This window comes from Chryseobacterium viscerum (assembly GCF_002899945.2).
Taxonomy (GTDB): domain Bacteria; phylum Bacteroidota; class Bacteroidia; order Flavobacteriales; family Weeksellaceae; genus Chryseobacterium; species Chryseobacterium viscerum.
This window is the reverse complement of record NZ_PPEG02000011.1, coordinates 1-91,306: the sequence shown is the minus strand read 5'-3', so window position 1 is coordinate 91,306 and position 91,306 is coordinate 1. Positions and strand designations below refer to the sequence as shown.

88 protein-coding genes and 2 pseudogenes are annotated in these 91,306 nt (G+C 35.7%); 30 read left to right on the top strand and 60 right to left on the bottom strand.

Features of this window, described 5'->3' with window-relative positions; all coding sequences use genetic code 11:
• Positions 1-1,013: pseudogene (locus tag C1634_RS22855) on the bottom strand (hypothetical protein); the annotation flags it as partial.
• Between the two features lie 582 nt (positions 1,014-1,595).
• Between C1634_RS22855 and C1634_RS22850 the strand changes: the two are divergent.
• The gene (locus C1634_RS22850) at positions 1,596-3,029 is read left to right on the top strand and encodes a helix-turn-helix domain-containing protein (RefSeq protein ID WP_103233662.1); all 1,434 of its coding nucleotides are present in this window, start codon (positions 1,596-1,598) and stop codon (positions 3,027-3,029) included.
• A 144-nt stretch (positions 3,030-3,173) separates the two neighbouring features.
• On the opposite strand, the gene C1634_RS22845 is transcribed toward C1634_RS22850, so the two are convergent.
• On the bottom strand, positions 3,174-3,791 hold the full coding sequence (locus C1634_RS22845; RefSeq protein WP_123921547.1) for a hypothetical protein: 618 nt from the start codon (positions 3,789-3,791) through the stop codon (positions 3,174-3,176).
• 175 nt (positions 3,792-3,966) lie between these two features.
• On the opposite strand from C1634_RS22845, the gene C1634_RS22840 reads away from it, so the two are divergent.
• Positions 3,967-5,001, top strand: coding sequence for a M13 family metallopeptidase (locus C1634_RS22840; protein WP_317047509.1), 1,035 nt, complete (start codon positions 3,967-3,969; stop codon positions 4,999-5,001).
• 277 nt (positions 5,002-5,278) lie between these two features.
• On the opposite strand, the gene C1634_RS26160 is transcribed toward C1634_RS22840, so the two are convergent.
• The 9 genes from C1634_RS26160 to C1634_RS22795 all read right to left on the bottom strand — a co-directional run bounded on the left by C1634_RS26160 (position 5,279) and on the right by C1634_RS22795 (position 16,684).
• Positions 5,279-5,416, bottom strand: coding sequence for a hypothetical protein (locus tag C1634_RS26160; protein ID WP_165835387.1), 138 nt, complete (start codon positions 5,414-5,416; stop codon positions 5,279-5,281).
• A gap of 138 nt (positions 5,417-5,554) precedes the next feature.
• Positions 5,555-5,761 (bottom strand): hypothetical protein, encoded by a 207-nt coding sequence (locus C1634_RS22835; RefSeq protein ID WP_103233665.1) that lies wholly within the window; start codon positions 5,759-5,761, stop codon positions 5,555-5,557.
• A 290-nt stretch (positions 5,762-6,051) separates the two neighbouring features.
• Positions 6,052-7,548, bottom strand: a complete 1,497-nt coding sequence (locus C1634_RS22830) for a tetratricopeptide repeat protein (protein ID WP_109739181.1) — start codon at positions 7,546-7,548, stop codon at positions 6,052-6,054.
• A 376-nt stretch (positions 7,549-7,924) separates the two neighbouring features.
• Positions 7,925-9,424 (bottom strand): hypothetical protein, encoded by a 1,500-nt coding sequence (locus C1634_RS22825; protein WP_103233667.1) that lies wholly within the window; start codon positions 9,422-9,424, stop codon positions 7,925-7,927.
• A gap of 629 nt (positions 9,425-10,053) precedes the next feature.
• Positions 10,054-11,913 carry a hypothetical protein gene (locus C1634_RS22820; protein ID WP_109739180.1) on the bottom strand — a complete coding sequence of 620 codons (1,860 nt, stop codon included), beginning with the start codon at positions 11,911-11,913 and terminating at the stop codon, positions 10,054-10,056.
• Positions 11,914-12,308: 395 nt separating this feature from the next.
• On the bottom strand, positions 12,309-12,650 hold the full coding sequence (locus C1634_RS22815; RefSeq protein WP_103233669.1) for a transposase: 342 nt from the start codon (positions 12,648-12,650) through the stop codon (positions 12,309-12,311).
• Positions 12,626-13,051 carry a recombinase family protein gene (locus C1634_RS22810; protein WP_109739179.1) on the bottom strand — a complete coding sequence of 142 codons (426 nt, stop codon included), beginning with the start codon at positions 13,049-13,051 and terminating at the stop codon, positions 12,626-12,628. The genes C1634_RS22815 and C1634_RS22810 overlap by 25 nt, the downstream gene beginning before the upstream one ends.
• 122 nt (positions 13,052-13,173) lie before the next feature.
• The gene (locus tag C1634_RS22805; protein WP_103235428.1) at positions 13,174-14,160 is read right to left on the bottom strand and encodes a hypothetical protein; all 987 of its coding nucleotides are present in this window, start codon (positions 14,158-14,160) and stop codon (positions 13,174-13,176) included.
• Between the two features lie 1,219 nt (positions 14,161-15,379).
• Positions 15,380-16,684 (bottom strand): AraC family transcriptional regulator, encoded by a 1,305-nt coding sequence (locus tag C1634_RS22795; protein WP_165835386.1) that lies wholly within the window; start codon positions 16,682-16,684, stop codon positions 15,380-15,382.
• Between the two features lie 883 nt (positions 16,685-17,567).
• On the opposite strand from C1634_RS22795, the gene C1634_RS26345 reads away from it, so the two are divergent.
• From C1634_RS26345 to C1634_RS26450, 3 genes and pseudogenes are all read left to right on the top strand, one after another.
• The gene (locus C1634_RS26345) at positions 17,568-17,933 is read left to right on the top strand and encodes an SDR family NAD(P)-dependent oxidoreductase (protein WP_228410141.1); all 366 of its coding nucleotides are present in this window, start codon (positions 17,568-17,570) and stop codon (positions 17,931-17,933) included.
• Between the two features lie 610 nt (positions 17,934-18,543).
• Positions 18,544-19,071, top strand: a pseudogene (locus C1634_RS26455) (serine hydrolase domain-containing protein).
• Complete coding sequence (locus tag C1634_RS26450; protein WP_109739176.1) at positions 19,031-19,927, top strand: serine hydrolase; 897 nt, start codon at positions 19,031-19,033, stop codon at positions 19,925-19,927. The pseudogene C1634_RS26455 and the gene C1634_RS26450 overlap by 41 nt, the downstream one beginning before the upstream one ends.
• 68 nt (positions 19,928-19,995) lie before the next feature.
• On the opposite strand, the gene C1634_RS22770 is transcribed toward C1634_RS26450, so the two are convergent.
• Both C1634_RS22770 and C1634_RS22765 read right to left on the bottom strand, forming a co-directional pair.
• Positions 19,996-20,610 carry a flavin reductase family protein gene (locus C1634_RS22770; protein ID WP_103235226.1) on the bottom strand — a complete coding sequence of 205 codons (615 nt, stop codon included), beginning with the start codon at positions 20,608-20,610 and terminating at the stop codon, positions 19,996-19,998.
• A 33-nt stretch (positions 20,611-20,643) separates the two neighbouring features.
• Positions 20,644-21,408: a hypothetical protein gene (locus tag C1634_RS22765; protein ID WP_103235225.1), complete on the bottom strand. Its 765-nt coding sequence runs from the start codon at positions 21,406-21,408 to the stop codon at positions 20,644-20,646.
• 161 nt (positions 21,409-21,569) lie between these two features.
• Between C1634_RS22765 and C1634_RS22760 the strand changes: the two genes are divergently transcribed.
• A complete protein-coding gene (locus C1634_RS22760; RefSeq protein WP_109739175.1) occupies positions 21,570-22,139 on the top strand; it encodes a Crp/Fnr family transcriptional regulator in 570 nt (189 codons plus the stop codon).
• A 155-nt stretch (positions 22,140-22,294) separates the two neighbouring features.
• The gene (uraH, locus tag C1634_RS22755) at positions 22,295-22,702 is read left to right on the top strand and encodes a hydroxyisourate hydrolase (RefSeq protein WP_103235224.1); all 408 of its coding nucleotides are present in this window, start codon (positions 22,295-22,297) and stop codon (positions 22,700-22,702) included.
• A 298-nt stretch (positions 22,703-23,000) separates the two neighbouring features.
• Here uraH and C1634_RS26445 read toward each other — a convergent pair whose 3' ends face one another.
• From C1634_RS26445 to C1634_RS22735, 5 genes are all read right to left on the bottom strand, one after another.
• Positions 23,001-23,132 (bottom strand): hypothetical protein, encoded by a 132-nt coding sequence (locus C1634_RS26445; RefSeq protein WP_262509924.1) that lies wholly within the window; start codon positions 23,130-23,132, stop codon positions 23,001-23,003.
• Between the two features lie 152 nt (positions 23,133-23,284).
• Positions 23,285-24,286 (bottom strand): NADP-dependent oxidoreductase, encoded by a 1,002-nt coding sequence (locus C1634_RS22750; RefSeq protein ID WP_109739174.1) that lies wholly within the window; start codon positions 24,284-24,286, stop codon positions 23,285-23,287.
• A gap of 85 nt (positions 24,287-24,371) precedes the next feature.
• Positions 24,372-25,139 carry an SDR family oxidoreductase gene (locus C1634_RS22745; RefSeq protein WP_103233063.1) on the bottom strand — a complete coding sequence of 256 codons (768 nt, stop codon included), beginning with the start codon at positions 25,137-25,139 and terminating at the stop codon, positions 24,372-24,374.
• A gap of 55 nt (positions 25,140-25,194) precedes the next feature.
• A complete protein-coding gene (locus C1634_RS22740; protein ID WP_103233064.1) occupies positions 25,195-25,920 on the bottom strand; it encodes an SDR family oxidoreductase in 726 nt (241 codons plus the stop codon).
• Between the two features lie 136 nt (positions 25,921-26,056).
• Entirely contained in the window at positions 26,057-27,145 is a 1,089-nt protein-coding gene (locus tag C1634_RS22735; protein WP_109739173.1) for an alkene reductase, read from the bottom strand.
• 97 nt (positions 27,146-27,242) lie between these two features.
• On the opposite strand from C1634_RS22735, the gene C1634_RS22730 reads away from it, so the two are divergent.
• Complete coding sequence (locus tag C1634_RS22730; RefSeq protein ID WP_103233066.1) at positions 27,243-27,656, top strand: winged helix-turn-helix transcriptional regulator; 414 nt, start codon at positions 27,243-27,245, stop codon at positions 27,654-27,656.
• Positions 27,657-28,112: 456 nt separating this feature from the next.
• Here the strand turns inward: C1634_RS22730 and C1634_RS22725 are convergent, their stop codons facing one another.
• Both C1634_RS22725 and C1634_RS22720 read right to left on the bottom strand, forming a co-directional pair.
• Positions 28,113-28,754 carry a sensor histidine kinase gene (locus C1634_RS22725; RefSeq protein WP_165835384.1) on the bottom strand — a complete coding sequence of 214 codons (642 nt, stop codon included), beginning with the start codon at positions 28,752-28,754 and terminating at the stop codon, positions 28,113-28,115.
• Entirely contained in the window at positions 28,739-29,638 is a 900-nt protein-coding gene (locus C1634_RS22720; RefSeq protein WP_103233068.1) for a GAF domain-containing protein, read from the bottom strand. Before C1634_RS22720 ends, C1634_RS22725 begins: the two co-directional genes overlap by 16 nt.
• A gap of 157 nt (positions 29,639-29,795) precedes the next feature.
• Here C1634_RS22720 and C1634_RS22715 point away from each other — a divergent pair, with 157 nt between their 5' ends.
• From C1634_RS22715 to C1634_RS22705, 3 genes are all read left to right on the top strand, one after another.
• Positions 29,796-30,161, top strand: coding sequence for a response regulator transcription factor (locus tag C1634_RS22715; RefSeq protein WP_103233069.1), 366 nt, complete (start codon positions 29,796-29,798; stop codon positions 30,159-30,161).
• Between the two features lie 304 nt (positions 30,162-30,465).
• Entirely contained in the window at positions 30,466-31,377 is a 912-nt protein-coding gene (locus C1634_RS22710; protein ID WP_103233070.1) for an alpha/beta hydrolase, read from the top strand.
• Positions 31,378-31,619: 242 nt separating this feature from the next.
• Entirely contained in the window at positions 31,620-32,354 is a 735-nt protein-coding gene (locus C1634_RS22705) for a helix-turn-helix domain-containing protein (RefSeq protein ID WP_317047508.1), read from the top strand.
• A 108-nt stretch (positions 32,355-32,462) separates the two neighbouring features.
• Here the strand turns inward: C1634_RS22705 and C1634_RS22700 are convergent, their stop codons facing one another.
• Both C1634_RS22700 and C1634_RS22695 read right to left on the bottom strand, forming a co-directional pair.
• Entirely contained in the window at positions 32,463-32,873 is a 411-nt protein-coding gene (locus tag C1634_RS22700; RefSeq protein ID WP_109739242.1) for a RidA family protein, read from the bottom strand.
• A 112-nt stretch (positions 32,874-32,985) separates the two neighbouring features.
• Positions 32,986-33,777 carry an alpha/beta hydrolase gene (locus C1634_RS22695; protein WP_103233071.1) on the bottom strand — a complete coding sequence of 264 codons (792 nt, stop codon included), beginning with the start codon at positions 33,775-33,777 and terminating at the stop codon, positions 32,986-32,988.
• 131 nt (positions 33,778-33,908) lie between these two features.
• Here C1634_RS22695 and C1634_RS22690 point away from each other — a divergent pair, with 131 nt between their 5' ends.
• Entirely contained in the window at positions 33,909-34,478 is a 570-nt protein-coding gene (locus C1634_RS22690) for a Crp/Fnr family transcriptional regulator (RefSeq protein ID WP_103233072.1), read from the top strand.
• A 208-nt stretch (positions 34,479-34,686) separates the two neighbouring features.
• Positions 34,687-35,028, top strand: coding sequence for a DUF2511 domain-containing protein (locus C1634_RS22685; RefSeq protein WP_103233073.1), 342 nt, complete (start codon positions 34,687-34,689; stop codon positions 35,026-35,028).
• Positions 35,029-35,051: 23 nt separating this feature from the next.
• On the opposite strand, the gene C1634_RS22680 is transcribed toward C1634_RS22685, so the two are convergent.
• From C1634_RS22680 to C1634_RS22655, 6 genes are all read right to left on the bottom strand, one after another.
• On the bottom strand, positions 35,052-36,395 hold the full coding sequence (locus C1634_RS22680) for an exodeoxyribonuclease VII large subunit (RefSeq protein ID WP_165835382.1): 1,344 nt from the start codon (positions 36,393-36,395) through the stop codon (positions 35,052-35,054).
• A gap of 540 nt (positions 36,396-36,935) precedes the next feature.
• Entirely contained in the window at positions 36,936-38,111 is a 1,176-nt protein-coding gene (locus tag C1634_RS22675) for an iron-containing alcohol dehydrogenase (RefSeq protein WP_103233075.1), read from the bottom strand.
• Between the two features lie 75 nt (positions 38,112-38,186).
• Positions 38,187-39,059 carry a helix-turn-helix domain-containing protein gene (locus tag C1634_RS22670; protein WP_109739172.1) on the bottom strand — a complete coding sequence of 291 codons (873 nt, stop codon included), beginning with the start codon at positions 39,057-39,059 and terminating at the stop codon, positions 38,187-38,189.
• A gap of 285 nt (positions 39,060-39,344) precedes the next feature.
• Positions 39,345-39,557: a hypothetical protein gene (locus C1634_RS22665; protein WP_056015164.1), complete on the bottom strand. Its 213-nt coding sequence runs from the start codon at positions 39,555-39,557 to the stop codon at positions 39,345-39,347.
• Positions 39,558-39,663: 106 nt separating this feature from the next.
• Positions 39,664-40,275: an alpha-ketoglutarate-dependent dioxygenase AlkB family protein gene (locus tag C1634_RS22660; protein ID WP_103233078.1), complete on the bottom strand. Its 612-nt coding sequence runs from the start codon at positions 40,273-40,275 to the stop codon at positions 39,664-39,666.
• 96 nt (positions 40,276-40,371) lie between these two features.
• Positions 40,372-41,151: a LexA family transcriptional regulator gene (locus C1634_RS22655; RefSeq protein ID WP_109739171.1), complete on the bottom strand. Its 780-nt coding sequence runs from the start codon at positions 41,149-41,151 to the stop codon at positions 40,372-40,374.
• Between the two features lie 61 nt (positions 41,152-41,212).
• Between C1634_RS22655 and dinB the strand changes: the two genes are divergently transcribed.
• On the top strand, positions 41,213-42,355 hold the full coding sequence (gene dinB, locus C1634_RS22650; protein ID WP_109739170.1) for a DNA polymerase IV: 1,143 nt from the start codon (positions 41,213-41,215) through the stop codon (positions 42,353-42,355).
• A gap of 9 nt (positions 42,356-42,364) precedes the next feature.
• Positions 42,365-45,439, top strand: coding sequence for a DNA polymerase III subunit alpha (locus C1634_RS22645; protein WP_109739169.1), 3,075 nt, complete (start codon positions 42,365-42,367; stop codon positions 45,437-45,439).
• A gap of 46 nt (positions 45,440-45,485) precedes the next feature.
• Here C1634_RS22645 and C1634_RS22640 read toward each other — a convergent pair whose 3' ends face one another.
• From C1634_RS22640 to C1634_RS22625, 4 genes are read right to left on the bottom strand one after another with little or no spacing between them, the layout of a single operon-like run.
• A complete protein-coding gene (locus tag C1634_RS22640) occupies positions 45,486-46,892 on the bottom strand; it encodes an MFS transporter (RefSeq protein ID WP_103234339.1) in 1,407 nt (468 codons plus the stop codon).
• Positions 46,893-46,895: 3 nt separating this feature from the next.
• Positions 46,896-47,534, bottom strand: coding sequence for a uridine kinase family protein (locus C1634_RS22635; RefSeq protein WP_103234338.1), 639 nt, complete (start codon positions 47,532-47,534; stop codon positions 46,896-46,898).
• 53 nt (positions 47,535-47,587) lie between these two features.
• Entirely contained in the window at positions 47,588-48,709 is a 1,122-nt protein-coding gene (locus C1634_RS22630) for a glycoside hydrolase 100 family protein (protein ID WP_109739168.1), read from the bottom strand.
• A gap of 53 nt (positions 48,710-48,762) precedes the next feature.
• Entirely contained in the window at positions 48,763-51,180 is a 2,418-nt protein-coding gene (locus C1634_RS22625) for a TonB-dependent receptor (protein ID WP_109739167.1), read from the bottom strand.
• Positions 51,181-51,422: 242 nt separating this feature from the next.
• Between C1634_RS22625 and C1634_RS22620 the strand changes: the two genes are divergently transcribed.
• Complete coding sequence (locus tag C1634_RS22620) at positions 51,423-52,394, top strand: LacI family DNA-binding transcriptional regulator (protein WP_103233572.1); 972 nt, start codon at positions 51,423-51,425, stop codon at positions 52,392-52,394.
• 536 nt (positions 52,395-52,930) lie between these two features.
• On the opposite strand, the gene C1634_RS22610 is transcribed toward C1634_RS22620, so the two are convergent.
• The 13 genes from C1634_RS22610 to C1634_RS22550 all read right to left on the bottom strand — a co-directional run bounded on the left by C1634_RS22610 (position 52,931) and on the right by C1634_RS22550 (position 66,623).
• On the bottom strand, positions 52,931-53,626 hold the full coding sequence (locus tag C1634_RS22610) for an ABC transporter ATP-binding protein (RefSeq protein ID WP_103233574.1): 696 nt from the start codon (positions 53,624-53,626) through the stop codon (positions 52,931-52,933).
• Complete coding sequence (locus tag C1634_RS22605) at positions 53,620-54,966, bottom strand: DUF3526 domain-containing protein (protein ID WP_103233575.1); 1,347 nt, start codon at positions 54,964-54,966, stop codon at positions 53,620-53,622. Before C1634_RS22605 ends, C1634_RS22610 begins: the two co-directional genes overlap by 7 nt.
• Positions 54,967-56,412 carry an ABC transporter permease gene (locus tag C1634_RS22600; RefSeq protein ID WP_109739166.1) on the bottom strand — a complete coding sequence of 482 codons (1,446 nt, stop codon included), beginning with the start codon at positions 56,410-56,412 and terminating at the stop codon, positions 54,967-54,969.
• 3 nt (positions 56,413-56,415) lie between these two features.
• Positions 56,416-58,710, bottom strand: coding sequence for a TonB-dependent siderophore receptor (locus C1634_RS22595; RefSeq protein WP_228410140.1), 2,295 nt, complete (start codon positions 58,708-58,710; stop codon positions 56,416-56,418).
• Between the two features lie 863 nt (positions 58,711-59,573).
• Complete coding sequence (locus C1634_RS22590) at positions 59,574-60,176, bottom strand: TlpA family protein disulfide reductase (protein ID WP_103233578.1); 603 nt, start codon at positions 60,174-60,176, stop codon at positions 59,574-59,576.
• A 16-nt stretch (positions 60,177-60,192) separates the two neighbouring features.
• Entirely contained in the window at positions 60,193-60,885 is a 693-nt protein-coding gene (locus C1634_RS22585; protein WP_103233583.1) for a thioredoxin domain-containing protein, read from the bottom strand.
• A gap of 119 nt (positions 60,886-61,004) precedes the next feature.
• Positions 61,005-61,643 carry a class I SAM-dependent methyltransferase gene (locus tag C1634_RS22580; RefSeq protein WP_109739165.1) on the bottom strand — a complete coding sequence of 213 codons (639 nt, stop codon included), beginning with the start codon at positions 61,641-61,643 and terminating at the stop codon, positions 61,005-61,007.
• Between the two features lie 34 nt (positions 61,644-61,677).
• The gene (locus C1634_RS22575; protein ID WP_103233579.1) at positions 61,678-63,078 is read right to left on the bottom strand and encodes an MBL fold metallo-hydrolase; all 1,401 of its coding nucleotides are present in this window, start codon (positions 63,076-63,078) and stop codon (positions 61,678-61,680) included.
• 100 nt (positions 63,079-63,178) lie between these two features.
• Complete coding sequence (locus C1634_RS22570) at positions 63,179-63,661, bottom strand: DUF6691 family protein (RefSeq protein ID WP_103233580.1); 483 nt, start codon at positions 63,659-63,661, stop codon at positions 63,179-63,181.
• A 12-nt stretch (positions 63,662-63,673) separates the two neighbouring features.
• Positions 63,674-64,237 (bottom strand): YeeE/YedE family protein, encoded by a 564-nt coding sequence (locus C1634_RS22565; RefSeq protein ID WP_103233581.1) that lies wholly within the window; start codon positions 64,235-64,237, stop codon positions 63,674-63,676.
• Between the two features lie 152 nt (positions 64,238-64,389).
• Positions 64,390-65,181: a sulfite exporter TauE/SafE family protein gene (locus tag C1634_RS22560; RefSeq protein ID WP_109739164.1), complete on the bottom strand. Its 792-nt coding sequence runs from the start codon at positions 65,179-65,181 to the stop codon at positions 64,390-64,392.
• 75 nt (positions 65,182-65,256) lie between these two features.
• Entirely contained in the window at positions 65,257-65,886 is a 630-nt protein-coding gene (locus C1634_RS22555) for a Crp/Fnr family transcriptional regulator (RefSeq protein ID WP_103235648.1), read from the bottom strand.
• A gap of 68 nt (positions 65,887-65,954) precedes the next feature.
• The gene (locus C1634_RS22550; protein ID WP_109739163.1) at positions 65,955-66,623 is read right to left on the bottom strand and encodes an HAD family hydrolase; all 669 of its coding nucleotides are present in this window, start codon (positions 66,621-66,623) and stop codon (positions 65,955-65,957) included.
• Positions 66,624-67,041: 418 nt separating this feature from the next.
• Here C1634_RS22550 and C1634_RS22545 point away from each other — a divergent pair, with 418 nt between their 5' ends.
• A complete protein-coding gene (locus C1634_RS22545) occupies positions 67,042-67,614 on the top strand; it encodes a hypothetical protein (protein ID WP_103234015.1) in 573 nt (190 codons plus the stop codon).
• A gap of 77 nt (positions 67,615-67,691) precedes the next feature.
• Here the strand turns inward: C1634_RS22545 and C1634_RS22540 are convergent, their stop codons facing one another.
• From C1634_RS22540 to C1634_RS22530, 3 genes are all read right to left on the bottom strand, one after another.
• Positions 67,692-68,531 (bottom strand): MBL fold metallo-hydrolase, encoded by an 840-nt coding sequence (locus C1634_RS22540; RefSeq protein WP_103234016.1) that lies wholly within the window; start codon positions 68,529-68,531, stop codon positions 67,692-67,694.
• A gap of 253 nt (positions 68,532-68,784) precedes the next feature.
• Positions 68,785-69,897, bottom strand: a complete 1,113-nt coding sequence (locus C1634_RS22535; RefSeq protein WP_103234017.1) for an LLM class flavin-dependent oxidoreductase — start codon at positions 69,895-69,897, stop codon at positions 68,785-68,787.
• 256 nt (positions 69,898-70,153) lie between these two features.
• Positions 70,154-70,711, bottom strand: coding sequence for a cysteine hydrolase family protein (locus tag C1634_RS22530; protein ID WP_103234018.1), 558 nt, complete (start codon positions 70,709-70,711; stop codon positions 70,154-70,156).
• Between the two features lie 187 nt (positions 70,712-70,898).
• Here C1634_RS22530 and C1634_RS22525 point away from each other — a divergent pair, with 187 nt between their 5' ends.
• The 7 genes from C1634_RS22525 (at position 70,899) to C1634_RS22495 (ending at position 74,741) form a co-directional block, all read left to right on the top strand.
• Positions 70,899-71,756, top strand: coding sequence for a helix-turn-helix domain-containing protein (locus C1634_RS22525; protein ID WP_103234019.1), 858 nt, complete (start codon positions 70,899-70,901; stop codon positions 71,754-71,756).
• Positions 71,757-71,959: 203 nt separating this feature from the next.
• Positions 71,960-72,286: a winged helix-turn-helix transcriptional regulator gene (locus C1634_RS22520; RefSeq protein WP_056015184.1), complete on the top strand. Its 327-nt coding sequence runs from the start codon at positions 71,960-71,962 to the stop codon at positions 72,284-72,286.
• Positions 72,287-72,387: 101 nt separating this feature from the next.
• Positions 72,388-72,747, top strand: a complete 360-nt coding sequence (locus C1634_RS22515) for a hypothetical protein (protein WP_103234020.1) — start codon at positions 72,388-72,390, stop codon at positions 72,745-72,747.
• 69 nt (positions 72,748-72,816) lie between these two features.
• Positions 72,817-73,092 carry a YHS domain-containing protein gene (locus tag C1634_RS22510; protein ID WP_109739162.1) on the top strand — a complete coding sequence of 92 codons (276 nt, stop codon included), beginning with the start codon at positions 72,817-72,819 and terminating at the stop codon, positions 73,090-73,092.
• The gene (locus tag C1634_RS22505; RefSeq protein WP_103234022.1) at positions 73,079-73,768 is read left to right on the top strand and encodes an SCO family protein; all 690 of its coding nucleotides are present in this window, start codon (positions 73,079-73,081) and stop codon (positions 73,766-73,768) included. Before C1634_RS22510 ends, C1634_RS22505 begins: the two co-directional genes overlap by 14 nt.
• A 96-nt stretch (positions 73,769-73,864) precedes the next feature.
• Positions 73,865-74,197, top strand: a complete 333-nt coding sequence (locus tag C1634_RS22500; RefSeq protein ID WP_103234023.1) for a hypothetical protein — start codon at positions 73,865-73,867, stop codon at positions 74,195-74,197.
• A gap of 229 nt (positions 74,198-74,426) precedes the next feature.
• Complete coding sequence (locus C1634_RS22495; protein WP_228410139.1) at positions 74,427-74,741, top strand: hypothetical protein; 315 nt, start codon at positions 74,427-74,429, stop codon at positions 74,739-74,741.
• A 293-nt stretch (positions 74,742-75,034) separates the two neighbouring features.
• Here C1634_RS22495 and C1634_RS22490 read toward each other — a convergent pair whose 3' ends face one another.
• The 12 genes from C1634_RS22490 to C1634_RS22425 form a co-directional block, all read right to left on the bottom strand.
• Positions 75,035-76,381, bottom strand: a complete 1,347-nt coding sequence (locus C1634_RS22490) for an MATE family efflux transporter (RefSeq protein WP_109739161.1) — start codon at positions 76,379-76,381, stop codon at positions 75,035-75,037.
• 368 nt (positions 76,382-76,749) lie between these two features.
• Positions 76,750-77,163 (bottom strand): OsmC family peroxiredoxin, encoded by a 414-nt coding sequence (locus tag C1634_RS22485; protein ID WP_109739160.1) that lies wholly within the window; start codon positions 77,161-77,163, stop codon positions 76,750-76,752.
• A 140-nt stretch (positions 77,164-77,303) separates the two neighbouring features.
• Positions 77,304-77,663: a rhodanese-like domain-containing protein gene (locus C1634_RS22480; protein WP_109739159.1), complete on the bottom strand. Its 360-nt coding sequence runs from the start codon at positions 77,661-77,663 to the stop codon at positions 77,304-77,306.
• Complete coding sequence (locus C1634_RS22475; RefSeq protein WP_103235620.1) at positions 77,660-77,962, bottom strand: DUF3817 domain-containing protein; 303 nt, start codon at positions 77,960-77,962, stop codon at positions 77,660-77,662. Before C1634_RS22475 ends, C1634_RS22480 begins: the two co-directional genes overlap by 4 nt.
• 1 nt (position 77,963) lies before the next feature.
• A complete protein-coding gene (locus C1634_RS22470; protein ID WP_103235621.1) occupies positions 77,964-78,422 on the bottom strand; it encodes a hypothetical protein in 459 nt (152 codons plus the stop codon).
• A 68-nt stretch (positions 78,423-78,490) separates the two neighbouring features.
• On the bottom strand, positions 78,491-79,081 hold the full coding sequence (locus C1634_RS22465; protein WP_109739158.1) for a TetR/AcrR family transcriptional regulator: 591 nt from the start codon (positions 79,079-79,081) through the stop codon (positions 78,491-78,493).
• Between the two features lie 726 nt (positions 79,082-79,807).
• Entirely contained in the window at positions 79,808-80,740 is a 933-nt protein-coding gene (locus tag C1634_RS22460) for a hypothetical protein (RefSeq protein WP_103235218.1), read from the bottom strand.
• A 1,147-nt stretch (positions 80,741-81,887) separates the two neighbouring features.
• Positions 81,888-82,745, bottom strand: a complete 858-nt coding sequence (locus C1634_RS22445; protein ID WP_103235215.1) for a tail fiber domain-containing protein — start codon at positions 82,743-82,745, stop codon at positions 81,888-81,890.
• A gap of 439 nt (positions 82,746-83,184) precedes the next feature.
• Positions 83,185-84,705 carry a tetratricopeptide repeat protein gene (locus C1634_RS22440; protein ID WP_109739157.1) on the bottom strand — a complete coding sequence of 507 codons (1,521 nt, stop codon included), beginning with the start codon at positions 84,703-84,705 and terminating at the stop codon, positions 83,185-83,187.
• 195 nt (positions 84,706-84,900) lie between these two features.
• Positions 84,901-85,287, bottom strand: coding sequence for a nuclear transport factor 2 family protein (locus C1634_RS22435; RefSeq protein WP_103234748.1), 387 nt, complete (start codon positions 85,285-85,287; stop codon positions 84,901-84,903).
• A 49-nt stretch (positions 85,288-85,336) separates the two neighbouring features.
• Entirely contained in the window at positions 85,337-85,726 is a 390-nt protein-coding gene (locus tag C1634_RS22430; RefSeq protein WP_103234749.1) for a nuclear transport factor 2 family protein, read from the bottom strand.
• Positions 85,727-85,737: 11 nt separating this feature from the next.
• Complete coding sequence (locus C1634_RS22425) at positions 85,738-86,634, bottom strand: SDR family oxidoreductase (protein WP_103234750.1); 897 nt, start codon at positions 86,632-86,634, stop codon at positions 85,738-85,740.
• Between the two features lie 455 nt (positions 86,635-87,089).
• Here C1634_RS22425 and C1634_RS22420 point away from each other — a divergent pair, with 455 nt between their 5' ends.
• The 6 genes from C1634_RS22420 (at position 87,090) to C1634_RS22395 (ending at position 90,849) form a co-directional block, all read left to right on the top strand.
• Positions 87,090-87,725: a Crp/Fnr family transcriptional regulator gene (locus tag C1634_RS22420; RefSeq protein ID WP_103234751.1), complete on the top strand. Its 636-nt coding sequence runs from the start codon at positions 87,090-87,092 to the stop codon at positions 87,723-87,725.
• A gap of 113 nt (positions 87,726-87,838) precedes the next feature.
• Positions 87,839-88,681 carry a DUF5777 family beta-barrel protein gene (locus tag C1634_RS22415; protein WP_103234752.1) on the top strand — a complete coding sequence of 281 codons (843 nt, stop codon included), beginning with the start codon at positions 87,839-87,841 and terminating at the stop codon, positions 88,679-88,681.
• Position 88,682: 1 nt separating this feature from the next.
• Positions 88,683-89,024 carry a hypothetical protein gene (locus C1634_RS22410; protein WP_228410138.1) on the top strand — a complete coding sequence of 114 codons (342 nt, stop codon included), beginning with the start codon at positions 88,683-88,685 and terminating at the stop codon, positions 89,022-89,024.
• Positions 89,025-89,029: 5 nt separating this feature from the next.
• Positions 89,030-89,572 carry a YceI family protein gene (locus C1634_RS22405; RefSeq protein ID WP_103234754.1) on the top strand — a complete coding sequence of 181 codons (543 nt, stop codon included), beginning with the start codon at positions 89,030-89,032 and terminating at the stop codon, positions 89,570-89,572.
• On the top strand, positions 89,572-90,099 hold the full coding sequence (locus tag C1634_RS22400) for an ankyrin repeat domain-containing protein (protein ID WP_103234755.1): 528 nt from the start codon (positions 89,572-89,574) through the stop codon (positions 90,097-90,099). Before C1634_RS22405 ends, C1634_RS22400 begins: the two co-directional genes overlap by 1 nt.
• Positions 90,100-90,102: 3 nt before the next feature.
• Positions 90,103-90,849, top strand: a complete 747-nt coding sequence (locus C1634_RS22395) for a T9SS type A sorting domain-containing protein (RefSeq protein WP_103234756.1) — start codon at positions 90,103-90,105, stop codon at positions 90,847-90,849.
• Positions 90,850-91,306: the final 457 nt, after the last annotated feature.

The window sequence follows — 91,306 nt, the reverse complement described above, 5'->3', positions numbered from 1 at the left end:
AATTGTACATTGTTTCCAGTTTTTGTTAAACCGTTGTCACTTGTAACAGTTGACTGTACTGATGATAAAGGAACTTTTTTTGCAACACCTGTATTATCCAATACCATTACTCGATCATTCGTATCAATGCTTGCGTTTTCTGGTACTTGTCTGAATCTCACATTGCCATCTACATCGAGTTTTTGAGTAGGTAAAATATTGATTCCTACTCCTAAATCTCCAGATTCGCTTAAAATCATATCAGTATCTACAATCCCACTCGTACGAAATGCGAGATTAGACAAATTGTTAGTACCGTTTCCTCTATATTCACTAACGATAGTTGATATAGACTGATTATCCGTATTATTTATTCTACCTCCAAAATTCATGAAGCCCATAACTGTTGGATTAGTTAAATTAGCAGTTCCATTTTTTATAAGATTTAATCCTGGAGATGGAGTATTATTGACAACAGCTTCGACTAAATTATTTGAAGAAACGAATCTCCCGTTTCCAACTACTTCTAATTTTTGAGTTGGTAATGTAGTACCAATACCTACATTTCCTGTTCCACTAAATGTGGTATTGAATCCTGCAGTAGCGATGTCTGTGTTTTTTATTAACGTTCCACCCAACTGTATATTATCGCCTGTTTTTGTTAAACCGTTGTCACTCGTAACAGGGTTTAGCAATGCTCCGGAATTGGATGCTATTCTATTCCATACCGCACCGTCAAAATAGTAATACCCCACAGAAGTAATATTTACTCTTTGAGAAACGTTATTTCCTCCAGACACATCCGTAATATACACTATGGCACCTCTTTGATCTACACCATATAAAGTGTTTCCTTTATTAGTCAATTCTGCTCTGGTAAGTCTTGGTGCTTGTAAACCGGTGATATCGCCAGACAACGACAATCCGTTGCTATCGCTTTTTCCGTTTACATCTAATGTAGTTTTGGGTGACACGGTATTAATACCCACTCTGCCTTCCTGACTTTTAGCCAAACCTGCTAAAAGTATAGGCATGAGTAAAATAGATTTATTCATATTTATTGCATTTTTATGTATTGCAAATTAAGCACTAATAAAGCTAATCATTAACACTGCATTTACACTTCATTAGCACTTTGCATTGAAAATCAACAACATAAAAACATCTCATCACTGAAAATCAATAATTAAAATTAAACATGAAGTTTTCGGAATACACACTGCTATAACGCTTCAATGGTATAAATTAAATCAATGATCAAGCGATCTAATACAAAAGCTTATAAGACAACTTTAATAATTTTCATATTTAAAATTAAGCATTGTAATTAAGAGCTGATGTAAAAATTAACATCTAAATACGATCAAACATTTCTGGGATTCATCTCACAGATAAAAAAACAACACTGCATTTACACTTAAAAATAAAATTTTGATCAAAAACTCCCACTGCATCAATCTAAACAATATTAAAAACTTAATTAAAAACTTAATTTTGTAAAAAAATGCAGTGTGTAAAAATTTATCATTATAGCTTTCCTATTCTTTACGAACAATAATTATTAAATCAATTTCTGACAATATATACAATTTTCATTTACACTCTCAAATAAAAACATGATATTCATCAATCCTTTTAAGAAGTTATTCTGTCTTTTTTTTGTACTCCACCTATTTTCTATTGAAGCCCAAAAAATCACTGTTGCAGAAATTGATACTTTGCAAAAAAAAGCAAGTAAAATAAAATGGAATATGGGCAATTATAAAAAAGCTGCAATACTTCAGAAAGAAATTATTGTAAAATCAAAAAAAATAAAATACAAAAAAGGTGAAATTAGAGGTTATCTAGAACTCTCACAGTGTTGTTTTGGCATGAATATGCTGAAACATTGTTTTTACTTCTTAAATATAGCTGAAAAACAACTAAAAGATTATGATAACAATTCTTTAAAATCACATTTATACCTTATTTACGGAATGTATAGTCATAAACTTGGAGGATATCAACAGTCTATTATAAATTTTAACAAATCTTTGTATTTCGCTTCCCGCATTGAGGATAAAAAATTAGCTGAAAAACGTAAACAAAATGTATATGACTGGAAAAGATCCAGCTTTAAGTTTCTTAATCAGATGGATTCTGTATATAGCTACGAAAAAAAATGTATGACCTCACCAAAACCAATGTTATTCATAACAATCGCAGACAGGAATTTGGAGAAAGGTAGGATTGACTCTGCGGAATATTATATTAGCAAAGCTAACAATTTAGCCAAATCTTTAAATGCACCAATGGAGGGAAAGTGTAATGTTTTAATGGCTTATGGAAAATTATATATCGTAAAAAAAGAATACGGAAAATCTTTACAATATCTTTTTAAAGCTCTTACCATAGCGAAAAAAATGAGTTTTAAGACTAGGGAGAGAGAAAGTTACAAACTGATATATGAAGCATATGGAGGTGAGAAAAATATAGAAAAGGAAAACGAATATCTTCTTAAGTATTCTTCACTTAATGATAGTTTGAATCAGGCTGAGAAAAAAGTAATAAATCTTCCAATAGAAAAGTTTTTTAAAGAAGAAAAGAAAAACATAGAAGAAAGGAAGAAAAACTTATATTATTTTACAGCATTCATTATTATATTCTCTTTTTTCTTTGTATTTATTTTAAAAAGAATCTCGAAAAATAAAAAAGAAAAGACCAAAATTGTACTGAATGAAAAAGAGCAAGAATTAGATTTTCTAAAGAAAAAGGTTGATGAAAACAGAGAACATGTATTATATCTCGCTACGAAGAACGATCCTACTTTTATCATAAAATTCAAGGAGGTTTATAGTGATTTTTATGAAGGCATGTTATCAGAATATCCACAACTTAATATTAATGATATGAAATTCATTGGGCTTATTAAACTACTTTTTTCTAACAAGGAAATTGCTACTTTTACAAATGTATCTATACGAACAGTGGAGTCTAAAAAATATAGAATCAGAAAAAAAATAAATTTAGATGCCAATATAGATTTTAATGAATGGATACTCAGCAAATAGTTAATCAATCACTATATATAAATAAATGAAATTAAAATTATGATTGTACAGAAGTTTATATACATTACAGGCCTTAGATAAAGCTAAGAAGATTGAAGGACGAGTTACCACGCTTTGATAGATATTTATTATCGAAATTGTCAATTATTTCTTTACACGGTAATATTTTTTTTTAAATGCACTAAAACCGCCGAACTTATCTTCAATATTTTCAAACTCGATAAAGTCAATTAATTCTTGTAAACATTTGCCTTGAAAACCTCTGTATTTAGTAAAATCACATATAGGAACCTCTATAATATCTTGATAAGTAACTATATTCAGACTCTTTATTATTTTCCTGAACCGCGTACTAAATTTGAATTGACTGTCAAAGATCTGGTCATTTTTAAGACTGTTATTTTTTTTGATAATTAGAAACAGTTTTGTTCTTCTTAAAAAATATTTTCCCCTTAGCATTCGTCGTTCTGCTTTTATTCGATTGATTTCATTGAACAATTCTAAAACAGATCGTAGAACTTTCTGCTGAATCTCTTCTATCCTTTTAATACCAATCTTCGATTGTTTTGCTATTATTTGATTATATTTATGCTGTGACCATAGTTCCTCCATAAGATCAACTTCATCTTCTGAAACTTGAAGGCTTGATAATTCATCGTATAGGTACAACCCTGTTTCAAAAATTATTTGTTTGGAAATAGAGTATTTTCTATTTCTTTTGATGAGCAAAGGAATTATTTTATTTTGTAATTCACCATCCATAATCATTTTTTTAATTTGATTTTACCAATCGTTAAAAATTTATAAAAATTTAAATTTCAATACCTTATATTGTGATAAACAAAAATAGGAAAGCAATAATAATTTACAAATCCTTAAAATGGATAATTATAGTCGGCAAAAATGCTTTACCTATTAAATAAAATAAGTTAGGAGCATTTACCAAAATGCCATTGTTGTTCCAAGAGAGCAAAAATCAATACAGTATGTAAACAATCGCTTGGGACAGCTTGTTGGAAAACTTTATGTCGAAAAATATTTTCCTGAATCCCAGCTTAAAAGGATACAAGATCTGGTTGGATATGTTCGTATTGCATTTTCTGAAAGACTTAAAAAACTGGATTGGCTGGATGAAAAAAGCAGAAAGGAAGCAATAGAAAAACTAAATGCAGTAACAGTCAGAATTGGATATCCTGAGGTTTGGCGTGATTATTCGTCACTAAAGTTCGATGTAAAAAACCCCATTTCTAATGAACAGCTGATCGCAAGATCGAATTGGGATTATGAAAGATCACTTCTTGATAAAAAATTCACCAGTAAAGAATGGTACCAAATGCCACAGACTGTTGATGCCACGAGCAGCAAATTATACAATTCTATAGAGTTTCCAGCAGGAATTCTGCAGCCTATCTTCTTTGACCCAAATGCAAATGCAGCGGTTAATTTCGGTGCAATAGGCGCTATTATCGGACACGAGCTTGGGCATTGTTTCGACGATCAGGGATCCCTGTTTGACGGTAATGGCGTGATGAGAGATTGGTGGACACCGGAAACAAGAAAACAATTTGAGAATCGTACTCAGCTCCTTATTGAACAATATAACAGCTTTTCTCCATTAGAGGGAATTCATTTGAATGGAAAACAAACATTGGGAGAAAATATAGGTGACCTGACAAGAGTTGTTGTTGCTCACACAGCGTATCAACTCTATCTGAAAGATCATCCGTATGAAAAGAAAAACCTCAATGGTTTTACATCCGATCAAAGATATTTTTTGTCTTTCGCACAAGTAAACAGAAGCCTTTACACAACGGAGGCCTACCGGCTAAGTGCTGAAAAAGATTATCATGCACCTGCCCAATACCGTGTAAATGGTGTTGTAAGAAATATTGATGCCTGGTATAAAGCTTTCAATATCAAAAAAGAGGATAAACTTTATCTTAAACCAAAGGACAGAGTACGTATTTGGTAATGATACTGAAGTACAATATGCATTCGTGAAAAATTAAAAAATAACTTTCATAACTCGCTTTGTAATTATCCAGCCTGAATAAGTTATATATCATCCTCATATTCATAAGCTTAAAAAAATATAAAGCTGTGTATCTGGAGAACTATTCGAACCACGATAATGGCATTTATAAATGGCTGTTTCAGATCACTATATTTTTCCTTTTTGCCCATTTATTTGTTCTGGCAAAATTAGGACTCCAATATCTTGGACAGGATCAACGCTTTTTACAAAACATTTATCTGGTGATCAGCACGATTGCTTTATTTACCATCTGCTGGTTCGTCTTGAAAGCGTTATACAGTCCCCAACTTTTCACAGGTCTTAAATCAAACCTGGAGCCTATTGAAACTTTAACTGACAGAAATGGATTCATACCCGAGGTTATTTTACGAATACACACTATAAGATACGTTTTTGAAATAAAATAATTGATTGTATGTGAACTATTGAATTAAGAGAATAATTTAACAAACATATCAAAACCTAAAAAAGATAAAACTGCTCATTACCATTAGTTATTGTTAGTTTTTAAAAAGATTAATTCTATGGGAAAACTTTTAATCAACTTATTATCTTCGCAGTAACCAACATCATTTTTCAGGGTCAAAACATTATTCTTCAAATGATACAAAAAATATTTATCTGTTGGAGTATCAATACCTTTTATTATAAAAATTTCTCCACCGTAATCAGTTTCACCAACAACCCTATTATTCATAAAAATCTCTTTCTTTCTAAACTCAAAAATCTTATTTATAACCTTATCACCTCTTATACGATCTTTTTGAGTTACATAGCTATCTGTATTGTTATAAACATAAACCTTCTCAAATTTCCACTTTTAAAATATAATTTCTTTTTCATGTTCTTTTTTAATCTGCCCCCTGTAGCCAATGAAATCCCTTTTAACAGTATTTTCTTTACAACTATTTAATATTAGAAATATGAAGCTAACTGCAAAATAACTATTCTCTTTTAATTTTTGGATGATCCTCATTCGTTATAATATCAGAAGTCTTTCATTGAATTCAACCATACAAAGAAGTCTATTTCCGTTGGCAGGTTTAATTTTTTGCGCAGGTTATACCGGTTGCTTTCGATTGTCCTGATAGACTTGAACGTATAGTCCGCAATCTCCTTATTCGAAAAACCAAGAAAAATGTATGCTGAGAGAGAAATTTCCGATGACTTCAGATTTGGATTGATCTTTAAAATCCTATTGTAAAATTCTGGATAGACTTCCTGAAATCTCTTCAAAAAATGCGGATTGTTTTCCTTTGCAAGTTCAAGCACTTCGCTGAAAGAAGTATTGGCTATTTGCTTAAGCTCGGCGGCCTCTTTTTCTTTTTCTAAAATAATGATTTCTTTTTCCTGTATATCTTCCTGAGAATTTAAATGTTGTATTTTAAATTTCCTTTTTTGTTTGCGGTAATAAACAATTGCAGCAAACATTATAATCAAAAAGGCGATAGAAGTCAGGACGATTTTCTTAGTAAATGAAAGATTTACTACCTCTATTTCGTCCTTCAAAATATTTTTTGAAGTAAATTCGGTACTCTTTTTTTTATTTTCATTTAAAACATCACTCGCATGAAAAAATTTCTCATAATATTCTTTTGATTTTTTTTCATCTCCAAAAGACTCATATATTTCAGAAATGTCTTGATAAACGGTTTTTAAATTTGCATTTTCGTACGGATTGCTTTCAAGTTCTTGTGCTACTTTTAAATAAATTTCCAAAGCTTTTTTGTAATCTTTACGCATAAAACAATAGCGTCCTAAAGAAATATTGTAATCAGTTATGATGAAATCGGGCTTATATTTGGTAATGATGTTATGGGCCTTGTCTAAGTATATTTTTGTAGAATCTAATCTGTGTCTTAATTCTGTATTGCTATTCGCAAAAGAAATATAGGAATAATACAGTTGCAAAGCCACCTTTTCTGGTGGGCATTCTTCCAAAATTTTTTGGGAAACACCCATGTATTTATCTATGGAATCAGCATTCTCAGGAGCATAATCATATATAAGTCCCAAATTGAAATAGGCAGAGGCAAGCTCTATTTTTAATTCAACATCCTCTGTATTTCTAGGAATTTCCGTAATCATTTTTTTAAAGCTTTCAACAGCTTTTTCTTTATAATGTAGTTGGTTATAGATTATCCCTAAATTTTTATAACAGGATAGCTTATAAATCAAGTTATTGTTTGTGTAATCCTCTTTTAAAGCATTGTTTGCACTCTCTATACTTTCTTTATAATGACCTAAATATGAATAATTAACCATCATTTTCTGATAGGCACGAGCCCTGATTTTAGAGTCGTTGAGTTCTATCCCTATTTTTTTTGCCTTATTTGCAAATTCATTGGCTTTTTCAAATTGAAACTGAATATATAAAGAGTCTTGCTTCTTTAAGTATTCATAAGCGATATCTTCTTTTGTTTTCTGAGAAAAACTAAATTGTGAACAAAAAAGAAAAAGCACAAATAGTCGAAATATTGCCATACAGTTAATTTATAGTTGATGCTGTAAATATAACTATTTTAGAAAGTATGACTTTAAGACTCTTTCATAAACTAGGGAAATTAAATAATATATATATCCAAAGCTACCTATAAGGTAAAGAAATGAAATGTTTGCCACGCTGAGTATAATTGTCGTAGGAGAAGAAGAATTTCGGTCTAAAATGTAGTATTTATCATTCCCACAAAGCAGAATAATAGTAAACATTTCACTCTATAGGACAAAAACAGCATAGCCTGTATCATTGGCTATATCAGACATTCCTTGTCAGGTTTCCCGAGACGAGGGTGATTATTTAATCAATTACAGGGCGTTTGCAACAACACCCTGTAATTGATATAGATCGCAAAATACAATATTACAAAGGCATGTAGGTGATAAAAAGAGTGGAACCCGAATTTGTCTTGTAAGTTTCATTTCCAGGTCTGCCACAACCTGTTGTCACGGATATTTCAGCACCGGCATTAAGAATTACGCTTCTGGAAATTGACGTTACTCCAGCGGAAGTAGTAAATCTATCTCCGATTCGAGTTAATGTTTTAGACCCCATTGATAGTACAGCCCGACATCCGACCCTGCTTCCTTCAGTACTAAATGGAATATTGCTGTATTGAACAACTACTTCCGCTGTGTATACGCCAGTTTTTTTCACACGATAGGTTGTATTGTTTACTTTGTCTATGTAATCTGCATATATTCTTTCCGGTGCCCCCTCAAAAGCCAAAGGCCTCACCACATCATCGGCATTTCGGGTAACTATATTATTATTGGTATCATACAAGACAAAAGAACTGGCTGGAGGAAGAGAACTTTTCTTAACAGTCCCGTCATTGTCTATTACCAGCATTCTACTATCATCTATGTTGCCATTAGGCACATTTCTTAAACGTGCTGTGCCTGCAACATCCAGCTTTTCAGCAGGTGCTGCGACACCAATGCCGACTGACCCGTTTCCTGCAAAATTCAGATTGTTTCCGCCTAGGGCTACAGTCCGATCTCCGGACAAAGTCCCATTGTCAGTATAGATATTAGTGTTGGTATCGATCTCGGACTTTAAAGTGGAGGATGATACTTTCTTACCTGTTCCGTCACCTTTTAAAACCATTATTCTGTCTGTCGCGTCCAGAGTTGTCTCGAGAGGCACCTTTCTAAATCTTACGTTTCCGCTTGCATCCAAAGTCTCAGTGGGTTCTATTGTACCCAGTCCAATCCCTACACTCCCGGCATCTGTTACGGAAAATTGTCTGAAGCCATCTACATTAGTAAAGCGAACTATAGGTTCTGTAGCATCTATGTTACGTACAGCCAAAGCCGCATTTTTGTTGTTAACTGAACTTGATCCGATAACAACTTTACCCTTTATACGCGAATCGCCGACAACCTCCAACTTTTCCACCGGATCGGCGGTAGTTCCGATTCCGAAATTTCCCTCTCCAGTAAAAGCAAGGTTAAATCCGTTCAGGTTTGCATCACGATTCCCCGTCAGGCTGCCATTATCTTTGTAAATGTTAATGTCATTTCCATTTCCGCCTGGCAATGCAGTGGAGAACCTGACCCATATACTCCCGTCAAAGTAATAGTATCCTTCCTGGGTGACGTTCACCGTCTTGGTGGTGGTGGGATTGGCCGCGGATGTTGCATAGACAATTGCCCCCCGCTGCTGGCTTGTATAGAGTAAGTCTTTTGCCTTCAGTTCATTACCCGATAGCTTCGGGGCAATAATTCCATCAGTCTTTGTAGGATCAGAAGCAGATGAGCTGACATCCAGTGTGGCATGTGGATTTTCTGTATTTATACCAACTTGTGAGAAAACCAGAGACGTGGAAAGTGCAGATAGGGCAATAATGTATTTTTTCATTTGTGTGAAAATTTATGTTGTTTTTTTGTGCTTTTGTGTAATGACCGTAAAACAATGGATCATGATCTTATTCAAGGAATATGTTTGCACTAGTAAAATTGTTTTAAGTCTTATTTGCATTTTTTCAGAAATATTTCGGTTGCAAATGACCAAATTTTTCCCATTCAAGTACAAAAAAACGACTACTTAACGACTACTTTATCTTATTAAACAATTGATATTAACACTTAATTAAGACAAGCACATAAAGAAGTTTTTTTGGCTAAAGGTCTACTATCATATAGGACATACCAGTAGGCTCTAATTGTTTTAATTGCTTTGAAAATTCTTGTTTGAAAAAAGGCCAAATATGAGAAACGGAGCTCTCTGGAAATATGCATAACAAATCCGGAAAATTAAAATCTTCCGGATCATTATTTTATAAATAATATATCAACGTAATTAAGGACTAGTAATTCCTTGCAGATTCAGAATAATGTTTACAATTCTGTTTTATTAAATGGCAAACTCAGGTTAGTTTCATAGAACGGTTGATGGTGGTATCAAGGTTGATAATCAGATTTTGCCATTGTTCAGGAATATCAATTACTTAACATATTAATTTATCTCAGTCAGAATAGCATAAATTCCTAAGGGTTTGAAACTGGTATACTAAAGCTACAACTACTGCCACCAAGATTTAGGTTATATGTTGCATTACCAGCATGGGTTGGATTACCCATTAAGTGATATTCAACATATCCTGATCCATTATTAAATGTTCCCGGTTGTAATACTGCTTTTAATCCATTAACAATTTCGGCATCTACATATTGGCCAGCATAGTTGTCTCCATTCCCTCCTTCGTAAGCGATTCTTACAGAATTATGACTTGTATATGTACCAACTTTTATTGGTTCAACACCCAATATCATACTTAATCGACATGAAGTTATCCTACCTGACCCCGAGTTAATAGCTACCATTCGGTCAAAGCTACAAGTCTTTCCTGCTATAGTAATCGTAAATGTTGCTGTACCTGCTTTGGACGGGGTTCCTGTAATTTTAAAAACAAAATTGCCATTACCATTATTCAATGTTCCACCTTCAATGGTTGCGGTTAGTCCGGTGACTCCTGTTGAGTTAATGCTGATACCTGCATATGAGCCACCATTACCTCCAACATATGGCACAAGGGTAATTACAGAGTTGTCAGTATAGGTAGAACCATCTATCAGTTCTCCCGAATGGTATGCCGCAGAACATCGAAGATTTGTAACAGAAGCAACTAACCCCTCAACATATTTTACGATAGTACATGATTGATCAGCTAAATTAACTGTAATATTCATATTACCGCTATTGGTTGGAGAACCAGATACATTGTAAACTATATCAGTTACTGTACCTCCCACAAAAGTGCCAGCCGAGCGAGAAAATGTAAGTCCATTTATCGTAAAGCTTTCAGCAGGGTATGCTGTACCAGCATAAAAACCTCCGGCAGTTGTAAAATATTTTATCGTGTAAATTCCAGTATATAATTGTCCGGCGGTCATTGTATCAGGGTTTAGAAGTGGCTGATATGATCCTGTTCCGCAATATAATGTGAATCCTGTAACTACACCTACATTCATAGATGTGCAAGCTTGTCCGCCAAAATTAATATCTGTAAGTATTATTGCACCTGTGGAGCTTGGAGTTCCGGATACTGTATAAATAATTTCTCCATTGCCTGTAGAAAAGTTACCAGCATTTCGGGTAAATGTGAGCCCTTTTGTAGTAAATGAATGTGCGTCATAGGTTCCGCCGTTTCCTCCTGTGTAAGGAATTTTTAATTGTCCGTTATAACTCTGCTCAACAAAAATAGCAGTCGGTGATAGTTTTGCGTTGCAATCCAGAGTAACCACTGTACCTATAATAGGCGTATCAGGTTCAACAAATCGCGTAAAGCTACAACTTTGTCCTGCTATGCTGATCGTGAAAACTGCATTCCCTGCACCGGATGGGGTTCCTGTTATTTGAAATACTAAAGTTCCATTGCCATTATTAAAGTTTCCTGCCGTCAAACTAGCAACAAGACCTGTTACACCGGTGGAATTAATATTTATCGAAGAATAAGATCCGCCGTTTCCATCTGTATAGGGAATTGCTGTTTCGATTCCTGAATTATACTGAGTCCCATTATTGATCAAAGTTCCGGTATGAGTTGCTGAAGCGCAATCTAAAGCTGTTATCGTTCCAGGACCTTGTACAATAGATCCAAAGCAGTCCGACCAGGCATCGGCCTGATAAGCTCTCACACATTTTTTTGAGGTGTCGTAGAGTATCATTCCATTTTGTGGAGAAGTGATATTGATTTCAGGATTCCCTACTCTATTTAGATACAGGGCTTTATTGGCGGAGCCAAGTTCGAGGTCTGAACTTGGGTGTGGTGTTTCGGTATTTATTCCCACTTGTCCAAGCATCAATGAACTTACTCCGTAAGTCAAGATAATAAGCATTTTTTTCATCAAAATATGTTTTTAAAATTAGTATCAATTATATATAGTAGTGAGATTTACCATGCAAATAAGTGCTTGCGTTTTTGATAAATCATCAGACATCCATCATGTCGTGCTCTGACTTTAATAGTGCAAAACTAGGATGATTATAATATGGTATCCAAGATGTATATTGGCAGAATTCTGGAAATATGCAAAACTATAAAATAAAAACAACTGTAAATCAATCGATTACAGCTGTTTTGAAATTTCTGTTGTATTATGAATATTGAGTGGTCGGTATGATTTCACGATTTTTTTTGATAGTGGGATGTAACTCAACTAATAATCCAGATGTGATGATATTTTGAAATTGATCAAAATTCGATAGGCTCCTCTATCGAATAAAAGGGCAGATATTTCTGTTATTCGACCATAAATAACTTTTTCCATTTCGTAACCGTATTCCTGCTAAGGCGGAAATGAAGTGCTAATTCTTTATTGTTTAACCTGTTCTCTTTCTGATATTTTAGTATATGGAGTATGTCTGATCGGTCGTATGCACGATGCCTCTGATTTTTTTTTGCTAACTGTTTATCTGAATTACCAAAAATCAAGATATTTAGCTTAATAACTTCCAATGTTGAGAGATATTCTTTTTGTATCATAGCTTCGCAGGAAGAAATCTTCTCAGGATATTTACTTTGTAAAATATCAGAATAGATGAGCTTATAATCAGGCTTTAATCTTTGTATTTCTGTATCCATTTGTATAAGGTGGTTTTAGGTATTTTGTATCGTTCCATTACTTGTATTTTGGTCATTTCTCCCGACTCTATTTTTTCCAAGATAAAATCTACTACTTCTTTTGTGTAGACGTTTTTACGGAATTGGGGCAACGATGTAGTTTTGCCGGTCCTATCCGGGTTGTCTGTAGAATTTAGCGGGGAGTACAGGATCAGATGTTGTGTATAAATCCTGAAAAAGTCGTACTCCAGCAATTTGCTCCATTTTAAAAGAGTTTCCGTATCTAGGGTTTTGGACTTGTACATTAGATTAATTTCATATTCTGTAGCATTTAAAAAATTACAGATTCGAAATGATTCGATCCCGAGTTCTGTAACCAGCTGTTTGATCAAAGGACCTATATAAATTTCACGGTAGTTCATTATTTTCTTATAAAAATAGAAGCCCTAAAGGTTCGTAGTAAGGTTAAAATAAATCCCAGGCTTGAAGTTTTGTTTATTACATTACTATTTCAACTTAAACGACGTTTTTTCTCTAAATAATATTATAGAGCTGTAACACTAAATAAGGCTTTAAAGTCGGAAATGTTCGCATATGTAAAATTTGAGGGGTAAGAGATGCCAGAAGTATTTGATGACAAGGCATTGGTGCCGTTCAGATAAATAACCGTATTTAGCGTGTCACCTGCATTTAGAGAAACCATGCCTGTAACTACCACAGAATAACGTAAGATTGTTTGTCCAGGGGTTGCCCATCTTATCGTTGCATTGTCCATTATATTAGTACCTCCAGAAGGATCTCCTCCACAATTCTTCCTAATTTCCAGATTAACAGGATAGTAGAATCCCATTTCATTCCTACTTGGTGCCGAATTTGGCATAATGTAGGCCGTTATGAGGTAGATGCCAGATTGGGATACCGTGTAAGTGCCGGTATTGACATCGAATCTCGCATTAGGATCCGTGACCGTATTGTCAAACTTTTGAAAAAATCTCTGATTTACCGCTACTCCGCCTGTACCTCCATTGATGATAGCAGTAGACCCTGCTGAGGAATTACTTAAAGAGATTGATGCCAATGTCGCAGAAGCAGGATTCACCGGTCCCCATTCTGTTACTCCCAGATCATTTGTTTTTAGTACATATCCGTTTGAAGGCGTATTGGATGGCAGGGTAATGGAACGATCTGTGTTAAGATTGGAAGGAGCCTGCAGTGATACTGAGTTTGTACCATTTGAGGAATTTTCGTAGAATCTTACTGATGAAGCAGTTCCCGCTGAGTTTGTATTTAAAGAAATATTACCCTTAACGTCCAATTTTGAAATAGGAGAAGTAGTTCCTATTCCTATTTGTCCATTACTTGTAATAACCACATCATTGATTTGCTGGGCAGGATTAGGTATTCCTGTAGTTGGATTGTCTTTATTTCCATCTACATGAAATATCTGCTGTGGATTTTCTGTATTAATGCCCACCTGAGCAAATGCAATGGATGAAAATAGTACAAACGTAAAAATAATTGTTTTTCTCATTCTTGTTATTTTAATGTATATTAATTATTATGCTTAACCTGTAAAAGAGAGTATTCTTTTTGCTACTGCCTTGATTAAATTTATTTATATTAACGTACCCTCCCAACCAACAGAATGTAAAAAAGTAAAGTTGATATTCTACTTTTTTTGATTGATGACACCAAATAAACTTGTCGCAAATTACCTGGTTTTACATGTTCAATTACAAAAAAACAACTACGTAACAACTACTGTTTCCTGAAATATATCAATATTAAGCGCATTTTAGCACTTTAACCTGTCGTAATCCATAACTGTAAATATGCTTTACTCCGAACCAGCCATTTAATAAGAGATGGATTATTTTTCTGTGTCTCTTTACATTGTTACAAATAAATTTTTACATTTTTCAAGTTCGTTTAAATCAGCAGTAAAAGAAATAGAGCACAGAAAATCAAAAATTGATTGTAAAGTATAATAATCATTGTTTCGGGAGGCTATAATTTTTCTTAGTTCTTGGACTTTGTTATCTTCGGAGGATGTACGGTCCAAAATTTCCGACAGTGAAACTAAAAAATCCTCTAGATTTGTTTTATTAAGATCTTGTGATTGCATAATTATATATATATTGAAAGCCTAGCAAAATCACAGATGCCTGTGATGCTACTTTAAATTATTCAATATTTTTAAACATTCGGAAAGAAAGATCTCATGCATAAATTGTAGCTCAATGCATTTTCTTTTATGTATCGCTTGTGATTTGAAAAGTTGTTACAGATCGGGACAATCTGCCCCGCTTTCTGTAACTTCTTTCGATCAGGATTTCCTTATTTCTAAATTATCCCTCTCATTTATAATCGACATTGTGTTCTAATATTTAAAGGATATTTTCGAATTACAATCAGAGATAAGTAACTTGAAAATCAATATGCACTGATTTTTCAGCCCATAAATATGCAATCCTTCTCATGAAACCAACCTAAACTGCCCCATAGCTATAAATACTATTCAGGAAAACTTTGGAGATTGAGTACTGAGATTTTGCTTGTTCTAATGTTCTTAATACTAACAGATTATTTGATTGTACTTGGTCTTCACTAATAAAATTCCAAATGTGAAATAGTGATTTTGATGTGATTTTGATTCGGTGCAAATATATAGATGAGTCAACACCTAATCCTATATTCTCATTGGCACAATTCCGGAAAAGAACAAACCGTTACATTTATATTTCTGGAAATCATTTAATTATAACTTTCCTTTTTTTTGATAGTTGGGCTATGAATTCCGAAGGTGACATTCCCTGTTCTTTTTTGAAGATATTTGTAAAACGACTTTGGGACGAAAATCCACATATTTCAGACAAATAGCTGATCTTATAATTCAAATACTCTGGGTGATTATAAATTTTATCAACGATAAAATTTATCTTAAGTCCGTTAACATAGTCGTTGAAGTTTTTGTCTCGATGCCTTTTTAATATATATATGAGATATTTTGTGTTGGTTTCAAGGATCGTCGCAAGATTGGATTGTGTAAATCCTTTTTCGGTAAATGCTGTTCCATTTTCAAACCTTGCTAATTTTAATACAAGCTCATTTTCCTTTTCATCAGAAATAAGCTTTGTATTCCGCGTAACTGAGATTTGAGATTTGCAATCTTGAGCACGGGATAGGTTGCCATTGCTCTCCAAACTGTTTTTTTCTTGAATTTTCTTTCTTTCTTCTAGTTCGTTTACAATTTTTTCAAACCTAATCTTTAATTCTTTTTTCCTCTTGATTATTTTTAGAAACTGAAAGTAGAAGATAAATGCAAGAATAGAAGAAGCCCCCAAAATAGAAAAAATTATGATAGAATTACTTTTTTTTAATATCTCCTTTTCCTGCTTTTCCTGATTCAATATAGATGTGACAGCAAATTGAATATCTTTATTGTTTTTATTCTGCAGTTTTTCATACTCATTTTGATATAGCTCTGAGTAAAAATTTTTCTTATAGATATGACCTGCTTGTCCTGATAATTGAGACAGATTTTTATATAGTTCAGCTTTGTTTGGAACATCATCTATATTGAACTTTTTTATATTAGCCAAAGCCTGCTCATAATATGAAAGAGCTTTAGTTATATCGTTTGTTTCTTTATAGTAATCCCCGAATAGATTTAAGCTTATGTATTCATATTCTACATCTTTGTTGACCAGATTATAGCTTTTATTAAAAAAGTAGTAGGCAGAGTCGTATACTTTTCTTTTCAAGCATATCTTCCCCTTTATCATATAAATATTATAGATTTCACCTTCCGAAAACTTCTCCTGTATTTTTATTGCATTGTTGATGTATTTATCAGCCTTAGCATATTCTTTCCTTTTATTAAGATTATCAGCCAACCTTGCATAGGTGCGGGATATCAATCTCTGATACTCGTGATTTTTTTCATCTTTGGGCACAAAAGATAAAATGTCAGAATATTCATTGAACTCTTGTTCCGCAAGACCCATTTTCCCATAATTGTCACCTTTAAACTCTTTAAAAAGAATTTTTAACACATGATGTTCGGAAGTAGCTGTTTCTTTTAGCCCTTTGTTGAGATAAAAAAGACTTTCTCTGTGCATGTCTACTGAAAGCAGACACTTTCCCAGTATCAGATAAGATTTCGCCCTATTAAAAGAATCTCCATACCTTTCAGAAAACAGGGAGGCCTTCTTGGCATATCTCAATGACCTTACGGCATCCTTAAGTATATAATTGTCAGAGCTATTCCATAAATTTTGAATCTCCTGTTGCTTTTTGTCGTCTATCTGTGCATTTATGAATTGTGACAGAATAGTAAAAAAAATAATTGTGATCTTCTTCAAAAATAATTGTGTTTAACTAAAGTACATAGAATTTTCAATTTACAAAAAATTATCTTTCAGGAAATGAAGGAATCGAAAAAAATGCAGATGCCAGCGAACAATCTATTTTTCAAAAGTACTCTTCGCCCTAACTTTTTGAAAATGGTCAATCAGGGTTTCCGAGGGGCCAAAAATTTGAGAGAATGTCCTGACTGTCTAGATCACCAACATAATCTTCAGCTTCTGACCGACATGGGACGAAGTAAATCGAGATCAATGAGCCTTTGCCAACCAGAAAGTTCAAGCCAATACAACCTAAACCTAGTGCGGACACTTCCAATCCGTAGTTTCCTGCTTTTCTTTTTGTATAATTCTTTTGTTGACCCTCTTAAATTGTCTTCTCCCTGCATTATTTAATTTTAATGTTCAAGGCTCTGTGAAATGGCTATAAGAATATTGTACTCAATGGGCGATGTGTGGCAGTGCTTGACAGACAAATGACTAATAACTGTTTTTTTGACTACATCAACAGTCGTTTTGGATAAATCAAATATTTATTGTTGTGCCAACTTTGCATTAACGAATAAAAATTAAAATGCAAAACAAAATTAAAAATTGGACAGCTGCAAATATTCCTCAAAAAAAAGACGGTTTAGCTATGATTACCGGCAGTACGGAAGGTTTTGGTTACGAAGATGCATTGGCATTATCCTCCGTAGGTTGGAACATTATAATGATGGGACGCACCTCTCAAAAAGGAGCGCAGGCAATTGCTAAAATTTTTCAAATCAATCCGAAGGTAAAAGTGAGTTTTGAAAAAATAGACCTTGCGGACCTATCGTCAATCAAATCCTGTGCTTCGAAAATGATTGAAAAGGGTGAAGCCATCAATTTGCTCATCAATAAAATAGGCTCGAAACTGCCGATGCGTCTGAGTTACAGTTCGGCACAAACCATATAGGCCATTTTGCACTGACAGCCCAGTTGCTTCCTTTGCTCCGTAAAGCACCAGATGCTCATGTTGTTACCGTTTCAAGTGTAGCAAATCGGGAAGGAATAATCAATTTTGATAATCTTCAGTCAACATCTTCCTATGTTCCTGGGAAAGCGTACAGCCAGGCATTGCTTTAGAACTTCAGCGGAAGAGCGAAAAGCACGGCTGGAGTTATTACAAGTATTGCTTCACATCCGGGTGTTTCCGGTACCAATCTATTGATAAATTAAATCTTTTTGTGGAGGTTCTGGGATCTCCGATCCCTGATACCCAAAAAAAATCTTTTTCCGCAGAGACAACGGAATATATTTGCTATAGAAAATCAGGGAGCCTCATATGGAATCAGTGTAGTTGAAATATTATCTGCTTATTATAGATCAATAAATAAATTACTAATACTTAGGAAAAGAATTTAATGGCTTAATGATTTTATCTCTAAAGATATGGAGAGAAATAAAATATTGATCAATTTGCCTTTTTTCTCCTGATGTAATAAAAACACAGTTATGATTGTCTCAACCATATAAGAATCTACTTTTTACTCCTATTATTTTCGCTACATTTATTTGGACAGCAAATGAACCATGGTGTTGATGAAATCATTGACCGAGAAATGAAAGAAAGAAAAATCCCGGGACTGCAACTGGCAGTTGTACAAAAAGGAAAAATCATTTTAAGTAAATCCTATGGAATCGCAAATATGCAGTACAATATTCCTGTCAGCAGTACAACCAGCTTTCCTATCAATTCCAACACGAAGGTTTTCACCGGCGTTGCCGTGATGCAGTTGGTCGAACAGGACAGGATCTGATTGAATGACCCGATCAGCAAATATCTGGATGATATTCCGGATGAGTGGCAAAAAATGACGGTGGATCAGTTGCTGACCCATATTTCAGGATTACCTGAGATATTGAAACTTATTGATCCGATGATCGGGAATATAGGACCATTAAAAACTGAAGCTGCCATTTGGGAAAAACTTAAAACACTTCCTTTGGAATTTAAAACAGGAGAACAATTTAGCTACAACCAGACCAATTATTATTTGTTGGGAAAAATTATTGAAAAGCTTACCAAAAAAACCTTTTACAACCGATTTTGAGACTAATCAGTTTAGAATTGCACATCTTAAAAACACGGTATTTGGAGATTCGAGAGACATCATCCCAAACTATGCACCATCTTATCGCTACAATAGGTTTCTTGACGGTAAAAAAGGTGAAGCGAAACTGACCAATACCTACACAGAATTTCCTGATTTCACCCGAACTGGAGCTGGTATCAATAGTACCGCTGAAGATATGGCAAATTGGCTCATCGCTTTACAAAATGGCAGAAAATTTCAAAAATCATCAACATTGGATATGATGTGGTCACCAGCCACGTTCAATAATGGAGACCCTACCAATTGGGCGCGTGGCTGGGGAATTACAAAATTTAGGAAAAGTCATAACGCAATCGGAATGTCCGGAGGCAACAGATCTGTAATAATGGTATATCCTGACGATAATCTGTCAATTGTAGTACTGACCAATCTGGCTGGAAGTGCTCCCGAAGACTTTATCGAAGAGATTGCAGGTTGTTACAACCCCGATTTAGTGAAAGCCGATCCATTAACCTACTTAAGAAAAAATCTTCGGGAAAAAGGATTTGATAAAGCTACTGAATTTGTAAAAAAAGAACAAAATACAAATCCAGAATTTAGCCCGAAAGAAGATGAACTCAATAACTGGGCATACCGAATGATGTCTAATAATCAACAGAAGGAGGCTTTGGAAATCTTCAAACTCAATGTTTACCTATTCCCAAAAAGTTGGAATACCTATGACAGTTACGGGGAAATCTTATTGAAAATGGGCGATAGGAACAAAGCCATTGAGATGTACAAAAAATCTATTGATCTAAACCCTAATAATGAAAACGGCAAAAAAATTCTCACTGAAATAACCGCTCAGTAAAACTTTGAATAATTTCAAAGTTTAGAAGAACAATAATGCATTCAATTGTCTTATTGAGACTGTATTTATCAAGGCTTTGCATATTTCAGCCTTGTAATTAATTGAGTGGTATGATAACCGTCTAAAGAAGAGCCTGTAACGGATCCCGCCTTCTCGATATCCAGAATGCCGCTCTCTTCCCAAATGTCAGATGGGAATTGTAGATGATTAATTTCGCCAATAACCAGAAGCGTATTGTTAGTTTTCACAGAGATAATTTCTCTCAGCTCCAAACCAATCTGAATGTTAGATTCCGATACGAAGGGTGCAGGAAAATTATTTTTGTACTCCATTGTCAAACCTGTGGCGTCAAATTCCGATTCATCTCTTTTATATCTTGCAGAGGTTTGATGCGCTTGTTCAAAAATATCTTTGTTGACATGATTAATTGTGTAATAAGACGTCTGCCTAATATTTTCAATGGTATGTTTCTCAACAGAATCAGGACGTGAGACAAAGCCCATCAAAGGAGGATTGGCTCCGATGTGTACCACGGAATTAAATATCGCTAAGTTGGTTTGATCCTGCCTGTTTACGGTTCCAATCAAATTAAGACTTTTAAAACCGCTTAATGAATTGATCAGTGCGATTCTTTTTCTATCTTCCAAAGTTTCAATCTGATTATTATCCAAATGAGTTAACATTAATACGATTTTATTAAAATTAAAATTTATGATTTAAACTACTGTTTTATTAGTAAACATTTTAACGACAGCATTTAACGAGAGAAATACCGCAGTAGCTAAAGCAAAATAATAAACACTATCATTAAAATTTTTGTTGGCTGCTGCAATTGCAATCAATGCCCACACGGCAACCATAGCGAAAGAAATCATATTCCGTTTCCAAATCATATAAAGGTGAATAAGTGCTGCCACGACAAACATTACAACTGTCCAGATGGTTTCAGGAATTCCAAATCCTGACCATTCTATCTTTTTCAGATATGCTGCAACGTCCGCAATTAAAGCTACGGAAATCCAGCCAGAGTAGATGTAAAATGGCAGGCGGAGAAATAATATTGTCTGAAGGTCTCCGGCTTCGATCGTTCTTTTGTTATTTAAAATAATTTTCATCAAAGAGATAAAGAGGACAACCATAATCGGAATGGTAAGAAATGTATATTCATAAAGCCACGTTGCAATCCAGAGACAATTGGAGACACAGGAAACCACAAACCACCAACCGGTGTTTCTTATCACCTTTTCTTTGGTATCGTTCTTTTTGGCAAACGAACCATAGTAAATTACAAAGCCGAAAAGTAACAGATAAATAAGCCCCCAAATGGAAAAAGCATATCCCGCAGGTGTAAATAAATTTTGGAATTTTCCAGAAATACTTGCCATTGTTTCATTATTAAAAAATCCTGTATTGGAAAGGTAATTGACTAAGATTGTGACGGCTAATGCGGCCATATTTAAAATTTGGAAAGCTTTTACCATAATTGATCTTTTAAGAGGTTAATGAGATTTTTCACCGGTTAAGTTAATTAAATTTCCTCAATGCAGAAATATCAAATAGAGAATTATGGACTCATGTACAATTTGATTCTGATCTAATGACAGTATAAAAAATGTAACTTTAAAAAAAAATTAAAATCTGAATGTATTCGATTCTTGAAAAATTCATCGCAAGTAAAGGCCATATTTCTACAGCCAAAATGGAACTTATCAAATCCTGTTTTAAATTAATGAAAACGAAGCGAAACGAAATCCTGATTCAGTATGATGAGGTATGCAAATATTATTATTTTATCAACAGTGGCTGTATCAGACTTTTCACCACTACAAAAGATGGACTGGACAATTCCCGCTATTTTGCCTTTGAAGGAAATTTCGCCACCGCATTGCCCAGTTTTATAGACCAAAAACCTGCTGAAGAGTATGTGCAAACTATTGAAAAATCAGAACTGCTCTGTATCTCCAGAAAGGATTTTTATAATCTTGTAGAGACCATACCTGAGTTTTCAAAAATATACACGGAGATTCTGGAACTTGGATTTATAACAGCTCAGAAAAGAATCTACGGATTTCAGGGCTTTGATGCAATGGAAAAGGTGAAATGGCTGATGGAATATCAACCGCAACTTTTACTTCGGGTATCCAACAGGATGGTTGCATCTTACCTTGGTATGTCACCTTCAACGCTGAGCAGAGTCAGATCAAAGTTGTAATAAACATTGACGTAGAACAACGTTTTTGATTTTAATACCATCTAACTTTGCATAGAATTATGAGAGCTCCCTTTTATCAGATTGAGTTCAAATAATTTTTTTAGAAGCCACAGAAATTATTCACCTTAACTAAATAAATTTAAAAATATATAGAAATGAAATCTTTTATCAATACTCTACTACTTACGCTTTTCTCCATCAGCATCGCCGCACAGAACAAAGATTTTCAGCTTTCCACACATATTCTGGACGTGTCAAAAGGTCTTCCCGCTCCAGACGTCAAGATAAGACTGGAAAAATTCAATGATCAATCAAAAGCCTGGACTTACGTAGACGAAAAATTAACAGATGCCAACGGTCGAATTCCGAATTTTCTTCCGTCATCTTTTTCAAATAAAGGAATCTATAAGTTGATATATCTAACCAACGATTATTTCAAAAAAAGTAAAACAGACAGCTTTTACACATTTATCGAAGTGGTTTTTGAAATCAAGGATGAGAATCATTATCACGTTCCTATTACTCTTTCACCGTTTGGCTATTCGACTTACAGAGGTAGTTAATGCTTGACAACTAAATAATGATGACTACAATTTGTATATAATCATCGACCGTTCGTAAAAAAAATCGAGGTTTTGCATTTTGTTTTTCTGCTTCATCTGATTTTTGCCAATTTTCAAATTAAGCAGAGTAACGGATAAATTTTAGCATCAATAACACCAAATTTGTATCTCCACTACAAAATCGGTAACACAGCATTACCCTTAACCGTTTTATCCGCCGGAACTTCTTCCTGCAATACATCCCAGTGTTCAACAAATTTTCCATCTTTCTGAAAATATCTACAGCAATATAATTTTTTTAAAACCATTTGGAGAATCTCCCTTGCACCATTACGATATCATCATTTTCTGCGACGGTCGTGATTTTATATTTAAAATCAGGCGGTAAAGTAGCAATCAATTGTCTTAATCCTTCAGTTCCGTTTGGCATTAACTGGTTATGCTGAATATAATCCCTGCTGAAATACTAGTCGAGTGCATCGATATTTATATTGCCAAATATTGCTGTACGATTTATAATACCAAATCTTTATTTGTCATTATGATGAATTAAATTATTTTATTTTTAAAATGTTATTTAGTTTATTTTATTCGAACTACTACTTTTCCTTTTGCTCTGCCACTGTTCACATAATCCATTGCATCGTTCATTTCATTAAAGCTATATACCTTATCTAAAACAGGTTTTACAGCACCAGATTCTACCAATTTGGTAATCTTAGTTAATTGATCTCCATTCGCTTTCATAAATAGAAAAGAATAGCTCACGCCTAATCTTTCAGCCTGTTTACGTACTTTTTTACTGATAAGACCGAATACTAATTTTAAAAACCAACTTAATCCCATTTCTTTAGCAAAATCAGGTTCTGGCGGACCGGAAATGGAAACCGCTTTACCACCACGTTTTAGAATACGCAGGGATTTTTCCAGTGTTTTTGTATCCTGACTGTTGAGCACCAAATCATAATCTTTCAGCTCATTTTCAAAATCCTGGGTTTTGTAATCAATGGCTACATCAGCGCCAAGATTTTTGACCAAATCAAAATTGCCTTTACTGGTAGTTGTTGCAACGGTGGCACCAAGATGTTTAGCCAGCTGAATCGCAATCGTACCAACCCCACCGGAACCGGCTTGGATAAAAACTTTCTGTCCTTTTTTCAAATGAGCTTTTTCCACGAAAGCCTGCCATACCGTGAGTGCTACCAATGGAAGGGAAGCCGCTTCATCCATTGAAATATTACTCGGTTTTAATGCGACATATCTTTCATCAACCGAAATAAACTCCGCAAAACCACCAATATGATAATCCACCGGACGGCTGTAGACCTCATCGCCAACTTTGAATCGTTTTACATTAGAGCCAACCTGTGTTACAACTCCTGCCACATCGTGCCCTAAAATTAAAGGCATTTTGTACTTCAGCATCATTTTAAACTCACCACTTTTAATTTTGGCATCGAGCTGATTGATACTGGCCGAATGGATTTCAATTAAAACTTCATTTGGTTTTACTACAGGTTTGGCAATCTCGCTTAACTTCAAAGGTTCTGTTTTGCTATAGCGGTTGATGGTATATGCTTTCATTATTTTATATTTTTTTTTAAAATTTAAACTAGTTTTATGAAGGCTAATTTACGAGTAATGCCTTCCGGATGTTATTGTTTATCAATTAAGGAAGCAATGTTCTATCTGCCTTCTTTTTATTTACCAATCCGTATGCGAACTTCGGAAATAGCCTGTTCATAAGATAAACTGCTTTGCTGTCACCAACACGGATGATTAAAACATCTTTTTTAATTCCATCGAGCAAGCCGTTGACTAATGCCTGCGGGCTGATTTTTTTATCGTCCCTGTCTGCGACCATATCCGTATCTACCAAAGGTGGCAGCAGTTCAAAAACTTTTACGCTGCTGTCGAGAACCTGCAAATGTTTTCGAAGTGAAATGGTGTAGAATGCCAATGCCACTTTGGATGATGAATACGTTGCTTCCATTGCAGATGGTATCATACTCAGAATAGAAGTTGTGTGAATGATGGCTGCTTCCGGTCTGCTTTTCAACATATCCATAAACAGATTATTTAATCTGATGACACCGAAATAATTGACCTCCATTTCATACACCGCTCCTTCCAGATGTTTTTTGTTGGGAATACCCAGATTAATCGGTGGAACACCTACACCAGCGTTATGGTATAAAATATCGATACCGCCCAAAGCATTTACTTGCTGGAAAAGTGCTTCCGCATCGGTTTCATTGGCAGCATCACTTTGTATCGCAGTAACCTCAGGATAGCATTTTGATACTTCATCCAATTTTGTTTTATTTCTTCCTGTGATAATTACTTTTGCGCCGGCAGCTAAAAACTGTTTGGCAGCCTCCAGTCCGATTCCGGATGCGCCTCCGGTTATGAGGATGGTTTTGTTCTGAATATTCATTTTTGGTATATTTAAAAGCTTAAAAAAAGAAAAATATTCCCGGCTGATCCTATGTTTACTGCGCCAGTTTAGCCATTGCTTCGCCAATCGCCGCTGCATATTTTTTGGTTTCGCCTACCGGAATATCAAACTGATCTTTTTCTAATCCGAGGAAAAGTTCATCCGCCACTTCTGATGCCTGGATACCATTGGCTCCGCCAATTTCAGCAGAAAATTCCGTATTAACAGTCGGTGGATATACTTCATATATCTGAACATTTTTCTGCTCTTCATAGGTATAACGCAGAGCTACGGTATAACTGTGCAAAGCAGCTTTTGTCGCACAATAGGTAGGTAAGAATTTGTGACTTCCATATACCGCAATCGATGAAATATTAACGACTGCCGCAGCTTTTTTCTGTAATAAGTGTGGCAACATCAACTCCGTAAAATGAATAATGGCGATGTAGTTAACATTCATCTCAATCTGTGCCTTTTCGTGGGCATTGGTTGTTTCGCTTAATAGATAAGCAAAAGCTGCACCTGCATTATTGATAATGATATTCACATCAGGATGGTTATTTTTCAATTCTTCAGCGATGCGTATTCTGTCTGAATCTATTGCAAAATCTCCCTGAATTCCGATGGCTCCCGGCAGTTCTTTTAAAGCACTTTGTAAACGCTCTTCGTTACGCCCGTTAATGATAATTTTATTGCCTTCTTCGGTTAGCTTTTTAGCGATGGCTAGACCAATCCCGGCACTTCCGCCGGTGATAAATACTGTATTTCCTGCTGTTTGCATTGTATTGTTATTTTTAAAATTCAATTAAGTTATAGATAGATAAGTATTTTAACCCCACGGTTTCAGAACGATTTTAACGCTTGTTTTTCTGCTTTCTAATCCGTTTATTTAAAATCTTACCACTCTCATATTTTTTTTAGCTAATAGTTGGATAATCTGTATAGCCTTTTTCACCCGGAGTGTAAAAAGTATCCTGGTCTGGCGCATTCAAAGGCGCATTATTTTTAAACCGTTCCACCAAATCCGGATTGGCGATAAACGGAACGCCGAAAGACACCAAATCTGCATCGCCATCGGCAATCACCTTACTAGCGGTTTCTTTATTAAAACCACGGTTGATAATGATGGTTCCAATATATATTTTGCGAAAATGTTTAGCTACTTCCTGAATGGCCTGCGGGATATTAGAAACATCAGTAAATGGCTCTATCAAATGAATATAGGCCAAATCATAACTGTTCAAACGGGTAACGATGTAATCATACAGTTCAATGGTTTCGTCATCTACCAAAATACCCATAATGCCGTTGAGTGAAGGATTTAGGCGAACACCTACTTTCTTTAAATCGGCAACTTCTTTAATTGCATCTAAAATTTCAAATAAAATACGGGCTCGGTTCTCCACGTTTCCACCATATTCGTCTGTTCGTAGATTGCTGTTTTTGCTGAAAAACTGTTGAAGCAAATAACCATTGGCGCCGTGAAGTTCTACCCCATCAAAACCGGCTTCGAAAGCATTTGAAGCTGCATTTTTAAAGTCTTCTACAGTTTGTCTGATATCCTGAATGGTCATAGGCTGAGGCGCTTCAGACGGTTTGAATCCCTCGGGTGTAAAAACCTGCTGCTCGGGATTCACATCCGATGGTGCAAGTGGTTTTTTGCCATCGTGTAAATCGGGATGCGAATAGGCACCGGTGTGCCAAAGCTGTGCAAAGATTTTTCCATCTTTATTGTGAACAGCCTCGGTAACCAATCTCCAACCATCCAGTTGTGCTTGAGCGTAAATTCCGGGAACATTTATAAAGCCTACTGCCTCTTTACTGATGTAAGTACCTTCTGTTATAATGAGGCCTGCCGATGCACGTTGCTCATAATATTTGGCGATCATACCGGTAGCTGCATTCTTTTCGTTATCTGCCCTCGCTCTTGTCATTGGTGCCATTACTATTCGGTTGCTGACTGATGCTCCGTTAAGATTGTAAGGCTGAAAAATTGTTTTTTCCATTATATATTAATTTAATTTCGTAATTTTGCTTTCAAATTGCAAGTACAAAGTTATATAATTACTTTTAAATTGCAAGTAAAAATTTAAAATATTTTTTATGTCAGAAAATAAGAAGCGCTCTGACTGTCCTGTAAGTCAGTCGTTGGACATTTGGGGAGACAAATGGTCGTTGTTGATTGTAAGAGACTTGATGTTTGCAGGACAATGTACCTATGGCGATTTTCAGAAATCGGAAGAAAAAATAGCGAGTAATATATTGGCTTCACGACTACAGATGCTGGAAGATAACGGAATCATCATCAAAGGTTCACATCCGGAAAGCAAAGTCAAGTTTTTATATAAACTTACTGCAAAGGGCATCGATCTTTTGCCCCTGATGATTGAAATAAATATGTGGGCAGAAAAGTATTGTGACATTTCTTCCGAACGAAAGGAATTGCTCCAAGAGGTGAAAAAGGATAAAGAAGTTTTTATCGTAAGGTTGTCAAAGAAACTTAAAAGTTTGATGTGAAAGAACCATTAGATCTAATCTTGTCATATTAAAAAAGTGCGACGGATCTAATAGGAACGCCGACGATTCCTATCAAATGATAAGTTGCTCAGCAAAAACAATATTTTTACTCAAGCTATAAATATTCTTAGTACGCTGTCAGACTCAAAGGTTGAAAATTTGATATCTACTTTCTCTTCGTCCGTCAATGGCTCCGTTATGCATACATAAATCGGCCCGAAAAGTGGAAATACATCTTCTGCAAGACCTAAAGCATTCATTTAAACTAATGAATTTGCATTTCTGCCGTGATTCTTTTTTTTAGCTCGAACTACCTAGATCTCGTAAAATGAAGTCCTAAAAAAATAGATCATTGTTTTTATGAAAGGAATGATTATTACATCAATATCTAGCGGTTTCCTACTATTAATCATATTATTAGAAATAATAGCAGAATCTTAAAATTTACTATAGCAATCAAGAGATCGCAACAGGTAATCTGAACCAAAATGTACTACCACTACCTTCTGTACTTTCCATACCGATTTGTCCATGATGTCTTTCGATGATTTCCTTGCAAATGTATAAGCCCATTCCAAATCCTTTGGTATTTTTCATTGCATCGCTTTCAACCCTGTAAAAGCGATCGAAAATAAATGGATGATCTTTCGCCGGAATACCCATACCCTGATCCTTTACAGAAAAATAAGCAAAACCATCCTTTGTGAAACAGTTTACCGTTATGCAGGTATCGTAAAGTGAGTATTTCACAGCATTATTGATAAAATTGGTCATTACCTGCTCAATCTTACTTCGATCCGCTTCGACAACTGCAATTTCTGCAGGTGCGAAAATTAATCTATGTGAAGTAATCATTGTCATACATTCCTGTTCCGTTCTCTTCACGAGATCGGCCATATCAAAATGAGATTTCTTAAGGTTTATTTTTCCTTCACCGAGACGTGCCGCATCCAGAAATCCACTGATCAAATTTTCCATCCGTTGGACCTGATTATCTATTTTAGACATTTTGTCCGCTAAACCATTATCATTGTCCTTTTTTGCTGCTCTGTTCAGCAGATGGACATAGGCCTTGATGGCTGTTAAAGGATTACGCAATTCATGGCTGACCAATTACCCTGCCGGTTACTGATCAACAAAATATGATCAAATACCGGATCGCCGGTAGTAATAGCCACAGAGATAGGATGTTCTTCCGGAGGCAGGGTTGATCCGTCGGTTCGCCTATTATTCCATTCCGGAGAGACATTGGATAAAGTCAGCATAGTGGTTTCATCCAGCTTGAAAATTTCCCGGTTGTGTTTGTTGGTGTAGACGATATTTCCTGCAGCATCGGTAATACCAATTCCCTCTCCTACAATATCAAGTATATTCTGGATCTTATCTTTACTTTCTGTTAGGTCCGTAATGGCTTTCTTTAAGCTTGCTTCGGTTGCCTTTAATTTCTTATTACTTTCAAGCAGCTCCTTATTCGCTAAGATGAGGTCTCTGTTATTTTTTCTCAACAGCAATTTATCAATAACCTGAACAGCAACGGTTTGAAGTGCCTCCTGCTGAGCTTTGGTTAAAATTTTAGGCTTTTGATCGATCACACAAAGAGACCCCAGAGCAAAACCATCTTTATCCAAAAGTGGCATTCCTGCGTAAAATCGGATGTCAGGACTTCCTGTGACCAAAGGATTATCTGCAAAGCGAATATCATTTTGTGCATCTTCTATCTGCATCAATTGGTCCGGATCAATTATAGCGTGTGAACAAAAAGAATGACACCTGTCGGTTTGTCTGGAGTCCAGACCATGGTGAGATTTAAACCACTGTCTGTCTTTATCTACAAAGCTTATCAGAGATATTGGGGTATCGCAGATCGCTGCGGCCAGTGCTGTAAGATCATCAAAATCTTTTTCTATATCTGTATCGAGAATATCATAAGAGTACAAAGCTTCCAGTCTCTTTTGTTCATTCATAGAATTATAATCGGCCATAGTTAATTTGCGAAATTATCTAAATTAGGTTTGCAAAGGTACTTAATCTTAAGATTAATCTTACATCAACGATTCTTTTTCATTTTATTATGATATTGCACAGTATTTGAATAGCACAGATAAGTGGTAATGTTTTTTTTTAACCTAACGAAAAAGTATGAAGACAGTCTGTATCCTGGAGGACAATGAGAACATAAAGGAAGTATTGGAAATATTGCTTGAAAGTGAAAATTATCAAGTGGAGAGCTGCACGAATGTAAGCGATTTTTACAGTAAGACAAAAGCTTTGCGCACGGATCTTTTTATACTTGATGTAATGTTACCGGATGGTTCGGGGATCGATGTCTGTAATTTCTTACGAAAAACAACCGAATTCTCAAAAACTCCTATTATTATGATGAGTGCCAATACGGACGCAATTAAAACCAATAAGAGTTGCAGACCAAATGCATTTATCAGTAAACCTTTCGATCTGGATATGGTACTTGAAAAGGTTGCAGCTTTGATGGGTGGCCATTCTTGATAAGGAAGTGCTTTGTATTAAATTGCTAAACCTGACTTTAATTTCAATTATAAAATTCCCGATTAACGTTCTATAAAAGTAGCTCAATTGGTAATTCTTATACTCCAATTTTCTGATAAGCCTCATTTCAAACGAGAGGCTGAGACGATAATTTTTGAAGTATACTCAACAGTTGTTGACATTTCTCTAGGCAGTTAAGCTGAATACCTCTTTCACTAAACTAAGCTCCGATTTGGAAACATATATCCGCAATCTGGAAACAGCCTTGCCATTACCTTTGTCATAAGAATTTAAATAAAGAAAAATGCAGAAATCAATCAAATTCAAAAATAGAAGCTGGGAAATTGCAGCACATCTCAATTTGCCGGAGAACTTTGATGAAAATCAAAAATACAGCGCCATCATTTGTGTCCATCCGGGAAGCAGTGTCAAGGAACAAACTGCTGGTCAATATGCTGAAAAACTTACTGGAGAAGGATTTATCACCCTTGCATTCGATGCTTCTTTTCAGGGAGAAAGCGGTGGAGAACCAAGATTCCTGGAAGATCCGGCAACCAGAGTTGAAGACATAAAATGTGCAGTAGATCATCTTACAACATTCGATTTTGTAGATAATGAAAAGATCGGTATTTTAGGAATCTGTGCGGGCGGTGCATATTCAGCTAATGCCGCTTTGACAGAAAGACGAATCAAAGCCGTCGCCACAGTTTCCGCATCTAATTTTTGCAGGGCTTACAGAGAAAGCCTGAATCCGATCCAGATCCTGGAAGCTGTGGGTAAGCAGCGTACAGCCGAAGCCAATGGCGCTGAACCGTTGATCGTCAACTGGACTCCAAACTCTTCAGAAGAAGCGAAGGAACAAGGAATAGATGAAATGGATCTTTTGGAATGTATCGATTATTACAGAACACCTCGTGGAAATCATCCGAGATCGTCCAATCAACTTCTTTTTACAAGTTTTGGGAATACGGTCAATTTCGATGCTTTCCATTTGGCAGATCAGCTGTTGACACAGCCATTATTGATCATTGTCGGAGATAAGGTCGGAGCCTTTGGTTCCTACAGAGATGGATTTGAACTTTATAATAAGGCAGCATCAAAAAATAAAAATATCTATGTTGTTAAAGGCGCCAGTCATTATGACCTATATGATCAGCCTAAAGCAACTTATGAAGCTTTATTACAATTAATTCCATTCTTTAAAAAGAATCTATGATCTAAATTTTAGGAAGACAAGATCGTTACGGTTGGGCCTTCCTTATATTTGTATAAATAAAAAGAATGCATACCATTGATTCAATATTGCAATTCCACCGTCTGCTGTCGTTGCCTGATCCGCTTCATCCGCTTGTCAGCATTATCGATCTTGAAGATATCCGGATTCAAAAAGACTCAATTTGAGAGAAATTCTCCGCTGATTTTTACAGCATATCCTTAAAAAAAGATGTCAAGGCTAAAATGAGATACGGACAAAACCGGTATGATTTTGATAAAGGCGTCCTGAGCTTCACTGCACCTAAACAAGTTCAAATCCTTGAATTATCCAATACAAATTCAGATAACAACGTCGCAGGAACTGGTTACGCTCTGTTCTTTCATTCTGATTTTCTGGGAAAACATACCGTTGCTTCAACCATCAAAACCTATGGCTTCTTCTCCTATGCTACCAATGAAGCATTGCATCTTTCAGAAACAGAAGAGAATAATATTCTTGAGATATTTCTAAAAGTTGAACAGGAATATCAGCATATCGACAAACATACCCAGGAGATCATCGTCGCCCAAATAGATCTGCTGCTGAGTTATTGCAACCGTTTCTATGAAAGGCAGTTCATAACAAGAAAACCAGCGAATAGTGAACTTCTGATCAAAATGGAAAATTTACTGGACAATTATTTTAATGATGAAGAAAGCTTTAAAGCAGGTCTTCCCACCGTCGAATATTTTGCCGCCCAACTCAACCTGTCTACCCATTACCTTAGTGATATGCTGCGCACTCTTACCGGACTAAGTACACAGCAGCACATTCAAAACAGACTGATCGAGAAAGCAAAGCTGTTCTTATCAACGACAGATCTTTCTGTGGCTGAGATCGCTTACAGTTTAGGATTTGAATATCCACAGTCGTTTAATAAACTATTCAAAAAAAGAACTGAAATATCCCCCTTGGAATTCAGAAAACAATTCAGATAATTGATGTTTTTATCACAAAGTTTTCATTTTGAGATTAACGACATTTGTTTACAAGAGAATGCAACGATCCGATATTTAAAGCCGTAATGAGCAAATCAACATTTTTCTTTACAACGTTTTAAACGCAACAGCATCAACCTCAATGAGCATTCCGTCCAACGCCAACTTCGGGACCGGAATCAAGGTACTTGCCGGAAATTGGTTTTTATCCCACACCTTGTGCATTTCTTCTGTCCATATTTTAAGTTTCTCCTGATCATGATCAACGATCAATATGGTGATTTTAAGAACATCATCAGTCGTCAGACCTGATTCTTTAAGAACAATGTTCAGGTTTTGCAGGGCCCCTTTGACCTGCATCCTAAAATCTTTTGAAAGTTTGTGTTCTAAACCTTCTCCACCACTTTGTCCCGAGATAAATACATAACTTCCTTTACCGGAAGCAGTCGCAGAATGTGAAAATGCAAATGGCGTGGGATCGAAAAGCCCTTTAGGAGTTTTATATTGGATGTTTGACATATCTTTTTGATCAGGGATTAGAGTAATTTCAGTTTTAGAACAACCTGTAAACAATAAAATGAAAAATGTAGAGATCAGAAAATTCTTTTTCTTATCTGTAAAGTATTTAAAATCAATCATGGTTAGTTAAGAATTGTTTGATTTGAAAAATTTGAGTAACAGCAGCCTTGAACCAATAGGCTGCATCGTGAGCACCGGGACGTTCTTCATAAATGTGAGGAATATTCAATTTGATCAATTGCTCGTGAAATTTTCTGTTTTGTGCAATCAAGGGGTCGTCCGTTCCACAACTGATCAGGATTTTTTGTCGGCTGTCTTTAAGCTTGCCTATCTGCGAGATGGCTGTGTAAGAAGTCCATTTTTCAGGATTTTCTCCTAATAATTTTGGAACGCCATATTCCTTTCCAAAAGGAACGAAATCAATGACGCCGCATAAGCTTCCGATAGCACTGAAAGTATTCTGATGTCTTGCACCAATATACAGAGCGCCATGTCCACCCATACTCCACCCCATCAAAGCGGATTCCGATTGGTCAGAATTATATTTTTTTTGAATAAAGCCTGTCAGTTCTTTGGCAATAAATGTCTCATACTTCAAATTGGGACTGTCTATGTACCAGCTGTCATAATTTCCGTCGGGTAGAACGAAGATCATCTGCATTTCTTCACTGACCTTTGCTAAGGACGGAATATCCTGTGCTAATGTTCTTTTGGGATAGCCACTATATCCGTGGAGTATATAAACCGTTGGCAGTTTCTCATTCTTTTCGTTTATGGGATGTACCACAAGGGTTTTAATTTCCTTCTTCATAGAGGCACTATAAATATTCAGTGAGTCGACTTTTTGAGAAAACATTTCTGTTCCAATGCAGGTAACGACCAATGCAAATAATGATTTTATCATTGTAATTGATTTTTGTAGGAGCAAAGTTAAAAGTCAGGATCCTCAAAAATCTTTACATATGTTGAGGGAATGAGAAAATATTTCAATTCCAGAAAATTTAGATATTTGTATTTTTACTTTATTTTTAAACTATGGTAGCATTTTGGGAATTTATGGACCGCTATTCCTTAATCTCTGAGGAATCTAAAAAGGCTTGGTCTGCCTTGTTGAAAACGTCCAAAATAGCCAAGGGAACTCATTTTTTGGAACAGGGTGCAGTTCCGAAGGACATCAGCTTTGTAGTTAAAGGATTGCTTTCGTACTATTACCTTAATGAAAAAGGTGAAAAAATAATTAAAAGATTTTTTTCAGAAAATTCCCTTGTTGCTTCTACAAGCGCATTGTTAAAGCAGGAATCTGGATTTTTCTCCATTGAAGCCTTGGAGGATACGGAAGTCATCAGCTATGCTTTCAGTGATTTCAGAAAGCTGACCACAAAGTATAATGATGTCGCTAATTTCTACATCAGTTATCTGGAACGCCATTGGGTCATTGAAAAAGAATTTGCCGAGATCACGCTGAAATCCGATACCGCCAAACAAAGATATTTAGAGTTGGAAAAACATTATCCTGAACTGATGTCCCGATTGAAACTTCATCAGATAGCCTCTTATCTGGCAGTTACTCCTACTCAGTTGAGTAGAATCAGAGCAGAACTCTAATTGTGAGAATATCTAAAAGATCATCAGAAAGGAAAATTCTCACCGAGTAGCCTAATCTGAAAAATGCATGCTTAATAATTTAAGTTTTCTCGGAAAATAATAAATATAATTCAAATCCCGATCTATATCGGAATCTTTTCGTTTTACGGAAATCCGTAAAAAGTTAGTCGGTAGGATCGCTACTTTTGCCGATAACCAATTTTTAGCTATGAAAAATATTTGTCTATTCTCAGTCTTACTTTTAATTTTATCTTGCAGTGCGCCTTCGGCAAGAAACACCCTCAAGTTTACCAAACAGGAATACATCGGTGAATGGCCTTTTTCCGTCAATGAGATCGAGGTGTATTGTTCCGGTTATAAAGAGATCTATGGCAAAACAAGCAATGGGAAGGTGTATGCTCTCAATGGATCAGCGAAAGGAGCATCTTATAAGGATCCAGCCATCAGCGATGTTGAAGAGATCTGGCTGGATGACCCAAAATGGGCTGGGCTGAAAATCTCTTATGGTGATTTTATAACGCAGGGACTGACGATCTGTGAGAACAAATAAGATCGTGGCTACTAAGATATTCCTTAAAGAACTTTTGCCAGTACAAAGCCGATGACCAGCGCCAAAACAAAGGCAATGATAATCTTCACATAATCAGTTTTATTGCTCTCAACTTCCTGATTCAGTCTGATATTATCCTGAGTAAGTGTTTCCAGATTGGCCTTTAAAGAAGCGGTCTTTTCATTGATGGCGGACTGTACATTCTTTTCATGCAGGACCGCAATCTCTTTTTTGTAGCTCTCCATTTCTGTCTGTCGTTGTTTCTGCTGCTCCTGAAAATTCTTCTGAAGATCTTCCACCTGTTTTGTAGAAGATACTTGTAGCTTTTGGAATTCTTCATTTCGGACTTTAAGCTGGTCAGCATAGGTCTTATTATGGGCTTCACTCTGCTCTTTGTATGTTTTCTGGGCTTCTGCAAATTCCTCATTCTTCCTCTTCATTTGTTTTTCTAAAGATTCTACCTGCTCCGAAAACTGCTTGGTGACATCTTTTTTGACCTCATCGATGAGAAGAGCCCTAGAATTGGATCGTTCGTGGGATAATTTTTCAGCAATGGCATGCAATCCAGCACCATAATCGTGTGGCAGGTGAAAACGCTTGTCAGCCAGCTTATCCAATAAGGTCTCATCTACCGTATGACCGATGGCCGTCACAGTAACCATGTTCATCTTGATGAATAACTCAGATAAGGTTAAATCATTAAATGTTTCCATACTCTGCCTGTCGCCTCCTCCCCTGACCAAAGCAACAATGTCATAATCCGGACCTGAAACTTCGTTCAGTTTTGAAATGATCGCTGTCGAAGAGGTAATATTACAGCTGTGATCTGAAATATCAAAATACTTTGAAGAAACATCCAATCCTTCAAAAAAGTCCTTTTGCACAATCGCATTGTTTCCATAAATGTTAGCGACCCTGACCTTTTCATCTTTCAGCATCTTATCCCTGATAAGGGTCTCAAGGTCTTTTGATCCTGTCTCCAGTTTTTTCTGGATCAGCCCATACCTTTCCAGTTCTTCTTCGGAGATGGATCTTTCTTCCTGCTGAACGATCTCATCAACCACAAAGCGCAGTTCAATCGAAGAATTTTTAATGCTTTTCTCAATAAAGCCTCTGAGTGTGTAGACCTCATTATTGGTGATCTTGCTCCTGAGCAACGAAGAAATACGAATACCTATCGAAGTATGATCACCTTCTGAGAACAGAAGATCATAATAATAGTTTCCATAGGATTTACCGCCACCATACGCATACCTTCCTTTAAGATAGATGAGATTTACCGTAGCATTGAGCTTCAGGGCATTGCTAAAAATCCCAATGACTGAGGCTGGTGAATAGATCGGATATGTTACATCTTGATTGTCCATGTGATTGACTGTCTTTTTAAAAAGCATTCCAAAGATATTGTTAATTGAACTAAAATAAAACAGCGTTCTTAATAATATCTTGGCGTAGTAAGTGTTGAAATAACATATCTATATACCAATCCTTAAAAAAAGAATAAACAATATAACTTCACATATTTTATTGCAGCAATTAAGATATTAGGTTGCTATAGAACAAAATATCCCATATTTTAAATGATGAGTTACAAAAAAAAAATTAATTCATCAGAGAATAAAATGCACGAACTTGGAAATTTAACAATATTAGCATTTTAGTAAACAAACACAAATATTTAAAGCCATTTGCCGTAATATTTTGTTTTTTTGCATTCATAGTAGAAGAGAAACCCATTGAAGGGCGAACATTGCAAGTGCAGTACTTGCTGTTTTTTCGTGATTTTCATAATTAAATATTATCACAGAACTAACCTTAATGGTTCACGGTACTCAATAAACAAGCTTAAGAAAAACCCTTAAACTAGTTTAAGGGTTTATAAAAATTGGATTGTTTATTTATTTGAGTTACAAAGCTGCATTTAAAACTTTGTCCTCGGAATAAACAAGACCTTCATAACAAGCGTTGTAAATGTTCTTTAACTCTTCAACGGTTGGTTTTCTAGGGTTGAATCCTGTACAAGGGTCTAAAAATGCATTGTTTGCCATAAAGTCCAGATTTTTATCCCAGTCTTCACGAGAGATCCCGAATTCTTTGATCGCAGATTGGTTGTTAACTTCAGATCTCAAAGTTTCAATAGCCTGAGCCAATTCTTCAGTGGTTTCTTTACCGATCACTTTTGCCAGATCCGGAAAACGACTGCTTTCTTTTTCATTAAATCGAATTACATTAGGTAAGAAAATAGCATTACAAGCACCGTGAGGAACGCCAAACAAAGCACCAACCTGATGAGATAATGAATGTACAATTCCCAACCACGCATTGTTGAAAGCAAGACCTCCCATAAATGAAGCATCATGCATATTCTGACGGGCTGTGATATTATTTGGATTTTGAACCGCTTCCTTCAGATTATCAAAAACGATTTTTAAACCACCTTTGGAAAGTGCATCTGCAAAATTATTGTCGATGTTAGAAACATAAGCTTCGACGCAATGTGTCAAAGCATCCAATCCAGTGTTTGAGGTAACGTGAGCCGGCATCGATGCACAGATCTCGCCGTCGATAATTGCCACATCAGGAGTCAATTCATAAGAAACGATTGGATATTTTACACCTTTTTCACGGTCTGTGATTACGGCAAGACCTGTAGTTTCAGTTCCTGTTCCGCTGGTTGATGGGATGGCAATGAATTTCGCTTTTTGTCTTAAAGTTGGAACACTGAAAGGTTTGATCATCGCTTCGAAATCAGCATCCGGATATTCGTAGAAAACCCACATCATTTTAGCCGCATCGATTGCTGAGCAGCCACCGATCCCTACGATCCAGTCAGGCTGAAATTCCTTCATCAATTCTGCACCTTTGAAACAAGTTTCTGATGACGGATCTTCTTCTACTCCTTCATAGATCTTGGTTTCTATTCCCGCTTCATTCAGATAAGCGACTGCTTTATCTAAAGTCCCGCTTTTTTTCATCGAGCTTCCTCCAGTCACCAAAACTGCTTTTTTACCTTTGATATTTTTTAATTCTTCAAGACTTCCCGCTCCGTGGAATACTTCTCCTGCAACAAATAACTTGCTCATTCTGTATTATATTTTACGTTAAAATTATAGTACAAAGGTAGGTCAGGTAGAAAGCGAAGTGTTATACAATTGGGTTTATCTGTTATAAATTTGAGCCAGTTCCTCCTGAAGTTCCGTTGGCGTTTCTTTTAGTTTGGTTTTTACGAATTTATTGAGTGCAGAAGGCGAACTGAATCCCAGTTCCATCGATATCTGCTTATGAGAAAGGTCAGAAAACAACAACAGTCTTTTGATTTCCTGTAGAATACGGTTGTGAATTGCATTGATAGCAGTCTCGTCACAATGCTTCTTCGTAATATTGTTCAGTTTTTTGGTAGTGATTGCTAGCTTAGATGCGTAATACTGAACGGTACGCTCATTTTTGTAACGCTCATTCAGCATTTTTTTGAAACGAATGTAGAGCGTTTTATCTGTTTCGTGCTGTAAAACAGGATGCTGACCGTGAACCAGCTCAATCAATCCCAAAAGGAAGATCTTGATATAAAAACGCGCCTGCTCTTTTCGGACAAGACTTGGGTTAAGATATACGTTCTCAATATCAATCGCGAGCTTTTTTGACTGTTCAAATTCTGAAGGTGATAAAAAGACACAATTGAGATGAGTAGCAAGATCAATATTATAGGAAAGAAGTTCGTTTTTAAGAATGTCAGAACAGAATAGTACTTCCTCAAACAAAATGATCTTTCCCGAAACGTCGGAAGATGTACTTGTAACAGAAGAAATCTGTTCAGGAAAAATAATTGATATTTTGCCTGAACTAAGTTTAAATTTTTGGTCCTCGATCTGAATCTCTATTTCTCCTGATTCTAACATCAGAATGCAAAAGTGATCTTTTTTATGAGGCAAAAGGTAATTCTCGAGACTTGACAAGCTCAGGTCGAATGCGCGAAAAGAAAGATTTTGATCTTCCGGTTTTTGAATATTCTTTTTTATTTCTAAACGTTTCAAATTGTTATTTTTCTAAGTGACCATTGATTGATCAAGTTAACTTTACCAACTATATTCTTCCGTATTTTACTTAAAAATCTGATGTGATCCCTAAGTAGGAAGCGATCTGTATGTTTGGCAGTCTATTAATTAACTATGGGAAATCCCTTTGAAAATTAACATATCTTTCCTCGGCAGCATCAGTGATACTTTGCAATATACGATCCTGAAAATTAATAAATTTCCTTTCGTTGATAATTTTAAATTTCCTGTCAAATTTATGATAATTGATATAAATAAAGCAGATCATAGATTTCCATTATTCTGAAAGGCACTGAGGCTTGCAATTTTATTATCGTTCATATTATAAACGATCTCAACGGAAAAACTTGACATTTCATATAGAACAAACTTTAATCCATCCTTATGGGTTTCATTGATGATCCGTCCTTCCTTCACAACCATTTCATATTGAGATTGATTGGTCATATTTTTAAAATCGTAGTACGAAATAGGCATATTGCTTAATTTTTATTATAATGTTGTAGTTCAGTAATGATTGGCTTCATTAGTTATTTTGATCCTTGAAATAAAAATTTAAAGTTGTGGTAATTAAACAAATTTATCATCCACGTATCAGCCGAAATGTAAGATTAATTCTTTCTTTCATAGGTATCGTTGATTTGGCGATCCGGTGTTCCCAGTTCTCCTGAAGGTCTCCTTTCATGATGAGTAGTGAGCCATTGGGAAGTGGCAGACTGTATTTGCTTTGATGATGGTCTTTTTTTCTGAAATCAAAATTCCTGGTTTGCCCAAGACTGATGGACGCAATCACATGACGCTTTCCATACCTGCTTTCCTTATCCCGGTGCCATGCAACTGAGTCATTGTTGTCTCTGTAAAGGTTGAGCAGCACACCGTTGAACTGGTAACCGAACTCTTTTTCAATTCTTTCTTTCAGAGAAAACAATTCTGGAGTCCAGGAGTTAGTATTTGATGTATTGCTATCAGCTGATTCGTAGGACTGCTTGTCATCACCATACCATGCAGTCAGTCGCGGTGTTATAACTGTCTTATCATACATTTTTTGGGTGCGCTGTTCCCACGGCGCTGTTTGAAGCAGATGGTGTTTTAACTGATCCGCCTCTTCACTGCTCAGGAAATTTTCTTTATACTCCAAAAGATCTTTTGGAAACTCGTAAAACTCTTCTGCATCAAATAAACTCAACTGGTTCATGCAATTTCTTTTAACAATTATTTTTAAACCATTCCATTTCTACAGGATATTTTATTTTTCATCATGTCTGTTTTTAACTTCCCTCAGTGAAATTTTTTATAAATTGAATTTTAAAATTCCGTTCTCAAGATTACTGATACTGCGTTTAGCCTCATCGAAAAGATGCTTTAGGTTTTCATGACCAGGCAAATAATAGGGTTTATAATCCTGTGGTAATATTCCTCTAACATAACGCCATATCTGAACGATATTTGTTAAAGGAATATCGTACGAGTTATAGAATGTATTGTCTGCAGCTACGGTCAGCGTCGTTTTATTCCTTTTTACAAATGTTTTGAACGTATAGCCTTCAGACGTAATGAACATATATTCCTTTCCTTTTTTCAGATCGTCCAGCTGTTCAACATATTCACCAATGACGCAAGTCCCATCAGCAAATGGTGGCATCGAGTCCCCCTCCGCCATAAACCCCCTGAATATGCCATGACCTAGGAACGGAAGTTGAATCCTGGGAAGACTTTCGATATATTCCGGATCACTGAATCCGTTCATATAGCCCATTGAAGCTTTCTGGGGAACAATTTCAATATACTTGTTTCCTTCATTGTCTACTACTACCGGCAGCAATATCTTATTCCCGGGCAGGTTGACCATCTTATCCAAAGGATATTTTCTTATATCGACCGTAACCAGCAGATCAATACTGATATTGTAGTATTTAGAGATTCTGACCAACACTTCAATAGGAGGTTCTGCATTTCCGTATTCATATGAAACATATCTTGATCTGGTAAGGATGAGTTCATCTGCCAGCTTATGCTGGGTCAGATTTTTTTGACCTCTCAAAAACACGATGTTATCTGCAAAAATTGACATTGTCATAATTTATGACAACAAATATACAAATTTTGTTTAAAAACGTGACTAAGTTTGTACCATGGAAAGAGCAATTGCACATATGGATCTGGATACGTTTTTTATTTCCTGTGAGCGGCTGAAAAACTCTGTATTGGAGAAACAGCCTGTGATCATTGGAGGCGGAGACCGTGGTGTGGTGGCATCATGCTCTTATGAGGCAAGGGAATTCGGTGTCCGCTCGGCGATGCCTATAAAAATGGCTTTGAGGTTGTGCCCGGAGGGAAGAGTGATCAAAGGGGACATGGAATACTATTCCAATATGTCTCATCTTGTGACCGAGGTTATTCAGGAAAAAGTGCCGGTGCTTGAAAAGGCCAGCATCGATGAATTTTATCTGGATCTTTCCGGAATGGACAAGTTCTTTGGTTGTTATCAGTGGACAAACGAAGTTGCCGATGCTGTGATGAAAAATACAGGTTTGCCAATCAGTTTTGCCCTTTCCACCAATAAGACAGTGTCCAAAATCGGAACCGGCGAATCCAAACCCATTGGAAAACTGGAGGTCAGGGCTGTGGATATCCAACCTTTTTTAAATCCGTTGTCTATCAAAAAGATTCCGATGGTCGGGCCAGAGACCTTTCAACTTTTTTCAAGGTTAGGCGTCAAAACCATAAAAACTTTGTCTGAGATGCCGGTCGATGTACTGCAGGAGCTGGTTGGAAAGAATGGCAGCACGTTATGGAAGAAAGCCCATGGCATCGATGAAACGCCCGTAGTTCCCTATTCCGAAAGAAAATCGATCTCCACAGAAAATACATTTGCTCTGGACACCATTGATATTCAGAACATCAGGAGTGTATTGTCAGGAATGGTTGAAAAGCTATGTTATCAGCTGAGACATGAAAAATGGCTGACCTCAACGGTTTCAGTTAAGATCAGGTATTCAAATTTTGATACGGAGACCAAACAGTGCAGAATTCCCTACACATCGGCTGATCATACTTTACTCAGGTATGTCCTGGAACTATTCAACAAAGTCTATGCACGAAGGATGAGGATCCGTCTGATCGGTGTACGGTTTACCGGTCTGGTCCATGGCCTGCACCAAATGGATCTTTTCGAAGATACGGAAGAACTCATTTCATTATATGAGACAATGGATAAGATCAAAAACCGATTCGGTACCTCAAGTGTTGGCAGAGCATCAGGTCTATTACTTTAATATTTTATTATGTTTCTGAATTGCCATACTTATCACAGTCTGCGTTATGGGACCATTTCTGTTGAAGATCTGGTTCAACTGGCTGTTGACCATAAACTAAAGGTTTTGGCATTGACCGACATCAATACGGTTACGGGTATCTACCAGTTTTATAAGCTTTGTCAGAATGTAGGGATCAAACCCATTGTTGGGATGGATGTTCGGGTGGAGAATGAACAATATTATATATGCCTTGCCAAAAATCCAAAAGGTATTGCAGAGGTTAATCGGCTTTTGACCAATTATAACTGTGAAGGAATTGAGATCGCTAAGACTAATCCTGAGCTGGAAGATAGCTTTGTGATCTATCCCCCCAAGAATATTCCTGAAAAACTTTTAGAACATGAATTTATAGGAATAAGACAGGATGAATTAAATCTGTTGTATGCTCCTGAACTGAAGGCTTTGACCCATAAAATGGTCATCCTGCATCCGATAACCTTTAAGACTGATGAAGAATATGAACTTCATAAAGTTCTGAGGGCAATAGCAGGCAACACTTTATTCACTAAACTCACAGAGGATGATTATTGTAAAAGCAATGAGAACTTTATTGCTAAAAGAGAACTATTAAAGAAGTATTCCCAATATCCGGAGATCATTGAAAACACCAGATATATCGTCGAAGAATGCAGTTTTGATTTTGAGTTTAAAACACCGAAAAATAAAAAATATTTTACAGAAAGCAGAGAGAGTGATTTTGAATTGCTGAAACAATTGGCTTTTGATGGACTGCATACCAAGTATTTTGTTGATGATACACAAGCCAAAGCAAGGGTAGAGAAAGAACTGGCGGTGATTGACCAGTTGAATTTCTGTGGTTATTTTTTAATTACCTGGGATATCATCCAGTACAGCAAAAGTATGGGATTTATGCATGTCGGAAGAGGAAGCGGTGCCAACTCTATTGTCAGCTACTGCATCGGAATCACGGACATATGTCCTCTGGAACTGGATCTCTACTTTGAAAGGTTTCTGAATCTTAACCGAAAAACCCCACCTGACTTTGATATTGACTGGAGCTGGAAGAACCGCGATACTATTTTGGAATATATATTTAGAAAATACGGAAAAGACCATGTGGCCTTTTGCGGGACCAATGTGGAGTTCAAGAGCAGATCAAGATTCAGGGAACTGGGAAAAGTATTCGGACTGCCTAAAGAAGAACTGGATCAGCTCTCTAAAAAACCAAAAGATCAGCATGATCAGAATTCCATCGTTCAGGAAATTTATAGATATGAAAAATTACTGATAGGCTTTCCCAATCAGAGAAGCATGCATTCCTGCGGAATTTTGATCTCTGAAGAACCGATCACGAATTATTCTGCCTTGGAATTTCCTCCAAAAGAGTTCCCTATCGTGCAGTTCGATATGCATACGGCTGAAGATATCGGACTGGAAAAGTTTGACATTCTATCTCAAAGAGGTTTGGGAACCATTAAAGATACAGTCAAACTGATCGAAGAAAAAAGAGGGATCATTGTAGATATTGAGGATACAAGGATCTCAAAAAATGAGGCCAAGTGCAATGAGTATCTGAGTATCGGAAAGACCATAGGCTGTTTTTACATAGAATCTCCCGCAATGCGTGGGTTATTGAGAAGATTGAAATGTGAAGATTATAAAGTATTGGTGGCAGCCTCATCCATTATACGCCCAGGAGTAGCACAGAGCGGAATGATGCGGGAGTATATCTTTCGGCATAACCATCCTGATCAGTTTGAATACTTTCACGAGGTGTTTGAAAAGGAATTAGGCGAGACCTACGGCATCATGGTCTACCAGGAGGATGTGATAAAAATTGCACTTCATTTCGGCGGCGTTTCTGCGGAAAACGGTGATGTATTACGCCGGGCCATGAGTGGAAAAGGCCGTTCATTATCAGCCTTACAGAAATTAAAAGATGATTTTTTTGAATCCTGTAGGAAAAAAGGTCATCCCGAACAATTGTCCCAGGAGGTCTATCGACAGATCGAATCGTTTGCAGGCTATTCTTTTTGTAAAGCCCATTCTGCTTCGTATGCGGTGGAAAGTTATCAGAGTCTTTATTTAAAGGCCTACTACCCCATTGAGTTTATGGTTTCCGCCATCAACAACGGCGGTGGATTTTATCGAACGGAAGTATATGTTCATGGAGCCAAAATGGCTGGAGCGACCATACATAACCCCTGCATCAACCTCAGTGAATTTCAAACGACTGTGTATGGAACAGACCTATATCTGGGTTTTATGCATATCGAAAAACTGGAAGCTGCAATAAAACTATCCATTACGGAAGAAAGAAAAGAAAACGGAGACTACAAATCACTTGAGGATTTTGTTAAAAGAGTACCAATCGGTGCAGAGTCAATACAAATACTCATTTTTATCGGCGCCTTCAGATCTACCGGAAAACAAAAACATGAGCTGTTGATCGAAGCCAGATTCTTGTTGTCTAAAGGACAATATAGAACGAAGGTCATTTCTTTATTTGATGAACCCCGGAAGGATTATCAACTGCCAATAATTCAAAAGAATCAATTCGAAGATGCGTTCGATGAAATTGAGATATTAGGCTTTCCTGTCTCCTATTCTATATTCGATCTGCTGAAAACAAAATACAGAGGTCACGTTTTAGTAAACGACCTGCTAAAATATCATAAGAAGCAGGTCAAGATGCTTGCTTATCTGATCTCGAGAAAGCATGTGCCCATTAAAAAGAAAAATCATCCCGGAAATAAAGATGATATGTATTTCGGAACGTGGATCGATGCAGAAGGGGAATATTTTGATACCGCTCATTTCCCTGACAGCCTGAGAAAGTTCCCCTTTAAAGAAGGCGGTATCTATCTGTTATTGGGGACTGTAGAGATTGACTATCACTTTCCCACCATCACTATCACAAAAATGGCCAAGATGCCACTGACTGCTGATCCACGTTATTTTATGGATCAGGAAAAGTCCCAGGAAATTGAAAGAAGTCTCCGGGAAGATGTGAGTATGACCTCAAGGAAACCTTATCCACAAGAACAGGAGATCGGACTGCCGAGAAGCAAGATGAAGTAATCAAGGAGACAAGCAGGAGATATTTATATGTTTATTTATCGCTCTTTTATGATTGATCAGTTGATCGTTTAACCTGGATCAACATCACTGAAATAGATGCCAGTAAAAATAAGGTACCGGCCATTGTGATAGCATTTGAAGGATCACTTCCCAGAAAATTTTTATAAATAAAACCAAATGAAACCGTCTGTATTAACATCGGAATAACGATCATCATATTGATGACCCCCATATATACCCCTCTTTTTTCCGCAGGAATGGATGGCGAAACCATTGAATATGGCAGTCCCATCATAGCGGCCCATCCAATTCCAAAAAGGACCATCGGCAGCAATATTAAATATTCATTGTGGATGAATGGTAAGATCAGTAAAGAAATGCCTGTCGCCGAAAGACAAAAAACATAGACATTTTTTGAGGAATATTTTAGTGCAAAAGGAATGAGCATCAATGCTGATATCATGGTGATGAAATTATAGAAACCATTCATCAATCCGGTTTGTCCGACTGCCGTCTCTACCAGATTCAGTATGTTCTTAGCCCAGGACATATCACTCTGTGACACTGAAAGTCCATTTTTTGAAAGTTCAATGAAATGATTGGCCTTTTGCTCATCACTTTCAGAAACATGATACAGAGTCTGTTTGATCATCGGGGTTACAAACTGCCAGTAACAGAAAAGCGCATACCATTGAAACAGATACACCAGTGCCAACTGCCAGAGTATTTTGGGCATTTTGATGATCGCAGTAAAAATATCCACAAACGGTGTGAAAACCGTATCATTTTCTTTTTCTGCTTTTAGCTTGATCAGTTCTTCTTCAGTCGGAGGAATTTCCGGGGTCTTATACACCGACCATACCACGGATGCGATCGAACAGAAAGAGCCTAAGAAAAACGAATAATAGACCCATGCAGGTATCCCACCGGATTCTGAACTTCCTCCAAAGTACTTTTGAAAAGCAAACAGAGAGAGATTGGCCAGCGTAATTCCACCACCGACAAACAGACTCTGCATCTGAAAACCATAGGTTTGCTGCTCCTCGGGAAGTTTATCCCCGATAAAAGCCCGGTAAGGTTCCATGGCTGTATTGTTCGCCGCATCCAGAATCCATAAAAGTCCTACTGCCATCCAGATCGAAGAGCTGAACGGAAATACAAACAAAGCTAAGCTGCAGAATACAGCACCCAGCAGGAAGAACGGTTTCCGCCTTCCCCATTTCACGCTCCAGGTCTTATCACTGATGGCTCCGATGAGTGGTTGAATCAGCAATCCTGTAACCGGACCCGCCAGATTAAGAATGGGCAGCTGATCTGCGTGAGCTCCCAAAAAAGAATACAAAGGATTGACAGCGGTCTGCTGAAGACCAAAACTGTATTGAATACCAAAGAAGCCGACATTCATATTCCAGATCTGCCAAAAACTAAGCTTAGGAATTATTTTTTTATTCATGATCTACGGCTTTACAATTTGATAATCTTTTCCAAGCACGATATCTGCCTTTTCCTTGAATTGACGAATGATGTGATGTTCAATATCCAAAACCTTTTCAACGAAATCACTCTGCTCATCACGGTTTCTCTGCATTCTGTTTTCATAGGTATCCTTGTAATTCCGGTCTATGAATATACTGAAATCAAACTCATCAAGGCTCAATATATAAGTTCCCTCAATAATAAGAACCTGAATGTCATCAATGTCCAGAATTTCCTGTGATACAGAGTTGTTCTGATAATGAACCAAAGGCTTTTTGATCGATGAACTCCCCTTTTTAAAATCTTTGATGTTTTCTTCAATCAATTCCAACTGAACTTCATGCATTCCGATATTGTCAAAACTTTTCAGACGGTTCTCATGATTGGTTTTCGGCGGAAGCTTAAAATAGTCATCCATTTGAATCACAAAACTCCTGATCCCATGTTCTTCCAATACTTTTTTCAAAGCAAAGGCGGTAACCGACTTTCCACTACCACTCTCCCCGCATATTCCGACTGCCCATTTTTTAGTGTGAATATTATTTTGTCCTAAGATCGTATAGATATTTTCTGCGGTCTCCAAATGTCTCTTCTCCAAATTAATTATATCTCCAATCATGTTCTAATCTGTTTTTAAATAATAGTTTTTTTTATAATGATCAATTTTCATCTTTATATTTTCATCAAAAGATAACCAGATGCTGAAAAGCACAATTGATCTGTTCCTGAGGGGATCAACTGATCCGTCGAATAATATTCTCTGAAACTTGAACCTTTCTCCGTCATAAGTTTTTCATACTGGTTGACAATCTTTTCAGGAATTTCACCATATCCTCTTTTCTTCAATCCCAGACAAAGCCAGCCAAGATAAATCGGCCAAGAACCTCCATTATGGAATTGATAGGGCTCATTTTTGAAGTCATAACTGTAATTGTTTTCCAGTAAATTCCAGTCAGCATCCTTTGGAAAGATGATCGGATAAAAAACAGGAAGCATCCAGTGTTGAAACTCTTTATTCAAGTCTTCTAAAAATTGAGTGAAACCATCCATCTCTACATCAAATCCTAAAAAGATCGCTAAAGCATTTCCCGCAAGATCGAAGCGTTCATCGTACCCGTTGGCATTCAAAGATGCCCATAAGTAAGGTTTTTCTTTGGCTTTCTGATAGGCAGTTGGATGATATTTGCTTTCATCAGAACTATTCTTTCTGAAATTATTTTCAATCAGTTTTTTTGTGGTTTCAGCAAGAGATTTCAGATTTTCATCTTCATACAACTCCGCTGCATTTTTCAAAGCCCAATACCGGAGAACGTTATCATACAAAACGTATCCCGACGTCACATATTCGTCTGCCCAGTTGCCGCCTAACGGACTGTACAATAAACCCCGCTGGTTAAATTCCCAGGTCTTTAAACAAGAAAATGCTTTGTATATTTTCTCTTTTAAAGCATCTTTTAATACTTCATCTTTAGAATATGTTATGTATTCACAAGCTCCGATGATCCACCAGATCGTCGCATCCGTTCTCCCGACAAGTGTCCCATAACTTGCTTTATCTTCATAAACATTAGAAGGAATCTGTCCGTTCTCCGCCTGATGACCTGCTAACGTCTTTATCGATTTTTCCAACCCATCAATGATCATTTGGTTTTTGATCAAAATGCCGGTAATTCCTGCCATTATGGAATCTCTCGACCATACTCTTGCATAATTGTCTTTTTTTTCGGAAGATGCAAGAATCCCTTGTTCTGAGATCGCTCGTTCTATAACCTGCAAGGCTTGCTGTGTAAACATCTACTATTTTTTATGAAGTGATAATAATTTTAAATAAAACTTTTACAATAAATTTAGAAATCTAACTTTACACTCGCTCCGAAAGTTCTTCCTACCAATGTTCTCGCTCTGATAATTCCATTCGTACCCTGTAAAGTTCCTTCTTCTGCCTCTGTAATGGCCAATGCATTGAATACGTTGTTGGCATTCACATTCAACGTTAAGTTCTTCAATAATCTATACGAAATGTATGGGTTTACAGTCACATAGCCCGGCATGATCAGCTTATTACTGTCCTGTGTAAATGCTTTTGTAGAACCCACTGCAAAGAAACCGAAGCTTAATTTTTCAATATTCACATTGGGGTTGAAAGAATACATGAATTTCGGCGTTCTTCTCGGCATATTTCCTATGATGGTCTGGTCAATCGCATTTTTAATTTCAGCGTGCGTGTAAGTCAATCCTGCTTTGATGTCAAAGTTTTGATTGATCTTATAGAATCCGTCTAATTCCACCCCAAAAGATTCATACTTATTTTCTGTTCTGAGCTGAGTGGTTGCTTCGTAATTGGCTTCGATTGTTCTCGCTTGAAACAAGGTTGTATTCAGGAAATAATTTGGTCCTCTTAATTTATATCCTACTTCAATCTGATTTAATTTGTTGACTTTCACTGCATCCAAAGCAGGGTCATCATTGTTGGTATAGTTGTAACCTGCGAATAGAATTCGGTCTGCAGAAGCACTTCCACCCTGGCTTACTCTTGCAAAAACTGCATTACGGGAATTTAAAGCGTAATTTGCTCCAAAAGAATATCCGAAAATGCCGTATTGATAATCAACAGGTACAGTTCCACTCACCACTTCCACTGCATATTCCGGTGTTTCAAAAGTGCCGTTTTGGTTAATATCAATAACTCTCCTTGTGTTTTGTGTCCCTGAAAAACTTCCTGAGACATTCCCAAAATCATATCTTGCACCAAGATCCAAAGTTAATTTTTCAATCGGATTGATTTCGACCTGCGCATGAGGTGCGATCACCGAATATTTGGTGTCATAATTTCTGTTCACTCCTCCGAAAGCCGGAACACCGTAATTCAGAAGTCCGTTGTCTGTGATTTTAGTTCCTGTATTGCTGATAATATCCACTAAACGCGCGTTGCTATCAGAAACTTCCATCAAATACGTATTCCAGTTCCATGAAATGTTGATGTTTTGAGAACTGTTGTAAACACCTCCGTTCATTTTCACTGTATTCCATTTTTTGCTGATATTGACATCGCTGAAGAAATTATTGAGATTGTTCAGTTTGGTATTGAACAGAACTGTTTTCATGTATTTTGCATTGCTGTCAACTTCTGTATTGGTTCCCGCATACACCGCACTTCCATAATCAGTAACAGATTCTAGGATTTCAGACTTTCTTCCTACGGAAGCAGGAAAAGGCGCTAAAAACTGACCGTCATTGGCAGCGTACCTTGCTTTTGCATCCAGTTTCCATCCGGATCCTAAATCGTAGTTAAACTCGGCTCCAACGGTTTTAGAAACTGAATGCATTCCATCACGGATATCACTTTTCAGGATCTGTCCGTTTGCCCCAAGCGTAACATCATTTTTAAAATTGGAAGACTGCAAAGTAGCTGTTAGGATGTCAAAGTTATTTAAAGAGCTGTAATCAGGATTTGAATCTGAACCCGAAACGGCAATCGGCATTGGCATATAAGCTGCAGTGCGGTCATCTAAATATTTACCATACACTCTGATGCTTCCCTTTTCGAATTTCTTTAATAAAGACAAACGGAACTGCCCTCCGTTATTAGAGGTATATCCTGTTTTTCTGGGACCATCTCCGCCTCTGTAGAATCCGCCTACACCGATATAAAAATCTTTACCCAATGGTGTTCCATAGTCGATATCTGTTCTGAAATTCTGATAATTCAAACCTATTTGCTGCGTAATGCTTCCTCCTTCTTTTTCGCCAGTTTTTGTAATAAAGTTGATGATCCCTGCAGGTGAGTTGGAAGCAAAAACAGATGCAGAACCCCCTCGTAATGCTTCAACACGGGATACGAAAGAATCAAATCTTGTGAACTGATCCTGTGTTCCAAACGCAATGTCACCAAACTGCATAACCGGAAGACCATCTTCCTGAATTAATAAATACCTTGATCCTCCTGCAGATACCGGAACCCCTCTTACTGTTATATTTGAATTACCCTCACCTCCTGAAGATTCCGCACGAATTCCCGGAATCGTTCTGAAGATCTCAGCGGTAGTGCGCGGGGCTGAATTGATAATATCAGCAGATTTCAAAGTAGAAATGGATGTACTGGTCTTAATAGAATTTTTAGGGTTTGAATTCCCTGTGATAACTACCTCATCGATCACTTTGTCTTTGGTGGATATTGTATCCGTTACTGTGTTTTGAGAGAACATAAATGCTGCTATGTTCATTGTTCCGAAAACCAGCAATTTCTTCACTACTTTTGATTCCATAATATTTCTGAGTTTTTTGTTATGTCTCAAAAGTATTTTTTTTACGGTATCAAAAATTGATTTTGAACACACTGTTAACCCTGTATTAATTTCAAACGGTTGCGCAAACGGTTGCGGTTGATAACTTTAAATTAAATTAACATATTATTAAGAATCTACAGCCATTTATTTAACAAATATTAACAAAACAATTATCGAAAATTATTCTTAATTTCTCCTAATAATTGACATGAGAAATCAAAATGAAAAGAACTACAATAAAAGACCTTGCGGAAATGCTTAATATCAGCACCTCTACAGTCTCCAGAGCATTGAAGGATCATCCTGATATCAGTAGTTCTGTTAAGCTCAAGGTCAGGGAAGCTGCCGAAACATTTAATTATGTCCCCAACGATTTTGCCATCAACTTTAGAAACAAGTCCTCTAAAGTTATTGGTCTTATCGTTCCGGAAATATCAATGTTCTTCCTTCCGTCGATTATAAACGGGATCTCGTCCATTCTTAATAAGGAAGGCTATCGATTTTTCACACTATCATCCGGCGATTCCTATGAGACAGAAAAAGAACATATCGAGACCTGCATCAACTCAAGAGTAGACGGCATTCTGATCTCACTGACTAAAGAGACCAAGGACTGTCGACATCTGCGGAAATTAATAGACATGGAAATTCCGGTCGTCATCTTTGATAAAACGGTACCACAGGATATTTTTGAATCTGTTGTATTTGACAATGTGAAAAATTCCGAACTGTCAGCAGACAGATTGATCGATCATGGTTGTCAAAACATCTTGTCGATTTTCGGTGATGAAAATCTGGAAATTACCCAAAGCCGATTGAATTCTTTTGAAACCAGGATAAGACAATCTCCAGAAATAGATTTGACGATTATTTTCTGTAAATCCGCCGATCAGGTCAAAGAAAAGCTGGACCTGCTTTTAGATGAGAGATCATTTGATGGTTTCTTTGCCATGAGTGATGAAACATTGATGGGATTGCACAGTTCACTGATCAAACGAAATCTTAATAACACCAACAAAAAAGTGATGGCAATAAGTGAAGGAACACTTCCAAAATTTCTCGATGAAACTTACGAATATCAGATCAACGATGGTCACCAGATGGGAAGTTTCGCTGCAAAAAGGTTAATGGAAAAACTGATGACCGATACATCCAAAGTTTCAGAAAATTCTAACCAAAGTCACTACCTATAATCTACTTTACAAATAATGTATGGTCACAAAAAACCCAGCCGAGGCTGGGTAAAAACTAATAACCATGAAAACTCAAATTAAACATGAGAATCGCTTCACAATGAAGCAATAAACAGGCCAACTCCACCAAAATATTACAATTAAAGTTATATTATGTCTAAGTATCCCCCTGGGGATCCACAGCTGTAAATTTGATTGCAGCGTTGGCAGTAAAACCACCTCCGGTAATTGAGATCCATAAGCCCAATACCAATATTCCAAAATGCTGTTTTCCGGAGCAGGATTACCCGGAACTTTAGTATCAATAGTGATTGTCTGTGCAGATAACATTCCTGATGAGACCAAGCCATTTCTTTTTAAAGATAAATTCTTATCAGTGAATCCTTTACTTTTTTCAAATACATCCAACTTAGAAAGAACGATACTTTATTTTTCCAATTCATGATTTTTGCGATTCGATTATGTAGGCAATTTGATATTAGAATAGAACTTGCAAGCGTTAGTATTAAATATCCAATGATCTGTATTAACATAAACTAGATTGTTTTAAGATAAAGTTCCTGCAGTTCTTCTGCTGTAAATGCTTTGGAATGTACATTATGCACCAGCTGACCGTGCTTCATAATACCGATATTGGTCGCTACACTCACTGCATTGAAGATATCGTGGGTTGCCATAAAGACCGTTCTGCCTTCTTTCCCGAACTGACGGACAATTTCTGTAAATTCTGCCGTAGCAATGGGATCGAGTCCACTGGTCGGCTCATCCAGCAACAGCACTTTTGCATCCTTGGCCAACGCGATGGCAATTCCGACTTTTTGGCGCATCCCTTTGGAATATCCTCCAAGATCTTTGTGATGCGCAATCTCCTGAAGTCCTGTTCGTATCAAGAAGGATGACAGTTCATCTTTACTGTAATTGAAACCTGCAATCTTCGAAAAGAAATCCAGATTTTCTATCCCGCTGAGTTTCGGATAGAGCAATACTGTTTCCGGAATATACGCCAAATGTCTTTTGATCTCCTGAGGATGTTCGTTTACTGAGATCCCGTTGATAAAAGCATCTCCGGAAGTTGCTTTGATAAGTCCCAGCAGAATATTGATCGTGGTACTTTTTCCCGCTCCGTTTTGACCCAGCAAAGCGAATATTTCCCCTTTTCCCACTTCAAGATCAAGTGATCTTAGCGCTGTGAAATCATTGTATTTTTTATGTAGATTAATTGTCTTTAGCATAGTTTTCTAAATTTAAATTGTGAAAGAATGGTGAGTAAAATGATAAGAATGAGATAAGGTAAAAAGATCTTTAAAAAATCAATAGTCAGATGATTCGTAAAAGATTTTGTCGTTTGTAAATTCCAGTTGACAGCATCCGCATTTTGACCGGAAAATATCAGTGGATAGAATGACAGTCGTTTTTCCTCGTGAAATTTCTGCAAAGCCCTACCATACTCCAATTGATTATTAATGCCGGTTTCCGCCAATTCAGCTTCGGTAAGTTGAGTATGGATATTTGGTAGAAAGTATCCCAAAATTTCCGCAGTTTTATTTCGCTTCTGCATTTTCTCTGTATACTGCTTGGAGGACGATGAAGCTTCCAGGTCTCCCATATGTTGCATGGCGTAATACCAGGTCCATGTAAATTCATCATTTTCCTCTACTTTAAAACCTTTAAATTGAGGATATGCAGTGTAGAACTTTTCCATGGTTGGTCGTTTTTCCTCGTCCCATTTGTTATGATAACCTTCTCTCTGCTGCATCACGGCTTTTAAAGATTCCTGAACGGGATAATATTTTTGGATCAGGATGTTGCTTCCCATTGGAATAATGAAATTCATCCCTACCCAGACGATCAGTAAAACCAGTGCATTTTGAGCTGATGATCTCCTGAATGAGATGACCCAGCGACAAAGAACAAACCAAAACAAAATATACAGCCAACCTGAAAGAATGAAAACTATCAATGGTAAATATAGAGGGATTGATATCCAAATCATTGCTATCGCGATCAATATCAGATAAATCGAACTGACAGCCAAAAATCGGATCAATAGTTTTGCGTCCAGTAATTTTCCCAAATGACTGCTTTGGACAGACAGCAATTTCCATCGGCCACTCTCCTCTTCTTCCGAGATCAAATTGTAGCAGAATGCGACAATGATGAGCGGAAATAGAAAGACCAATACGAAACTGAAGTCAAAATTACCGACTGCTGCATTTGCGGGATTATAAAAATCAGCATTATAGCGCTGTTCTTCCAGATTTCTAATTGTAACGCCCTGAATTGATGGCTTGATATCACGCATCCCGATGTTGAGCGCCGCTAATTTTGGTGTTTCGTTGATCAGATTGAATTTGATATAATACAAGATCAATCCTAGATCATCTTTGTGATATTTTATGTTTTTATCAATACTCTCTTTCTGATACTGTTCAGTTTTCGAGATGATCTCCTGATTTTTGTCCAGAAACTTCTTTCCCGTGTAGATGGCCATTATACCAGCTACAAATAAAAAAAGAAGTGCTACGGTGTAAGCTTTATTTCGATAAAACTGTTTGTATAAATAATTTCTCATTTAAATTAATTTTAAGTTTCGACCCGATATTTCGATCATTAAGACACATATTGTCAACCAAAAAATAAGGGCTGCAGCCGGCATCCATTGTTGCTGAATACTTTTTGAAAATGAAGTATAACGGTACTCAAAATCCGGAAATTTCTTCCAGTTATCTCCTTCTATGATGGCGGGTGGACCGCCTTTCTCTGGCTTTATATTGCTGATCTTTTCGATTTGAAGGTCATTGAGCTTTTGTGCCATTTTATAACGGTACTCTTCTGCCTGTTTCTGAAATTCGGTGTATGAGTAGTAATCTGTTCCAGATGCGATCATCGAGAAATTCCGAATGGCGATCATCGGGTCTACAAAGGCACTGATATCAGAAAACCGTTGCTGATCATCATAGGTTTTCTCCAATCCTTTTTGATGTGAGATGTAGATATGCGAACTTATCCGCTCACCTTCCTTCATCACAAATCCGCTGTAATTGAATGGCAGCTCATCTGTCGACGCTACTTTGTAATTTGCCAAAAGCGAATCTTTGATCTTTTTAAAATGAGGATCATCCGGATTATGACTGTCTCCGGCCTTCAGAATATCTTTTTCCAGGACCGTCTCAAACGCGATCCTGGAAGGTATTGGATACAGATTTTGTGCAGCAAATTGAATTCCTTTCGGTAAAAAAATAACTAATACCAGCCAAAAACCTATTAGACCTACCAATGCAGATGAAGCTGTTCTACTGTTTGCAGAAATGAAAATAGTCAAACTGGAAATAAAAAAATAATACACCATATATGCTGGGAGAATTGTCAGAAGCCTAAATACAACATCAGTCCAAACGACGGCTTCTGAAACTACTGCAATAGCAAAAACCACTGGCAAGACCGGCAATAAAAACAATAATGAAAATTGCCAAAGTCCCAATACCTTACCCCAGATAATTTCTCTTCCAGATGCGCCCTGAGTACTTAGAATCTTAAGTGTAGCATCTTCCCTCTCCTTTGCTACAAGCCCAAAACCTAAAAATAAAATGATCAGCGGTACGAGACACTGAAGGATAAATGCACTGCTAAACGTGCCGAAACGTACCAAAGTTCCAGAGCTTCCCGCCTCCGAAAGATTGGCGGAGTTTTGTTTATGGGCTTCGAGGAATATGACATTCCCTAAAAAATCGTCCAAGCCATTATCAAAAATGCTCAACGGATGTCCCATTCTGAAGACGAGATAGCCATAATGTGCCATTCTATGCGGATGTTTTGCAGGTCTGTGTTCCCACTGTTCCCGCACTTCTTTCCTATATTTTCCTATCTGGGAACTCGTGTCTTTGTATTTTATGAAACCAACTCCGATGCTCAAGAAGCAGAACAGAAGTATGGTGGCGGTGATCAGCAGGTTTTGTTTTCCTTTCATCAGGTCCTGCCGGGTTTTTCTGATGATGAGTTGTAAAGTGGATCTTGCCATCGTTTAAAATTTATAAGTAGCCGTTATTAAATAATTTCTTGGAGCACCGGGAAATAACCTCAAATAATTTTGGGCGCCTATCCAATAGGAGGTGTTGGTTATATTATTCACATTGATCGAGAATTGAACTTTTGATCTAAAAGGTGAGTAATATAAAGCGGCGTCCACGGTTGCATAGGAAGGAAGCTCAAAACTTCTGGTGAACCACGGTACTTTTGAACTTTGATACAACATTCCCAATCCAACTCCGAAATTTCTCAAAGCTTTGATATTGGAAAAATTATATCTTGTCCAGATATTGACCGAGTTCTTGGAAGTGTTTTCTTTCCGTTTCCCGTTCAGGTCAGCATTAGAATCATTTAAAACCTTGGCATCGATGTAGCTGTATCCACCGTATATATGCCATTGCGGCACAATGTATCCTGTGAATTCAGCTTCGAAACCACGGCTCCGGTCTGCACCACGCTGTATCAGTTGATCTGGCTCTTCGGGATTGTTGGCATTGATCAGAATATTCCTTTGATTGATCTCATATAAAGCCAGATTCACAGCGATCTTTCCAAATAATTGTGCTTTCATACCAAATTCCTTCAGGTCAGAAGTTAGAGGTTTGAATCTTGCAGCAGAACTGGATCCGCTAAAACTTCCCGTATTTGGCATCAGTGTCACCGTATTAGATTGCGGCTGATAGCCTGTAAGATAGGTACCGTAAATATTGATCTCATCTGTGATGCTGTAGGTGATCCCTAATCTGTAGAGTAGTTTAGCATTATCAAAAGATGTTTCATCGGACTTTTTGAAGTTGGTAATATCTTGAAACCATTCTTGCCGGATTCCCGATAAGACTTTGAATCTTTTCCAAGTCAAAAGATGCTGAACATACGCTGCATGCGTGGTTGTAAGTGCAGACGGTAGGGCGGTCATCACATTCATATTATAAAGATCTGTACTTTGATGATTCTGTGCTCCCGGCGTCAGGTCAAATGGTGAAACATTGGCTTTTGGCACCAGGGATCCATTGTAATTGACCAGTTGATAATTGTCTGCCTTAGTAGGATCATAAGAAGAGGCGACAGAACCATCCTTCAAAAGGAAACCTCTTGCGGCATTCTGTTGTCCGCCATCCCTTTTTTCCCATATCTGTGTATCATAACCGATCAAGGTCTGGTGCTCGACCTGTCCTGTCTTAAAATCAAAATTGAAGTAGGCATTTACATTGTCAACTTCCCAACTTTGCCTTCTTTGGATAAACTGCATCATTGCCAGACTGGGAATTGGTTGATTGTCAATGTCGGGAGCGAAAGCATTAGTTGTACGATGCTCTTGCAGATCTTCACGCCAAAACTGTTTCATGTAGGAAGCATTGAAACTTATGTTTTTGTTGAAATGATGCGCAAAAGAACCCATAATGATCAGTTCTTTTGTTTTAAAATAATCAGCGGGAGCACCCAGATTTAAGCTTTTCGGAGTACTGTTCAAATCGGTCTTTCCAGCCACAGCTCCAAAAATGGGTTGGCCACGGTCAAGATTTCCGTGAAGGTTATTAAAGATCAATTCTACATTTAAGGATGTTTTTTCGTTCGGAACGTAACTTATTGATGGAGAAATTAAAATGCCATTATTATTTACATTGTCCCGAAATGAACCTGCATCTTGATAAGCGCCGTTGAAGCGGTATAACAAGGTCTTATTCTTGTTGAGCGGTCCGGTAAGATCCGTTGTAACACGGTAGGTATCAAAACTTCCGCCAGAAAAACTGACCTCATGACGAGGATTGAGCAGCGGCTTTTTGGTCACCATATTGATCGTGCCACCAGGATCTACGCTGGACATCGAAATACTTGCGGGACCTTTGAAGACCTCTACCCTTTCAATATTGGAGGTCATCGGTTGTAGAAAATAGAATTGTCTCGTCCGCAATCCGTTGATGATCTGTCCCTCTTCATTTTGACTGATACCACGGATGTTGTACTGATTATAATAGCTGGAAGGAGAGACACCACTTATATTTTTCATCACATCGCCAAGCTGGAATGCCTGCCGGTCATTCATCAATTCCTTGGTAATGGTGTTAAGGGTCATTGGCAGATCCTTATTATTGATCGCTATTTTGGTGGCGACAAATGAATAATCGGAAGTATAACCTTGGGATTTTCGACCGATGATTTCTACTGTTTGTATGGTAGCAGAAACCGAATCGATCTTAGATTTCTGCGCATTAAGAAAAGGAGACATGAAGATAAAAGCGGCAGCAGGTAGCCTTATTTTTTTTGTGGAAATACAATAAATTATTCCCAAATTAATGCAATTTTTGGTTGTCATTGAATAAATGAATGAGACTGACATCGTTATTATGTCAACTATTAGTAAAAGGAGCTATTGTAGTGATCTAATACAAAAAGTCCACAGATATTGTCTTACAGATCAGAAAATCTGCATGGGTCGGTTGGAGTAAATACAGAATATTATACTGCAGAATTAAGACAATGATGGCGGTGCTCGGGAACTGAAATAGTCGAGCAAACAACGATAACTAACCGCCTTCGTATGAGGGATCTCTGGATTAATAAGATTGTTTACAGGAAATTCGAGCGAGAAAGAATCCGTTATCATAATGTGATTCATCTGCATGTGAAGCGCACACTGACATTCGTCATCCTGAGAAATAGACGAGTGTTTTTCGGTCTTAGAATTTTTTGATTTTGCAGAAATGTTTTTGCTGTGTTGGGCATGTTCTATGCAAATACCTACACCACTGACGTTATAAAAAAACAACAGCAATAATGAAAACACAAAAAAGTTTCTGAAAGATTTTTGCATAACCGAGGCCACAAAAGTACACTATATTTTTATTCCAATCTAAACAAAGTCTGGAAATTGATAAAATTTAACAGATGATTCCGAATTAAATTTCTATTTCTACTGCTGTAATAATTTGGGAATGGAGCCATCTAAATATAATGCTGATAACGATATTTCTCACAGCAGTATTCAAATAATGCCTGTAAAACAATAGTAACAAAAACGTCTACCGGAAAAACAGGGATAAATTGGGTAGATATCTGGATTATTTTGAAGGAATAATATCACACATACAACACTTGTTGTTTTAAAAGCATGTTAAATTGCATTTTTAAAAATGTATTACTAATACAAAATCTCTACTCTTTCAAAAGTTTATCAATTTCTTCATAGAAAGAATCTTTGCTGTAATCTGCCATTCCTTCGTGGTGCAATCTTATTTTGCCTGTCTTATCCAAAATTACGGTTGTAGGAAGTGAGCCACTGAAATATACCTTTGGGATATTTCCATTTGGAAATAAAAACGGCACTGTGAATTTTTCTTTTTCAAGGTACATTTTTCCTGCATCCAGATCTTCATCCAGATTTACAGTAAGGAAAACGAGTTCATCTCTGCTTCTATATTTTTCAAAAAACTTCTGAATTGAAGGAAATTCAGCTCTGCAAGGAGGACACCAAGACGCCCAGAAATTAATAAAGACCACCTTACCCTTCAGTCCAGAGACATTGTTGATTTTTCCGTTTTCATCTTTTACGCTGAAGCTTTCAGTGGTTGATAAGGTTATTTCTCCTTTGGGCTTTTCAGCATTTTTCTCCTCAATTTTTGAGTTGAGTAAACCTGTTGAAATAATCTGTCTCATCAGCCATGCTTTTGCATCTGGACTTACTAATAAAAAGATAAATAAAAATACTAAAAGTGCTGTACTCCAGTTTTTTTTGAGCCATATTTTGAATTTTTCCATTTTTATATAGTAATGCTTATTGCAAAATTTGTTTTCTTACTTCTGCTTCCTCCACAAATCCCACATTTTCCCAGATCACATTTTTGTTTTTGTGTAATTTTAAAACAGGAAGTGCAGAAACATGCAGTTCTTTACATAGTTGAGTGTTTTCATCAGCATTGATTCTTACGACTTCTACTTTGTCCGACAATTCAGATCCTATTTTTTTGAGGTATGGCTCCATTTTTCTGCACGGGGCGCACCATTCTGCGTAGAAATCTACAAGAACAAGAGTTTTACTATCCAATAATTCATTGTACTGCGCAAGACTCATTCCTGCAGTGTTGGACTTTTTTATCTCCGGGAGATCTGCGTTTCTCCATTTCATCATTCCACCTTCCATTACATAGACTTTATTAAAACCCATTTCCTGCAGTTTTGTTCCAGCAGCATTGCTTCTCGGTCCGCTCATACAATAAACATATACCGGTCTGTTTTTATCCAAAGCTTTAGATTTCTCTTCGAAATCATCTGCTTTCCAATCGATATTCATTGCGTTGATAAGATGTCCGTTCAGGAATTCATCTGGAGTTCTTACATCGACGAGCTGAGCATCTTTAACAGTTTCTATTTTATTGTAGAACTCTTTAGCCGGTAGAATTTTTTGTTCGTTTTTGTTCTGTGCTGTTATACTTGCTGTTACAACAAGTGCCAAAAATAATGCGATCATTTTTTTATACATTTTCAACTATTTTTCATTATCATTTAAAAATATCATCAATTTGTAGTCTTGAATTGGGTCACGCAACATTTTAAAACTCCTCATACAAAATGATTCCCTGCATCCAATCACTTTTTTCTTCCAACGAACCTTATTACCGAGCCTACTCCATTGTGATAAAGTCCTTCACTTAGTTCAATTTCCAGTTCAGATAATTCAATAATTTCATAGTTTGGAAAGTCTGACCTGATCTCTTCTATTGAAAATAAACTTTCAATATCTTTTGGCCCACCTACTTTATCGTCTGCCGTAACATAATCGATATGTTTTTTACTAAATGCTTCAAAGATGATGGTTCCATTTTTTTTCAGTAATCTGTCAAATGTTTGATGGTAAAGCGATTTGATAGTTGGAGGAAAATGTGCGTAGATCAATGCGATTGCATCAAATTGTTCATTTTCAAAAACAAATGTTTCCAATTCACCAACTTTGTAATTGATTGTCACATCATTTTTGTTAGCAAGTTTAACCGCTTTGTTTTTACCTTCAACACTAATGTCGAACGCAGAAACATTCCAACCTCTTTTGGCAGCATAAACGGCATTTCGTCCTTCTCCTTCTGCAGGGAAAAGAATTGAACCAACCGTTAGTTTTGACAATTGTTCTTTTAAATAATTATTGGGTTCTTCACCATAAGCAAACTCTTCCTTGCTATATCGGTCATCCCATCTCGAAGTCCACAGATCGTTTACTTTATTATCTTCCATATTAATGTTTTTATTTTGTTTCAATTTAGTGATTTCAGATATTACAATTAGAAGTTGCACCGTTTACAACCAACCACTCTTTCATTCCACCTGAAAAATTTTTCACTTTTTCAAAACCGTTTTTTCTTAGAATTGAATACGCGATTGCTGCCCTATCACCACTCTGACAATGAATGATCACTGTTTTGTCATTAGAAATTTCATCAAGATGGTCTTCCAAAGTACCGACAAAAATATTGTCCGCATTTTGTATGTGCGCTTCTTCATGCTCTGTTTTGTTTCTCACATCCACAATCTGTATATCGTCTCGTTTCAGATAGGTCTTAAACTCATTAATATCAATAATATCAGAGGTCAGCAAATCTAAACCAAAATCATTTACATCTTCCACAAAACCCATCATCTGATCCATCCCGATTCGCATGAGTTTTCTTGTAAGATCATCCATTTTATCTTGTTCTGCAATCAGAATAAATGGTTGGGAATAATCTAAAATCCAACCCATCCACGTTGAAAAAGAATTATTACCCTGAATATTGATGCTATTAGAAATAAAACCGTTTGCAAAATCCACTTTATCTCTTGTATCAATGACAATCACATCTTCAGAATATGCTTTGAGAAATTCTTCTTTGGAAAGTTTTCTCTGCTGAGGAACTTCGGTCAATAAAGGTCTATCCACTTTATTGAGTTTTTTCATCATTGCAAAATATTTCGGAGGCTCAGGCTGTCCCTCCAAAAGATAATCAATGAAACCATCTTCATCATCTTTATATTGAAATGCCCAATTACGGATCTTTTCATAACCAATGGTAGAACTTGGAACTGCTCCAAGAGATTTCCCGCAAGCAGAACCGGCACCGTGTCCCGGCCAAACCTGAATAAACGAGGGAAGTCTGCTGAAATCCTGTACTGACTGATATAAATCTTTCGCTCCTTTTTCCTGAGTTCCTTCAATACCGGCTGCTTTTTCCAAAAGATCAGGTCTTCCGACATCGCCTACAAACACAAAATCTCCGGTGAATATCATCACGGGCTCATCTGTCGCCGGATGATCGGTCAATAAAAAGCTGATACTTTCTGGTGTGTGTCCGGGCGTGTGTACAACTTTCAATGTCAGATTTCCAACTTTTATTTCATCACCATTCTTTAGACCGATATGCGGAAACTCATATTGCCAGTCCTCACCGCCTTCATCGGAAAGATAAAGATCAGCATCAGTCACCAAAGCAAGTTCACGTGAGCCGGACAGAAAATCTGCGTGAATATGCGTTTCTGTAATATGTGTGATCTTGAGATTATTTTCTTTTGCTATCTGCAGATAGGTATCAATATCTCTTTTTGCATCAATAACAATCGCTTCGCCTTTTGCCTGACAACCGATCAGGTAACTTGCCTGCGCTAGGCTTTTATCGTAAATATGTTGAAAAAACATAACTTTTATTTTTATTAAACTTAATTTATTTTAACCAAAATTCCAGAATAATCTTTTATGAACTTAGATTTTCGCAACATAAAAGATGCTGCTAACTGCTTTAATGCGGCAGTTTGTCTCTGAAATATCCATAGACCCAAGTTCCAAAAATGGCACTTATTAATGTAACAATCACAACCAATGATCCTGTTCCGATCTGCGCGAACAACGGTCCGGGACAAGCGCCGGTAATTGCCCAACCAAAACCAAAAATGAGCCCGCCATAGATTTGTCCTTTATTGAATTTTTTCGGAGCAATTGAGATAGAATCCCCATCGATCGTTTTGATATTGAATTGCCTGATCAGCCAGATCGAAATCATTCCCGTTACTATTGCACTTCCGATAATGCCAAACATATGAAATGACTGCAGGCGAAACATTTCCTGAATTCTGAACCAGCTGATCACTTCAGACTTGACGAAAACAATTCCGAATAGAATTCCTACTACAAGATATTTTATTTGGTAAGACCAATGATTTTTCAGAGAGTTTCCAGTGACGTTTATGCCATCCTGATGAAATGTGTGTTTTTCTTTTTTCATAATAATTAAAATTTAAAGTGAAAGAATAATTGGTAAAATCACATTTGCCATCAGAAACCCTCCAGCCATAAAACAAATCGTCGCAACTAATGACGGCCACTGAAGATTGGATAATCCCATAATGGCATGACCACTTGTACAACCGCCTGCATAACGGGTTCCGAAGCCTACCAAAAAACCACCGCCAATCATAATGATAAACCCTTTCAGAGTCAAAAGATTTGCAAAATTCATCAGCTGAACAGGAACGAGATTGCTGTAATCGGTAATTCCATAACCGCTCAATTCAGCTTTAAGATTTGGATTTACGGTAATTTCTCCAGGATTCATAAGAAATTGAGTAGCCAGCAATCCACCTAATAAAATTCCGAAGACAAAAAACAAGTTCCATAATTCCTTTTTCCAGTCGTATTGGAAAAAATTGATATTGGCAGGCACACAGGCTGCACAGATATGCCGGAGAGAAGAGCTGATTCCGAAAGATTTGTTACCTAACATCAGTAAAATTGGGACAGTGAGACCGACCAAAGGACCCGCAATATACCAAGGCCACGGTTCTTTTATAATTTCTATCATTAATTATTTTTTTAATTTATTTTGAAACTTTTTTTTGAAAGTATGTATTGATGATTCTTAACCGATTCTTTATGAAGTACAAATTTCGATGTTCTCATTCTTTTCTACAGCTACTTTTGTTACATAAGAATTTTATCTTCTGGTTTATTAATTTAAAATAAAACTTCTTTAATGATAATGTAAATTCCCATTGTGAGAACGAAATATCCAAAGACAGGTTTCAGCTTTTTGCCGTCAATTTTTTTAGATAACTCAGTACCTATGAGAATTCCTGTTATGGAAATAATTGAAATACTTCCTAAAAATTTCCAATCAATATCAACACTGTTCATTGATGAAAAAAATCCGAGCAGAGAATTGAACGTAACAATGACCAGTGAAGTTCCAATGGCGACTTTCATTGGCGTTTTCAACAAATTGACCAAAGCAGGAATAATTAAAAATCCACCGCCTGCTCCAAGTAAACCTGTAATGATTCCCACAGCTGAACCTTGTCCTGCTGCGAGAACTGTCTTGTTTTTGGATGTGATATTTTTCACTTTCGATTCCGCATTTTTTTGAATCATTTTATAGGAGGCAATAATCATTAAAGCTGCAAAGATTAATAGTAAAAGCAGATCCTTGGACAGCAAAAAACCACGTACAGCAACTACCTGATCAGGAATGAGAGGCAAGAGAAAATTTCTTGTAAGGAAAATAGAAATAACTGATGGGATTCCAAAAACCAACGCTGTTCTTATGTTGACCAAACCTTTTTTAAAATAAGAAAAAGAGCCAACCAAACTACTGACTCCGACAATAAAAAGGGAATATTCTGTCGCAAGAAAAACATCAATCCCAAAAAGATAAACCAATACAGGAACAGTAAGAATACTTCCTCCGCCGCCCAGCAATCCTAATGAAATCCCGATAAAAACAGATGCTATATATCCAAAAATTTCCATTCTTAAACTTTAATAACGCAAAAGTGGAAATATTAGAATTGCTGCACCGCTACTTTTGTTACATAAGGAAAGTTATTAGGAATCCGAAAGAACAATTTTATTTCTTCCCAGTTTTAATTTACCGGCATCTTCGAGTTGTTTAAGAAGTCTTGAAACCACTACTCTAGCTGTACCAAGCTCATTGGCGAGTTGTTCGTGAGTCGTGACAATGGTCTTAGATTGAGAAATTTCAGACTTTTTCTCAAGCAGATGTAGCAATCTTTCATCCACTTTTTTGAAAGCGATGGCATTGATGATGTCCAGCAGTTCTTCAAAACGCTTGTGATATAGACGGAAAATATAATCTACCCATTCCGGATAGTCCTTCATAAAAAAAGATGCTTTTTCTACAGGCAAAAACAAAATCTCGGATTCCTCTTCAATTTCTGCTTTCAGGATGCTTTTCTCATCGTGCATCCCTCCAAGGAAAGACATAATACAACTTTCACCAGCCTTGATGTAGTATAGCAGAATTTCTCTACCGTCTTCCTCAGTCCGGATGACCTTCATCATTCCTTTCATCACGATGGGTATTGCACGAATTGATGCATTTTCGTCTAAAATAACATCGCCTTGCTGATACTTTTTGATAAAGCCGTTTTGATATAATTTTTCCACCAAATCACTTGATGATTTAAATTCCGAAGCCAATACCGAGTTTTTCATAATTATTAAATTGTAAACTTAAGCCAAATTCTCTTTTAATTTTATAAGAAAACTCTTTAGACCTCAGATTATAGTTCTGCAGATTCATGAAAATCTATTATTTCCTTTAATCCTATTCTCTGGAAATCTCCGACCACATTATTACATTCACTCATTAATTCACTTTTTGAATGTGAAGAAGAAACTCCCACCACGACCATTCCTGCGGATTTCGCTGCGGAAATACCCGCGAAAGAATCTTCAAAGACAATACAATTTACCGGCTCGACGCCTAACTTATCGGCAGCCTTTAAATAGCATTCAGGCGATGGTTTACCGTCAACAACATCGTTGGCTGTAATCATCACATCAAAATACAGATCTAAGTTTTTTTGTGTGATGACTCTGGTTAGTTTTTCCAAATCCGAGCTTGTTACCAATCCTAATTTAATTTTTGATTCTTTTAAATGAGACAGCAAAGCAGAAATTCCGGAAATTTCAGGAAAAGACATTTCGTCTTCACATGCTTTAAATTCTTTTAAAAGATTTTTTTTCTCGACCTCGCCAATATCTCTGAATTGTGCTTCAAATAATCTTTTGACCGTCATTCCGCGGATCTGTTTTTCAAAGTCTTCGAAGTAAACATTATATTTCTTGGCAGCGGTTCTCCAAAAATTTTCATATTGCGGTTCTGTATTGATCAAAACCCCGTCCATATCAAAAATGATCGCCTTGAGATCTAATTTGCTGTTTTTCATATTTTTAGCAGTTCTTTACCTATTTTTCAAAATTCATCACTTTGAGTATCTACTAAAATTTATATCCATTTCTGGTAAATACGTGTATTTAAGTCAAAAATAGAATTCACGGATTGATTATTATATACCAAAACCGCTTATTTAAATATCATTTTGATAAGTATCATCTTTTCTACACTCCTTCGATCCTATTTAATTATTATAATGAACTTTGAAAAGGCCTTCTTTTCTAAATATCAAAATAGTTGAGAATCTTTTAATATTAAAATTTATTTCTCGCTGTTTGGCTGTATCTTTCATCATTGAATCTCCGTAACTATTTATCTGATAAAAATTTCCGCATTACTTTCAAAACATTAACCTTAGTTGGAAAATGTCCATTTAATAGAACAAATCTTCACAATACATCTTTTAATAAATGAAAAAAGCCACGATTATCTTTACGCTCATTTTTGCACTCGCAATACAGTCTTGCGTTAAAAAAGACGATAAACAAATTGAAAATACAGCAAGAGTTAATGCAACCTCACCTGATTCGCTTACAAAACAAAATGATAGCTTACAGCATGATTCTTCTCAAAAAGATATTACTGAAAATAATGATCTGCTTTCTGATATCGAAGGACTGTATCAATCTAAAGAAAATGCCATTTGTAAAATGGATCTGAAATTATATTATTCGGAAGGAAAATTAAAATATGATTTAATAACGGATAATCAGACACGTACAGACTTTGCTGCTTTAACATTGGACGAGAAAAAAGAGGGCTATTTTGTTACGCTAAAAAATATAAAATGGAGTAAAAACATTGGTGCGGTAGATTCAGAGGGCAATGCCATTGACAAGAATCTGTCTCCTCCTGACGAGATTCAAGGATCGTTGGATAAAAATGGCATTACGATTCAAAACTATGGCAACGCAATGAATGATTATGAAAAGTTTGCTGAATGCGGACTGAAATATATCAGCTTGATTAAAGTCGTAAAATAACCAAAATATTAAAAGACAAAACCTACTCAATTAGAGTAGGTTTTGTCTCTTGTATTCATCAATTTTATGCTGTACGACTAAAGAGATAGAATCAGTTTTTCTCCGTCTTCGGGAACGATCAATTTATCTTTTCCGATTTTCAATTCTGAAGCTTTCTTTTTCAAAATGGCTCTGGTCGTAAAGCAATGATCCAATGCATCCATGTGAACTGCTATTACTTTTGCTTTTCCACTTCCGGCTACCAAAGCCATCGTCTGCATTTCATTCATAATGATCGGTGTATCACTAAAGCCTTTTATCAGCGCTCCTCCAGAATTAACAATAATATAATCGGGTTTGAATTTTTCAATATCTTTTTTAATTTCTTCATTCCAGATCGTATCTCCTACAATGTAAACCGTAGGTTGGTTCTTAGCTTGTAAAACAAATCCTGATGTTTTACCCATCATTTCTAACACCTTACCTGAACCATGTTTTCCTTCCACACGGTTTATAGTGATGCCGTTCCATACTTTTTGACCCTCTACAACAGTAGCATTAATAAAGCCTTCTTTTTTGAAAAATTCTTTATCGGCAGGTTGCATGATCAATTCTACAGATTTATTTAGGGTGCTGCTTGCAGGCTTGTCAAAATGATCTTCATGAGTATGGGTTACAATAACGAGATCAATGTCCTTCACAATTTCTTCTATAGGAATTGTCAGCTCAACCGTAGGATTTTTTTGAATACCCGCCCATGAATCAATGGCCCCTTTAGGAGACAGCATAGGATCTACCAATATTTTTTTTCCTGCGTAGTCAATGACCAGAGTCGCATTTCTAACTAACTGGACAGTGGGTTTTGTATCAGATTTTATCTGTCCGAATAAAAAGACAGAAGACAGCGTCAGTGCAAATGCTACAATTACTTTTTTCATAATATTCTTTTTTTATATTTTATTAATGATCTTAAATCTTTCAGCGACGATTTTACAGAAATAATTACACTGCAAAGGTCTTAATAAGAACATATCCTTAAAGTATCTAAATGATGCGATTTACTGCCATTTTGATAACCTGCATTATATTCCCAAATTTCACAGCTTTTAATTATGTTGAATGAATGAGATTCGAGATGATACTTTTTTTAATCTCTTTGAATCAATTTAACTTTTATTTGTAAATATTCTCCTAATATATATTAGGCATATTGTAAGCATCTGCTATCAATGCAGCAGAATGTAAAATACCTTCTGGCGAATATCCCAAATTAGCGATCATCAGTTCATCAGCTCCCGATATCTTTTGAAACTCATTAAGTCCGGCGACGACCTGATCGGCAGTTCCCTGAATCATTTTTTGATTCCAGCTGTCCAACACATAGCTTTCATATTCAGAATAGTTGTAATGCTTTAATTCTTCAGGCGAGGGGATGACGTACGATTCACCTTTCATCATGCGAAGCATACTATGCGAAAAAGAATGGGTCTGGATTCTTGCTTCTTCTTCACTGTCCGCCGCAAATACCGAAAATGATGCGATAGTATAAGGTTGATCTAGAATTTCTGAAGCTCTGAAATTCTTCCTGTACAACTCAAAAGCAATTGACAGATTCTCCGGAGCCAGCTGTGCCGCAAATGCAAAAGGCAAACCTAATTTACCCGCCAACTGAGCTGAGTATCCCGATGATCCCAAAAGCCATACAGATGGCGCGTCAAAAGATCTTTCAATACCGTTTTCTCTATCCTGTCCGGGTCCCGGAACAGCAAAAACTTTTTCTTTGTACTTATTTCCTGCCGGAAAATCGTCTTCAAGAAAATGCAGTAATTCCTCTAATTGCTCAGGAAAATCTTCCTCACCTATATGACCACGGCGAAGTGCTGACGCTGTAAGCCCATTGGTTCCGGGAGCTCGTCCTATTCCAAGATCTATACGTCCGGGAGCCATCGCCTGAAGCATCCCGAATTGTTCAGCAACGACCAATGGAGGAAAGTTAGGTAACATCATCCCGCCAGATCCCAACCGTATATTCTGAGTTTCTCCGATAAGTCTGGATAGCAATATAGCGGGCGACGAAGTAGAAACGGCTGGCATACCATGATGCTCTGCTACCCAATAACGACCGAATCCACGCTGGTCTGCATATTTTGCCAACTTAATACTCGTTTCTATGGCTTCTATAGCAGAATGACCTTTTCCTGTAGTAGACACGTCAAGAATTGATAGGGGTACAGGTGCATTTCCTTGTTTTAACAGTGGAGAAAAAGCAGTTTTTTTATTTTTATCAGCTGTTGTATTTTTCATAACCTCTTGATTTTAAATTATAGTGCAAAATTACCCCGGTTCTTAAACTAGTTAGATATCAAAAAACAGATAAGAAATACCATTTTGATAAACCAACAGAGAAATGATTTTTCCGGAAATCTATTACTTGATTGAGTCACACTTTATGCTTCATGTTGTTCTCTGCTGTTTGGATTGACCTGCGTGTATAATTAAAAATATCCTCAACAAATTAATTGTCAAGGATATTCTTCTATTAGAAAATGTTTTCTCCTTATTAAGAAACAGCATTTAAAAACTCGTCCGTAGTTTTTATTTCTCCGTAGAAAAATTCCAATGCTGCTAAAAAAGCGTGATGTACATCATCGGCCTTTACCGTCTTTCCGTTGATTTCCAAATCTTTTGATGCGCAGGCATCACCGATAACGGTACACTTGTAACCAAAGTCAAATGCTGCTCTTGTAGTCGCATCAACACACATATGGGTCATCATTCCTGTGATAATTACTTCTGTCACGCCGTTTTCTTTCAAATATTCACCTAGCCCAGTTTCTCTAAAACTGTTTGGATAATACTTTTGAAAGATTTGCTCTCCATCTAAGGGTTTTACATTTTCGTGGATTTCAGCTCCAGGCGTTCCCTCTACAAAAATCGGCAATGCTTCGGGATCAGCCGATAGATGCTGAATGTGTGCAATAGGCAACTTTTTTGCACGAAAATGCTCAAGAACTTTACTTGCATTCAGGCTTGCCTCAACAGGATTGACCAATGTGAGATTTCCGTTTTCAAAATATTCATTCTGGATATCGATGATAATTAATGCTTGTTTGCTCATAATTAGATATTTATTTATAACGCAAAATTACCACCTGATTGAATGTATGTCTATATCAAATTATTATGAAAAAATGTCATTTTGATAAGGGAAATTATGATGTATCGGAAATTGAAATATAAGGTTTAAGTCGATTTTCATTCTAATCATAACTATTTCATTGTATCTTTGACTCTTTAAAGTTATTATGAAAACAATCAATTTTCACAAAACAGAATGCGGTGTAGATTTTTTTATTAATATTCTTGATCAGAATACCGTTAATTATTTAAATAGTGAGGTGCATAATACCGACTACTTTGAGGTTGTTTTTTTTACAAAAGCTCAGGGTACAGTATATATTAATGATACCACAATTAATATTCACGATAACTCAATCGTATTTATTTCAGCTTTCCAGAAGAGAGCTTGGAGAATTAAGCAACAAGGGCTTGAGTTCAAAACTTTAATATTCAGGGAAGACTTTCTGAATGAATTCTTTGCTGATAAATTTTTCACTCACAAGATGCTGTTTTTTTATCAGCTCAAGCATGCGTTACTTCTCAATGTGAGTGATTCCGAAATGAAAAGGTTCAATGAATTTCTTGTAGAAATTAAAACTGAACTTGTGCACACAAAAAAAGACAGCGTTCACATTATCAGATCGATCCTGTACTACCTTTTACAAACTATAAATCGACGGTATGCCTCTGCTAATGATCTAATGATTGAGAAGGACGATAAAAATTATGCAGTACAATATAAATCTCTTCTTGAGAAACACATCTGTCAGAAAAAAAATATTGAAGATTACACCGTTTTATTAAATATCAGCAGGATTACCCTTAATAAAGCAGTCAAGGAACAATATAATGTGACTGCTACAGAACTTCTAAAACAGCGTTTATTGGCCGAAATAAAAGATCGATTGGTTTACTCTAATAAAACAGTTTCAGAAATATCTTTTGATTTGAACTACGCTGAACCGGGGCATCTGATGAGATTTTTTAAAATGCAGACAGGAATGACTACCTCCGAATACCTGGAAAGTCTAAGCACGGTGTAAACTTATTACAAACAGATTTATAACAGCTGCGTATTTGACCAATAGCGAAGCATCTGATAAAGGATATAAATTGTCTCTTCGAGTTATAAGATTCCATTCAATTCATGCTGAAATTTGACTATAGCATATTTTAGCCTTACCTTTGCAGCTGTACATAACACATAATCAGGTACATACCAAAAGGTAAGAAATACGTTATATCAATGAATTTAAGCGATATTAATATTTGTGACGAAAACTGTCCTGTCCGAAAATCTCTTCAGCTTTTAAGCGGAAAGTGGACTTTATTGATTTTATATCAGATCAATGATCAGAAAGTAAGGTACGGGGAATTAAAGCGTAAAATCCCGGGAATCAGTGAAAAAATGCTTATTCAGGAATTGAATAGATTGATAGAGTACGAACTGGTTCAAAAAAAATCTTTTCCTCAAATTCCGCCGAAAGTAGAATATACTTTGTCTGAAAAAGGTTTAAGCACATTACCCATTATTGAGCAGTTAGCCACATTTGGACTTAATCATCTTGTTTAATTTATAATATAACAAAAACTCAAAAATAATTCGACTTCGACTGATAATATTCATACTTACTATATGACCAAAGAGTAGTAATTTTATCATCGCAGAATCTAATGAGACTTCTACTATCTTTATTTATTGTTTTTACCATTGCTGTACGGCCGATCATGCCGGTCTACAACTATGTAGTCAACTATGATTATATCGTTGAGAACTTATGTGAAAACAGAGATAAACCCGAATTATCATGTAACGGAAAGTGCTTTTTAGCAAAAGAACTTTCAAATACTGAAAAACAGTCCACACAAACATTCGCAAAATTGATTAGTTTGGATATTTTTGTTCCCAATGATATTTTGTCATTCGATAGTAGAACAGAATACATTCATTCTATACAATCCATTCAAGAATATATTAATTTGTATCATTCAAGATACATTTTCACCATTTTTCATCCGCCCCTCTTCAGTTAAATTATTGCATTACTTGTATTTTGATTTTTTTCAAAATACTATTCAACAAAATTTAACAAATCTTACCTAATGAAATCAACAGTAATTTTGATAGCAGTGCTGTCATTATCCCTAACGTCTTGTAAAAAAGAAGAAGAATTTAAAATTAACCACAAAAAATCGATGACCGCTGGCGTCGACATAAAAAATGTGAAGGTGGTCAATGAAGAGGATCCCATCTGCAAAATGAAAACAGCTCAATATCTAAAAGATACTGCAGTTTACAAAAATAAAATCTACGGATTCTGTTCATCTGGCTGTAAAGAAACATTCAAAAAAACTCCAGAGAAATATGCAACCAAATAATCATTCAGAAAAGAAGAACTCAGCAATTCGAAAATTTGTTGTTCCTACGTTGGTCTTTGCAGGTCTGTTTGCAGTTATTTCTTTTGGAACCGGATACTTCAAAAAAGAATTGTACTTGGTCATGAAAGTTCCGAATTTTGAACTGACCGACCAAAACAATGAAAAAACTTCTAATAAAGATATGCTGGGCAAAGTGTATCTGGTAGAGTTTTTCTACAGTACCTGCCCTACGATATGCCCGATTATGAATAGCAATCTGAAGCACGTAATGGAGGAAATCGACAGTCCTGAACTTGGAGTGATCTCTATCAGCATCGATCCTGAAAATGATACCCCTGAGATTTTGAAGGCTCACGAAAGTAAAATTGGTATCAAATCTACCAACTGGCATCTTTTAACAGGCGACAGAGATTATATCGGAAAAATTGCCGATCAGTTCAATATTTATGTCGGTGATAAAGATGACGATTCTGAAAGCCTGAACCACAGTGGTATGATTGCATTGGTAGATCAGGAGGGGAACATAAGATGCCGTTTCGGTAAAAATAATGTTCCTATCCTCTATTATTCAGGATTGAATTATGAAGATCCCGAAGGACTCAATACGGATCTTAAAGGAAAATACCATCCCGACCGAGAACTTTTGATTGAAGATATTAGAAAGCTCCTAAAATAATTTCAAATTCTATTTGAATATGATTTTCAGCTATTAACAGTCACTTTTTGGATTAAGATTCTGAAATATTTAGTTTCCATATTAATCATTTTCACGATGACAATGCGACCTGTATTGCCACTGATTAACTATGCAGTAAACTATGATTATATTGTAGAAAACCTTTGTGAAAACAAAGCAAAACCTGAACTGATGTGTAATGGTAAATGCTATGTATCCAAAGAATTGACCAAAACAAATCAGGAACAGACGACTCAAAACGGTCATAAAATCTCTGTTCCTTCGATTGATGTTTTTTTGGTTGCTGAAGATTTCAAATTTACCCACTCGGACATCGATAGTATTCATCAAGACTCTATCAGTACTTTCTGTACGGATCCTTATCATTCCGAATACCATTCAAAGATATTACATCCACCTTCAGTTTAAATGACTCTCATTCTTAAAAAAAGAGAACTTTTAAGCAATTAGATTAAACCTAGTAGCAACATTATTATTAATGTCTGCCATTATCATCCGTGCGCCAAACCTCCGGAAAACAGTGTAATCCCGATTGAAATCACAAAGAAACATAATCAACCAAAACAATTTAATGAAATCCATTTCAAATACTCCACTAAAAAAAAGTTTTATAAAAAGCTTTCCCCTACTCTGTTTTATGACAATATCTAATTGTTTTAAAGCTCAGAATCAATCAACTGACATTGTATCAAGTGCTCACATCAATACAGAAGTTTTAGGGAGCAACCGCGGTCTGGCCTTTCAAATGATTATTGATAAAAAAATAAAAAGCGTCCCCAAACTCGGTTTCTTCAGTGTCACTTCTTTGGTAGGAGAATGGGGTGAAGATAAAGTGAATGATTTTATGACGCAAGCCAGTCTTACTTATGAGATTGTAAAAGGACTGAAGCTCGCCGGTGGTTTTCATGTGACGCCTATAAAAGGGATGCGGCCGATTTCGACACCGTCATAAACCAATACCGCAATGTTGGTCTTTCTGTCTTTAGGGAAATTAAAATTTTCTTTTGATTTGTTTTGTGCTTTCACATTAAGTGATAATAGAAAAAATAGTGAAAACAGTGAAATTTGCATGAGCCTCATCTGATTTTTTTTAAAAATTAAAATTATATTGTTTAGGCGAGATAGATTATGCCGGCTAAGCTATCTTACGCCTTTGCAAATTTAATTCTGCAATCCTTTTCAAAAATTACACTTATGTTTCTTTTAATTGTACTTTTAAGCTTATCTCAACAAAAATCTACGTAATTAAACAATCTTAATAATGTACCTGAACCTTAGATACAGTAACACTGATGACGCTAATAAACCTAATGTCAATCCATACCAAATTCCATTGATACCGAAATGCAAATAGACCCCTAAAAAGTAACTGAATGGTAAACCTATCAGCCAATATGAAATGAATGTTATTAATGTTGGGATATTAACATCTCCCACCCCTCGAAGACTTCCCAAACCAACAACCTGTGCACCGTCAAAAATCTGGAATATTCCTGCAATGATCAATAGTTGTGATGCGATCACCAAAACTTGAGCATCGCTTGTTATAAGGTACGGCAGATATTTATTAAAAACCATAAAGATAATTGCGAAGAAAAGCATGAAAACAACAACTAAATGATAAGAAGCTTTTGCAAAATTCTGAATTCGGCTGTAATTCTGTTTTCCAAAACTATGACCAACTTTAATGGTTGCGGCAGACGCTATGCCACTGGCCATCATATAGGTCATTGCAACTAAGGTAATCGCAGTTTGATGGGCAGCTTGTTCAGTTGAACCCAATTGACCAGCCATCAAAGCGGCAACTGCGAATGCTCCTATCTCAAAAACATACTGCATTGCTACAGGGATCCCTATTTTTATAATAGCTACTACTCTTGAAAATTCGACTAACTTTAAGGAAAAATGCTGCAAATACATTTTAAAATTTGATGACCGAAGAACGTACCATGCCATTACCACCATCATTAAAAAGCGGTCGATCAACGTGGCAATTCCAACCCCTTTGACACCCATAGGAGTGATTCCAAACATTCCTTTAACCAAAATAACTGCTAAAATAACATTAAGTACATTTCCCCAAATGGTTATATTCATAGCCTGCTTTGTGAATCCCAAACCTTCAGCAAATTGCTTGAAAGTTTGAAAGATCATTAAAGGAAGGATTGACAAACTTAAAATTAAAAGGTATGGCTTTGCCGTTTTTACAACCTCCGGATTCTGCCCGGTATGCTGCATGGCATATGCTGAACCAAAATATACCAATAGGAAAAGAAGGATAGCTGATGCTACATTCAGCCATAAGCTGTTAGAGAGAAGACTTGCACAATTCCGATAGTTTTGTTTTCCATTCTCCTGTGCTATGAGCGGTGTCAATCCGTATGCTATACCCAGCCCTATGACCAATACGACCATAAAAACTGAATGCACTAATGACACTGCGGCCAATGATGTTGTTCCTGCAAAATGACCAATAATGACGGTATCGACGGTCTGTACCAAAGTGTGACCCAGTTGTGATATCACTACAGGACCTGCTAATGCTATCGTACTTTGATAATAAATTTTATTTGATGTATATTTTTGTATCATTTTAATCAATTAAATTAAGAATAATATTTCCTGGTGTACATAATCTATTTGACTGCATTTTTTTATTGAATTAGTGCTGCAAAAATAGACTACTGCATATCGAAATTTACTACCAAATTTTAACAAAAAGTTGCCATTTTGATAAAACTTCAGGCTTATTTATGTATAATATAAAAGCACCCATTTTAGGATGCTTTTTAGTAAATTCAACCTTGTGGATCAACAAAGATATAAATGTCTATATCAGGTTACTTTGTTGATTTTTAGGAATAAATGTATTTGTAATGTTTCTAATATAATTAGTCACTACAAACTTATAATTGTCTTTTCAATTTCTACTAATAAAACGATTTTGAAAACCTATTTTGTTATTGTATTAAAGCTGCCTCTAAAGTACTCTCAGCTTTCAAGACATTTCCAACAGGACACATTTCTTTAGCTTTCAGTGCAAAATTTTGAAATTGTTCTTCCGTTATACCTTCAATTTTAGCTTGTAACGATAAGTTGGAATTGGTGATTATATTGTTGTTGATTATTAATGAAACGGTTGTTTCAAGATGGTCGGCAGAAAATCCGTTTTCTCCCAAAATATAACTCAACGTCATTGTAAAGCAAGAAGCGTGAGCAGAAGCCAACAATTCTTCAGGATTGGTAAAAATTCCATCATTTTTCGCATAAGAAGGCTTGAATGAGGTGTTATTTAATTTTGAATTTTCCGTTGTGAAATGTCCGTTTCCTTGTTTGAAACTTCCTTGCCAAAAGGCTTTGGTATTTGTTTCCATAAATTTAATTTTAATAAAATTTTTATAATACAAATTTACGATACCCTTAAAATTTTCCTTCTACCAAATGTTTATGATAAAATGCCATTTTGATAACTAATCTAAAATTCCTTAAATACTATATAACAAAAGAGCAAATCTCATTTCTGAATAATAATTTTCTCAAGGTCAGACCAAGCTCCACCATTGAAAACATTTTTAAATCCTTTTTCTTTTAAAATACTTTCCACTTTCACACTTCGCAGGCCGTGAGAACAAACCGTGATGTAAGTTTTAGTGGAGTCAAGTTCGATATACCGTTCTCTGATGCTTCCGAGAGAAATATTTGTTGAACCTTTAATATGTCCCATTTCAAATTCCTTTTCAGTTCGTACATCCAGAATTACCGCTCCATTTTCTATCTTTCCGGCAAGTCCTTCGTCAAGTTTTGCAAAGCGATAAATTCTGTACGAAGTATAAATCAATAGAAGAATTCCGCCTATGATGTAGAGTTTTTTCATAATTTACTTAATATTTTATGGTCTATATAAAATGTTCCAAAAGGAATAAAACAAGTCAAAATAACCTTCCATGTAGTTGTTTTAAATTTCCAGTTCTGCTCTACACCAACACTTAAAGTATTGAAAAGAAAAAGTAAAAATATGGTGCCGTGAATTGGTCCCATAATTTTGGTTAAACTAGGATTTCCGAAGTAATATTTCATTGGAACTGCAATGCATAGCAATACTAATAATGAAACGCCTTCGAGAAATCCAATGATGCGTAATCTTCCGATTTTTGTTTTTAATAAATGTATCATATTATCTGAAATAAGGTCTGTTAGCAAACGGAGAAAATGGCCAAGGAATAGCAATGAAAATGATGATGAGCGAGATTGAAAACCAAACCAGCATCGTTTTGTATTTTTCTCTATCAGTAGCTTTTCTTTTTGATGTTGCAGAACCGATGGTAATCAAAATGATTGCAGTAAGCATTAGAAAAATATGAATCAGACCAAAAAAAGCAATATCTAAATTATGAATGGCCTCGTCGAAATTGTTCCAGAAATATTTAATTATCGGACTTTTCATATAAAAAATGAACCCAATGATCAATTGAATATGAGCAATCGTTGCAGTCCAATGTCTGAAATTATTATCCGTTTTGGAAAATTCTAAGTTGGAAACATATCCTTTATAAGCGCGGTAGATGGAATAAATTAAACTTGCCAAAACAAGCCAGCGCATGATAGAGTGTAAGAATGTAAGCGTTTGGTACATCGTAATATTATTTAACGATGCAAAGATAATAAAAACATACTAATTAGTATGTTTTTGATTTTAATAATTTATTTTAAACTTGTTAAGTAGGTTTTCAGCTCTTTTAAATAGGAATGATAGCAGTCTGTATTGCCATAGAGTTTCCCAAAATTCCTGATTCCCCAATAGCCTGACATGATGAAATACGAAGTTTGTTCAGGGTCTACGTTTTCTCTAATTGTTCCGTTTTCTTTAGCAATTTTTATACTGTTTTCAATGGTTTTCTGCCATTCCAAAATGATTTCAGACAATGCCTTTCCAAATTCCACATTCCACGGTGTCATCTCTTGCAACAAATTACCGGCTGGACAACCAAATTCTAATTTCAAAAAAGGATTTTCCAAAAGTAATGCGTGCGTCATATCATAGATTTCCTTAATTGGATCCTTAGCATTTTCTAAGGGTTTTATGAAATCATTTTGCATCGTAGGCTTTACAATTTCATTGATAATCGCCAAACCCATTTCATCTTTGGTTTTAAAATGATAATAAAATGCACCTTTTGTAACCTTTGTTGTTGCAATGATCTCATCAATACTTGTCGTTTGGTAACCTTTGGTATAAATAATTTGAAACGCTTTTTCAAGAATCGTAAATCGTGTTGCTGATGATTTTTTCATAAAAGATACTGGTTGGTATTATTTACAAAAGTAATTTAAATTTATCATATTACACTTTCATTTTATTCATCGGAAAATCAATTCTTATATTCTAAGTTGTTAGAATAAAATAAACACATATTATTTTTAATAGTAATAATTTATATTTTAAAGAGGGTAAGATGTGGGGTACTTTTTTTTTGTAACTCCGTCCAAATTTATTTCCTTTGCTTTAAACTTTGAGTTTTAAATGATTCTAAAAACACAATTAAATCATTACAGATATTCTTGGAATACTTGTAATAATTTTCTTTTATATCCGACTCGATTAAAATAAAAAGATAAAAATACTTTTAAATATGATTTAAAAGCAAAAGATTCAAAATATTCTATAAATTTGAATTTTCGACATCAATATCAACTGTTGCACAAAATGCATTCAATCATTTGAAGCATGCTTTTAATAGTACTAGCTAATGCTAGAGGCTTGTCCTCCAATGATAATGATAATAGCAATTAATCAAATTTCATTGATGGAAGTTAAATTATTAATGTTCCCTAATTTACGAATTCACCTTTTGATTGAGAACAAACCTAAAAATGCCTGGGAATATCCAACAGGTCGTTTATTACAATTATTCGTACACTAATCCACTTAATTAACTAAGTCAATCTATCATAATAAGCTGCCAAAATTTTTAAAAATTTTGGCAGTTTTAAGTAGTTTATTTAACTGGATTATTCTTTTTATTTTTCATATAATTGAAAAGAAAAATCCTGTACGTATTGAGTGAGCAGATAAGGAGCATTCGCTACGAAATTACCAGCAGAAGTTCCTGTATTTGCTTTAAAAATATTAGGCCCAACATTATAATAAATCTTTACAATATTATTAGTGGGATTCAAGTTAATTCCTGACAAATCTGCTGTTATTGACTTCGAACGATTATGAGTATTACCACCACCCACGGGAACGCTGATGCTGCTATCATAGGTTTTCACTATAATATCATTTATCATCACTTTAATCATAAAATTATTATAGAATGCCGTTGGAGGAACAGTATTGTCTTTGTAATTGTACAAAGTATAATAGTCAATATTCATCTGGAGATATTTTTCTGTGTTACTACTTTTTTTATCAAAGGTGAATTTATAAACTTCGTTGAAAATGGTACTTGCTGGAACTGCACACAGAGGTGAACTCGGTGAATAATTTCCAAAGCCATCAAAACAGTTACTGCTTACCAATTCATTATAGCTGTATGACCTACTAAAAGCATTATTAATGTCAAATCCTTTAAGAGAGGTCAATTGATATCCATTGTACGCAGAAGATGGTAATCCGTTCAATACACCTACTACACCAGTGTCACTCGCAACCAAAGTCTTAGTCGCTGTAAATCCGGCTGTCCCATTCACAGGTAGATCATTGATTTTTGTTTTTCCGTTAACTTCTAATTTTTCAGTTGGAGCGATGGTGGCTACTCCTACATTGCCATTTGATGTTACTACAAAATCATTTGTCTGCTGTCCAATTGTTGGAGTATCATTGTTGATGGGATTATCCTTGCCTCCGTCAATATGAAAAGTGGCTTTAGGATTTGCAGTATTAATTCCTACTTGTGCTGTACATAATCCGAAAAGAAGGATTGCTGGTGGTAAAATTGTTTTCTTCATTTGTTTTTATAATTTTATTTTTTACTGGTAATTCTTAATGTTTTTCCTCTTTTGTACTCAAACAAAACTTAATTTTTTTCGGTATCATTCATAAAATATAAAATGTAGTTCGACCGTTATTACATTCAAAAAAACACAAACTTCATAAGCTGTTCGGATCAATTATGCATCTCTTCGTACAATTTTGTGTACTATTACATAATAATAAACTGCTTTTTAGTTGTCTATTTTTTATTTCACGTGTGTTTTTTGTTAGGATGCAAAGAAATGATAAAGCAATATTCCAAAGAAATTTCTTCCCCCACAACGAACCCCCTATTTTATAAACCGTGTATTATCAATACATTAAAATCCTACAACACATATTCTATGTACATTCTGAATGTGTTAAGCAATTGCTAGTTTACTTCGATGAAAAAATTCAGTAATTTAAAAATTGAAATATGGATGATATTAATGAGGCTTGGTATTTATATATTGCCCTGAAGCAACAATGACACATCCAGAGTAGAGTCAACAGCCAATCTTTTTCTAATACTCCTTCGATTATTCTCAATCGTTTTATAAGCTCTAAAAGTAAATTCCGAAATTTCTTTACTAGAAAAACCTAGATAAAGATAGGCGCGTAGTGTCAGTTCAGATACTTTCAATGTTGGATTACGACTAAGTAGATATTTTGTGAAGTTAGGATAGACCTTCTGAAATCGTACCCAAAATTGCGGAGTATTCTTCTCCGCAGATCAATTAATTCAAGTAATGGGTCATTGAATTGGTATTGCAATTCTTGAGTTTCTAAAAGCATATGATTAACAAACTGCTTTTTAGTGGTCTCTTTTTTATTTGACATGTGTTTTTTTATAGGATACAAAGAACATTATAAAATAGTATTTCATTTAAATTCCTTTATACACAACGAACCCTATATTTTACAAACAGTACAATATTAAACACTTCCTATTCTTGCGTAAAATATTTTTCCGCATATATAGAAAAGTTCGCTCGTAATTAAGAGCGAACCTGAACAAAAAGGAATATTATAATTGAGTTTTAAATTAATTTTTTAACTATTTTCTTTGTGTATTTTAGAATCTAACTATTAAAATTATTTACTTAATGATGATTTGAAAATTATTATCATCATTTTGTTTTATTTTCTATAATTTTTTATTTGTTCTTTTAGAAACTCAATCTCTTTTTGTTGTTCTTGGATTGCTTTGGTTAGAACTACTGTCATTTCTGCATAGTTCACACCTAGTGTTTTTATTTCATCATTAGCTGTCGTTACAAGTTCAGGCATTGTAACTTTTAGCTCCTGTGCAATAAATCCCAATTTTTTATCCTTACCAAGTTCTTCATTTTTATATCTGTACTTGATTGTTCGAAGATTTAAAATTTCTTTCAAACCGTAAGGATTATCTGTAATATCTTTTTTAATTCTTATATCAGAAGGAGTTACTGTACCTGAAGCAAGAATATTCCCAATAACATGAATTTTTTCAGTGGGAGATGTCGTTCCTAATCCTAATTTCCCTGAACTTGTAAGAGATAGTATGTTTGCAACAGATGAACCAGCATTATCGGATACAGTTTGAAAATTTAAGTATGGTTCAGTATCATTTCGAGTATAATTGATTTTTAAGACTCTACTTCCAGTTGGCGCATTAACATTTTCAAGATAAAGACCAGGTCCACTCGCATCAAAAGCTGTACTATTGCCCGTAATGGCTATTCCTGAAATAAAGCTATTTGTTATTCCACTCGTAGCGTTAAGTTGAGTAATGTGCAACTGTTGTTTCGGTAATACATTGCCTATTCCAATATAACCGTTATTAAGCATAATCAGGTCATTTGACTGCTGTGTTGCATTTGGAACTCCAGTGTTAGGATTGTCTTTAGATCCATCTACATGAAAAATACCCAGCGGATTTTGGGTATTAATACCTACTTGCGAAAAAGCAGAACCAAAACATAGAATTGCAGATAAGATAGTTACGTTTTTTTTCATTTTTAACTCTATTTGTTTACTTATAATAATTATTTATATCAGAACCTTTAAAAAGCAATTTATTATATTTTAGACACTGCAATTTTAGCACTTGGCCAGTTACTATATCTTTAAAAACTAAAATAGCCCCTATATTTAGTTTTTTTTACACAAACAAACTGATGTTTATTTTTCCAAATAAGTCTTCTGTAACATATTCTACAAACTACTTATATCATTAAATTTTATTTGAAATATGTCATTCATTATTAGGATACAAATAAAATTATAAAATACTATACTTATCTCGATTTAGCCCCCACAACCAACCCCTTATTTCACAAAATACTAATTATCAGCTCATTAAAACCCTTAAATTATTATCCTGCAAGCATTGTGAATGGAATAAATACAACTTATTTTATTTCGAAGAGAAAATACAGTAATATGAAAATTGAAATTATGAATAATCTTCAATAGGCTTAGTATTTTTTATATTTTCCTGAAGCCATAATGACATATCCACAGTAGAGTCAATATCCAATCTCTTCCTGATATTTCTTCGATTATTTTCAATTGTTTTATAGGCTTTAAAAGTAAGTTCTGCAATTTCTTTACTAGAAAAACCAAGATATAGATAGGCACATATTGTCAGTTCAGATACTTTTAATGTTGGATTACGACTAAGCAGATATTTCGTGAAGTTAGGATAGACCTCTTGAAATCTCACCCAAAAATGCGGAGAATTCTTTCTTGCAAGATCGGTTAAAGCAATTAAGGAGTCATTCACTTTATGCTGTAATTCTTGAATTTCCAATTGGTGCTCCTTTAACTTTTCTTCTCTATTGTCTATCCGCAATTTGTAGTCACTGAGTTCATAATTTTTTGATCTCTTACTTTTATGATATTTAGCAAACAACATCAAGATAATTGTAGAAAAAACAATTAATAAAACAAGAAGAACAAAATTGCTTTTCAGTGTCTTATTTTTAAGATCATTCTCCTTCCTAACAATTCTATCCAATTCATCTTGTACAATTTTGAGATCAATTTTAGAATCAAGTTGATGTCTTTTTTCAGATCTATCTAAAAAATAGATTTCTTTTTTATAATCTCCTAATTTATAATAGGCCTTTGCTGTTTTTGAATCCACAAAGGCAGAATTCTGCTTAAAAACTTTTTTATTATCTACAGTTAATAAATAATAATCAATTGATTTTTGGTATTCCCCGGTAAGAAGATAGTAATCTCCAAAAATTTCTAAGAATGGAGCGATATATTTTATATTATCAATTGCAGATTGCTCATTTGCACTTATTATATATTGGTATGCTTTTTCAGGCTTTGCCTCCTGAAGATATATCCAAGCACTATAAAAATAAATAAAGGCTTTATAATGCAATACTTTTTTCAGAGACTGATATTTTGATAAAGGAATTTTTTCTATAATTGCAATGGACTTGTCTGCGTGTAGATGAGCCATTTTATAGTTTTCCTTGTCAGAATAATAATCTGCCATATTTATGTGAATCTTTGCCAGCAAAGCTCTAGATTCTGGACCAGAGTGATATTTCAACAATTCGAGCGCACGCAAATTTTGTTTAAAACTATTTTCAGGCAAACGCATTCGACTATAATAATTAGACTGTAAGTCTAAAAATAATGCTTGAAGAAAATAATTTTCCTTAAGCGATTTTTCTGTCATGGCCTTTTTTATGTAGATATGGGCCTGATCAAATTTTCTATAGAATATTAGACCTTTTGCAAGATAAAGATATGCTTCGGCTTTTTTTTCTGAATTGTCTATTGATTCGGCCTTATAGGCTGTCACTGCTGCAAAGTGTATTGTTTTGTCAAAATCAATGTAAATGTTGTCATCTGCTTTCTGTAATAAAATGGAAATTTCTTTATTTTCTTTAGAAGCACAAGATGTAAGAAAAAAAAATATAAATATTATCTTTAGAACGTTTCTTCGAAGCATTTTTTTTAAAATTGTAAAAGATGTTTATGAATTTCTTTAAATAGTCTATAATAGACAGGTAATTTGAAATGTACAGAAGATATTTTTTTATTTGGGAATTACGTTAAAATTGTTTTATAAATTACTTTATTAAACAAAAAAGAGACGGAATAGCTTAAAAGCCAACCGTCCCAATATGTATATTGCAGAGTGTAATTAACCCCAAAACTCGTTCTCAGCATCTTGATCTTCAGAAAATAACCAAACCTGAACAATTTTCTCATTCATAACTTCAAACAAATCAACACCAGTCATATCGACTGTTTTGTCGCCAATTTTACCAGTGAAATGAACAGGAAAAGAAACTAAATTTCCATTAGCCATCAAAGCACCTGTCGGATTGATAACCAAAGAACCTTGGGTTACATCCATCATATCTCCCAACATTTTACCAATAGCATCAAGCCCTTCTTTAATTCCTGAGAACTGATGATTTCCAGGCTGGTGCCATTTTGCATCTGGACTAAAATGTGAAAATGCGGTAGGAATATCCCCTCGTGAAAGGGCTACTGAGTAAGCCGTTACTACTTCTATTGCTGTCATATTATTATGTTTTTAAAGTTTAAATTTTTATTGACTAATGTACAATTTTTCAATTTCCAAAAAACGCATCATCCACCGACTGGTCATCTGAGAATGTCCAAACGTGAACGATTTTACCTTCTTTAACTTGAAACAAATCCATACCTCCCAAATCCATCACTTTTGTTTCTTTTTTGGCTGTAAACCACACGGGAACCGATACCAAGTCTCCGCTTTGCAGCATTGCTCCTGTAGGCTTCACAATCATATTTCCTGACGTATCAGTCATAATACCTTCAAGCATTTGGAAAATCTCACCAAGATTGTTTTTTAAACCAGAAAATTTATTTTTTCCTGGCTGATACCATTTGGTTTCGGGTGTAAAGTTTGAAAATGCTTTCTCCATTTCACCCTTACTCAACGCCTCAAAATAGGCTGCGACAACTTCTTTCGCTTCCATACCATTTTAATTTATTTAATGAAATAATCTTTGTTCTCGTTTGCCCATTGCGATAGCGAAGTCATTTCGACAGGAAGTTTTTCCAAAATTTCGCTCATATTAGAATTGAATTTTGAAGGATATTCTGTTGAATTCTGTAGATTTTCATAATAAGCTGCAACACTGTTTGCTCCTGCCTCTCCTACCATTGGTTTTAATATATCACCAAATTCCTGAGGCTTCAGAGGATAATATACAATCTCTTCTCCTATCCCATTAGAAAATCCTGATGCTAATTCATTCCCTTTCAAGTTTTCCAAACCGCTGATTTTGAAATTATCTGCTTGTAAATCTTCATTGTAAATAGCTTCAACCACAAAAGCACTCACATCTTTCGAAGCAATCCATCCAATTGGCATTGCCTCGGGTGTAGGATAAGCCAGTTTTTTCTCATTGCTAATAAAAGGTGCACAGAAAGGACCCATCATATTTTCCATATAAATGGTAGGCTCTATAATGACATAATCTACTCCACTATTTTTCAAATATTCCTGAACATCCAATTTTACATCGTCAACAGGCGAACCAACTTTTTGCGCTTCTAACCAGCCGCTTGTATTCCAAACGATTTTTTTCACGCCATTTGCTTTAGCTGCATCAATCACATTTTTAGAATATTGCAGACCGTCAAATGGATTAGGAAGAGATACAGGAATCATAAAGGCAATTGCATCTACACCATTGGTAATTTCGCTTATTTTGTCAGCATCAGATAAGTTTGCTAAAACCGGCGTTGCTCCAGCATTAGCTAGCTTTTCAAAACTATTTTCTGAACTTGTCGCAGCAATTACTTCTGCTCCTTTTTTCTTTGCTTCTCCGATAACGTTAAATTGTTGTGAGCCTGTAGCTCCGAATACTAAAATTTTCATATTCAGATTGTTTTATTACATTAATACTTTTACAAAGCTATGCACACCCCCACCTTTAAACAAGTACCCACCTAAAAGTAAACCACTTACCAAAAGGTTAAAATTATTGAATATCAGTATGAAAAATTTTAATAAATCTTTCAAATACTGTCTTGACAATTCTATAAACTTTGATATTGATTACATTTTTAACCTCTTTATTTAAAATCAACATGATTATTAGACTTTAGTTTACAAGAAATTTGTGACTAATATCACAGATATATCAAACAAAGTAATTTTATATTTGCCAAAAATGTAAAATACTTTAAATAGATTATACGAACAAATGCTACTTTTAAAGTAAATTTTTTTTGAATAAATGGTGTTGTTATTTAACGTCATTAAAATATACTTTCCACAACGACCATTTAAATCCCATTAATTCACACTGTTTATAAATTACCGTATTATCTATGAAAAATAAAGAACATGTTAGAAAAATGCTTGAATATGTTGGGGACGATTTTTTTCAGGAACTGGAAGAGTATTCGATACATTCCAACATACCAGCACGACAAGAAATCATCGCTGAAGGAGAAAAAATAGCCTATATCCCTATCTTATTAAAAGGTTCGGTTAAAGTTTACTCGCTATACGATGACAGAGAACTTTTATATTATTATATCAAGCCTTTTGAAACATGCACAATGACCTTCTCATCTATTTTCACAGATTCGAAGAGTCGTATATACGCTTGCGCCGAACAGTCTTCAGAAGTACTATTGCTCCCAACTGCTAAAGTCCTACAATGGCTTTCAGATTTCCCTGCACTTAATCAATTTTTCTTTAAAGAATATGATAAGCGATACACTGATATTATGAGAATGGTCACTCAGGCAGTTTTTCATAAGTTGGACAAACGGATTATCGATTTACTTGCTACAAAAATTGAGGAAAACGGAGGTGATCCGGTTAAGATATCACATAAGGAACTTGCAAATATTCTTGGTACTGCCAGAGAAGTTGTCAGTAGAATATTGAAAAAGTTTGAGAATGAAGGCGTCATAACCCAATCAAATCAATGCATTGGATTTGTAAAAGAAAAATAAATAGAAATTATCTATATCGTGAATATTGATATAAAAAGAGCGCAGTGACAAATATCACCGCGTTTTTTTTTTGACTAGAAGTAAGTTTGCCACCTAGAAATAATTTTAAAGATATGACAAAAACACTGATTTTGGTGTCGATGATCTCTTCGCTCCTGTGTTACTCTCAGGAAGACTTGCTGAAAGATATCGATACAATCTCAACAACAGAAACTTCCCATCCTCCGACATTTAAGGCATTGCAAATTGTCACTGGCCAGTCAACCAAACTTACTGCAAAAAATGAATGGTATGTAGTTATCGCACACCGCTTTGGAGATGTGAGTACCGGATTCAAAAACTTTTTTGGTTTGGATGATGCTTCCACAAAACTCGGCGTTATTTATGGATTGACCGATGCGGTCTCGTTAAGTTTATCCCGAGAAACCAACATGAAAACTTTTGAGTTTGGCGCAAAATACAAACTGCTAAAACAAAATGACAATGTACCGGTAGATCTTGTCGGATACAATGTTATGGCACTAAATACGGATCTGGATACTGAGACTTATCCCTATTTAAATTTTGGCAACAGGCTTTCTTATCTAACGCAAGCACTTATATCCAGGAGATTCAATGAGAATTTTTCCTTACAACTGACGCCGTCTTATGTCCATAAAAATCTGTATGATCCATCAATAGAAAATGAAAATCAATTTTTAACAGGATTAGGCGGACGGTATAAAATTTCAAAAAGGGTATCCATCAACGCAGAGTATTTCGTGAATTTTGACAGTCACAGTTTCTATAAAAACCCTTTGTCTCTGGGTATGGATATAGAAACAGGTGGACATGTTTTTCAGCTGTTATTCAGCAATTCTCAACTGAATTCAGATATTGGTTATCTGACTAATGCAACTGGAAAGTGGGAAAAAGGGCAGATTTTCTTTGGTTTTAACCTTTATAGAGTATTTTAAAATGAGAAAAACTATTTATCTAACAGGATTCCTTCTTTGTGCTATAGCTTGTGAAAGCAATACATACGAGGAAATCTCAGACAATACACCAATTGCAGATTTGGTAAGATATGAAACTAACGTGAAGCCCATTATTGAAAACAGCTGCATAAGCTGCCACTCTTCTTCCAGTTTTAAACCATTAAGTAATTATAACGAAGTAAAAGATAATATTGACATTATTATCAACAGAATTCAAAGGCCCAATGGTGATCCATTAAGAATGCCACAGGGTGGCTCAATGTCATCAAATCAAATTAATCTTATCGTCAAGTGGAAAAATGACGGTCTAATTGAAAAATAAATTATATGAAAAATCTAACTCTAATCATGGTGTTCTTCTTATGCAGCAATCAGATTATAGCTCAAAAATACAGTTCTAAAATTGGCAAAGTAAGTTTTGAAGCGTCGTTGCCTATGGTCGAAGACGTTTTTGCACAAGATAACAACAATACAGTGATCCTAAATGCTGACACAGGAGATTTAGCCTCACTATCATTAGTTAAAAACTTTAAATTCAAAGTAAAATTGATGGAAGAACATTTCAATGAAAACTATGCAGAAACAACAAAATACCCGAAAACAACCTTCAAAGGTAAGATCTTGAATTTTGATAAAACAAAACTAAGTGAAAACCCACAAAAATTTACCCTTCAAGGCGTATTGAATTTTCACGGTGTCAATAGAAATATTTCTTCAACAGCAACGATCTCATCAAAGGACGGAAAGATATATATGAAAGGTACTTTTATTGCCAAAACAGGAGATTTCAAAGTCACCATACCTAAAATGGTTATGAAAAAGGTGGCTGAAAATGTGAATGTAGAATATAATTATATACTTATCAAATAATGAGAAAATTAATTTTGTTTGTATTGTTCACCTGTAGTTATTCTTTCATATCTGCCCAGGAAAGAGGAAAATCAGTATTTGATGTTGCAAGAAGCGGGACGGTTTCAGAAATAAAAGAATTAATGATACAAAATCCTGATATCATCAACCAAATCAATGAAAACGGATTTTCTCCTTTGATTTTAGCTTGTTACAGAGGTAATACAGAGGTCGCAAATTTTTTGATAGATAATGTGAAAGACCTCAATTATAAAAGCCAGGAAGGAACTGCTTTAGCCGGACTTTCTATCCGCTACAACAAAGCTCTGGTAGAAAATCTGCTGAATAAAAATGCAGACCCAAATATTTCTGATAGTACTGGAACAACGCCTCTGTTTTGGGCAGTAAAATCTGGAAATAAAGAATTGGTCGAACTGCTGCTAAAATACAAAGCAGATAAAAAACTCAAAGATTCAATGGGACTATCCCCTTTCGAATATGCATTAAAAACGGATAACAAAGAAATTATTAATCTTTTAAAAAATTAGTTTATGAAAAAAATATTACTAACTGCAAGCGTAGCTTTAGCAACAATTGTTCAGGCACAATTTAGTTCAGGCATCGTCAATTTAGGAACAACAGGAATGACCGTAAAATTAGACACCACACCTTCCTTAGTTACACTTACACTTACAGGTGCCGACAATTCTTACTTGGGAATTGGCTTCGGAAATGCTGGTATGGCATCCGGCTCAGACGGTTTTATCTATAACTCGACTGCCAACAGAGATTATTCTTTCAACGGAATTGGTGCTTTCCCGTCTGCTGACTCTTCACAAGATTGGACTGAGGTAAGCAATACCACGTCTTCCGGCATAAGAACTGTGATTGCAACAAGGTCTTTGTCTGGTGGAACAGGTGATATAATGATCACAAATACTGCTGGAGTAAAAAATATTTTCTTTGCCAGAGGTGGCTCTACAACAATCTCGCAACATAGTGGTACCAATAGAGGATACGCATCCTTAAATATGACAGCTACATTAGGAACACAAGATATTGATTTAGAAAGTGCCAAAATTATTTTTTATCCAAATCCTGCAAAAGATATAGTTACTTTCAAAAATCCTGAAAAAATAGAGTCTGTTGACATTTATGAATCGACAGGAAGAATGTTAAAATCTATTAAATTACAAGGTAATAGAATAAATATCTCAGCATTAAAAAATGGTGTTTATTATATAGAAATAAACTTAAATAACAAAACTCAGTTTATAGAAAAGCTAATAAAAAATTAGGCTATACTTACGATCTAAAATACCATCAGGCTTTAACTAATTTTTCAGTTAAAGCCTGATTTGGCTATAGACAGTCATTGATTGTTTCAAATTTGATCACATACTGGTATCTGTACCAAGCGTTCAAGAGTCTGGTGCTTTTCAGAAGCATTGATTCAAAGCTGAACCTTCTTTTGGATATTATTTCATTTAAGAAAAAATATTAAGAACTGCAAAAATGACCCGAACTTTCACTCAAGATATCAATGTCAGAATCATGACAACTGGTTATAAGTTTGAAGGTGGCCTTCAGGACGAAATTAATTTCGCAATGACCTTATTTATTAGAATTGAAGACTTTCCCTTTTTCAAACAGTTAATAAATATAAAATACACTCTAATACACTAAAACTTCTTTAGCATACAGCCAAGGACTAAGTCCATTTAACGATTTATGCGGATGATTACTGTTGTAATC

What these genes read in the sequence shown, in the direction of transcription:
- C1634_RS22850 (WP_103233662.1), top strand. Translation starts at nt 1,596, where the DNA reads ATGATATTCATCAATCCTTTTAAGAAGTTATTCTGTCTTTTTTTTGTA.
- C1634_RS22845 (WP_123921547.1), bottom strand. Translation starts at nt 3,791, where the DNA reads ATGGATGGTGAATTACAAAATAAAATAATTCCTTTGCTCATCAAAAGA.
- C1634_RS26160 (WP_165835387.1), bottom strand. Translation starts at nt 5,416, where the DNA reads ATGAATCCATTTCTGTCAGTTAAAGTTTCAATAGGCTCCAGGTTTGAT.
- C1634_RS22835 (WP_103233665.1), bottom strand. Translation starts at nt 5,761, where the DNA reads ATGAATAATAGGGTTGTTGGTGAAACTGATTACGGTGGAGAAATTTTT.
- C1634_RS22830 (WP_109739181.1), bottom strand. Translation starts at nt 7,548, where the DNA reads ATGGCAATATTTCGACTATTTGTGCTTTTTCTTTTTTGTTCACAATTT.
- C1634_RS22825 (WP_103233667.1), bottom strand. Translation starts at nt 9,424, where the DNA reads ATGAAAAAATACATTATTGCCCTATCTGCACTTTCCACGTCTCTGGTT.
- C1634_RS22820 (WP_109739180.1), bottom strand. Translation starts at nt 11,913, where the DNA reads ATGAAAAAAATGCTTATTATCTTGACTTACGGAGTAAGTTCATTGATG.
- C1634_RS22815 (WP_103233669.1), bottom strand. Translation starts at nt 12,650, where the DNA reads ATGGATACAGAAATACAAAGATTAAAGCCTGATTATAAGCTCATCTAT.
- C1634_RS22810 (WP_109739179.1), bottom strand. Translation starts at nt 13,051, where the DNA reads ATGAACTACCGTGAAATTTATATAGGTCCTTTGATCAAACAGCTGGTT.
- C1634_RS22805 (WP_103235428.1), bottom strand. Translation starts at nt 14,160, where the DNA reads ATGAGAAAAACAATTATTTTTACGTTTGTACTATTTTCATCCATTGCA.
- C1634_RS26345 (WP_228410141.1), top strand. Translation starts at nt 17,568, where the DNA reads ATGCAAAACAAAATTAAAAATTGGACAGCTGCAAATATTCCTCAAAAA.
- C1634_RS22770 (WP_103235226.1), bottom strand. Translation starts at nt 20,610, where the DNA reads ATGTTAACTCATTTGGATAATAATCAGATTGAAACTTTGGAAGATAGA.
- C1634_RS22765 (WP_103235225.1), bottom strand. Translation starts at nt 21,408, where the DNA reads ATGGTAAAAGCTTTCCAAATTTTAAATATGGCCGCATTAGCCGTCACA.
- C1634_RS22760 (WP_109739175.1), top strand. Translation starts at nt 21,570, where the DNA reads ATGTATTCGATTCTTGAAAAATTCATCGCAAGTAAAGGCCATATTTCT.
- uraH (WP_103235224.1), top strand. Translation starts at nt 22,295, where the DNA reads ATGAAATCTTTTATCAATACTCTACTACTTACGCTTTTCTCCATCAGC.
- C1634_RS26445 (WP_262509924.1), bottom strand. Translation starts at nt 23,132, where the DNA reads ATGCCAAACGGAACTGAAGGATTAAGACAATTGATTGCTACTTTACCG.
- C1634_RS22750 (WP_109739174.1), bottom strand. Translation starts at nt 24,286, where the DNA reads ATGAAAGCATATACCATCAACCGCTATAGCAAAACAGAACCTTTGAAG.
- C1634_RS22745 (WP_103233063.1), bottom strand. Translation starts at nt 25,139, where the DNA reads ATGAATATTCAGAACAAAACCATCCTCATAACCGGAGGCGCATCCGGA.
- C1634_RS22740 (WP_103233064.1), bottom strand. Translation starts at nt 25,920, where the DNA reads ATGCAAACAGCAGGAAATACAGTATTTATCACCGGCGGAAGTGCCGGG.
- C1634_RS22735 (WP_109739173.1), bottom strand. Translation starts at nt 27,145, where the DNA reads ATGGAAAAAACAATTTTTCAGCCTTACAATCTTAACGGAGCATCAGTC.
- C1634_RS22730 (WP_103233066.1), top strand. Translation starts at nt 27,243, where the DNA reads ATGTCAGAAAATAAGAAGCGCTCTGACTGTCCTGTAAGTCAGTCGTTG.
- C1634_RS22720 (WP_103233068.1), bottom strand. Translation starts at nt 29,638, where the DNA reads ATGGCCGATTATAATTCTATGAATGAACAAAAGAGACTGGAAGCTTTG.
- C1634_RS22715 (WP_103233069.1), top strand. Translation starts at nt 29,796, where the DNA reads ATGAAGACAGTCTGTATCCTGGAGGACAATGAGAACATAAAGGAAGTA.
- C1634_RS22710 (WP_103233070.1), top strand. Translation starts at nt 30,466, where the DNA reads ATGCAGAAATCAATCAAATTCAAAAATAGAAGCTGGGAAATTGCAGCA.
- C1634_RS22705 (WP_317047508.1), top strand. Translation starts at nt 31,620, where the DNA reads ATGAGATACGGACAAAACCGGTATGATTTTGATAAAGGCGTCCTGAGC.
- C1634_RS22700 (WP_109739242.1), bottom strand. Translation starts at nt 32,873, where the DNA reads ATGTCAAACATCCAATATAAAACTCCTAAAGGGCTTTTCGATCCCACG.
- C1634_RS22695 (WP_103233071.1), bottom strand. Translation starts at nt 33,777, where the DNA reads ATGATAAAATCATTATTTGCATTGGTCGTTACCTGCATTGGAACAGAA.
- C1634_RS22690 (WP_103233072.1), top strand. Translation starts at nt 33,909, where the DNA reads ATGGTAGCATTTTGGGAATTTATGGACCGCTATTCCTTAATCTCTGAG.
- C1634_RS22685 (WP_103233073.1), top strand. Translation starts at nt 34,687, where the DNA reads ATGAAAAATATTTGTCTATTCTCAGTCTTACTTTTAATTTTATCTTGC.
- C1634_RS22680 (WP_165835382.1), bottom strand. Translation starts at nt 36,395, where the DNA reads ATGGACAATCAAGATGTAACATATCCGATCTATTCACCAGCCTCAGTC.
- C1634_RS22675 (WP_103233075.1), bottom strand. Translation starts at nt 38,111, where the DNA reads ATGAGCAAGTTATTTGTTGCAGGAGAAGTATTCCACGGAGCGGGAAGT.
- C1634_RS22665 (WP_056015164.1), bottom strand. Translation starts at nt 39,557, where the DNA reads ATGCCTATTTCGTACTACGATTTTAAAAATATGACCAATCAATCTCAA.
- C1634_RS22660 (WP_103233078.1), bottom strand. Translation starts at nt 40,275, where the DNA reads ATGAACCAGTTGAGTTTATTTGATGCAGAAGAGTTTTACGAGTTTCCA.
- C1634_RS22655 (WP_109739171.1), bottom strand. Translation starts at nt 41,151, where the DNA reads ATGTCAATTTTTGCAGATAACATCGTGTTTTTGAGAGGTCAAAAAAAT.
- dinB (WP_109739170.1), top strand. Translation starts at nt 41,213, where the DNA reads ATGGAAAGAGCAATTGCACATATGGATCTGGATACGTTTTTTATTTCC.
- C1634_RS22645 (WP_109739169.1), top strand. Translation starts at nt 42,365, where the DNA reads ATGTTTCTGAATTGCCATACTTATCACAGTCTGCGTTATGGGACCATT.
- C1634_RS22640 (WP_103234339.1), bottom strand. Translation starts at nt 46,892, where the DNA reads ATGAATAAAAAAATAATTCCTAAGCTTAGTTTTTGGCAGATCTGGAAT.
- C1634_RS22635 (WP_103234338.1), bottom strand. Translation starts at nt 47,534, where the DNA reads ATGATTGGAGATATAATTAATTTGGAGAAGAGACATTTGGAGACCGCA.
- C1634_RS22630 (WP_109739168.1), bottom strand. Translation starts at nt 48,709, where the DNA reads ATGTTTACACAGCAAGCCTTGCAGGTTATAGAACGAGCGATCTCAGAA.
- C1634_RS22625 (WP_109739167.1), bottom strand. Translation starts at nt 51,180, where the DNA reads ATGGAATCAAAAGTAGTGAAGAAATTGCTGGTTTTCGGAACAATGAAC.
- C1634_RS22620 (WP_103233572.1), top strand. Translation starts at nt 51,423, where the DNA reads ATGAAAAGAACTACAATAAAAGACCTTGCGGAAATGCTTAATATCAGC.
- C1634_RS22610 (WP_103233574.1), bottom strand. Translation starts at nt 53,626, where the DNA reads ATGCTAAAGACAATTAATCTACATAAAAAATACAATGATTTCACAGCG.
- C1634_RS22605 (WP_103233575.1), bottom strand. Translation starts at nt 54,966, where the DNA reads ATGAGAAATTATTTATACAAACAGTTTTATCGAAATAAAGCTTACACC.
- C1634_RS22600 (WP_109739166.1), bottom strand. Translation starts at nt 56,412, where the DNA reads ATGGCAAGATCCACTTTACAACTCATCATCAGAAAAACCCGGCAGGAC.
- C1634_RS22590 (WP_103233578.1), bottom strand. Translation starts at nt 60,176, where the DNA reads ATGGAAAAATTCAAAATATGGCTCAAAAAAAACTGGAGTACAGCACTT.
- C1634_RS22585 (WP_103233583.1), bottom strand. Translation starts at nt 60,885, where the DNA reads ATGATCGCATTATTTTTGGCACTTGTTGTAACAGCAAGTATAACAGCA.
- C1634_RS22580 (WP_109739165.1), bottom strand. Translation starts at nt 61,643, where the DNA reads ATGGAAGATAATAAAGTAAACGATCTGTGGACTTCGAGATGGGATGAC.
- C1634_RS22575 (WP_103233579.1), bottom strand. Translation starts at nt 63,078, where the DNA reads ATGTTTTTTCAACATATTTACGATAAAAGCCTAGCGCAGGCAAGTTAC.
- C1634_RS22570 (WP_103233580.1), bottom strand. Translation starts at nt 63,661, where the DNA reads ATGAAAAAAGAAAAACACACATTTCATCAGGATGGCATAAACGTCACT.
- C1634_RS22565 (WP_103233581.1), bottom strand. Translation starts at nt 64,237, where the DNA reads ATGATAGAAATTATAAAAGAACCGTGGCCTTGGTATATTGCGGGTCCT.
- C1634_RS22560 (WP_109739164.1), bottom strand. Translation starts at nt 65,181, where the DNA reads ATGGAAATTTTTGGATATATAGCATCTGTTTTTATCGGGATTTCATTA.
- C1634_RS22555 (WP_103235648.1), bottom strand. Translation starts at nt 65,886, where the DNA reads ATGAAAAACTCGGTATTGGCTTCGGAATTTAAATCATCAAGTGATTTG.
- C1634_RS22550 (WP_109739163.1), bottom strand. Translation starts at nt 66,623, where the DNA reads ATGAAAAACAGCAAATTAGATCTCAAGGCGATCATTTTTGATATGGAC.
- C1634_RS22545 (WP_103234015.1), top strand. Translation starts at nt 67,042, where the DNA reads ATGAAAAAAGCCACGATTATCTTTACGCTCATTTTTGCACTCGCAATA.
- C1634_RS22540 (WP_103234016.1), bottom strand. Translation starts at nt 68,531, where the DNA reads ATGAAAAAAGTAATTGTAGCATTTGCACTGACGCTGTCTTCTGTCTTT.
- C1634_RS22535 (WP_103234017.1), bottom strand. Translation starts at nt 69,897, where the DNA reads ATGAAAAATACAACAGCTGATAAAAATAAAAAAACTGCTTTTTCTCCA.
- C1634_RS22530 (WP_103234018.1), bottom strand. Translation starts at nt 70,711, where the DNA reads ATGAGCAAACAAGCATTAATTATCATCGATATCCAGAATGAATATTTT.
- C1634_RS22525 (WP_103234019.1), top strand. Translation starts at nt 70,899, where the DNA reads ATGAAAACAATCAATTTTCACAAAACAGAATGCGGTGTAGATTTTTTT.
- C1634_RS22520 (WP_056015184.1), top strand. Translation starts at nt 71,960, where the DNA reads ATGAATTTAAGCGATATTAATATTTGTGACGAAAACTGTCCTGTCCGA.
- C1634_RS22515 (WP_103234020.1), top strand. Translation starts at nt 72,388, where the DNA reads ATGAGACTTCTACTATCTTTATTTATTGTTTTTACCATTGCTGTACGG.
- C1634_RS22510 (WP_109739162.1), top strand. Translation starts at nt 72,817, where the DNA reads ATGAAATCAACAGTAATTTTGATAGCAGTGCTGTCATTATCCCTAACG.
- C1634_RS22505 (WP_103234022.1), top strand. Translation starts at nt 73,079, where the DNA reads ATGCAACCAAATAATCATTCAGAAAAGAAGAACTCAGCAATTCGAAAA.
- C1634_RS22500 (WP_103234023.1), top strand. Translation starts at nt 73,865, where the DNA reads ATGACAATGCGACCTGTATTGCCACTGATTAACTATGCAGTAAACTAT.
- C1634_RS22495 (WP_228410139.1), top strand. Translation starts at nt 74,427, where the DNA reads ATGACAATATCTAATTGTTTTAAAGCTCAGAATCAATCAACTGACATT.
- C1634_RS22490 (WP_109739161.1), bottom strand. Translation starts at nt 76,381, where the DNA reads ATGATACAAAAATATACATCAAATAAAATTTATTATCAAAGTACGATA.
- C1634_RS22485 (WP_109739160.1), bottom strand. Translation starts at nt 77,163, where the DNA reads ATGGAAACAAATACCAAAGCCTTTTGGCAAGGAAGTTTCAAACAAGGA.
- C1634_RS22480 (WP_109739159.1), bottom strand. Translation starts at nt 77,663, where the DNA reads ATGAAAAAACTCTACATCATAGGCGGAATTCTTCTATTGATTTATACT.
- C1634_RS22475 (WP_103235620.1), bottom strand. Translation starts at nt 77,962, where the DNA reads ATGATACATTTATTAAAAACAAAAATCGGAAGATTACGCATCATTGGA.
- C1634_RS22470 (WP_103235621.1), bottom strand. Translation starts at nt 78,422, where the DNA reads ATGTACCAAACGCTTACATTCTTACACTCTATCATGCGCTGGCTTGTT.
- C1634_RS22465 (WP_109739158.1), bottom strand. Translation starts at nt 79,081, where the DNA reads ATGAAAAAATCATCAGCAACACGATTTACGATTCTTGAAAAAGCGTTT.
- C1634_RS22460 (WP_103235218.1), bottom strand. Translation starts at nt 80,740, where the DNA reads ATGAAGAAAACAATTTTACCACCAGCAATCCTTCTTTTCGGATTATGT.
- C1634_RS22445 (WP_103235215.1), bottom strand. Translation starts at nt 82,745, where the DNA reads ATGAAAAAAAACGTAACTATCTTATCTGCAATTCTATGTTTTGGTTCT.
- C1634_RS22440 (WP_109739157.1), bottom strand. Translation starts at nt 84,705, where the DNA reads ATGCTTCGAAGAAACGTTCTAAAGATAATATTTATATTTTTTTTTCTT.
- C1634_RS22435 (WP_103234748.1), bottom strand. Translation starts at nt 85,287, where the DNA reads ATGACAGCAATAGAAGTAGTAACGGCTTACTCAGTAGCCCTTTCACGA.
- C1634_RS22430 (WP_103234749.1), bottom strand. Translation starts at nt 85,726, where the DNA reads ATGGAAGCGAAAGAAGTTGTCGCAGCCTATTTTGAGGCGTTGAGTAAG.
- C1634_RS22425 (WP_103234750.1), bottom strand. Translation starts at nt 86,634, where the DNA reads ATGAAAATTTTAGTATTCGGAGCTACAGGCTCACAACAATTTAACGTT.
- C1634_RS22420 (WP_103234751.1), top strand. Translation starts at nt 87,090, where the DNA reads ATGAAAAATAAAGAACATGTTAGAAAAATGCTTGAATATGTTGGGGAC.
- C1634_RS22415 (WP_103234752.1), top strand. Translation starts at nt 87,839, where the DNA reads ATGACAAAAACACTGATTTTGGTGTCGATGATCTCTTCGCTCCTGTGT.
- C1634_RS22410 (WP_228410138.1), top strand. Translation starts at nt 88,683, where the DNA reads ATGAGAAAAACTATTTATCTAACAGGATTCCTTCTTTGTGCTATAGCT.
- C1634_RS22405 (WP_103234754.1), top strand. Translation starts at nt 89,030, where the DNA reads ATGAAAAATCTAACTCTAATCATGGTGTTCTTCTTATGCAGCAATCAG.
- C1634_RS22400 (WP_103234755.1), top strand. Translation starts at nt 89,572, where the DNA reads ATGAGAAAATTAATTTTGTTTGTATTGTTCACCTGTAGTTATTCTTTC.
- C1634_RS22395 (WP_103234756.1), top strand. Translation starts at nt 90,103, where the DNA reads ATGAAAAAAATATTACTAACTGCAAGCGTAGCTTTAGCAACAATTGTT.